This window comes from Arthrobacter sp. EpRS71, assembly GCF_001512285.1.
In the GTDB taxonomy this organism is placed as follows: domain Bacteria; phylum Actinomycetota; class Actinomycetes; order Actinomycetales; family Micrococcaceae; genus Arthrobacter.
On sequence record NZ_LNUV01000001.1, the window covers coordinates 1 to 105,914 of the forward strand.

A 105,914-nucleotide genomic window follows, 5' to 3' on the forward strand; every position below is an offset into this window, starting at 1 on the left:
GTTTTGGGGTGGGGCGTGGCGGACGGTGGCTTTGTACCCCGTCGCGTTGACGGTGTCCACGATCTGCTGGTCTGTCACGTTTGCCGGGACTGTGATGTGGGCTGATTCAAGGGGCAGGTTGACGCTGGCCTCCACGCCCTCAAGTTTGCCCAGTTTTCGTTCCACTCGATTGACGCAGGAGGCGCAGGTCATGCCCTCGATGTCCAGTTCGATGACCCGGGGTGCGGGCTGGTTGAAAGTCTCCTGGCTACTCAAGACGACTCCTAAGCTTCGTTGGCTACCACCAGGTAGCCGGCTTCTGCCACAGCCTCGCCGATTTCCGACGGCGATAGCTGCTGGGTTGATGTGATGGTCACGGTGGACAGACCACCGGGATTGAGGTCCACTGCAACGTTTTCGACGCCGTTGAGTGACTCAAGTTCTTCGCTGACGCTGGAGACGCAGTGGCCGCAGGTCATGCCTGAAACGTGGACGTTGGTCTGGATGGTCTGGCTCATGGAGGACTCCTTGGTGGTGACGTGAATGGTGTGGTGGTTGTTGGCGGAATTACCGCAGCAGGCGCCCGATGGCATCGGTGGCCTCCTTCACTTTGGCGTCGATTTGTTCGGCGCGGGCTTCCGGGTTGGGCTCGGAGGCTGCACCCACGACGCAATGGCCGATGTGCTCCTCTACGAGTCCCAGGCTGACGGCATGGAGGGCCTTGGTGGCGGCGGCTATCTGGGTGAGGATGTCGATGCAATATTTGTCATCCTCCACCATGCGGGCAATGCCGCGGACCTGCCCCTCGATCCGTTTCAAACGCTTGAGGTATGCGTCCTTGTTGCTGGTGTACCCATGTGGCGCTGCGTGCTCCAGGTCCACCTCGATGATGGGTGTGTCCGGATGACTCATGCTCAGGTCTGGCGTGCTCATGATTCGAAACTATACCCATGGGGGGTATGAAGTCAAGTACCCCCTGGGGGTATCGCAATCTTTATGAAGGTGGCAATAGTATGTGCGGGGCGGGGAAGATCGGAGCGAGGAAAGATGGCCGTTTTCGTACTGATTCACGGTGGTGGTTCAACAGCGTGGGACTGGCACCTGGTCAGCCCGCTGCTCGAGGCATCCGGGCATGGCGTGGTGGCCGTCGACCTGCCTATCGAAGACAAGGCTGCCGGACTTGAGGACTATACGCGCGCAGTGACGGAAGCTGTGGGCGATGCTCAGCACACCATCGTGGTGGGGCACTCATTGGGCGGCTTCACGGCGCCTTTGGTCTGCGAGCAACTCCATTCCGACGGGCTGGTGTACCTCTCGGCAATGATTCCCATGCCGGGGGAGACCTTCGGCGACTGGTGGACCAGCACAGGGCATGACCGTGAAACCATTCCTGAGGAAGCGTTTTTCAACCTGGTGCCGGAAGAGTTGGCTAAGGAGGCCATGCGCAGGGAGCGGGACCAGCAGGGCGCGTGGATGTCCGGTCCCTGGCCTGGCCGGCATCCGGAGGTGCCCACCCTGGCGATTCTGTGCCGTGATGACCGGTTCTTCCCGGCTTCCTTCATGAGGCGACAGGTTCAACAGCGCCTTGCAAGCGAACCAGTGGAAATCCCGGGGGGCCATTATGTGACGCTGAGCCATCCGGAGGCTGTCGCTGCGGCCCTGAACAACTTTGCCCAACACGTAGCCCGGGAGCTGCGTTAAGGAAGGCAGCTAAGCGGGCTTGATGTACTCAGGGTCGATTTCGGCTGGCTTGGCCCGAACAATACTCTGGGCGTCGGTGACACTGGACGGCTCGGGGGCGGGCACGAACAAAGCAGTAGGCGGCTTGGCGGTACTGCAGTCCAGATCGGGAAGTGTCACCACGCTGCTGATGCGCAGCTGCCCTCCGGCGAGGTGCTCCATCCGGAACATCACGCCGGAAGCATTCAATGCACTCGGCACCTCACCCGTCTCGGATGCCCAGCGCACCACACAGCCCCGCACCTCGGCAGTGCCGGCGGCCGGGCCCGGTTTTACCTCCATGGGGAGAAAAGGATCGGGGCCAGGCTGGATGTCCGGGCGTCGTTTCTGCTCGACATCGTTCAGCGGGTGCCTTGAGAGGCGAACGCGGAGATCCAGGCTGGTGGTCTCCACCAATTCGGGCAACGTGAAATCCGTAATGTTCTGCGCGACAGCCTGGGCCTCGAGCGACTTGCGGGCCGCTATGACCCAAGGATCAGCCTCGATGGCCTCGTTGGGCGCCGCTCCTTGCCATTCAACCGCCGGGTAAGGGGGCGCGGGCTTCTTCTGTTCGCGGCACGCTGCGAGCCCGCCGGTTACAGTGACCAGCAGCAGCGAGGTGGCAACAGCCTTGAGATACCGCGGCCGGGATGTCCTTGCATGGCTCATGATCAACCCCCTTGGTTGCGTTTTTTCGCCTATCGAATCTACCACGGGCGGGTCACGGCTCAGGGGTCGGGGATCGGGTTTCAAATCTCAGGGGTAGTGGCCCACGGCCCATGTGGAACGCCGGCCCGAACCGTAGTCGGTCCGGGCCGGCAGCTTGGTGCCAGCGGGGTCAGTGCCCTTCCGCTGGTGTGTGGACCACGCAGATGGTGCCGGCGGGAACGTGTGCCGTTCCCCCCACATCCTCTCCGGAAAGCAGGTTGAGTCCGTTCGCTGGGTATTCGGCGTCGGTGTCTGTGTGGTTGATGAGGAAGGTGAAGGTGCCTTCTTCTGACCGGCGTGCAGCTACCTCCAGCCCGGCGGGTGGTTGAACTCCGGGCTCAATTCCTGCAGCACTCACGGCGTCCAGTACGACGTCGGCGAGGTGGCCGCCGTCGAGCTTTGTGGAAAGGTACCAAGCGGTGCCTTTGCCGAATTCGTTGCGTGTAATCGCCGGACCGGAAGCCGCGGGGCCGCTGGTGTAGCGGCTGAGTACTGTGGCGGTGCCGGCGTGGATTTCCTCGGACCACACAGTTCCGGTGGCGCCGTTACCCAGCGTGACGATCTCATGCTCCCGCAATGGCAGGAATTCGTGAATCTCCACGCCGAGAACTTCACGGAGGCCGCCCGGGGAGGCGCCTGCGGGGACGGTGTCGTTGGCATCCACGATTCCGGAGAAATAGGACACCAACAGGTGCCCGCCGTCGTGGACGTAGCGGCTGATGTTCGCAGCTGCTTTCTCGCCCACCAGGTAGAGGGCGGGGGCGAGAACCAGGTCATAACCGGAAAGGTCCGCCTCGGGGTGGGCGAAGTCCACGCTGATCCCGCGGTTCCACAGGACGGAGTAAAACGACTCTATCCTTTCGCGGTGGTCAAGGTCGCTGCTGGGCCGCCATTCCAGATCCTGCGCCCAGAACGACTCCACGTCCCAGAGGATGGCCACCCGCGACTCCACGGTGGAGCCCTTTACGGGGGAGAGTTTCCTGAGGTCGTCGCCAAGGTCAAGGACCTCGCGCCAGATTCTGGTGCCGGTACCGGCGTGCGGGAGCATGGCTGAATGGAACTTTTCAGCGCCATAACGGGAAGCGCGGAACTGGAAGAACATGACGGCGTCTGCCCCGCGGGCCAGGTGGGACACGCTGTTCCGGGCCAATTCACCGGGTCGCTTGGCGATGTTCCGGCCCTGCCAGTTCACCGCTCCGGTGGAGTGTTCCATCAACATCCAGGGACGGTTGCCTGCCAGCGAGCGGGTGAGGTCGGCATCCATGGCCAGCAGAACGTGGTTGTCAGTGCGCTGCGCAACCAAGTAGTGGTCGTTGGCCACAATGTCCACCTCCTTTGCCCAAGTCCAGTAGTCAGCTGAAAGGCAGTTGGTGGCCATGAAGTTAGTGGTCACGGGTAGGTGGGGCGTGTATTTCTTGATGACCTCGCGTTCGGCAATGAAGCACTGCAACATGGCGTCGGAGGTAAACCGGCGGAAGTCGAGCCGCTGCGCCTGGTTGCTGACGCTGGCTGAAAGCCGGGGGGCGTCGATTTCATCCCATTCGCCGTACTTCTGGCCCCAGAAGAGGGTGCCCCAGGCTTGATTGAGTGCGTCCAAGGTGCCGTAGCGCGTCCGGAGCCAGCGGCGGAAAGCCAGGACGGAATTCTCATCGTAGGACTCACTGACAGGAGCGCCGTACTCGTTATGGACATGCCAAAGAACCAGTGCGGGGTGTGCGGCGTAGCGGCGTGCCAACTGCTCCGTGATGTTGGCGGCGGCGCGTCGGTATTCCGGCGAGCTGGGGCTGGCCATGCCACGTGAACCGCTGCCCAGGGTGACGCCCTCACGGGTCACGGGGTGCGCATGCGGGTACTTCTTCCAGAACCAGGCAGGCGGTGCCGCCGTGGGTGTTCCAAGGTCCACGCTTATGCCCGCCTGGGCAAGCAAGTCCATCAAGTCGTCCAGCCATGCGAAGTCGTATTCGCCTTCGCGCGGCTCCAGCAACACCCAGGAGAAGATGCCGATGCTCACCAGGTTAATCCCGGCCTCCTGCATCAGCGCGATGTCTTCCACCCAGACCTCACGGGGCCATTGCTCGGGGTTGTAGTCCCCGCCATAGCAAAGGCCGGCCGGTCGCTGTACCCAAGGCGCGGGTGCGCGTTGGGCGGCGGGGGCCTGCAGGACGTCTGTCATCGAATGGTCTCCTTAGAACTGTGTGCGCTCCCAGTATTATCACAGCCCTTCAAGCTCTGACTAGAGGAGGTTTAGTGTTGACATGGATCACAGAGCTGTGACTAACTGGAACCGCTCACAGTCACACACCGAACTTCCGCTCGGATGAGCGACGAATCCACACAGCACCATTCAGCTTTTCGACAAGGAGGACGAAATGCGCAAGTCATTTCGTGCAGGCGCCGTAGCCATGCTCGCAGCGGCCACAATGCTCGCCGCAGGTTGTTCAGCAGGATCCACGGCAGGCAGCCAAAGCGCGGCCACCAGCGATCCCAACCAGAAAGTGGAACTGACCTACTGGGCTTGGGCCCCTAACCTGGACAAGGTGGTGGAACTCTGGAACGAGAAAAACCCCAACATCCACGTCACCGTCAACAAGCAGGACGGTGGAGACCCGGCCGTCACCAAGCTGCTCACCGCCGTTAAAGCCGGCAGCGGCGCCCCGGACCTGATTCAGGCCGAGTACCAGAAGATCCCCACGCTGGTGGCGGCCGATGCGCTCGCAGACCTTTCCGGCACCGTGGCCAACGACACCAAGAGCCACTTCCCTGATGGCGTGTGGAACGATGTGACGCTGGGCGGCGACACCCTGTACTCCGTTCCTCAGGACACCGGCCCCATGGTGTTCTACTACCGCGCCGATATCTTCGAGAAGCTGGGCATCGCCGTTCCGAAAACGTGGGAAGAATACGCGGCCGCGGCAAAGACCGTTCATGCAGCTGACCCCGAGGCCTACCTCGGAACGTTCTCCTCCAACGACGCCGGATGGTTTACCGGCATGGCCCAGCAGGCCGGAGCTTCATGGTGGGGCGTTGACGGTGACGCCTGGAACGTGAAGATCGCCGAAGACCCCACTGAAAAAGTGGCCGGATTCTGGGGCGGCCTCGTGGAAGAGGGCGTCATTGACAACAAGCCCATGTACACGCCGGAGTGGAACACGGCACTCAACACCGGCAAGCAGGTGGGCTGGCTCAGCGCGGCTTGGGGCCCGGGCGTCCTTGAGGGCAACGCCGGAGCCACGGCCGGGATGTGGAAGGCCGCACCCATGCCGCAGTGGGATGCTTCGAAGCCGGCCACCGGCAACTGGGGAGGATCCTCAACTGCTGTCACCTCCCAGTCAAAGAACCTCGACGCCGCAGCCAAGTTCGCCACGTGGCTGAACACTGACCCCGAGGCAATCAAAGCCCTGGTCAAGGAAGCGGGCATCTACCCAGCAGACACCGCAGGTGCCGAATCATCACTGACTGAAGCTCCTGCGTTCTTCTCCAACCAGCCTGATTTCTACAAGATTGTTGGCGAGGCCGCGCAGAACGTGGGCTCCTTCACCTACGGCCCGAACGTCAACGTGGCTTACAACGCCTACAACGATCAGTTCGCGAAGGCCGCACAGTCCAAGCAGAAGAGTGCCTTCCTGGACGCAGTCAAGAACATGCAGCAAGTCACCGTGGATGACCTGAAGAAGACCGGCTTCACGGTTAAGTAGCCGTTCCACGCAACCGCTACAGCGCGGGAGGGTGTCCGCAGGCGACTCGCAGGCACTCTCCCGCACACGCTGTCACGCGTCGACCCAGAACAACGCGTCGACCCAGAACAACTCGTCGATCCACCACAAGGAAGTGCACCGTGGCAATGACCGAAACCAGGCCCGGTCCGGCGGCCGGAACAACAGCCGATACCCCGAGGCGGGCCAAGAACTTCACATCCCGGGTGCTCATCCCCTACTCAATGCTCGCGCCGGGCATCATCCTTTTCCTCGTCTTCATGGCAGCGCCCATCATTTACACCCTGGTGCTCAGCTTCCAGAAGAAGAAGGTCAGCGGCCTGGGTTTGGGCAAAGGCTCACAAAGCACAGCGTTCGCTGGTTTGGACAACTACGTCAGTGCGCTGACTGACCCGGAATTCCTGGGCAGCGTCCTGCGGGTCCTGACCTACGGGCTTATTCTGATCCCGTTGATGCTCGGCTTTGCCCTGCTCTTTGCACTCCTGCTGGATTCACGACGGACAAGGGCCGGCAGTTTCTCCCGCACGGCCATCTTCCTGCCGTACGCTGTGCCTGCCGTGATCAGCTCGCTGTTGTGGGGCTTCCTTTATCTTCCCGGCGTCAGCCCTTTCCACTTCCTGGCCCGGCAGTTCGGGATGGAATTGCCCTCGCTCCTGGACCCCAACCTGGTCACGTTCGCCATCTGCAACATCGCCTTGTGGGGTGGTGTTGGCTTCAACATGATCGTGATGTACACCTCGCTCAAGGCCGTCCCCAGCGAAATCTACGAGGCCGCCAAGCTTGATGGCTGCTCCGAGATTCAGACCGCCATCAGGATCAAGATCCCCATCATCGCCCCGTCGCTGGTGATGACCGCACTGTTCTCGATGATCGCCACGCTGCAGGTCTTCGCCGAACCGACCACCCTGCGCCCCCTGGCCAACAGCCTTTCCACCAGTTGGTCCCCGCTCATGCTGGTGTACCGCGATGCCTTCACCCGCAATGACGTCTTCTCTGCGGCCGCCACCAGCATTGTGATCGCCTTGGCAACTTTCATCATTTCGTTCCTGTTCCTGCGCATCGTGCAGAAGCGGGCCTTCGGACAGGAGAACTGACCGTGACTGCCCTCGCCACGCCACCCAAAAACCGCCGCGCCAACCCGAGTCCGAGGAAGGCAAGCAAGGCGGGCAAAGCGGACTTCATCAGGGAAAAGCCCAGCTACGTCTCCACCGGAATCCTGATCCTCGGTGCGCTCTATTGCCTGTTTCCCGTGATCTGGGTTGTGGCTGCCGCGAGCAAGGACGGCACTGAGCTGTTCTCCACCTTCACCCTGGCGCCCAGCACGCACCTTTGGGACAACATCGTGGAGCTCACCGAGTACCGCGATGGCTTGTTCTGGCGATGGATGCTCAATACGGCCCTGTACGCGGGCGTCGGCGCGATAGTGTCCACCTGGGTCTCGGCCCTCTCCGGATATGTCTTGGCGAAGTTCGATTTTCCCGGCAAATCAGGGGTCTTCAAGGTCCTGCTGATGGGTGTGCTGGTTCCCGGCGTTATTCTGGCTATCCCGCAGTACCTGATGCTCGCGCAGGCCGGCCTCACCAACACCTACTGGTCCGTGCTGTTGCCCCAGATCATCAGCCCCTACGGCATCTACCTGGCCAGAATCTACGCTGCGGCATCTGTTCCCGGTGACGTCATTGAGGCCGCCCGCACCGAGGGCGCCAAGGAGATGTACATCTTCAACCGGATCGCCGCGCCCATGATGCTTCCCGGGTTGGTGACCATCTTCCTGTTCCAGTTCGTGGCCATCTGGAACAACTTCATGCTCCCGTACATCATGCTCGGTGATGACCACCTGTTCCCCATCACCGTGGGACTCAATGGGCTGCTGAACCAAGGCGCCTCGGCCCCGGCCCTCTACACGCTGGTTCTAGCTGGCGCACTGCTCTCCATCGTCCCGCTGGTCATCATGTTCCTCCTGCTGCAGCGCTACTGGCGGGTCGATCTGGCCGCCGGCGCCGTGAAGGCATAGTCCTAGGTAGGCTTTGCTCATGACTCAACCCACCCCCCGGCCAAGGCCCAAAATCGACGATGTGGCCGCAGAAGCCGGCGTCTCGCGAGGTACGGTCTCGCGTGTTCTCAATGGGGGCCATTGGGTGAGCCCGTCTGCGCTGGCCGCCGTCAACGCGGCCATCAAGAAGACCGGTTACCGCGTCAACCCGCATGCACGGAACCTTGCCACCAACCGGGCCAACTCTGTGGCGTTCCTGCTCACGGAAACCCAGGAAAGGTTGTTCGAGGATCCCAACTTCGCAGTCCTCATGCGCGGGGCAGCTGATGCGTTGGCTGTCCATGACATCCCGTTGGTGTTGATCATGGCCGGAACGGATGACGAGCAACGGCGTGCCACGGACTTCCTCACGGCAGGCCACGTTGATGGTGTCCTTCTCATTTCCTCGCATGGCAGCCGGAAGGGCATCATCGCGGACATCATTTCCGCCGGTGTCCCTGCCATTGCGTGTGGAGTCCCTTTGGGCTTCGAAAAGAAGATGGGTTACGTTGCGGCCGACGATTACGAGGGCGCCCGTGACGTTCTGCGATACCTGCGCGACGGCGGTCGGCAGCGGATTGCCACCATCGCCGGACCCGTGGACACGTCGGGTGGCACGCGCCGCCTCGAAGCGTACCGTGACGATCAGGGCGCGGACATTGATGAAGGTCTTGTTGCCTACGGCGATTACAGCCGTGATAGCGGCGCCAGGGCCATGCGTGAACTCCTCAACCGAACCAAGAACATTGACGCCGTTTTCGCAGCCAATGACCTCATGGCGCTCGGTGCCTTGGACGCCCTGCAGGAGGCGGGCCTGACAACTCCAGGTGACGTCGCCGTCGTCGGCTTCGATGACATCAAGCTTTCCCAGGAGGCGACCCCGCCGCTCACCACGGTCCGGCAGCCGTTTGATCGGATCAGCGAGGAAATGGTTCGTCTGCTCTTGGATGTCATCAGTGGCAAGCGTCCGGCGGCCGTCACCATCCCCACGGAGCTGGTCATCCGCGAATCGGCCTGACTGGTACCGCATAGGCTTGGATCATGCTGAACCTGGTCCTTGGTTTTCTCTTCGCGGGGCTGTTCCTTGCCTCGTTCCAGTCGGACCGGCGGCGGCTTCGCAACGGGGTTCTGTTGCTTGTAGCGGCGTGGTTTCTGCTGCAGGCCCTTTTGGATTTCCTCATTGACCTGAATCCGTGGTTTGAATGGCTGAACCTGCTGGTCTTGGTGGTGCCGGTGGTGAGCATCTTCGTGTTTGCGGGCTTCCTGATCGCCAACGGCGTGACCATGGTCCGCAGGGAGGGCCCGGGAATCACCAGCTTCCTGCCGGTCGCGGTGGGGCTCGCAGTGTTCCTCGCACCGGTGGTCGCGTTCCTTTTTGTGGTGAGCGGTCAGCCGGTCCTTACTGGTCTGGCGGCGTTGGCCTTCTTTCTGTGCGCCTATCTGGGGTGCGCGTTCGTGGTGTTCCTTGGGTATGCCTTGGTGTATTCCCGGATGCGTTTCAGTGCTAATCCCGCGGCCGTCATTGTTCTTGGTTCCGGGCTGATCGACGGCAACGTGCCGCCGTTGCTTGCCGCCCGCTTGAACAAGGCTTTGGAAATTTACGACGCCGGCAGCCCGGCCAAGCCGCTCTTGGTACCTACCGGGGGCCAGGGCCCGGATGAACCCCGGCCCGAGTCCACCGCCATGAAGGAGTACTTGGTGGCAAAGGGAGCGGCTGCCGCGGACGTGGTGGAAGAGAACCAGGCCACCACCACCCGCGAAAACCTGGCCTACTCCGTGGCGCTGCTCGCTGACAAGGGAATCCAGGGACCGCTGCTGGTGTGCACCAACAACTACCACGTCCTGCGCGCGGCCCTCTTGTCGCGTCGGCAGAAGATCAACGCGGAGGTGGTGGGTGCTCCCACCGCCAGGTACTTCGTCCCCAGCGCATTCCTCCGGGAGTTCGTGGCCGTGATGAGGGACAACCGCCTGACCAACATTGTCCTTTGCCTGCCGATGTTCGGGATTGCCCTGCTCATCACGGTCGCACTGATGAACTCGCCTGTGGTGTAGCTCTCCTAGGACTTGGGGAGCCCTGTGGTGAAGGTTTGCGTCCACTCGGTAACGGAACCGCCGGTGAAGACGTACCCCGGCCGTCGTTCCGCTGTGACGGTCACAGTGCCGGAGGGCTTCCTGTAGCTTCCGGCGGCGATTTCCTTGCCGTCGATCACGTACGCAACACCCGGGACGGAGGGGATGGTGTAGCTGTCCTGTCCATGACCCGGGCGGTCCGTGAAGGTGACTGGGACCGGCGTCGTGGTTTGGTAACTCAGCCCGAAGCCCAACGGCAGGAGGACACCGCTGGCATCGGCCTTGGGAACGTTGACCGGCAGCTTGCCGCTCGGGTTGACCACACCCGAGATGGCACGGACAGCACCGTGGAAGTTGACCTCTTTGACTCCATAGCTGTTGAGTACGGCGTCGGCGCCAGGGAAGACGTTGATGTCGTAGGGGTTGCGGGTTGCCACAACAATGACCGGTGTTCCGGTGGCGGCGAGTTCGGCAACCATCTGTTGCTGCGCAGCATTGCTGGTGGCGTTGTAGGAAGCGAAGACAACGGCGTCGACGTTGCCGGCGGCAGCCACCGCACGTGCGCGGTACGCCGCGGACGGTGAGGCCCCATCCTCGTAGTCTTCAATGACCGTGAATCCCTGGTCCTTCAGCAGTGGACCTGCGAGTTCCGGCCACGCTGAACCGGCGCCAACCATGAGCACTGAGCTGCCCGAAGCGAGCGGCAACACCCCGTTCTCATTGCGCACCAAGGTGACGGCGCGGTCTGAGATCAGCTTGGCCGTGGCGAGGTTTCCTGCGCTTCCCACCACGATGTCCACCGCGGCGGGGTCAGCCAGCGGCTGTTCGAAGACCCCACGCTTGACCTTCCACTCAAGGATCCGTCGGACGGACTCATCCAGGCGGGTCTCGGCGATTTCGCCGGACTCGACGGCGGCGCGAACCCCAGCGAACGATGCGTCAACATCCGGGGAGTTGAGGAGAATGTCAGAGCCCGCTTGGATTGCCTTGACGGCGATTTCCTCCTGGGGCCATTCGGCAGCCATCGCGGCCATGTCCAAGGCATCGGTTGTCACCAAACCCTTGAAGCCCATCTCATCACGGAGCAAACCGGTGAGTACCTTGTGGGAAAGGGTGCCGGGCATTTCCGCGTCGATGGCCTCCACAATGATGTGGGCCGTCATGACCATGTCCACGCCGCCGTCGATGGCGGCCTTGAATGGCTTCAGGTGCTCATTGAGGGTCGCGCGATCGTAGGTGACTGTGGGGAGACCGTAATGGGAGTCCACTGAGGTATCGCCGTGGCCGGGGAAGTGCTTGGCGGCCGCGCCGACGTTGTGGGCTTGAATGCCTTCGATCTGGGCAACACCGAGGGCACTGACCAGCGCCGGGTCCTCGCCCATGGAGCGGATTCCGATGACCGGGTTGTCCGGGTTGGAGTTCAGGTCCAGGACCGGCGCAAAGTCAACGTTGATACCCATGGCACGCATTTCGGAGCCCAGGATTTCACCTTGTGCCTTGGCCAGTCCCGCATCTGCTGTGGCACCAAGGGCCATGTTGCCTGGGAGCACAGTGGCGGGCGGTCCGATGCGGGCAACCAGGCCACCTTCCTGATCGATGGTGACAGCTAGTGGAATGCCGGTCCCGTCCTCCCGCATGGCCGTTTGTTGCAGGCCGTTGGAAAGGCCCGCAACCTGCTGAGGGTTGTTGGTGTTGCCGGACCACGCAAAGTAGAGAACGCCACCAAGGTTGTACTTCTCCACGACCTCGGCGGGCGTGTTGACGCCGTACCGTTCTTGATTCTTCGCCGCCATGGAGGCGTCGTCCGCCGACGAGCCGTAGACGTGAGTCCACGTCATCTGGCCGATCTTTTCGTCCAGCGTCATGCCGGCAATCATCGCCTCGATGTCCGGCGAGGCGGAGGCCGTCGTCGTACTTCCCGCGGTGGTGGGCGGGGCTGCGACTGCCGTTCCACCCGCGGTGATGACCCCCGCGCCCGTCATGAGCAGCGCCGTGGCGGCCGCCGTCATGAGTGAAGTTCGTTTTCTTTGCATGTGAATCCCAATCCCGTCGTCCTTGTTGTGGTTGAGGTTTGCGTTTGTTTGCGCGACTAGCGCTTGCCGTTGTAGAGGAGGTACCCGCGGGTGTCGCGCACGAACTGGTCCAGCTCGGACCGCCAGCTGTCCATGATGGTCCCGGCGTCAGCACCGGCGTCGAGCTGTTGGGCAAAGCGGGCCGAGCCGCTCAGCAGGCCCATCCAGCGGCCGGCGTCGCCTCGCCACCCGAAGCCGGGGTAGAGGCGCTTGGCTTCGACCAACATGTGGGTACCCACTTCCAGGGCTTCGACGCGGGTGGGATCGGTGATGTGAACCTGCACGCCCCCACAAATGAGGCCTTGGTTTTTGGAAAGTGTTGGCTGGAAATACGCCTCACGGAACGTGACGCCCGCAAGGCCCTTGCTGTTCAGTGCCTCGGCCCAGCGGTAGTCCACGTAGGGCGCGCCGATGAGCTCGAAGGGCCTGGTTGTGCCGCGCCCCTCGGACATGTTGGTGGCCTCGAACAGTGCAGTGCCGGGGTACAGGGTGGCGGTTTCGGGTGTGGGCATGTTGGGGCTTGGCAGGATCCACGCTGCCCGGTTGTCCGGTCCGGTCATTTCGCGCCGCCATCCCTGGACCTCCACCACGTGAAGGTCTTGGATGGGGGTAAGGCCGGCGGCGGGAAGATGAACCGCGTTGAAGTATGTGGCGAGCTCGCCCACGGTCATCCCATGCTGGAGCGCAATGCCCAGCTGGCCAACGCCGGACTCGTACCCCTTCTGCAGCACCGGTCCGCGGGCCTGGCCGCCGATGGGGTTGGGGCGGTCCAGGACAACAAACGTGGCTCCGGTTTGCGACGCCGCCTGCATGGCACCCCACATGGTCCAGATGTAGGTGTAAAAGCGGGCCCCCACATCCTGGATGTCGAAGCAGACGGTGTCCACGCCGGAGCTTTCAAAGAACCGCACGTAATCGGCAACCCCGGCACCGTAGGAGTCGTAGACCGTGATACCGGTCCGCGGATCCACGGACGTTCCTTCGCTGGCGCCGTCCTGCGCGGTCCCCCGGAAGCCATGCTCGGGCCCAAAAACTGCCCTGACGTCCACGCCTTTGGCCGCCATGTCATCCACGATCGAGCGGAAGTTTGCCAGGACGCCGGTGGGATTGGTGATGATGCCTACCTTGCGCCCCGCGAAGATGCTCCAGTTAGTGGCGGCGGCTACATCGGCACCGTTGACAAGTACTCCCGGTTTTCCCGGCCGGTTCTGGTTGGTGGCGGTTGCGCTGGGAGCAAAAGGCGCGACGACGGCGGCAGCTGCCGCCAGCCCCGATGCATGAAGAAGTTTTCTACGATCCAGTGCCATGAAGGAGCCTTTCGAGGGGAGCGAGTAGCATGACAAGTTTTGTGATTTTCCTTACACCGACCGTATTCGCTTGCCCGCACTGCGTCAATGACTTACCTTCCGAGCGACGCTTGTGTAACTTAATGACAAGGCCCTGGCGGTGTCGTGGATCGGGTTCTGTGTCGTAGATCGTGTTCGGTACCTTGGATTGGGTTCGAAGCACCGAAAGGAAACCATGGTGGAAGCGCCGGGGAATGCGCAGTTGTCCCGCACCGTTTTGGTGCGGATACGTTCTGCCCTGCCGGCGTTGCGCCCCTCGGAACGGGCCGTGGCCGAGCTGGTCCTCTCGGACCCATCGCGGGCTGCCACCATGTCCATCGGGGACCTGGCCGAGGAATGCGGGACGTCCACTACGTCAGTAGTGCGTTTCTACAAAAAGGTGGGCTACGGCAGCTACTCCGATCTTCGCTTGGACCTTGCCCGTGAAACTGCTCGCGAGAGTGTGGCCCATGGCGTACCGGCGGAGGTCTACGAGGACATCAACACCGCAGACTCATTGCAGGACATCGTCTCCAAAATTGCGTTCAACGAAACAATGTCCATCGCCGATACCGCGCAAGTGTTGGACGTGGACCAGCTGGCCAGGGCGGTGAGAGCAGTGTCCAGTTCCCGGAAGATCGACATCTTCGGTGTGGGAGCGGGCGGTTTGGTGGGCCAGGACATGCAGCAGAAATTGCACCGCATAGGACTCACCTCCTTCAATTGGGGGGATCCGCATGCCGCCTTGGCTTCCGCGGCCCTTCTGGATGCCGACGGTGTTGCTGTAGCCATCTCGCACTCGGGAGCCACGCTGGACACTATCGATTTCCTGAAGGCGGGCAAGGCGGCGGGAGCCGTCACCATAGCCATCACCAACCATGCTGATTCGCCACTGGGCAGGGCGGCCGACATCGTGCTGAGCACGGCCGCCCGCGAGACTCCTTTCCGCCCGGGTGCCATGGGTAGCCGGATAGCGCAGATGATGATCGTCGATTGCCTCTTCGTGGGGGTCGCCCAGCACTCCTACGACGCATCAATTGCTGCACTCCAGAAGACGCACGCAGCTGTGCGGGGCAGGAAGCTGCCGCGAGCGAACCCGTCGGCGTAGCAGCCCGATATGACAACCCGGGATAGTGCGCCCGGGGTAGGGTCGGTCCATGTTTACCCTCGTCGCTCCTCATACCTCCTACCATCAGTCCTTCCTCGAGTCTCACCGTGAGTGGGCCGGGGCCCATCAGGACGGTGCCGCCGTCTTCATGGCGGACGACGTCACCACCCCCGAGGGATTTGAGGAATGGGTTGCCAGGCTGCTGGACGCTGAAAACACCCCGGAGAAGGACGGCATGGTTCCGTGTACTTTTCGCTGGATCACGGAGGACTCGCGCTATGTAGGCTCCATCGCCTTCCGTCATCACCTCACCCCGGCCCTTTTGAACTCCGGCGGACACATCGGCTACGGAATTCGGCCGTCCGATCGTGGAAGGGGAGCGGCAACTTGGGCTCTCCGTGAGATGTGCAGCCTTGTGGCTGCGCGGGGGGAGTTGGATCGCGTTCTCCTGACGTGTGATGACCACAATGCGGCATCGGCTAAGACCATAGAGCGTTGTGGTGGGCTGCTTGAGGATGTGCGCACGGACGAGGATGGGGACCTTTTCCGCCGTTACTGGATTGACGTTCGGGCAGCCGCCCTCCGGACAGCCCGCGCAGATTAGCTTTGTCACCCCAGGGTTGACACTTCTACGAAATCGCCAGAGCGGGTCTTCGCCCGCCGTACATCGAGCAGGTCCCGTGGAGGGCGTCATGAATCCCATCGAAGAAAAGGTCCACTTACCGGACCCGGAAACCCAGTTCCTTGTCCATCCCCTGGACCTTCCAGGAGCCCGCAAGGAATTCCTGACGGGCTGGTGGCTGGGAATCGTTGCCACCCCGCAGTTTTACACGGCACTTTTGGCGTTTTTCTGGGCGGTCAGCAACAACTACGTCACGCCCATTTTGGTCCCCCTGGTGTTGGTGGTGATTGCGGGATGGATCAGCTCCACGCTCACCCGTGGCGATTGTTGTGATCATGGCCGGTGAATTGGTGGTCAAAGTGGTGCGGTACCGGTCCATGGAGGTGGCTTCTGACGCCATCGGCCTGATTGTTGTGGCCGGTGCGGTTGGACTCGGGTTCGGAATACTCCCCGCCGGCCGTGAACTCGCGCCCCTGGACCTGCTGCCCGGCGCCGCAATACTTCTGGGCGTCTGGTTGAGCTGGCTGATCTTCAGGCAGGTGGAGGCCCGCCGCACCCACGGCTAGCCGGTCGGGTACCCGTTCACGTTCCCGTCACCAAGCACTGTTAGGCTGCCGCGCACTACCCGTAGACGGCGGACACCGCAGGCCGCGCACACCCACAGACCAGGAGCACCGCATGACGGAGGCAAGCCCATCGAGCCCAACAGGCACATCACTGGACGATTGGTGGGTCAGGGACAACCTGCGCGAAACCATCGACCACTTGGTGGAGTTGGGCTACACCATCAGCGGCGGGCAAGGCGAGGACCCGGACCTGATCGATCCCGGCGGATCAGCGGTGGAAACGTGGAACGAGGATTATCCCTACGAACAGCGGATGACCCGCGACGAGTACGAAATTGAGAAGTACCGCCTGCAGATCGAGCTCTTGAAATTCCAGTACTGGGGTCAGGACCTGGGGCTCAAGCATGTGATTGTTTTCGAGGGACGCGACGCCGCCGGTAAAGGAGGCACCATCAAACGCTTCAATGAGCACTTGGATCCACGCTCTGCCCGAACCGTGGCACTGGCCAAACCCTCGGATCGCGAGCAAGGCCAGTGGTACTTCCAGCGCTACATCCAGCACCTTCCCACCGCAGGCGAGATCGTCATGTTCGACCGCTCCTGGTACAACCGCGCCAACGTGGAACGCGTCATGGGATTCTGCTCTGACGATGAGTACGACACCTTCATGGGCCAGGCCCCAGTCTTCGAAAAGATGCTGGTGGATGCAGGAATCCACGTCACCAAGTTCTGGTTCTCCGTGACCCGGCAGGAGCAGCGAACCCGCTTCGCCATCCGGCAGATCGACCCCGTCCGCCGCTGGAAACTCTCGCCCATGGACCTGGCCTCGCTTGATCGCTGGGACGACTACACGGATGCCAAGGAGCGGACGTTCCTGCACACGGACTCGGATCACGCCCCGTGGATCACTATCAAATCCAACGACAAGAAGCGCGCCCGCATCAACGCCATGCGCCACTTCCTCAACCAGTTCGACTACGAGGACAAGGACCATTCGGTGGTCTACGACGCCGATCCGCTCATCCTCCGCCGCGGCCGCGACGCCGTAGGCGACTAACCCTCAGCGATTGACGCCAAAGCTCGACGTCGGCACTCACCGTGAGCGCCGACGTCGAGCTTTCCGTGTCTTTTCTGGAAGTTGGTGACATTTTCCTGCTTGCCGGACATTAACTGGTTATGAGGGTGCGAACGGAGCAGGGGGATCGAGTGGAGTCGGCCGGGCAGAAGCATTTTCTGGCAACGCATGCGGCGTGCCACGACAAGGTGTACCGCTACTTCCGGCGCAGAACGCAGGGGACGCCCGCAGCCGAGGACCTTACCGCCGATGTCTTCCGGATCGTGTGGGAGAAATCCCGTCAGGGCCAGGAGTTGTCTGAGTTGGTGGTGTTCGGTATCGCCGGCAATGTCCTCCGCAACCATCGCCGTTCGGCTGTTCGCTCCATGAATCTCACACAACAACTGGAACGTCAGAGAACGCGCGGGTTGGGTTCCGACGGCGGCGAGGTTCGGGAGGCTTTGGACCAGCTCAAGCCGGAGGAACGCGACGTTCTCCTCCTGACGTACTGGGACGGATTCACCTCCGCCGAGGTGTCACGTCTGCTCGACATTTCCGCCACGGCCGTCAGGATGCGGTTGCACAGAGCAAGAAAGCAGCTCAGCAATCTGATTCGGGCGGATCAAGCCACAGAGGATGTGCAGCGATGAGTAGCAAGGAAAAGTCCACCATGGATCGCCTGACCGCAGCTGATCCGGCTTCCGCGGTTACCGAAGACGAGTTGGCCCGCAGCCGTGAGAAGAGCCTGGCTGTGATGGACACTGACGCCGAGCACATCACCGTGGGTGGGTCGGTTGCAGACTTCCAGCAACAGCGTTCACGGCGCCGTATGCGGTTGGCAGCAGGATTTGGGTTGGTGGCGGCCGCTGCAGCAGTTGTTGCCGGGGTAGTGCTGACGTCCTCCATGACGGCTCCGCCCACGGAGCAATCTGCACCGGCTGCTACCCAGCTGGATCCTGCGCCGGAAACAGGTTCCTCCAGCGGGCTGCCACTGCCCGAAATTACAGGCTCGCCGACGCCCACGGTGGAGGCCGACATCGTGGCGGGCAGTGCGGGTAAGTTGGCCGCCTCCACGACTGAAATTGACGGTGTCATTTCCGGGGGTATTTACATGCGCCCTGATGTTCTCCGGACACTGAAACTTGAAGCGGATAACAACGGTTGCATCGCCAACGGCTTCTTGTTCCCCACTGGCACGAAAGTCACAGACGCCGGGTTGGTGATGTCCGACGGAACAGTCTTCCGCATGGGCGATGTCATCTCCTTTGGGGGCTTGGAGGTGAATTCCAAGGACGTGGGAGAGTGCGCAGACGGCCGCCCGCTCGTCTACATGGAAGAGGTACGTGCTTACCCCGGAAAAGTTCCCGGCATAGGCGGATAACGCCAATTCGCGACGTCGGCACTCACCGTAAGTGCCGACGTCGTACTTCCTATTCGGTAGCCTCGTCCTCCACTACCGGGTCCTTCAGCAGGAGGGCCGTGCCCTGGAATGCGGGCAACTCGAGGAAGAAGCTGCACAGATCATCCACCTGGGCCACTTCTTCTTCGCCGGAGAACAAATCATGGACGGTGGCGCCCGGAACAAGGTGCGGGGACTGGATGCTGCCGGCGATGTCCTGGTCAGAGAAGTTCAGGACCGTCACCTGCAGTGCTCCATCTGCGAGCTGGTTGACCAACACCAGCAAGCCGCGGTTGGAAACGTCGGGCACATCAAGGAGCGTGCTGGTGGCGATGCCTGATTCTTCCCGCACCGTAAGGATCTGCTGGAGGCGCCGCGCATAGGAGTTCGGGTCTTTCAGCTGCTCAGGAAGGGAACCGTAGAGGCTCCGGGCACGCGCCATACCGGCCAGGGAGGTCTTGGCGTCCGGGCTGGTGCCCATGAGGTCGTGGGCGCCGCGGTTGATCCAGCGGGTGTCCCCCTGTGAGGTGAGTTCCTTGACGGTTTCGCGGTCCAGCGCTGTGATGCCCGTGAGGTCCCAGCCGGAGAGCGCGAAAACCCCAGGCTGCAACGCGTTGTACATGGACAACAGCACGTGCGCGTCCAGCACCTGCGCTTCCTGCTCCTTGGTGATGGCCTCCGGATCCTTGATGCCCAGGGCGGCCATGATGAAGCTGACCGTGGTGCAGGCGATCCCGTTGGTGGTGAACACCGCGTTGTAGGGCCCGTTCTCACCCGTGAGCCGTTCCCGCATGGTGTTCTGGACCTTTTCGGCCACCTCTGCGCCGGTGAGCTCCTCGCCGGCAAGTTCAAAGACGTCGTCCCTGTGCCCTGCCGCGAAGTGGAGCAGTTCATAGGTCAGCTCATCGTGGTTCTGGAGGGCGTGAACCAACGAGGCCTGGTCCACGCCGATCTCCATGGAAAGCCGCAACGTGAGGCGCAGGAACTCGGTATCTCCGATGACCAAGGCGTAGTGGTAGGCGGGCCTGGTGATGAAGTCGTAGGACAGGTCCGGGCCGGACTCGGACTGGGTCTTGATGTCGTCAATGGTGAGGTTGAGCTCCTGGAAGGAGAACCCGCCCACCTTGCGGATCATGGAACCAATCAGCTGGTTGGCGGCCTCGGACAACGGGTGGCCCTCGGACCAGCCCGGTTCTTCCTCGGCGCTCTTCTCCACGCCAAGGAACCCGTTGGCATCGAGCCGGAGCGCCCCGGTTCCGAGGTCAAGCAAGGAGTGCAGGGCGTCGCCAACCACCAGGCGCATGCCCGCGAAGGTGGGATCCAGCCAGTTGATGGAAGGCTGACCGGCCTTGAAGTAGTGGAGATAGACCCAGCGGCGTTTCTTGCCCGTGGTGTCGACGATGGGCTTGGTGGCGCTCCAGTTGGTTTCCTTGACGCCGGGCTCGTAGAAGATGACCCGCTGCAGGCGCCCGATGATGTAGCCGGCCTTTTGCAGCGCCTCCTCAGCCGCGGGGCTGATGTTCACCGAGTCTTCGCCCTCGGGGACGTCCGGCAGCAAGTGCCAGTCCTCCTCGGGGATGTCCACCATGTGATAGATGCCGGGGTAGTCCCGGAAGTTCATTTCGGCGAGGCGGAAGTCCGCTCCCTTGCCGGTGTGCCCCGGGACGATGTCGTCAATGACGGTGCCGCCGTGTTCATTGGCCACCTCGCACATCTGACGGAACTCCTCCTCGGTACCGAAGGCAGGATCGATCGCCATGCTGATCCGGTCAAAGTGCCCGTCCACGCTGGGCGTCTGCGACCATCCGCGGATGCCACCGGCCAGCTTCACCGGACCGGTGTGCAGCCCCCTGATGCCGATCTGGCTGAACGCTTCCCAGAGTGAGGGATCGCCCAGCGCTGAGAGGAAAGACTGTCCGTCCTGGGTGATGAAGGACAGTGGGTAGGCCGTGAACCAGACGGGTGCGCGCTCAACTGCTGCACGCGGGTTGGGCCTGGCGTACGAGTTCTGCCACATGCTGGCCTGCCCGGACAGTTGCCGGGCCATGGTGTTGGCGTCACCGAGCATGGACTGGTTCCTGAGCCAGTCCACATAGGTGGAGTTCAGGCCGTCGAACTCCAGGGAGGGCCGGGCGGCAAAGAACTGCCGCCTCCGGGCGATCGGCCGCAGCGCCTTGGGCCGGGCCGGATAAAACTGTTCATCAAAGGTGATTTCCGCCGGTTCGCTTGCGGTTTCATCGGGCGTTTCCTGTGGCGTCAACTCCGGATTTTCTTCTGGAGATTCGCTGATTTCTGACACGCTCTCGCTGACTGCAGGCTCCCGCACAGTTTTCTCCTTTACGTGGTCGCCGCGTCAACGCCGACCGTCCGAGGGGGTCGTTCAAGAGGTCACGTACCCGGGCTTACCCGGACTATTCATGCTAGTCGGGGGAGCCTGCCGTTTGTCTAACCCGGGAACAAGTAAGTCTCGTTATTATGTGCCGAATTGACCTTGGGCGCGCGGGCCTATCGGTTAGCCTCGCAAGCCAGTACCGTGACTCGTGAAGATCGGAGCACTCATGAAGATCGTTGTCATCGGCGGCAGTGGCCACATCGGCTCCTTCCTCGTTCCCCGGCTTGTGCGCGCCGGACACGAGGTCATCAACGTCAGCCGCGGAAGCAGCCCGCCGTACACCGACGTCCGTGAATGGCAGCAGGTCCACCAGGTCACCGCGGACCGCGACCAGGAGGAACGCGAGGGCGTCTTTGGTGACCGGATAGCGGGACTGGGTGCCGACGTCGTGGTTGACCTCATTTGCTTCACGCTCGAGTCAGCCACTGCGCTGGTGGAAAGTCTTCGAAACCAGACGGAGCACCTGCTGCACTGCGGCTCCATCTGGCGGCACGGGGTCAGTTTGAAGTTGCCCATTGCCGAAGGGACGGATTCCGCCGCTGAACCATTGGACCAGTACGGGATCCGGAAACGTGACATCGCCCGCATGCTCAAGGAAGAGACTGCTGCCGGCGGCCTGGCCACAACATCCATCCACCCCGGACACATCGTGGGGCCCGGATGGTTGCCGATCGGGCCGCGGGGCAACCTGGATCCGGAGGTGTGGCACACGATTGCCTCCGGGCATCCGCTCCAGGTTCCCGGGAGCGGGACTGAACTGATGCACCATGTGCATGCCGACGACGTTGCGCAGGCCTTCGGGAAAGCCATCCTTCACCGAGATGCTGCAGCCGGGGAGGACTTCAGCATTGTTGCGCCCACTGCCCTGACGGTTCGCGGTTACGTGAGCATTGCGTCGTCCTGGTTCGGGCAGGAGCCACACATGGAAACCGTGACGTGGGAGGAATTCCGCCGGACCACCACCCCGGAATTTGCCGATTCCAGCTGGGCGCATCTCTCCCGCAACCACTGCATGAGCATCCACAAGGCCACCTCCCTCATCGGGTACGCGCCCGGATATGAACCCGAGCAGGCGGTCCACGAGTCCTTACAATGGCTTATCAGCAACGGGCAGCTCCATCTGCCAAAGCTGCTGACCTAAGCCGGCAAAACCCATGTACCAGGTGCAGCGGAAGCCCCAAGCTTAGGAAGCCACAAGGGGGATAAGGTGCCGAACAAAGACGTCACAGACAGCCGGCTCGACCACGGATTCTTCATCCTCGGCGGAGCAGCTGCGGTGTGGCTGGCCTTCCTGCTGGTAGGGGAAAGCTTCCACCTGGGGTGGGGGCAGCTGTGGTTCTCGATAGTGTTCTGGGCATTCCTCGCATACCTGCTGCTGCCCAGGCTGCACCGGATCCTCACCACCATCTACGTTCCGGGATACTTCATTGGCCGCGCCCGGACCAGCGACGGACTGCTGGGTGACCCCGTCAATGTTGCGTTGCTGGGGACCGAACCTAGGATCCACGCGATCATGAGGGCCGCCGGGTGGACCATGGCCGACGACGTCACCTTCGCCAGCAGCAGGCGCATCATCAGCTCCACCATCTTCCGGCAAAGCTACACGGAGGCGCCGGTAAGCCCGCTATACCTTTTCGACCGCCAGCAGGATTTCGCCTACCAGCAAGAGGTCAACAACACTCCCGGCAAACGCCACCACGTCCGCTTCTGGCGTTGCCCCGAGGGCTGGCTGCTCCCGGGCGGCCATAAAGTGGATTGGCTCGCGGCAGGCACCTACGATCGCAGCGTCGGTTTCTCCCTCTTCACCCTTCAGATCACGCACAAGATCGAGCAGAACACCGACGTGGAACGGGACCACATCGTTTCCACCGTTTCGGACGCTGAGCCGGCCGTCTCGGTCCAGGTCATCGAGGACTTCTCCACCGGATATCACACGCGCAACGGCGGCGGTGACTCCATTTCCACCGACGGCGACCTGCCGATCATCGATGCACGCCGCGTCCACGTCCCCTCGGACCAGCCGCCCGGCCGGACCGACAGCCGCGACCGCCGGCCCGCTCCCATCATGATGGGCGCCGCTTTGGTGGTGGCCAGGGCAATCGCGGCACTGGCCCTCGCCATCACGTTGTTTACCTCAGGCGGTGAAATATCCGGCCTCGCCTTGGACGCCGACACGTCAGACCCGGAAAGCACGACGGCGGCAATCGCCTTGATAGCGTCCGTGGTCCTGGTGTTCGGGCTGGGTGAAGTTTTCCTGGCCTGGCGCATTTTCCTGGGCAGCAACGGAGCCCGCGTGATTGCCATGGGGCTGAGTTCCTTCTCCATCCTGGTCCAGGCAATCGACTACGCCACTGGCAGCGCGAATATCACCCTCGAAGCGGGCCTCTCCGGTTTGGCCACCGACATTCTGGTGCTCTTGGCCCTGTCCAGCCAACGTGCCCGGGTGTACGCCAAGCGGCAGCGCGTCCCGGCGGTCCCGGCGTCGGTGGTCAGCAGGCGCGTGCCTTCCTGACCCTTTTCGCCGGATAGTCTGAAATCTGTTTCCAAGGCCTGCGCTGGCAGTGGGCCTCCCGAAGAGTGGATTGAGGAAGACGGTTGGACGGTGTCCTCAAAGGTTTCTTCGTGGTCGGTGTTGTGCTGCTCATCGGCTACATCCTGGGCAGAACAAAGGTATTGGGTCCTGAGGGAAGCAAAGTCCTCTCCACGCTGACCTTCATGGTGGGTTTGCCGTGCTTGATGTTCTCGGCCATTGCATCCAAGCACATCAACGAGGTCCTGAGCGCCACTGGCCTGATCTCCGTGGTGACAGCAGCGGCTGTCATGCTCGTGTTCACGGTGGCTGGCACGATTGCTCGGTGGGGTGTCCGGCGAACAACTATTGGCGCGCTGTCCGTGGGCATCGTGAACTCCACCAATTTGGGTGTTCCCCTGTCGCTCTACATCCTGGGAAGTGCCACCTACGTCACCCCGATCATGCTGTTCCAACTGGCCATCGTGACGCCCATTGCGCTGACGATCCTGGACCTCACCGATCCCGCGGGTCAGCACGTGTCGGTGTGGCGCACGCTCTCCATCCCGTTCCGCAACCCCGTGACTGTTGCGGCGATCCTGGGCGTGCTGGTCAGCGCGCTGGGAATCGACGTGCCCAGCATGGTTCTGGATCCCTTGGCGCTGGTTGCCCAGTTGGCTGTTCCGCTGATGCTCATCATCTTTGGCATGTCCCTGCACGGGCTCTCTGTCCGTCCGGGGATCAATGATCGGGCCCCTACAACGGTGGCTGTGATTCTCAAGTCTGCGGTCCAACCGGCGCTGGCTTGGGTCTTGGCCGCCTTCGTCTTCCACTTGGACCCCTTCAGCACTTTCGTGGTGACTGCCTGTGCCATCCTCCCCACCGGCCAGAACGTGGTGCTCTACGCGGTCAGGTACGGCGTGGGCCAAGGAATTGCCCAGTCAACGGCCGTGTTCACCAGCATTCTGGCGGTACCGCTGCTGCTGGGGGCGGCCTGGCTGTTCGGCTAGCGTCCCAGCCACCCCTCAAGGCTCGACGACGACACCCAAGATGAGTGCCGGCGTCGTGAGTTGTTCGTTGTGAGCCTGTGCCGCCACCACCGACTATGAAATCGAAACAGCCCCGACACGCCTGGTTCAAGGTGTGTCGGGGCCGTTTTCGCGTCAAAGAAGGTGGTGGGGGTACATGCGTTAGCTCGGCGAATGCGTCGCTTAAACAAAAGAGCTCCGGAGTGCGTTATTGGGGGATACGCACTCCGGAGCAGCCTTTGAGCAGGGGCTTTCGCCGTCCTGCAGTAATCACTCTACGTGCCTTGGGACGCCTTTGCCACCACCTCGAATAAGTACTTTCGCTTTAGTTTTTATGGGCAGCGTCGTGCCGCTTCTTTTGGGGCACAATCAGCACCGGACGCCGCTGGTGATGACTCAGCCAAGCCGCCACCGAGCCGTTCAGTGCTTCAGAAATGCGATGCCCCAACCCAGGCTCGGGAGATCCCACGATGATCATGGAAGCATCGATGTCGGAGGCCAAACGGCCCAGTGCCCTGGCAGGGTCGCCGGCGAGCAGGCGCAACGTCCAGTCCGTGGTGCCGCCGTCCATGGCCTCAGTGATGGCTCTGCCCAGGTCATCCCGGATAGCTGCCACGTCCTCGTCATCCTTTTCGGGATGCAAGGACATTCGGTGCGTTTCGCGGGAAGGATCCCACTCCACGAGGTAGCTCGCCTCGTCCACATACGCGCAAACCAGCGGCACGCCCAGTTGTTCGGCCAAGGTCCGGGCAGTTTGCAGGACCTCCACATGCTGGTCCGGCAGCACTCCCACAACCAAGGGAATCCGTCCGCTGAAACCTTCCGCAGCCATACCCCTATTGTTGCTCTGCGGCACGTGCTTGAACAGCATGTTCCGGGCATCTGTCAGGGATCAAGCAGGCGGCCTCGGACCCTTGTAGAGACACCCGTCCCGGCCTACCGTTAATCCGAAGAGAGGCGGTCCGCAATGGAAATATATATGTGGTGGCTCGACCTGCACCTGGACAGCAAAGAGTGGCTGCGCGAAAACCTGCGGGCCGATGAACTGCCGCTGCAGGTATTGCAGCACATTGCCGAGGCCGGCGGACCCCATCCGGACAAGGTCAGCGGTGTTTTGACCCTTGCCGATTGGGACTTCATCGAAACACAGTCGGAGTTTGTGGACTGACGCGCTAGGCGCAGCTGGCAGCCGGGCGAGCGGCCGCGACGATGACCTGGGCCGCGGTGTCCGGGCCAAGAGACGGGCTCTCCTGAGGCTCGGCCGTGGCCTCCGCGGGCCGGAGTTTGGCCCTCATGCGAAGAAGTGCCACCGCTGAGATCAGGAACCAGGCCACGTTGGTCACTACGGACGGCCAGGCTCCGTGAAGCGTGCCATTAATGATGAAGGCGCACGAACCAAAGAGATTGACGGTCTGGAAAGTGCTGCCCGCTTGCAACCACCCCATGGACACCGCCATGTAGCCGCCGAGCATAGCCACTGCGCCGGCCCAACCGGCAATTTCGAACAGCAGTTCCATGGGAGTCCTTTCAGGATTTGGGCATCCGGATGAAGCCGACGGGCGGCGTGAGGTCCGGGATGATGGGCGTGATTCGGGGGTCGATGCTGCGTGACTGAATCGTGCTTGTGAGTCAATATTGAGGCAGTAACACCTTTAGTTCAATTGCATTATTCTGAATCCCATGTTTAGGAGTGCTTAACATGGAAATGGACCCCCGCAGGCTGCTGGTTCTTCTGGCTGTTGCCCGCACCGGAGGCGTTCTGGCGGCAGCTGATGAATTGCGGATAACGCCGTCCGCAGTGTCGCAGCAACTCAGCAAACTCGAGCACGAGGCGGGCCAGGCCTTACTCCTGCGGACCCCCAAAGGGTCAGTGCTCACACCCGCCGGACTGGCCATGGCAGAGGCAGGGGAAGAAATAGAACGGGCGCTCAACGTCGCCCGCGCCCGGATGCACAGTGAAGTCAATATTGCTGGAGTGGTGCGGGTGGGTGGCTTCACCAGCTTCATGCGCACCGTTGTGATTCCTCGACTCCCCGAATGGCGCAGCCAGTACCCCCAGCTGCAGATCCAGATCGTTGAGGACGGTTTCCCGGCACTGATGCGGCTGCTTCGTCAACGGCAGCTCGATGCCGTAGTGATTGAACAGGACTCGACGGCGGCCGAACAACGTCCCATGGCGGCCGGAATGGTTCAGGAACCCCTCCTGGACGAGCCCTGGAAGCTGGTGGTGCCTGCAGGGAGCCTGCTCGGCACCGACAACATAGACCTCAGCCGCCTGCACTTGCCGTGGCTGGGAGTGGAACCGTCCGCAGCAAACACCGCCGTGCTCGGACGCCTCCGCCACTCCACGGGCACCCGGATAGAGACTGTTCACCAGTACCACGACACCCTCACCGCACTGGCACTCGTCGCCGCCGGCGAAGGAGTGGCCATTGTGCCCACCCTCGCCCTAACAGGCGTGGTCCACGATCAGGTGGACATCCTGGACGTTCCCGGTTTGGGGACCCGGCACATCGCGCTGCGCCGCTTCGACCGCCGAAAAGCAGCCAGCTTGCCTGTGGACACCGTGGCCCGCCTGCTCCGGGAATCCGCGGCTGCGTTCGATACCCGTTCAGGCGCCTGACCGGTCCCGACTCGCAGACGGGACCGGCCGGCGTCGCCTAGTTGGGCTGCTGCATCTGGTTCAGTGCGGGTGTATCAGTTCAGTGCGGGCGTATCAGCAGGGACGACGCCCGAGCCATAAAGATCCGTGGCAAGATCCCGGAGGGCGCGCAGAGCCACCCGCTGGGTGAAGGGGCCGTAAGACACACGGGCCACGCCCAGTTCCTGGAGTTCGGCTGCTGGGAGGGCGCCGGGCGCGCCGATGACGGAGAGTTTCCCGTGTCCGAGGCCCTCGACCAGAGGCTCGATGACCTCCCGGGTCATGGCGCCGGGCACGAAAACCAGCGCCGCGCCGGCGTCGAGGAACGCCCGACCCCTGGCGATGGCGTCCTCAATACTGTCCTTGATGGGACGGTCACCGCCGCGCGCAATAGCGTCAGTGCGTGCGTTCAGCTGGAACGCAATACCTTCGTCCGCAGCGGCCCCTATGATCGCCTGTACACGGGCAACCGCCTCGTCGAAAGGCCGCAAGCGGTCTTCAACGTTCGCGCCAACCACGCCGATTCCAATAGCCCGGCGGATGGTCTCAGCCGGGTTCTCGAAGCCATCGTCCAGGTCCGCAGTGACCGGGTGATCCACGGCGTCGACAATTCGCTTGACCCCGTCCAACGCGACGTCCAACGGCATGGTTCCGTCGGCATAGCCAAAGGCGGCAGCAATGGAATGCCCTGCTGTGGCGATGGCCTTGGTTTCGGGAAGTTCCGCAATAGTGCGGGCACTGACGGCATCCCACACATTAACCACACTGAGGATTTCCGGGGCTTCATGGAGGGCTTTCAGCTGCTGTGCGCGTGCCGCGGTGTTTGCTTCAGTCATTGTTGTTCTCCGTCATCGTTGTCCGTCATTCACGGGTGGAACCAGGCTCATTTGCCACCCACCAGCCTAGGCATAACGTCGCCTAACGCGGTACCAGGGGCCAGCAGAACCGGACGCCCGTGGCTACGGACTTCCGAAGAACGTGGGCAGCGGGTCCACTGAATCCGCGCCCACCACACGGTTACGTCCCTGTGCTTTGGCTTCATACAGCGCGGCGTCTGCCACCCCGATCAAGAACTTCAGGTCCTGAGCTTTGGCTCCTGTGGACGTCACTCCATAGCTGACTGTGGGGTAGGGTAACCCCTCCGGATCTGCCCTGGCGGACAGGCGCCGACTGATCTCGGAGGCGATGGCCTCGGCCCGCTGTTGCGTTGCACCCGGTAAGAAAAGGATGAACTCTTCTCCGCCGTACCGGCCAACGAGGTCCGTTGACCTCACAGACGCAGTACAGGCCTCGGCGAAAGCACATAAGGCAGCGTCCCCGGCGGCATGCCCGTGCTCATCATTGACGGCTTTGAAATAGTCGAGGTCCCCAAGGATCAGGGCTGCGCCGCGGTGGTTTGCCGGACCTGCCAGTTCCTTTTCGGCCAGGTCCAGGAAGGCGCCCCTGTTGAGCAGCCCGGTCAGGTGGTCCCGTTCGGCGCGCTCCCGCAGCCTGGTGATCAGGTGGCTGTTGCTGAGCGCGTTGATGGTGAAGGACAGCGACACCAGGAGGATCAGATGCATCAGGGCCGCCGGCGCATAACCGAAGAACGTCCTGAACGAGTTGCCGTCCGGCCCTTCCACCACAAACGTGATGGCCCGGCCCAGATAGTACAGCGAGGTAAGGGCGGCGATGACGGCCAGGAACTTCGTTACCCGGGACTGGGCGGGCTTGGCGAACCACAACTCTGCAGCGGCCATGCCCAGGCCGGCCGCCGTCATGCCCAGGTACACCAAGCCGCCGGACCACAGGCTGGTCTCGGCGCCGTCCATCGCTGACGTGAGGCAGATGATCAGTGGAGCCGGCGCCAGCTGCCAACCACTGACTTTGCGGCCGCGAAGGGTGCGTGCCCCTGCCCAGATGCTGAAGGCGCCAGCCACAATCAGGGCTTTGCCGGGCGGATTTGCCCAGGCCAGGAAGGAGGTTCCGTTCAGCAGGAAAGCGAAATTTCCGGCGAAGAAGAGAAGCAAGGCAACCCGCCACCAGCCGGTGCACGCTGACCTGTCGACGCACGCGGACCTGAGTCGCCTGGAGGAGACGGAGGCGAGCACTATGAGGGTCAGTGTGATCACCCCCAGAACCATCCTCACGGAGAACGGATCCAGGACTATGGCTCCCTCTTGCAAGGAGACTGCAACCATGGCTCGTTCCTGCTACCGGCCGACCACCGCGGAAATCGTTCCAGGTGGCCTCATGGCTCTTTGACCTCGTCAAACATCTGTCCCCCATTAAATTGTGGCGGTCCCTCTTGACCGCAAAACCACAGTCAAGCACGTTTCCACCCATAACAGGCATCGGTCACAACCCGCGAAAAGTTTTTTCGATTTTCGCGTCACGATTAGGAGTTATGCCGCACTGTAACCGTAAGGGTTGTTCTTGCCTTGAATCGGACTATCCACATAAGCCCAAAAATCGTTGCTACCTGCACGCCCTGATGGTTCGATGGGGTTCATGGCTACTTCAGAGAGTTACGTCATCGCGATCGGGACCAAGAAAGGCCTGTGGCTCGCAACCAGCCCGGACCGCAAAGGCTGGTCCCTCTCCGGCCCGCACTTCCTCATGAGTGAGATTCCCAGCATCGGGATAGATACAAGGGACGGCAAAACACGAATCATGGTGGGTGTCCGGTCTGAGCACTGGGGACCCACAGTGGCCCACTCGGACGACCTCGGCGTCACCTGGACCGAGCCCGAGCAGGGCGCCATCAAGTTTCCGGAAGGCACCGACGCCGCGTTGGAGCGCATCTGGCAGATATACCCGGACGCCGAGTCCCGTCCGGGCGTCGTGTGGGCCGGCTGCGAGCCGATTTCCGTATGGAAATCAACCGACGGCGGCGAGCACTTCGAGCTGAACCGCGGACTCTGGGACCACCCCCATCGCAGTGATTGGGGAGCCGGCTACGGCGGTGCGGCGGCGCACTCCATTGTGGTTGATCCTTCCGGGGAGAAAGTCCACGTCGCCATGAGCACCGGGGGCGTTTACAGATCACTCGACGGCGGCGCCTCCTGGGAGCCCCGCAACAAAGGAATTTCGGCCTACTTCATGCCCGATCCCAACCCCGAGTTCGGCCAGTGTGTCCACAAAATTGCGGCGGATGCCGCCGTCGAGGACCGTTTGTATGCGCAGAACCACCATGGCGTGTACCGCACGGACGATGGCGGCGAGAACTGGGACTCCATCGCGGACGGGCTACCCGCTGATTTTGGGTTCGTGATGCTGACTCATCCTCGACGCGAGGGCACAGCCTGGGTAGTCCCCTTGAAGGCGGACGGCGAACGCATCCCACCGGGGAGCAAGCTCAGCGTCCACCGCACAGACGACGCCGGCGGGACATGGAAAGAACTGCACACAGGTCTGCCGGACCACGAATATAACGCCGTCCTGCGGGACGCGGCCTCCGTAGACACTGCCGAACCCACTGGCGTGTACTTCGGAACCCGCGGGGGCGACGTGTATGCCAGCGCTGACGAGGGCGAGACCTTTGCTGAAGTGGCATCTCACTTACCGGACGTGCTCTGCGTGCGTGCCGCCGTCGTGGTGGGGCGCCCGGCAGGGGCGGAAAACCCGCTGGCAGCGGCGGAAGCCACACTGGTGGCGGAAGCTGAAGAAATCGTCGAAGCGGCAGCGCAGACGCGCGACCCCGATTCCGAAGACCCAGCCACGGTGCCCGGTTAGGTCCGTCATGGCTGACTTTACGGTCCTGTTGCCTGGTGTCCTGCAGCCACTCGTCGGCGGACAGTCCTATCTGACTGCGTCCGCCGACGGGGCTGTGACCGTTGGACAGTTGCTGGATTCAGTGACCGAAGATTATCCGGTGCTGGCCAGGCGATTGCGTGATGAAACCGGAAAGCTCCGCCGTTTCGTGAATATTTACGTGAACGGTGACGAGGTCCGGCGTCTGAAGGGTCTTGAAACGGAGGTAGCGGCTGGCCAGGAGATTCTTATTGTCCAGTCCGTGGCCGGCGGCTGAGTGGGGTTTGGGGTCAAGCCGGTTCAGGCGACGCGCCAAACACTGCATTCGTCGGTATTGATGGCCTTCCTCATTCCGGAGGCGTGATCCATGATCCAGACGACGCCGATTCCCGGCGCTGTCTCTTGGACGCGCCCGCGGCGGATGACCACGTCATCATAGGCGGGTCCCACGGAAAGGCGAGCTTCAATCTCGTCTCCACGGTGGAGCTGGCTGATCGCGCGTATACGTACTGTGTGTGTTGTGGCTTCCTTCAACATGGTGGCCTCCTGGGCTGGAGCTTGTGCCTGCACTTGCCGGCTATTCCAGTGTGGCGCGGCAATGTTGCCACGGTATTTCGGCCCGGTTAGGGTCCCGTAAGCATTCCGGGATAGTTGGGTTTCCATGAGAACAGCCCCGCCTGCCGGTGTGGCTGGCTACCCGGTTGTAGCCTGATCTCGGTTGCTGAGACTCACAGGAACCACAGGCTCCGGCTCAGGGAGATCGAATGGGTGCGCTTCGGCAATCAATCGCGTTGTCAACAGGCTTGGTGGTGTTCGCCACCGGCCTCTTCTTTGTACAGACCCCTGCAACGGCGGTGCCGTCGCCCGGGCCGGAGAATCCGAACGTGCAGTTCGTGGAGGGCACACCGCACTCGGAGCATACGTTCGAGACTCCGCCCGAACGGGCCACACCATTCAACACCGGCCCCGATTCCGGCATCGGTTCGGGCTCCGGCGCCGCGGCAGCCGGGCCCAGCGGCGATATCCGGGTACGGCTGGTCACAGCCAAGCTCGCGGACAACACCAATACGGTGTCCATGACCAGTGCCGAGCAAGCCGTGGCCGCGTCCAGTAACTACTGGAAAGCGATGACGGCCAACAAGCTGTCCATGACGGTGAACACCAAGGTTGCCGGTCACCAGTCCAGGGCGAAATCCACTGACAGCTACAGCACCATCATGTCCACCATCACCAGCGAGCTGAATTGGACAGCAAGCCCGTACACGGCGCTGGTAATTTTCATTCCCCCGTCCACTCTGTCCGGGAACGCCCTCGGCGCCGGATACAGCAGCGGCAGCTACAGTGGCCGGGTGCTCCTGCCCCAGATCAGCGGGTTCACCAACAATGTGATGAGCCACGAGTTCGGGCATGTCATCGGCCTGATGCACGCGGACGCCCTACAGTGCGGCAGCGGCGCGTCCGACGTCGGCGTTGACAGCAACGGTCGGTTCACGGATCCTTCGTGCTACATCCGGGAGTACGGCGACACCACGGACATCATGGGTGCTGCCCAATACGAATCGCCTGTGGTGAGCAGCTCCCTTTGGGACTATGCCGGGCTCGGCCGGGGAGATGAAATCCGTGATGTTGGCGTTGCCACAGGCGCCAAGACCTACACGCTCAAACCTTGGGGCGGAACCGAAGCCCAGCGTGCCATCAAGTTCACCGATCCGGTCAGCAAAGAGGTGTACTACCTTGAGCTGCGGCAGGCGGCCGGCTACGACAGCTACCTCGACGACTCTGGCAAGCCAGCCGGAAACAGGGGCGTCAAGATCGTCCAGCGCGGTGGAGCCACCATCGCTTCGTCCCTGATTCTCATGCCGTCCACCAAGCCATTCCCGGAACCTTGGTACGCCACCAAGCACGCATGGCAGGCCGGCAGCACTTTCACTACCTATACCGGCACACAGGTGACCATCAATTCGGTATCTGCCACATCGGCGTCGGTCACTATTTTTGCCGATCCCAAGCTCACGGCGAAGATCCGCTTCTCGGTGGGCGACTTTGACGGCGACAAGCTCAGTGATGTTCTTTCCCGCGAGGCTGACGGTTCCCTGTTGCTGTATTCGGGTTTGCCCGGCAACAGACTCAACAGCCCCCGGGAGGTCGGCTCGGGATGGAACATCTTCGACGCCATCACCGGGATCTCGGACTTTGATGGCGACGGCCGCGGGGACATCCTGGCGCGCACCAGCGACGGCGCGTTGTGGCTGTATCCGGGCAATGGAAGCGGCGGTTTCCTTGCCAAACGGCAGGTCGGATCCGGTTGGCAGGGATTCTCCAACCTCATCGGTGTGGGGGACTTCGACGGCGATGCCCGGCCCGACCTCATGGCCACCAAGCCCGATGGCAGCTTGTGGCTTTACCCCAGCGATGGCCAGGGAGGATTCCGGGCGTGGTCCCAGGTTGGCTCGGGCTGGAACGGCTTCACCAGCATCACCTCAGACGGTTCGTTCAGCGGTGCTGGACCCGGGTTGTTCGCAAGGGCGAGCGACGGCACTCTCTATCTGTACCCCGGAAACGGCTGGGGCGGGTTCGTGCCGCGCATCGCCGTCGGAAGTGGTTGGAACGCCGTGGGCGACATCGTGGGTGGGCAGGATTTCACGGGCGACGCGAAGTCGGATGTCCTGACGGCGACGTCGTCCGGAACCATGCGCCTCTACCCGGGCGACGGTTCGGGATTTGCCGACCGCATGCCGATCGGGGCCGGATGGAACCAGTTCAGCCAGGTCTGGGAAGCGGGAGATTTCGACGGCGATGCTGTCGCGGACATTCTTGCCCGCGGCACCAATGGTGTGTTGTGGCTGTACCCGGGCAACGGTTCCGGCGGATTCCTGCCGAGAGTCCAGGTGGGCTCAGGGTGGGCCACGTTCACCTCGGTGCTCAGCGCAGGAGATTTCGACGGCGACGGTCACCCGGACCTTGTGGCGCGCACTTCCGACGGGGTGTTGTGGCTGTATCCAACGGATGGCCGCGGCCAGTTCCTGGCTCGAAAACAGATCGGCACAGGGTGGCAAGGGTTCACACAGATGCTCGCGCCGGGCGACTTCTCCGGCGACGGCAAAGCGGACCTTGTGGCGCGGGCTGCCGATGGCAACCTGTGGCTGTACCCCGGTAACGGTTCCGGCGGTTTCCAGCCATGGCGCCAGATCGGAACCGGCTGGAACATTTTCAACGCCGTCCTGCAGGGTGGCGACTTCAACGGCGATGGCACGGAAGACATCATGGCCCGCGGAACGGATGGGGCACTGTGGCTCTACCCGGGCAACGGTAACGGGGGTTTCCTGGCTCGGACGTCCATGGGGTCGGGATGGAATATGTTCACTTCCTTCGCCGCCCTCGGAAATGGCTTTACCGGGACGGGGAATCCTTCCGTTGTTGGTGTAGCCGGCGATGGAGCCTTGTTCCTTTATGTCGGCACGGGCAAGGGCTCGTTCCAATCGGTGGTGCTGGATCCCAGGTAGGGGTTAGTGCCTTTCCCTGGCTGCGTTCCTGCCCAGTTGCTTCGGCTGGGCCTTGCCCGTGGGCAGCGAAATGCCCGGCACGTCAGGAGATGTGCCGGGCATTTCCGTGCTCCAAGCCAGGTAACCGGGCAGGAGCGTCGGGGTTTAGGCGTGTTTCTTGTGGATGCCGAGTTCTGAAGTGGGTGTCTTGGCTGATTCGCGGGCTGTCATGGCTGAAACAGCTGCGATCACGCAGATCACGGCGGTGAAGATGGAGATCTGGACCCATCCGCCGGGCTTCGTGCCGCCCAGGGCCGTCACGATGGCCGGCGCAAAGCCTGCCATGAGGAAGCCGAGCTGCGTACCGATGGCCAAGCCGGAGAAACGGACTTTGGTGCTGAACATTTCACCGTAGAAGGACGGCCATACGGCGTTGGCTGCGGCGTAGCCGAACGAGAAGAACACCACTGAGACCACGAACATCAGCGGCACGTTGCCGCCTTCGAGGGTCAGCAGGAACACCGGGGTCATGATGGCGCTGGACAAGGCTCCGTAGATGAACACGGGTTTGCGGCCGATCTTGTCCGAGAGCATGCCGAACAGGGGCTGGGTTCCCAAGGCAACAACGTTTGCTGCGACCACCAGCCAGAGCGTGATGGTGCTGTTGACGCCGGCAACATCCTGGGCGTACTTGATGGCCAAGGTTCCAAAGACGGTGCTGACCGCGGCGATGAAGGCGCAGCAGACTACGCGGAGAACATCGCGCCAGTGCAGTCGCAGGAGATCGGCGACGGGCAGCTTGGAGATCTCATTGTTCTTCTTGGCTTCCGCGAAGGCCGGGGGCTCGTGGAGGGTGCGGCGGATGAAGAAGGCCACCAGGACAACCACTGCGCTGAGCCAGAACGGAATGCGCCAGCCGATGCCGTACTTGATCTCGTCCGGCAGCGCCACGACGGGGATGAACACCAGTGCCGCAAGGATTTGGCCACCCTGGGTACCGGTAAGGGTCCAGGAGGTGAAGAAGGAGCGGCGGTTGTCCGGGGCGTGCTCAAGGGTCATGGAGGAAGCGCCTGCTTGCTCGCCGGCCGCGGAAAGTCCTTGGCAAAGGCGGGCAAGTACCAGCAGGATGGGCGCCCACCAGCCGATGGTCTTGAAGTCCGGGAGGCAGCCGATGACGAACGTGGCGGCACCCATCAGGACCAGTGTGAACATGAGGACCTTTTGCCGGCCGATGCGGTCGCCGAAGTGACCCAGGATGACGGCACCCACGGGCCGGGCAACATAGGCAAAGCCGAAGGTTGCGAAGGACATGATGGCCGCGTTGGCGTCGGCGGAGGGGAAGAAGACGTGGGGGAAGATCAGGGCCGCAGCGGAACCGAAGATGAAGAAGTCGTAGTACTCGACCGCGCTGCCCAGGAAGCTGGCTAGCGCGGCTTTCTTGGGAGTTCCGGCGGTGGTTTCAGTGCCTGGCGTCGCTGACGGCATTGTTTGGCTCATGGGTGTTCCTTCTGTGACGACGGTGTCGCGGATCTGGCTTCTGTGGGGAGACCCAAGCATGGTGCGGCCGGTCGATCCCTGAACAAGTAACCGCATGGTGAGAGCTACTTGTGCAATACAGCAATAGTGGCTGTGAGTGGGGTCACTTGTCAAGAGATGTCACCACCATCTAGAAATAGCTCTCACTATGTGAGAGCATCGAGGTATGAGTGTGAAAGAGGACACAAAGACCGACATGGTCGGCAAAGCCCTAAGCCTGCTGGTACTTCTGGGCAATGAACCGCGGGGTGCGAGTGCGGCTGATCTGGCCAGGAGTGCCAGCCTCCCATTCAGCACGACGTACAGGCTGCTGGGCTCCCTGACCCGCGATGGTTTTGTGGACTACGAGCCGGATGGGCGCCGGTATCACCTGGGATTGCGCGTCTTCCAGCTCGGTCAGCGCGTCTCCAACCATCACGGTTTCGCGGCAACTGCGCTGCCTGTCCTCCAGCGCGTCACGGAGCGGACACATGAAGCCACCATCCTGTCTGTCCGCGACGGCAACCATCACCTCACGGTCAACAAGGTGGACGGACCCAAGACCTTCCGCGTCACCAGCGATCCCGGCCATCTGGGCGCGCTGCACACCACATCCGTAGGCAAGGCGATTGTGGCGTTCGAGGAGGAGGTTGAGCGGAAGCGCCTCCTTGAGGAGCTCCCCCTGGATCCGCTGACCGAGCACTCGATCACCGATCGCGACAAGTTCCGCGAAGAAATCGAGCAAGTGCGCCGGCAGGGGTATGCCGTCATGGATGAGGAGAACGAGGTGGGCATGCGCGCCGTCGCCGTGCCCGTACTGAACTCCCAGGGCCACGCTTTCGCATCCCTCGCCACGGCCGTGCCGGTCTTCCGGCTCACCATGGAGGAACTCATTGCGCACGTCCCCACCCTGCAGGAGGCCGCAGCTGAACTCGCGGCCCGCCTGCCCCAGCGCTGACGCCCGTTGTGAGGCCCGATTTGCGTCCCATATGCCCGGAATTCCACGCAGAGCGGGCCCCGCAAAGCACCTCGAAGCACCTGGGCATTCGCTAAATGTTCGCGATAAGAACAAGCGTGCGGAATATGAACACTTGTAGTAATCTAAAGAACACCCGGTCAGGCGGCACTCCCAGCGAATGCCCCCACGCCGCGGTGCTGAAGTCAAAGGAGCTTTAGGATGAGCAACCAAGCCGAGTCCGTTCTGGTGGGCCTCATAGGCGAAGGCGTCATGCCCTCGCTTACACCGCCCATGCATGAACGCGAAGCTGACGTCCAGGGCCTTCGCTTGCTGTACCGCCCCATCGATCTTCTGGAACTGCAGTTGCCGGCCGCCGCCGTCGGGGATCTCCTCACCGCAGCCCAGCGCATGGGCTTCAACGGCCTGAACATCACGCACCCGTGCAAGCAGTTGGTCCTTGAGCACCTTGACGAAATTTCCGACGACGCCGCGCGCCTGGGTGCCGTGAATACGGTCCTGATCCGGGACGGTCGGCTGATCGGCCACAACACAGACTTCTCCGGCTTCGGCTCGGCGCTCGCCGACGGCCTCCCCGAGGCTCAACTCGACCGTGTGGTCCAGTTGGGAGCGGGCGGCGCCGGTTCCGCCGTCGCCTATGCGCTCCTCAAAGCCGGCGTCAGCACGCTGGACCTGGTGGACATGGACCCGGCCCGGGCCGCGGAACGTGCCGCCGAACTGGGTGAACTCTTCCCGGCTGCCACGGTCACGCCGCGCAGCACGGACGAACTCCCGCAGATCATGCCCCTCGCCGACGGCCTGGTGCACTGCACTCCCATCGGCATGGCAGCGCACCCGGGCCTGCCGCTGGACATGGAGCTGCTGGAACCTCGGCATTGGGTGGCGGACATCGTGTACCGCCCCATCGAAACGCGGCTGGTCCGCGAGGCGCGGGCCAAGGGATGCGACGTCCTCGACGGCGGGCGGATGGCAGTTGGCCAGGCGGCCGACGCTTTCCAACTCATCACAGGTCGCGAGGCAGACCGCGAGCGAATGCGGGCGCACTTCCTTGAGCTGATCGCGGTGGAAGACGCCCAAGCTGCAGCCCCCGAGCTGACGAAGGCGGGCCACTGATGCGCACCGGTATCGCCACTGTCTGCCTGTCCGGCACGCTGAAGGAAAAGATGCAGGCCTGCGCCATCGCGGGCTTCGACGGCATCGAGATCTTTGAGCAGGACCTCGTGACGTCCCCGCACAGCCCGGAAGAAGTCCGGACAATGGCCGCCGACCTCGGCCTCGGCCTGGACCTCTACCAGCCTTTCCGGGATTTCGACGGCGTCACCCCGGAACTGCTCAAGGCCAACCTCAAGCGGGCCGAGGCCAAGTTCAAGCTCATGTCACGCTTGGGCATGGATACCATCCTGGTCTGCTCCAACGTGGCGACAGCCACGATTGATGACGACGATCTCAGGGCCGAGCAGCTCGCGGAATTGGCAGAGTTGGCGGGAGCACACGGCGTCAAGGTTGCCTACGAAGCCCTGGCGTGGGGCAAATACGTCAACGACTACGAGCACGCCTACCGCCTGGTTGACATGGTGGACCACCCCAACCTCGGCACCTGCTTGGATTCGTTCCACATCCTGTCCCGCGACTGGGACACCGCACCGATCGAGCAAATCAACGCGGAGAAAATCTTCTTCGTCCAGGTTGCCGACGCCCCCAAACTCTCCATGGACGTGCTGTCCTGGAGCCGCCACTACCGGGTTTTCCCGGGTGAGGGACAGTTCGAACTCGCCAAGTTCATGGGACACGTTGTCCGCGCCGGGTACACCGGGCCTGTCTCGTTGGAAGTCTTCAATGACGTCTTCCGCCAGTCGGACACCGAGCGCACCGCCGTGGACGCCATGCGTTCACTCATCTGGCTGGAGGAGCAGAGCGCCAAGTGGCTCGCCCATGCCTCCGGAGCAGATGCGCCGGACAACAAAGCCGCGGGCCGCCGTCGTTATCCCATGGAACTGGCCACGCTGCCCAAGGTGAACGAGCCCGCCGGCTTCAACTTCGCCGAGGTCAAGGCCGACGACACCGCGCAACTGGAGAAGCTCCTTGGCCAGCTCGGCTTCGGGTTCGAAGGCCGCCACCGCACCAAGGACGTCCAGCTCTGGACCATGGGCCAGGCCCGCGTGATCATCAACGAACAAGCGGCCTCGCACTTGGAGCCGGCTATCGCCGCTTTGGGGTTCGACGTCGACTCTCCAGTGATTGCCTCCGCTCGCGCCCAGCAACTCAAGGCGCCAGTGGTTGCCCGCAAGGTCCAGGCCGACGAGGAAGTCTTCCAAGGCATCTCCGCCCCGGACTCCACCGAGATCTTCCTGTGCCAGGGCAGCCCGGACGGGACGGCGGCGTGGACGCACGAGTTCGGCGAGGGCCTGGAACATGCCCCCAGCGCACAGAACGCAGTCATTGACCACGTGAACCTGGCCCAGCCGTGGCAGCACTTTGACGAAGCCGTCCTCTTCTACACCAGTGCTTTGGCCTTGGAACCCCAGCCGTTCGCGGAGGTCCCCAGCCCCAGCGGACTCGTGCGCTCGCAGGTGATGCAGACCAGCAACAAGGCGGTCAGGCTGGTCCTGAACCTGGCTCCGGCCCAGCAGGCACAAGAAAAAGCCCGCAAAACGTACCAGGAACACATCGCGTTCGCCGTGGACGACCTCGTGGCAACTGCCCGGTCCGCACGTGATCGCGGCCTCGAGTTCCTGCAGATTCCGGCCAACTACTACGAGGACCTGGACGCCCGGTTCGATCTTGAACCCGGCTTCCTGGCCACCCTCAAGGATCTCAACCTCCTGTATGACCGGGACGCCAACGGCGAATTCCTCCACTTCTACACGGCCACTGTGGGCAGTGTGTTCTTCGAAATGGTGGAGCGCCGGGGCAACTACGACGGCTACGGGGCGCCCAACGCCCCAGTGCGCCACGCCGTCCAATACGACTCGCTCCACCGGGTGTAAACCCACCGCAGCCGCCCATAGACCACAAGAACCGTCAACCGAAAGGAGCCGGCCGTGCCACAGGAACAGACAGCACAGGCGCTCGTATCAGAGGAACTCGTGCCGCCAGCTGAGCCGCATGCCGCACACGAGTCCAAGAAGGTGGAAACCCAGGCGGATCTCAGTGCTGAGATCAAAGCCATGGGTGATCGCTACGCCGAGGCACTGAACAACGGCCGTGCGCCGGAGACGATGCCGCGCCTGGATTACTCGCCGTACAGGAGCAGCATCCTCCGCCACCCCACCAAAAACCTGCACCACGCGGACCCGGAGACCATCGAGCTCTACTCGCCCGCCTTCGGCCACCAGGACGTGCACGCGCTGGAATCGGACCTGACCATCCAGCACAACGGTGAGCCCCAGGGCGAACGCATCATCGTGGCCGGCCGCGTCCTCGATGGCGACGGCAGGCCTGTTGCGGGTCAGCTCGTGGAGATCTGGCAGGCCAACGCCTCCGGCCGCTACATCCACAAACGCGATCAGCACCCGGCGCCGCTGGATCCGAACTTCACCGGCGTTGGCCGCTGCATCACCGGTGACGACGGCTCGTACAGCTTCACCACCATCAAGCCCGGCGCGTACCCGTGGAAGAACCACCTGAACGCCTGGCGTCCGGCGCACATCCACTTCTCCATGTTCGGCTCGGAGTTCACCCAGCGCATCGTCACCCAGATGTACTTCCCGGGCGACCAGCTCTTCCCGTTGGACCCCATCTACCAGTCGATCGTGGACCAGGACGCCCGCGACCGCCTCGTGGCACAGTACGATCACGAGCTGACGAGCCCCGAGTGGGCGCTCGGCTACAAGTGGGACATCATCCTGACCGGTTCAAAGCGCACCTGGACAGAGAACGAAGCATACGGCGACGCCGGGGACGAGGAGTAAGCGCATGAGCAAGCTGGCACCCACACCGGGTCAGACTGTTGGCCCCTTCTACGGCTACGCCCTCCCCTTTAATAAGGACAACGAACTCCTGGCTCCGGGCAGCCCCGGCAGCATCCGCCTCCAAGGCACGGTGTATGACGGCGCGGGGAACGCTATCCCGGACGCCATCCTGGAAATCTGGCAGCCGGATTCTGAAGGCAAGATCGTCCAGCGCACCGGCTCCCTGGTCCGTGACGGCTACACATTTACCGGCTGGGGCCGCGGTTCCGTAGGCAACTCCGGCGTGTACACGTTCACTACGGTCAACCCCGGCCCTACGGCTCCCGGCGCCGCCGCGTTCATCTCCGTGGCCGTCTTTGCCCGCGGCCTCATGAACCGCCTGTTCACCCGCGTGTACCTTCCCGAAAACGAGGAAGCGCTGGCGAACGATCCGCTGCTGAGCTCCCTCGACCCGGAGCGCCGCAAAACGCTGATCGCCCGCCGCGATCCCGACGGTGGCCTCACCTGGGACATCCGCCTGCAGGGCGGCGACGAGACCGTGTTCTTGGACTTCCAGCAGGACGGCTCGCTGGAAACCAGCGTCAACGCGGACCATTCTGAAGGGGAAACCCGGGCATGACCGACGGCGACTTCGGCCTCCTTAGCCCCGTCTCGGCGTCGCCCGCTGTGGCAGCGCTGACAGGCGACCGTGCCCTGCTCGCGGCGATCCTCGACGTCGAAGCCTCCTGGGCTGCCGTCCTTGAGGGTGCGGGGCTTGTCCCTGCCGGATCCGCGGCTGTGGTGGCCGAAGCCGCCTCCGTCGAGTACTATGACGCCGCCTCAGTTGCGGAACGCGCCCAGGGTGGCGGCAACCCGGTGATCCCCTTGCTCGGCGACCTCCGCGCCCGCGTCCGGGAGCTGGACACCTCCGGAATCGGTGCCAGCAAGGCGGTTCACGCCACGCTGACCAGCCAGGATGTCTTGGACACCTCGCTGATGCTGCTGGCGCATCGCACGGCCTCCGCGGTCCTGCTTGACGTAAAGCGCACGACGACGGCGCTCGCCACCTTGGCGGAGCAGCATACGGACACGCTGTGCGTGGGCAGGAGCCTGACCCAGCACGCGCTTCCGTACACGTTCGGGCTCAAGGCTGCGCAGTGGTTCCAGGGCGTGGCCGCTGCGGGTGCCCGGTTGGAATCCCTTGAAGTGCCGGTGCAGTTCGGCGGGGCCGGCGGGACGTTGGCCTCAAGCACGAAGCTCACCGCTGGAACGGACTCCACGCCGTTTACCCTTGCGGATTCCTTGGCTGCCGAGCTGGGCCTCGCACCTGTTCCGGCGCCGTGGCACACCAACCGCCTCGCGGTCACAGCCCTCGGCGACGGGCTCGCCGCCCTCATCGATTCCTTCGGCAAGATCGCTGCGGACCTGCTGTTCTTGAGTCGCCCGGAAGTGGGCGAACTTGGCGAACCGCTGGCTGCCGGACGCGGTGTTTCCTCGGCCATGCCGCAGAAACAGAACCCAGTCCTGTCCGTGCTCATCCGAAGCGCAGCGTTGCAGGCTCCTGGTCTTGCCGCGCAACTGCATCTTGCCGCAGCAACCTTCAACGACGAGCGCCCCGACGGTGCCTGGCACAGTGAATGGCCGGCCCTGCGCCAGCTGCTCGCCCTTGCTTTGGGCGCAGCTAACCAGCTGAGGGAGCTCACCGAAGGCCTCCGGGTCTTCCCCGACGCCATGCGCCGGAACCTCGGGATCTCGGGTCCGCTGCTGCTCAGCGAAGGTGTGCAGGCCGCCGTCGCGCCTCTCTTGGGCGAGGACGGAAAGCAGAAGCTGCAGGGCGTCGTCGACGAAACCCTGAAGGCGCCCGCCGCCGAGCAGTCCCGGATCTACACCAAGCTTCTGCGTGAAGCCGTGCCTGTGGACAAGCTGTCAGACGCCGAACTCGAAGCTCTCCTGGACCCCGCAAGCTACCTCGGCGAGGCATCGGAGATCAGCCGCCGCATCCTTGCCGCCTACCCGGATTATGCAGGAACCTCGAAAGGAGCCACACGTGGCTAAGCCAACTGTCAAGGCCGTGCTGCTCTCCCCGCAGCGCGAACTCGGAGCCAAACCGCTCTTGGTAGTGGGCCCGTCGCTGGGCACGTCCACTGTGCTGTGGACTGAAACGGCGGCGCTCCTCGGCGACGAGTACGACGTCATCGGGTGGGACCTCCCCGGCCACGGCATCTCGCCGACCACCACGGAAGGTTTCGACGTCGCGGAACTGGCTGACGCCGTCGTCGATCTTGTTGATTCGGTTGCCCCCGGCGTGAGGTTCCACTACGCCGGTGTTTCGCTGGGCGGGGCCACGGGCCTGCAGCTCGGCATCAAGCACGGCGACCGGCTCCGCAGCCTGTCCGTCCAGTGCAGCGGCGCCAAGCTCGGCACCCCCGAAGGCTGGCTGGAGCGTGCGGAGACCGTCCGCAAACTTGGCACGCCTGTGATGATCCAGGGCTCCGCGGAGCGCTGGTTTGGGCCGGGCTTCATGGACCGCCAGCCGGACATCAGCAGCCGCCTCCTGCACGCCCTCCGAGACGCAGACCGCTTTGGCTACTCGTTCTGCTGCGAAGCCCTCGCCGCTTTCGACGTCCGCGAGCAGCTGGGCAGCATCACTGTCCCCACCCAGGTGATTGCCGGCGTCGAGGATTCAGTAGCGCCGCCGTCGATGGCCGAATCTGTGGCGGACGGGATCAGGGCCGGTGGAGGGTCTGCCGTGGTGGAAACGCTCGACGGCGTCGCGCACCTGGCACCTGCAGAAGCACCGGCCGATGTGGCAGAGCTGATGCGCACTTTCATGAAGGAGAACGGACTGTGAGTACTATTTCCGGCGATGCCGAACGTAACGGCGCCGTCCAGCCTGACGCTACCGCCCAGGACATTTACGACGCCGGCATGGTGGTTCGCCGCGAAGTGCTCGGCGACGCGCACGTGGACCGGGCCAACGCAGGTAAGGATTCCTTCACCGAGGACTACCAGGACATGATCACCAGGATCGCCTGGGGTGGCATCTGGACGCGACCCGGCCTGAGCCGGCAGATGCGGTCCGCCGTCACCCTCACCGCACTGGTGGCGCATGGTCACTGGGAGGAGCTGGCCATGCACGTCCGGGCAGCCCTCAACAACGGCCTGAGCAGGGACGAGATCAAGGAAATCCTGCTGCAGACCGCCATCTATTGCAGTGTGCCGTCGGCCAACTCGGCCTTCAAGACGGCCCAAAAAATATTCGCCGACATTGACGCATCCGAACCCAACTAGGTCGCACTTCAGGTCGTTCTGAACGCTGAGAACGGCCTGAATTGCTACCTAGTTGGGCAAGAGAAAGAGAAAACCCATGAATCAGGCTTTTGTGTACGACGCCGTGCGCACGCCCTTTGGCAAGTTCGGCTCCGGTCTTGCCGCTGTTCGCCCGGATGACCTTGCCGCGCACGTGGTCCGTGAGTCCGTCAGGCGTGCTCCGGGGCTTGATCCGGAGCGGATTGACGAGGTGGTGTTCGGCAACGCCAATGGTGCTGGCGAGGAAAACCGCAACGTGGCCCGCATGGCTACGCTCCTGGCTGGCCTGCCGGTTTCCATTCCCGGTACCAGCGTGAACCGGCTCTGCGGGTCCTCGTTGGATGCGGCGATCATCGCTTCGCGGCAGATCAATGCCGGCGACGCTGAGTTGATGCTGGTGGGCGGGGCCGAGTCCATGTCCCGCGCGCCGTGGGTGCTGCCCAAGACGTCCAAGCCCTACCCGGCTGGTGACATGACCCTGGCCTCCACCACGCTGGGTTGGCGTTTGGTGAACCCTGCCATGAACAAGGACTGGACCATTTCCTTGGGCGAGGCCACCGAACGGCTGCGCGAGAAGTACGGGATCACCCGGGAGCGGCAGGATGCTTTTGCGGCGGACTCGCACAACTTGGCCGATGCTGCGTGGAACGAAGGCTTCTACGACAACCTTGTGTCTCAGGTTCCGGGGACCGATCTTGTCCGGGATGAGGGCATCCGTGCCGGTTCTTCGGCGGAGAAGCTTGCCGGGTTGAAGACCGTGTTCCGTCCTGAGTCTGACGGGCCCGACGGCGGTACGGTCACCGCCGGGAATGCCTCGCCTTTGTCTGATGGTGCTTCGGCGGCGTGGATCGGTTCCGAGGCTGCGTCTTCCATTCTTGGCCTGGAGCCGTTGGCCCGTATCGCTGGCCGGGGTGCGCATGGCAATGATCCCCAGTTCTTCGGTTTCGCCCCGGTGGAGGCCGCGAACAAGGCCCTCGCGAAGGCGGGCATTGGCTGGGACCAGGTGGGCGCCGTCGAACTTAACGAAGCGTTCGCCGCGCAATCGCTGGCGTGCGTTGACGCGTGGGGGATCGACCCCGCAATCGTGAACCAGCACGGTGGCGCGATCGCGATGGGCCACCCGCTCGGTGCCTCCGGTACGCGGATCCTGGGCACGCTGGCCCGCTCCCTGCAGGCTTCCGGTCAGCGTTGGGGTGTCGCGGCGATCTGCATCGGCGTGGGACAAGGCCTGGCGGTAGTGCTCGAAAACGTCACTGCCGGCGCGTCGGCATAGAAGGGTATGAATCATGCTGAAATTTATTGACACTGTGGGCGAGGCTGTCGCCGGCATCAAGGATGGGTCCACGGTGATGATCGGAGGCTTCGGCAACGCCGGGCAGCCGTTCGAACTGATCGACGCCCTCATGGATTGCGGCGCGAAGGACCTGACCGTGGTCAACAACAACGCTGGCCAAGGCGACCAAGGCCTGGCGTTGCTGATCAAGGAAGGCCGGGTCCGCAAGATGATCTGTTCCTTCCCGCGGCAGTCCGATTCCTGGCACTTCGACGCCAAGTATCACGCCGGCGAGATTGAGCTGGAACTGGTTCCGCAAGGCAACCTGGCCGAGCGCATCCGTGCCGCTGGCGCCGGCATTGGGGGTTTCTTCACGCCGACCGGCTATGGCACCACCTTGGCTGAGGGCAAGGAAAGCAGGTTCTTGGACGGCAAGTGGCAGGTGTTCGAAACGCCGATCCACGCCGACGTCGCCTTGATCAAGGCACTCAAGGCTGACGGCAAGGGCAACCTCGTCTACCGAAAGACCGCCCGGAACTTCGGCCCCATCATGGCTGCAGCGGCCAAGCACACCATCGTGCAGGTCTCGGAGATCGTGCCCACGGGTTCCCTGGATCCGGAAAACGTGGTGACACCCGGTATCTATGTCAACAGCGTGGTCCGCGTCGGCTCTGCCGGCGGCGGAGTCGGCACCAGCACAGAGAAGGTGGCGTGATCATGAGCACCCAGACAAGCATCCAGACGTCCGAGAAGCCGCTGGGCCGCGACGAGCTCGCGCAGTTGGTGGCCCGGGATATCGCACCCGGCTCGTTCGTGAACCTGGGCATCGGCCAGCCCACCCTCGTGTCCAATTACCTCACCGAGGAACAAAACATCACGCTCCACACGGAGAACGGGATGCTCGGCATGGGCCCGGCGGCTGAGGGCGACGACATCGACGGCGACCTCATCAACGCCGGCAAGATCCCCGTCACCGAGCTGCCCGGGGCCTCGTATTTCCACCACGCCGACTCGTTCGCGATCATGCGCGGCGGGCACTTGGACATCTGCGTCCTCGGCGCCTTCCAAGTCTCCGCCACCGGTGACCTCGCCAACTGGCACACGGGAGCCCCGGACGCGATCCCGGCCGTCGGCGGGGCCATGGACCTGGCCACCGGCGCCAAAGACGTGTTCGTGATGATGACACTCCTGACGCGCGAGGGCGTATCCAAGCTCGTGGAACAGTGCACGTACCCGCTCACCGGCGTGGGCTGCGTGACCCGCGTGTACACGGACAAGGCTGTGTTCCTCACCGGTCCCCATGGCGTTACAGTGCGCGAGACTTTCGGCTGCACCTTCGAGGAGATTCAGGAACTCGTGCCGCTGCCCTTGAAGAAGGCAGAGTAGGCCCCGCAAGTTCCGGCCCCTGCGTTGTGAGGCCCGCTCTGCGCGCTATTTCGCGAGTTTAGGGCGCAGAGTAGGCCCCGCAACGTTGGGTCCTCTACGCACCCTAGGATTGGTAACCATGAGCGAATCCGCAGTAGCCCCGCAGGCAAGCGACCAGTATGTCCAGTCGCTGGCCCGTGGGCTCGCCGTGATCCGGGCGTTCGACGCGAACAACCCCGTGATGACACTCAGCGAAGTCGCTGCCCGCACGGACCTGACGCGCGCCACGGCCAGGAGGTTCCTGCACACCCTGGTTGAGCTCGGCTACGTCCGCACCGACGGCAAAACCTTCGCGCTCACGGCAAAGGTGCTGCAGCTCGGGTACTCATACCTTTCGGCGCTGTCTTTACCGCAGTTGGCACAGCCGCACCTGGAGCAGCTGAGCCTGAAATTGGGGGAGTCCACCTCCGCCGCGGTTCTGGACGGGCCTGACATTTTCTACGTGGCCCGCGTTGCCACGCGCCGAATCATGAACGTCGGGATTACGGTGGGCACCCGCTTCCCGGCTTACGCCACGTCCATGGGTCGCGTCCTGCTCGCCGGGTTGCCGCAGGCCAAGCTTGAGGCGTACCTCTCGACGGCGGAACTCACCCCGCTCACGCCGCGAACCGTCGCCAGCGCCTCCGACTTGAGGGCCGCCGTCGAGCATGTCCGTGCGCAAGGCTGGTGCCTGCTGGACCAGGAGCTGGAAATCGGCCTCATGTCCATCGCAGCCCCGGTGTGGAACCGAAACAACGGCGACAATGTGGCTGCGATCAACGTGTCCCTCCAGGCCCAGGCGGTCGCGTCCCAGCCGGACCCGGACGCGTACTTGGATTCAGTCCGCACCGAAGTGGTGGCTACGGCCAACGCCATTTCTCAGGACGTGTCCGCGAAGCACTGATTACTTCCGGATTGCTGCCAACCTGGTTTCCAGGATCCGGCGCACCAGGGAGTCCGGCACGGGGTTGTCCGCGGAAAACCGCAGCGTCCCCGGCGACCACGAATAGCCGCCGAGCTCCTCCGACATTTCCGGCAGGATCTGCCCGCTGAACGGGTACAGGGCCAAGTGTTTCTTGGTTTCGAGCACGCTCAGGAAGCCCTTGCCATCAACCAGCAGCGCGGGCATGCCGTAGCTGACGCCTTCTTCGGCATCGGGCGCGAGCTCGCGGGCAATCCCCACAATCCTTTCGAGAATGATGCGGTTGCCCTCCGTGACGCTTTCCAGGTATTCGGTGACGGTTCCCATAGGGACATGGTTCACCACCTGCGCCTATATCGGCCAGAGGTTTAGCGCTCCGGGATCACCGCGATGCCCTGGATTTCGATCAGGGCCTCTTTCTGCCACAGCCGCGTGACGCCGATGCCCGCCATGGCCGGGTACTGGGATCCCGCCATCTCACGCCAGATGCGCCCGATTTCGCGGCCGTTGGCCATGTAGTCATCCACATCGGTCAGGTAGATGGTCACGTTCACCAGGTCTTCAGGCTGCCCGCCGGCCTCGCGCAGGGTGGTGATCACGTTGGAGAACGCCTGCGTGAACTGTTCCACGATGCCGCCGGGAACAATGTTCATGTTCTTGTCCAAAGCCGTCTGCCCGCCCAGGAAAACGGTGTTGCCGGCCAGGATGCCGTGCGCGAAACCCGATGGTTTGGGCAGCGATTCCGGGTTGATCGTTGTGTGGCTCATGCTGTTCCTCCTCGTTGTGGCAACTGCAAAAACTTTTGGAAAGCCTCTGTGCAGATCATTTCTGCCGTGCTACGTTGAGCATATGTGACGATCGTAAAAAAGTCGACACATCACAAATCTCGAAGGGAACCCGCAATGAAACTCGCCACCCTGCGCACGGCCAATGGAGGAACGACGGCGGCACTCGCCACGGGCGCCGACACTTACCTCACCCTGCCCGCCAATGATGTCGGCGCGCTCCTGGCTCGGCCGGACTGGCGGAACGTTGTTGAAGAGGCTGCAGCGTCAAAGGAGCAGACCATCGTTGCAGCCGCCGACGCTGATTTCGCCCCGCTGCTCCCCAATGCCGGCAAAGTCATCTGCTGCGGCCTCAACTACGGGGACCACATCCAGGAAATGGGCCGGGATCTTCCGGAGTACCCCACCCTGTTTGCCAAGTACGCAGACACGCTGATGGGGGCCAACGATCCCGTGGAGGTCACGGGCAGCGTCCGCGTCGACTGGGAAGCCGAGCTGGCCGTCGTCGTGGGTTCTGAACTGTTTCACGCTGACGAGGACCAAGCGCGCGAGGCAATCGCCGGGTACACCGTAGCCAACGACGTTTCCATGCGTGATTGGCAGAACCGGACGCTGCAGTGGTTCCAAGGTAAGGCCTGGGACCGGAGCACGCCGGTAGGGCCTGTGCTGGTCACAGCGGACGAAGCCGGCGAGCATTTCCAGGTTCGCGGCTATGTCAACGGGGAATTGGTGCAGGACGGCAACACCAGCACGCTGGTTTTCGGCCCCGCACAGCTGCTTTCGTACATTTCACAATTCACCATCCTCCGTCCCGGTGACCTTGTGCTCACCGGAACGCCCGGGGGAGTGGGCATGGGGATGACCCCGCCGCGCTTCCTGGCGGACGGCGACACCCTGGTCACCGAAATCGATGGAATCGGCCGGTTGGAAAACCAGTTCCGGATCCACGCACACGCTGAAGCAACCGTCTAACAACAAAGGAGAAATCCCATGAGCCAGACCACCACCGAATACCGCCTCGAAGGCGACAACTCCATTTATGCCCAGGCTGACGGCAAGGTAGTACCGGTTGTTACCCGGGCCGGCGCCGAGGACACCAACACCGCACAGTCGGGGGACTGCATCCGCGTCTCCGGCGTCAGCATCCAGCACACCCCGGCAACCAAGATCTGGTTCGGCCAGGTATCCAACACCCCCGGCTACCGCTCGCTCCCGCACCACCACGGCGAGGCTGAGACCGGCGGCTACGTGCTCCGCGGCCACGGCAGGATCTACTTCGGAGAAAACTACTCGGAGTTCATCGACATGAAAGCCGGCGACTGGGTGTTCGTGCCGCCGTTCATGCCGCACGTGGAAGCCAACATGTCAATCACCGAGGAACTGGTCTGGTTGACCGCGCGGACGCCGGAGAACCTCGTGGTGAACCTTGAGGACGTAGCCGACGAAACCCTCGCCGACTACCGCCGGGTCTAAGCTATGATCACTGGAACCCTGACCTCAGAGACCTTCCTCCGGGCTGTCGAGCTCACGGAAACGGAGCCGCAGGTCTTCGACGAAGCCTATGAAGCAACCACTCAGTACGTGCCGTGGCCCAAGGCTTACGGTGGAGACATGGTGGCGCAGGCTGCGGCTGCGATGATGCGCTCGGTGGGTGCTGACAGGCAACTCCACTCGATGCACAGTTACTTCATGCGCCCGGTGGACATCGGTTCCAGCGTTCGGTACGAGGTGGAACGTCTGCGCGATGGGCGCGGATACTCCACCAGGACAGTCCGCGGTTTCCAGAACGGAAAGCCCGTCTATGCCGCCATGGGTTCATTCCAGGTTCCCGAAGAGGGCCCGGACTTCCAGCCCCAGGCCCCGGCCGCCGTCGGGCCTGAATCGCTGCGGACAGCAGCGGAAGCGCTGGATGGTGTGGACGGTCAGGCCGCGGAGTACTGGTCCACGGGTCGTAGTTTCGATATGCGGCATATTCCCGGACCGGTATACATCGAGCTTGAGGGCGGGGCTGTTCCGCAGCAAGCCATTTGGGTCAAGGCCTTCGACGCATTACCCGACGGCGCCGACCTCCACCGCGCAGCACTGGCTTACGTGTGCGACTACACCATCCTGGAGCCCTTGCTCCGGGTCAACGGCCTCAACTGGTCCAGCCCGGGCCTTGCCACCGCATCCCTGGATCACTCCATGTGGTTCCACCGGGACGGCCGCGCAGATGAGTGGGTCCTGTACGCGCAGGACGCCATCTCCGGCCAGAGCAACCGCGGACTGGCCATGGGCCGCTTCTTCGATCAACAAGGAAGGCTGCTGGCCACGGTTGCCCAAGAGGGCATGATCCGGGCCGGCGCCTGAACAGCTTCAACCCCCAACCATCCGTCCGCTTCAACGACGCACCACTGAAAGGAACGGCCATGAGCATGATGCCATCGGCCCACGTGGACACGTTCACCCGCCACCACTTGCCGCCCGCCGATACCTGGCCCGCGCTTGAATTCACCCTCCCCGAACTCCATTACCCGGAACGGCTTAATGCGGCCGCGGTCCTGATCGACGACGCTGTGGAACAGTACGGCGCCGACCGGCCGGCCCTGTGGACCCCCGACGGATCGGTCTGGACCTATGGTCAGCTCCAGACGCGTTCCAACCAGGTGGCCCAGGTCCTCACCGAAGACCTCGGTGTTGTTCCCGGCAACCGTGTCCTGCTGCGCGGCCCCAACAACCCGTGGATCGTCGCGGCTTGGCTGGGTGTCCTGAAGGCGGGAGCCGTGGTGGTCACCACCATGCCCATGCTGCGCTCCACAGAGGTATCCACCCTGATTCAGCTCACCAAGCCGGTGGTGGCTATCTCGGATCACCGCTTTGTGGACGAGCTCGCGATCGCGGCCGGGGACGACGTCGCTGGCTCGACGGTAAAGGTCCTCACGTACGGAGCCGGCAACGGATTCGACGACGACGGCGATCTCGTGTCCCGCTGTGGGCATAAGAGTGGGAAGTTCACGGCAGTGGACACAGCCGCGGACGATGTTGCCCTGCTGGGTCCGACGTCCGGCACCACGGGTGTGCCCAAGGTGACCATGCATTTCCACCGGGACATCCTGGCCAACGCGGACACGTTCGCCCGGTACATCCTGAAGCCCACCGCTCAGGACGTCTTTGCGGGGTCACCTCCGCTGGCGTTCACGTTCGGGCTCGGTGGACTGGTGGTGTTCCCGCTGCGTTTCGGAGCGTCGTCGCTGCTCACGGAAAAGGCCGGACCGGTTGAACTTGCCGAGCACGCCTCCAAAGCCGGGGCCAGCATCCTCTTCACCGCGCCCACGGCCTACCGGGCCATCCTCAAGGAAAACCGCGGAGATCTGCTGCGGAGTCTGCGCATTGCGGTGTCGGCAGGCGAGCACCTGTCCAAGGAAACGTGGGAGGCCGTGTACGAGGCCACGGGCTTGCAGTTGGTGAACGGCATTGGCGCCACCGAAATGCTGCACGTGTTCATCTCGGCAGCCGGTGACGATATTCGTCCGGGCGCCACGGGACGGGCGGTTCCGGGCTACCGGGCCACCATCCTGGATGACGACGGCAATGAGCTGGGGCCGGGAAGCATAGGCCGGCTGGCCGTCATTGGTCCCACCGGCTGCCGCTACCTGGACGATCCGCGGCAGGCCAACTACGTGGTCCGTGGTTGGAACGTCACGGGCGATACCTTCTCCATGGATGCGGACGGGTACTTCACCTACCAGGCGCGCTCGGACAACATGATTGTGTCCTCCGGCTACAACATCGGTGCCCCCGAGGTGGAAACCGCCATTGACCAGCATCCGGACGTGGTGGAGAACGCGGTCATCGGCATTCCGGATGAGGAGCGGGGCAGCATTGTGTGCGCGTTTGTGGTCCTCCGCGACGGCGTCGAGGGAGACGCCGGGAAGCGCAAGGAAATCCAGGACTTCGTCAAGCAGACCATCGCCCCCTACAAGTACCCGCGGGACGTACGGTTCGTCCACGAACTCCCACGCAATCCCAGCGGAAAACTCCAGCACTTCAAGCTGCGCGACGGTGTCCTCAAGGACGCGGCCCAGAGCGCAGCCACCACTGAACAACTTACCCCTGCCGGTCAGAGCCAGGCCTGAGAAGGAGCAACACCATGAAAATCGCAATCGTTGGAGGCGGCCCGGGCGGCCTGTACTTCGCAGCATTGATGAAGCAGCTGGATCCGTCCCACGACATCACCCTCTGGGAACGCAACGCTGCCAGCGACACCTTTGGTTTCGGCGTCGTATTTTCCGATGAGACCCTGGGCGGAATCGGCAACGCCGATCCTGTGGTGGCTGAATACATGAGCCGCCGCTTCGCCCGTTGGTCGGACATCGACATCCACTTCGGTGGTGAAATGATCACCGTGGGCGGCCAGGGCTTCGCGGCCATGAGCCGTAAGGAATTGCTGGAACTGCTGCAGCGCCGGTGCATCGAACTCAACGTGGACGTGCGATTCAGCACCCTCGCCCCAGCCATCGAGGAACTCGAAGCCAACTACGATCTTGTGCTGGCAGCTGACGGCATCAACTCGCAGATCCGCGCCAAGTACGCAGACGCCTTCCAGCCGGATCTGGACCCCCGCACCAACAAGTTCATGTGGCTCGGTACCAACCAGGTGTTTGAGGCCTTCAAGTTCTTCGTGAAGGAAACCGAGTGGGGCGTCATGCAGATCCACGGCTACCCGTACTCGGATGAGGGCTCCACGTTCATCGTGGAAATGCATCAGGACGTGTGGCACGCCGCGGGCTTTGACGAAACCGCCAACGAGGTCTTCCCTCCCGGCGTTTCCGACGAGAAATCCATCGCCAAAATCCGCGAAATTTTCGCCGAAGAGCTGGACGGGTACGACGTCCTGACCAACAACTCCAAGTGGATCAACTTCACCACGGTCCGCAACCAGAGCTGGCGCAAGGGCAATGTTGTGCTCCTGGGTGACGCCGCCCACACCGCACACTTCTCCATCGGCTCCGGCACCAAACTGGCCATGGAGGACTCGCTGGCGTTGGCAGCCTGCCTGCACGAGCACCCCGACATCGAGGCCGCACTGGAAGCCTACGAGACCGAGCGGCGGCCCGTGGTGGCATCCACGCAGCGCGCAGCCCAGGCGTCCTTGGAATGGTTTGAGCGCATCGGCCAGTACAAGGACCAGGATCCCACCCAGTTCGCGTTCAACCTGCTGACCCGCAGCCGCCGCATCACCCAGGAAAACCTGCGCCTCCGCGATCCTGAGTTCGCCGATGCCGTGGACCGCGACTTTGCTGAATCCCAGGGTCTCAGCGAGGTGGCGCCGGCCATGTTCCAGCCCTTCCGCATTGGTGGGCTGGAGCTGAAGAACCGCATTGTGGTTTCCCCGATGGACATGTACTCGGCCACTGATGGTGTTCCTGGTGACTTCCACAAGGTCCACCTGGGTTCCAAGGCTCTCGGCGGTGCCGGCTTGGTGATGACCGAAATGGTCTGCGTTTCCGAAGCCGGCCGCATCACGCCCGGCTGCAGTGGCCTGTACACGGATGAGCAGCGTGACAGCTGGAAGGAAATCGTGGACTTCGTCCACAGCCGTTCCACCGCCAAGATCGGTGCCCAACTGGGCCACTCGGGCCGCAAGGGCTCCACCAAACTCATGTGGGAAGGCATCGACCAGCCCCTCGAGTCCGGCAACTGGACCGCCGTCGGCCCGTCGGCCCTGCCGTACAGCGCGGAGAACCAGACCCCCGTAGAGCTTGACCGCGCGGGCATGGACGCCATCAAGGCGGAGTTCGTCGCTTCGACGGTTCGTGCCGAGGCGGCAGGCTTCGATCTCCTGGAGATCCACGCCGCGCACGGCTACCTGCTGTCCTCCTTCCTGTCACCGGTGTCCAACAAGCGGACCGACGAATACGGCGGCAGCTTGGAGAACCGGCTGCGGTTCCCGTTGGAAGTGTTCGACGCCGTTCGCGCGGCCTGGCCTGCCGAGAAGCCTGTGACTGTGCGCATCTCCGCCACCGACTGGATCGAGGGCGGCAACACTTCCGACGATTCTGTGGCCATCGCCGCGGCCTTTGTTGAGCACGGTGCTGCCGGCTTGGATGTTTCCACCGGACAGGTGGCCAAGGAAGAGAAGCCCGCTTTCGGCCGCAGCTACCAGACGCCGTTCGCCGACCGCATCCGCCAGGAAGTTGCCGCACCGGCAGGCGTGGCTGTCATCGCCGTCGGCGCCATCTCCACGTACGACGACGTGAACTCCATCCTCCTCGCAGGCCGCGCGGACCTGATCGCTCTGGGCCGCACGCACCTTTACGACCCCCAGTGGACGCTGCACGCCGCCGCTGAACAGGAATATCAAGGCCCCGGTGCCCAGTGGATCCCGCAGTTCCGTGCGGGTCGCCGCAAGCCACCGAGCTCACGCACTGACGCCGTTCGTCCCCGTCTGTCCTTGCTGAAGGAAGCGGACCTTGACGAGGTCAACACCCACCTTCGTTGGACTCCCGAGTCCGCCGCCGCATCGGTTTTGGTGAAGTAGCCATGGCCACCGCACCAGTCAATAACTGGAACGTGCCCAAGAAGACCACCGGCCTGGTGTTGTTCTGCTGCTGGCTCGCGATCCTCGCCGAAGGCTACGACGTCGGCGTCCTTGGGGCCATCCTTCCGGCGCTTGCCGAGTACAAGGAATGGAACCTTAGCCCGCTGGCACTCGGCGGTCTGGGATCATATGCCTTGATCGGCATGCTTATCGGCGCCCTTTTCATAGGCACCCTCAGTGACCTCGTGGGCCGCAAAAAGATGCTCTTGGCCTCCATGGCGATCTTCACCCTCACCCAGGCTGGGGCTGCGTGGGCTCCGACGCCGGAACTCTTCGGCCTGTTCCGGCTCATTGGCGGGCTGGGCATGGGCGGTGTCATTCCGGTGGCAGCGGCCCTGACCATTGAATACTCGGCGCCGAACAAGCGCTCCTACAACTACGGCCTGATGTACTCCGGCTACTCGCTGGGTATTGTGGCCGCAGCACTGGCAGCCCTGTTTGTCCTGCCCATGGGTGGTTGGCGGGCAGTGATCGCCATCGGCGCCGCACCAGTGGTCCTGATTCCGATCATCTGGAAGTTCCTGCCTGAATCCTTGGAATTCCTGGAGTCAAAGGGCCGGAAGTCAGAGGCCAAGACCTTGGCCGCCAAGCTGCAGATCACCGACTACCGGCCAGTGGTTGCCGTTGCCCCCTCAGGTGCGCAGGTGGCTGATCCGTGGTGGAAGACCATCACCACCATGTTCTCCATGAAGTACTTGCGCTCCACCGTCTTCTTCTGGATCTCCCTGTTCCTGGGCCTCCTGCTGGTTTACGGATTGAACACCTGGTTGCCGAGCATCATGAAGAAGGCCGGCTATGACCTGGGCTCGTCCCTGACGTTCCTCCTGGTCTTCAGCCTTGCCTCGGCCATTGGTGGCTTGCTCCTTGGCCGGGCGGCGGACAAGTACGGCAAGAAGCTCATCCTGGTGGTGTTCTACATCCTGGGCGGCCTGGGCATCATGCTCCTGGTCTTCCCCAACACCATGGTGGTGAACCTGTTGTTCGTGGCCTTCGCCGGGATCGGTTCCATTTCCACATCGCTGGTCCTGACCGGCTACATTGCCGACTACTACCCGGCCAAGGTCCGTGGCACGGCAACGGGCTGGGCGTTGAGCTTCGCCCGACTGGGTGCCATTTCCGGACCGTTGATCGGTGGTTGGATCGCAGGTTCCAAGCTGCCCTTTGAGGCCAACTTCGCCATCTTTGCTGGCATCGCGGTACTGGCGGCCGGTGCTGTGGCGATGATTCCCAAGCCACAGCCTGAGGGGCCGGTTGCCGCCGTCGACGTCGACCCCGACGACGCCACCGTCAGCGCCCGATAGGAGCAATCATGGACAGGTTTCCGGAGGCGTGCGTCGAGCGAACGGTGGAATGGGTGGACACCGACGCCTCCGGACACCAGCACAACTCGGCCATCCTGCGCTGGGTTGAGGCTGCCGAGGCCGAGCTGTTCCGAAAGCTGGAGCTGCCGGACTATTTCCCCAGCGCCCCGCGGGTGCAGCAAGTCATCAATTACAAGGCCAAGCTGTGGTTCGGCCAGCGCATCACCGCCACGGTGAGGATCCACGCGCTTGGCCGAACCTCGCTGACGCTCGCCTTTGAGGTGATGTCCGACGCCGGTGAGGTAGCCGCGTACGGGACGGTCACCACGGTGCACGTCCCCTACGGCACTACCTCGGCGCAGCCCTGGCCGGAGCATCTGGTCCGGGCTGTCGAGGCTGCGCGGGGTTCCTGAGCGCGCTGGACGGCAGCCAACACCACCGTTGAAGCTTGAGGTGGGTTGGCTGCTGTCTCGGCGTAGGGGGTGGTTAGCGCAGGCCCTTGAGGATGTTCTTGGGGCGCTGCATCTCGCCGTGCTTGGCGCCAAGGATGATTACCCAAGCTGCGAAGGCCGGGATGGCCCACTGGAGTGCTTTCAGCTGGGTTTGGGCTGACTTTAGTTCATCCGAAGCGCTCGCGCGGGGTTCCGTGGCTCCTTCGGCGCCTTCCTCGGAAAGCTCGTCCACCTTCTTGCCCACTACACCTGCGTATAGGGTCACGGCTGCTCCGGCCAGAGTCACCACGGTTTTGTAGATGGTGTTTGAGGCGACGCTGTCCTGCTTGGCGATCCGGCCCTTGTTCTCCCAAGCGATGGCCAGGTCCGCAGCCAGGTGTCCTGCAAAAGCTGCGGTCTGAACGGGGGCCCATTTGCCCCAGCCCTTGCTTGAAAGGCGCGTGCGCTCGGTGGGATCTTTGGCCTCTGCGGCGGCACCGTTAAGTCCAATGGCGCCCATCAGTGAGCCGCCGAACCATGCGGCGGCGGTGAGGTCGTGAATGGAGCGGGCTACGAGATTCCCTGCCATGATGTGCTTCCTATCGTTGATACGGAAAGTACCTTCCGAGGCAGTGATGGCCTCGAATCAGCGTGCTCCTATAGTAAGCATGCTTACTATGGCGCGGCCAGCCGGGCAGTCTCCAGAAGAACATCGAGCGCCTGAGACATCACGCATGATCCGTTGATCAGGGCCGACTATGGGCATGTGAAGCAATCTGAGCGGAAGCATCACCGCACCTATGATGAACTGGACTGGCGCCTGATGTGCGGCGCGGAAATGAGGACCCTTTCGATGTTTGCCGTCCCGGCACCCCCAGTACGCCACCAGCAGCTGCTCGTCACAATCTTCGGCCTCTACGGCCGGAACGTGGGCGATGCTTTGCCGGTTTCCGCGCTGATTTCCATGCTGGGTTCACTGGGTTATGACGCCCCCGGCGTGAGGTCGTCAGTGTCCAGGCTCAAAGCCAAGGGGGTGCTGAAGAGCGTCCGTGAGGGCGGCATCGCCAAGTACAAGATTTCCGAGTCTGTCAGCGATGTTTTCCGCGAAGGCGACCGGAGGATTTTCGCCCCGGAACAACCTGCACCTGTGGACACGTGGGTGCTTGCGGTGTTTTCCGTGCCGGAATCGATGCGTAACCGCAGGCACCAGTTGCGTTCCGCCCTGTCCGGATTAGGATTTGGTTCGGTGGCCAGCGGTGTCTGGATTGCGCCGGCACATAAGCTGGAGCAAGCACGGGAACTGCTGACAGCGAGCGGACTGATCGAGTTCGTGGACCTGTTCCGCAGTGATTACGTTTTTGACGGCCCCATGAGACCCAAAATCTCCGAGTGGTGGGACCTCAAGGAACTCGATGAGCAGTTCACCGAGTTCCTCGAGCTGTACAGGGACGCCGGGCAGCAGTGGACTGAACGGGTTGGTGACGATCCTGATGTTGCTTTGGCAGAGTCCACGGAAGAGCTGCGGCGTGATGCGTTCCGTTACTACATTCCGATGCTCACCATGTGGCGGCGGTTCCCCTACCGGGACCCGAATCTGCCTGCCGATTACCTTCCGCCCGAGTGGCATGGTCCTGCGGTGCGCAGGACGTTCCAAGCGGTTCATCGCCTGGCATCACCCTTGGCCGCTGCGCATGCGCACGAGGTCATCGCCGAGGCCTTGGATCCGGCTGTAGCCTGACGCTTTGCCTGGTGTTCCCCACTACTCGTTGGCGCGGGGTGCGTCGATGATGCCGAAAATTTCGCCTTGCGGGGCCTGGACAAGTGCCATGCGTCCCATCGGACTTTCAGCAACTGGCCTCAGGTGGGTGGCGCCAAGCTCCAACGCCCGCGTGGCAGTGCCGTTCACGTAGTCGCTGGCGAACCACGTCATCCAGTGGCCGGGCGTGTGCTCTGAGAGGTCGGTGTCGTGATGGATACCGCCCACCTCGCGGCCGTCCAGTGGTCTGCGGATGGTGGAGTAGACCAGGCCTTCTTCAGTGGTGTCCTGGTAGCTGACATCGAAGACCTCCGCATAGAAGGCTCGCGCTGAGGCGTAGTGGCGGGTGTGGAGCTCGTTCCAGCACAGCGCGCCGTGCTCATTGACGCGTTCCGCGCCGATATGGGTGCCTGCCTGCCACACGCCGAAGGTTGCGCCCACGCTGTCAGTTGCCAACGCCAATCGCCCGGATTCCATGACGTCGAAGGGAGGGGCAAGCAGCTCTCCGCCGGCCGCGCTGATCTTCTTGGCGGTGACATCGACGTCATCCGAAGCCAGGAATGTGGTCCAGACGGTGGGCATGCCCGGATCCTGTTTGGGGCCCAGCCCGGCAACGGCACGCCCACCGACATGCGCCAAGAGGTAATCCCCGGAGCCTTGACCGCCGGATACGAACTTCCAGCCGAATAGATCCGAGTAGAAGGCCTGCGCCGCGTTGAGGTCGTCGACACCCAGGTCCACCCACAGGGGCGTTGCTGCGGGCCAGTTAGAGATTTTGGTGGACACGTGACTCCTCGGGTTCGGGGCTCTAAGGGGCAGCTGCCTCCCCGGGTGCCCAACGCGCAGGGCACCTGAGGAGGCGGCCATCCATAAAGTGCGGGCCGGACCCGATTCGTGACACGGTTTATCACCGGAAATTGGAGAGCTTCGCTCTACGGAAAGAACCTCTGAGGAAAGGATGGCGGGCGAGCGTAAGCCGCTTGCCCGCCGTCGTGCGTTGCGGTTTAGACGGTGCGCGGCGCCTGGGCGAGGTTGTCCCGCAATTCCTCGGCGTTCTGGCGGATGACATAGGCGGGACGGTCGCGCTCCACGCGCCAGCTGTCCTCGAGTGGGCCGATGTTGACGGTGTCGAAGCCGAACTCGTCGTACAGCTTGGTGACCAGGTCCGCGGCTTCGGGGAAGTCGCTCGCGGTGGCCAGTGCGCGTCGGTTTGGGGTGCCTGCGGGTGTGCCGTCGGTGGTGATGTCCTTGGCGAAGATGTGGTTGAAGCCCTTGGCCACCTTGGACGTGGGCAGATGCTTCTGGAGAAGCCCGGACGTCGTTGCCTCGCCGTTGTCCAGCGCCGGAATGCGGCCGTCGCGCTCCCAGTAGTAGTTGTTGGTGTCGATGACGATCTTGCCTTCCAGCGGCTCCGTGGGGATGTCCTGGTAGTTCTTCAAGGGAACGGTCACGACGGCGAAATCGCCCGCCGCTGCTGCCTCGGCTGCCGTGGCCGCCCGGGCACGCGGCCCAAGTTCCGTGACCAGCTCGCTGAGGGTTTCGGGTCCCCGTGAGTTGCTGATGACGACGTCGTAGCCGAGTTCCACTGCCTTTCGTGCGACTTGGCTGCCAATGTGTCCTGCACCGATGATTCCGATTGTTGTCATGTTTCTGCCAACAACAAGTTGCACACGCCTATTTCCCGCGTGACGCAATATTACTGAAAGGTTTATACTAAGTAGTCTTACTATGCTGAATGGCATCGAAGACGAGGAGGTAGCGATGGCCGGGCATTTGGAACTGGTTGAAACGCCTGATGGGGAATTTCGGATTCTGATGGTGGACGGCGACGACGTGTTGATGGGACTCTCCAAGCAGTTCTCCACCATGAACGAGGCTGTTGAGGGAGTCGCAGCCATCAGGGAAGTTGCCGGAACGGGCCTGCTTCGCCCGGCGTCAGCTGAGCGCTATGCCGTTCTTATGCTGGAGGAACCGGTGATCGACTCGGCGCTGGCAGCGCAGGGCGAGCAAGCCCAGGCGCGAGCCCAATCACCAGCGCGAGCCCAGTCGAACGTGGTCAACTGTGGCAGCTGACGGAGCAACAAAAAAGCAGCGTGGCGTTCTCTTCGATGTGGATGGAACCCTGATCGACTCCAGCTACTTCCACGCCATGGCGTGGTGGCAGGCTTTCCGACGCGAAGGGCTGGACATCGAGATGTCCGCCATCCACCGGCGCGTCGGCATGGGCGGCGACAAGCTGATCGAGAGCTTGGTCCCGGACTGTCCAGAGGACATGCAGGAAGAGCTGAAGTCCGCACACAGCGCCGTGTTCTCAACGTTCTGGCCCACGCTGCGGCCTTTCGAATCAGTTCAAAATCTCTTGGCCGCCTGCTCGGACGCCGGGCTGGCCGTGGGGCTGGCGTCATCAGCGCAGGACCGCGACCTGGAAGTAAGCCGCCACCTCCTGGACGCCGGCTCCTCCATCGACGCATGGACCAGCTCCAACGACGCCAAGGAGAGCAAGCCCGCGCCGGACATCCTGCTTGCCTGCCTGGACAAGCTGGGACTCACACCGCAGGACGCGGTCTTCGTTGGTGATGCAGTCTGGGACGTGAAGGCCGGCGCCGCAATTGGCATGCCCGTGATCGCACTGACCTGCGGCGGAATCAGCGAAGCCGAACTTCGCGACGCAGGTGCCGCAGAGGTCTATGACAATCCACGGCACCTGTTGGAGCATCTGGAAACCAGCATCATCGGCAAGCTGGCGACGGGGCAGCGGGACGCCTGACCCCGATTAACGATTCAGCTTCTCTGCATCCGGTTCCTGATCACCGATGTGGCCAGGTGCATTGGCCGCGAGGACGCGCTGCACAAACGCGCTGTATTCCTCCATGTAGTGCCGCAGAAGCCCGGCCGTTGCCGGGTCCTTAACCGAGCCGTCGTCGTCGTACGCGTCTGCGACGAAGCGGATGTAAGCCTCAGGCGCATTCAACTGCGGGGCGTCCAGGAAGCTCAACACGCTGCGCATGGACGACTGCATCACGGCCGTTCCAATACCACCCGGCGAGGCGCCAATGATTCCGGTGGGCTTGCGCGCGAAGGAATTGGTGCCCCACGGGCGTGAACCCCAGTCGATGGCATTCTTCAGGGCGCCTGGGATGGAACGGTTGTACTCAGGGGAGATGAACAAGATGCCGTCCGACGCCGCGATGGCATCCTTTAGTTCCCGGCCGGCCGGCGGGAAATCGGCGTCGTAATCGGAGCTGTACAACGGAAGGTCTTTGATGGCGATCTCATGGAACTCGAGTTCCGGCGGTGCCACGCTGATCAGGGCCTTGGAAAGGACCCGGTTGATGGAAGTGCTTGCCAGGCTTCCCACGAAGTAACCGATTTTGAAGGTGTCCATAGTGGCGTTCCTTTCCGACGGCACGGCCGGAACCGGCTCGTCGACGGTGTGGTGGCTGGTTGCCCCCAGCTTCCACCGACCCTAGTGGACTTATGCACATAACGCAGCCCCTACTCCCGTCCGGCCCCTCGCAGTCATAGACTCATGCCAACTGAGTTCTGGAGGGTTCCGGAAAAGGGGTGGCTGGTGAAGGCAGGCATAGCGCGCGAGACGCTCGACGGTGAGCGACGTGTTGCCGCAACGCCGGAAACGGTGAAGCAAGTGGTGGGGCTGGGCCTTGACGTTGAACTGGAGTCCGGCGCCGGCCTGGCCTCCGGCCATAGCGACGATGACTACCGCGCAGCAGGCGCCACGGTAGTGCAGTCCCTGGACCTCGGGGCACTTGATGTCTACTGCCATGTGCGTCCCATGGAACCGTCGACGGCGGGAGCTCTCCGCCGGGGTTCGGTCACCATTGGCCTGGGGTCGCCGTCCTCGGAGTTGCCCACAGTGCGGGCGCTCGCCGCCGGGGGCATCACCTCGTTTGTGCTGGAACTGGTTCCTCGAATATCCCGTGCCCAGTCCATGGATGCGCTCACCTCGCAGGCCCTGGTGACTGGTTATCGCTGCGTCCTCGAGGCTGCCATGCGGCTCCCGCGGTTCTTCCCGTTGTACATGACGGCAGCGGGGACCATTCCGCCGGCCCGTGTGCTGGTGCTCGGCGCGGGGGTGGCCGGTCTGCAGGCGATCGGAACAGCCAAGAGGCTGGGCGCCCGGGTTTCCGCTAATGACATTCGGCCTGCCTCGGCCGATGAAGTGGCATCCATGGGAGGGACGTTCATCAAGCTGGACCTCGAAACCGCAGAGGCTTCGGGCGGGTACGCCAGGGAGCTCAGCGCGGACCGGGGCGCCCTGCAGCGGGCGCTTTTGGCGCCGCACGTAGCTCAGGCCGACGTCCTGATCACCACCGCTGCCGTACCCGGACGGCGCGCCCCGCTGTTGGTGACGCGCGAAATGGTCCAAGGGATGCGGCCGGGATCTGTGGTGGTGGATTTGGCAGCCGAATCCGGCGGGAACGTTGAGGGAAGCATCCCGGGCCAGGACACCCCCATCCCTACCGGCGACGGCCAGGGCACGGTGACACTCGTGGGAATCAAGGACGCGGCGTCGGCGATGCCCGCTGATGCCTCACGGTTGTTCGCAAAGAACATAGCCAACCTCTTGGCCCTCATGACGCGGGACGGCGCGGTTTCCCCGGACTTTTCGGATGAAGTGGTGGCTGGAACGTGCCTGACCCACGACGGCCACGTCCGGCACGCACCCACTGCGGAAGCACTAGCGGCCTTCGGTAGCGAAGGAGTGCGCTGATGGATGGCATGAGCCTGCTGACGATCACCGTCCTGGCGGTGTTCGTTGGTTTTGAGGTTGTTTCCAAGGTTTCCAGCACCCTGCACACACCGCTCATGTCCGGTGCCAACGCGATCCACGGCATCATTCTGGTGGGTGCCATCATCGTGGCAGGGCAAGCTGCTGACCCCTGGGTGTTGGTGGTCGCACTGCTGGCCGTTGTCCTTGCCACGGCCAACCTCGTGGGTGGGTTTGTGGTGACCGACCGGATGCTGGAGATGTTCCACGGACGGCAACGGCCGCCGTCGAGCCCTGGTCCTGGAGTTCCTGATGGGCACGGCGTCGTGGAGCCGGGCAAAAAGGAGCGCCGGCAATGACGCTCCTCAATCCCACCTGGACGGCGCTTCTGTACCTCGCCGCGGCGGCCTGTTTCATTCTCGCCCTGAAGGGCCTGAATTCACCACGGACTGCCCGGCGCGGGAATCTCATTGGCGCCTTTGGTGCCCTGCTGGCTGTGGTGACGGTGTTTGTCTCCGTGAAACTGGACAACATTCCTTGGATTCTTGGGGCCATAGCTGTGGGCTCGGGCGTCGCAGCGCCGGTGGCCCGCCGGGTGCAAATGACGCAGATGCCCCAGCTGGTGGCCCTCTTCAACGGTGTGGGTGGTGGCGCTGCGGCCCTGGTGGCGTTGCTGGAACTCTCTCATACGGGTGATCCGTGGGCTCGCCTGGCCATCGTCTTCACGTTGCTGGTGGGTGCGGTGTCATTCGCCGGGTCCGGTGTAACTTTCGCCAAACTTCAAGGGCTCATGACTACCCGGCCCGTGACGTTCCCCGGGCTGCCCGCCCTGATGGCCGTGGTGCTGCTGGCCGCCGTGGGAGCTGGGGTGGTGGTGATCCTGAACGGCTCCTTGCTATTGGCACTGGTCCTGCTGCTGTTGGGTCTCGCTGCCGGAATCCTGTTGGTGCTCCCCGTGGGTGGCGCTGATGTGCCGATCGTCATTTCGCTCCTGAACGCTTTCACTGGCTTGGCCGTCGCGGCATCCGGACTGGTGCTGGGCAATGTCCTCCTTCTGGTGGCCGGAACACTGGTGGGGGCTTCGGGCACCATCCTCACCCGGGCCATGGCCGCCGCGATGGGACGCAGTGTTGCCGGGATCATGTTCGGGGCCTTCAAAGGGGGATCCACTGCCGGGTCCACCGCCGTGAGTGAGCGGCCAGTGCGTTCCTCCAGCGCGGAGGACGTAGCAGTGCTGCTCGGCTATGCGCAGCGGGTGATCATCGTTCCGGGCTACGGCCTGGCAGTCGCCCAGGGCCAGCACACCGCGGCCGAGCTGGCATTGGCCCTGGAAGCACGCGGAATTGAGGTGGACTTTGCCATCCATCCAGTGGCCGGGCGGATGCCGGGGCATATGAACGTGCTGCTTGCCGAGGCCAATGTGCCGTACGAGTCGCTGAAGGAAATGAGCGACATCAACTCAGAGTTCAAAACCACCGACGTAGCCCTGGTGGTGGGCGCCAACGATGTTGTGAACCCTGCGGCGAAGACCACCTCAGGCTCGCCGATCTACGGAATGCCCATCCTGGAGGTTGCCGACGCCCGTCAGGTGGTGTTCCTCAAGCGTTCAATGCGTCCGGGTTTTGCCGGTATAGAGAACGAACTGTTGTATGAGCCCCAAACCACCCTGCTGTTTGGTGATGCGAAGGATTCCTTGACCAAGGTCCTGGGGGCGGTGAAGGCGCTCTAGGAGTGCGGTATTCACCTTCTTGGCACCCGTCAGTTTCGCACTCCAGACCCATTGCTGCGTCACCGCGTCCTCCAGCCAAGGAGACGTATCTCTCTTCAATCAGCCAAGGAATTTCCGTCATGGATTGAGCCGAAAATGCACACGTCTTGTACAGAAACCTTTCAATAGAAAGTTTGTACAGCGCGCGAGGAGGCATCCATTTGCAGAACGGTCAAGAGGATTCGCTGATAGGGAGGCGCTTTGGCTCAGCGCAGGGCAAGAGGGTGAACAACTGGAGGTTGCTTGTTGGGTACACGGTCCAGATCTGGGATGGCGACGACATCCTGGACCAGGGCGTGGTGGAAGCGGTCACTGCTGACGGCAAAGTGCTGTGGCTTGCTCAAGCAGGGGCCACACAACGACGGCTGGTGATGAAGGAACGCGGTGCGGGTCTCTGGGTCCGTCTCATGAACTGAGCGTGACGCCTTGGCCTGGGCCAGCAGGAGCGTGCGCCAGGATTTCCGCCAACTCGGCCAACCTGTGTGCGCGTGCCGATTCGGCGGGCGAAAATGGCTCACCGGGTCTGGAGAAGAGCAGCGGGCCGTGCCATGCCGTCGGGATTTTGAGGATGTCACCGGAAGGCCCGACGGCGGTGCTCGCCTCTTGTAGGGGGCGTTGAGGATCGAACGGGACTACTTTTGCGGACAGGAGCTCGGCGACGACCAGGGGAAGCTCCTGCGGATTCCCCGCGATCCGGGTGGCGAGGCTCAAGGCCTTGGTTTGGCCGTCGGCCATGGCCAAAGCAGTGGTGGGCCAAACATGGGACTCATGCCCGCCGCCGTCGTGCAGTGCTTTTAGCAGTTCCAGCTCAGTAATTTCGCCCGGTGTGGACAGAACGAACTCGTCCATCACCCGTTCACCGGCACCCGTCTGAGCGGAGAGACCCGCCTGCGCTGAGCCGGTTCCGGTCAGCGGGTGGACATGAAGACTGAGAATATTGGCGTCCACCTTGGCCAGGGACTGAGTGACCTTCTGCAGGGACCCTGGCTGGTCCAACAGAACGGTCCGGGCGCGCCACAGGGCAGGAGCGAGGTGCAGTGTGCGCCGCTGACGGAGCGCCGGCGCATGCAGCCAGCGTCGGAGGACCTTGGCAGCGGACGGTTCAGCCACCCAGATGACCAATACCGTGGCGGTGACTGCCAGCAGCAGGACCTTGGCCACGTAGGGCAGATGGGTTCCAACCACTGCTGCATGGACCAGCAATTCGATGGGAAGCATGACCGCGATGTTCGCGAGCGTGAGCCGGGCTTTGGAAGCTTCGGGCAATTGACCGCAGACCTCACAGAGGAGATCCGCGGTGACGGGAGTGCTCGGCTTGGGCTTCATGTTTTCATGCTGCACTGCCCCTGTTTCGAACCCGTTGCTTGTGCGTCACGTTCCAGGGACGGGCAGGTTTCAGCCGACAGGAATTTTTCAGCAACGGGCGGGCGCTCCTTCCCGGTTGGTGATCGCGTCGCCGGGCCGGAAACGCAAGAACCCGGCATTCTCGCGGGGAGAACGCCGGGCTCAGGTCAAGCAACTGGGAAGGAACGCTCGCAACGAGGTGCCCGTCCTGGAGTGGTGCCAGTTCTAGCGGGTGCGGTCGGAATCCAGGTCTGAGTCGAGTTCCGAGATGTTGTCTGCGTCGCGGTGGCCGGCAGCTTCCTTCAGGAGGTCGCGGATTTCGGCCAGCAATGCGGTGTCAGCAGGCAGCGGCTCTTCCTCAGGCTCCTCGGTGGAGAGACGCTCCTTAACCAGAGAATTAATCTTGTTCATGGGTGCCACGAAGATGAAGTACACCACGGCTGCAGTGATGACAAAGGTCACCAGAGCCGTCAGGACGGCGCCAAAGTCAATGAAAGTTGCGGGGTTGTCCGGCCAGATGCGGAAGCCAAGGCCCTCGGCGTTCATGCCGCCGGCAGCGGCGATGACGGGGTTGATGATGTGGTTGGTGAATGCCCCGACTAGTGCGGTGAAAGCACTGCCGATAACGACAGCAATGGCCAGCTCTATCACGTTTCCGCGAAGAATAAAGTCCTTGAAACCCTTAAACATGGATGGTCCTCCGGTTGGGTGCGAGTGTCTGCCTCCAGCAGTGATCAAAATACCACTCCACGGTTTCAAGCTGGTGGAACCGGGATGTGCCTTGCTTGCGCTTTTTCAGAAGAACCCGCTATGGTGTGAAGCGTGTCACTCATGGTGACGCAACGCTTTTGATCTGCGGCGGGAGAGTCCTGCCGGTACATCCAGTCAGGCGCCGTAGGAGCAAATCCTCCCCAGGAATCTCTCAGGCCCATGTACCGCCGCGGTTAGGCAACTCTGGAAAGCAGTCCGGGCAACCGGGCTCACCGACGGTGCAAGCAGGCAACCATTCCTGCGGAATCTCTCAGGTCCAATACAGAGCGGGGAGGAACCCCACATCATCGTGGCGCTCATTGGGCGCCTGAATCATGGAGTTCCTCTTGACTGTTCAATCAACCCCCACCGCCTTCGCGGACCGGCACATTGGCGCCCGCCGCCAGGCCGACGTTGACACCATGCTCAAGGCCATCGGCTACGACTCTGTCGACGGCCTGGTAGACGTCGCCGTCCCCGATTCCATCCGCCAGGACACCGCCCTGAAGTTGCAGGACGCCCTCACCGAGGTGCAGGTCCTCGCCGAGCTCCGCAAGCTGGCGTCCAAGAACAAGACCGCCGTGCAGATGATCGGCCAGGGCTACTACGACACCGTGACCCCGCCCGTTATCCGCCGCAACATCCTCGAAGCTCCGGCCTGGTACACGGCCTACACGCCGTACCAACCCGAAATTTCGCAGGGCCGCCTTGAGGCTCTCCTGAACTTCCAGACCATGGTGCAGGACCTCACGGGACTGCCCATTGCCAACGCTTCGCTCCTGGATGAAGCCACCGCCGTGGCCGAAGCCGTGCTGCTGATGCGCCGGGCCAACAAGAACAAGGCTGCCAAGGATGGGAAGACCGTCCTCGACGCCGACCTCCTCCCGCAGACCATCGCGATCGTGAAGGGCCGCGCCGAGGCGCTGGGCTTTGAGGTTGAGATCGCGGACCTGTCCGCAGGACTTCCCGACGGCGACATCAACGGTATCGTCCTGCAGCAGCCCGGCGTGTCGGGCCGCGTTTTCGACCACACCGCGGTGATTGCCGAGGCCAAGGAACGTGGTGCCCTGGTGACGGTTGCCGCCGACTTGCTGGCGCTCACCCTCATCACGCCCCCGGGCGAGCAAGGTGCGGACGTCGCCGTCGGAACCGCGCAGCGTTTCGGTGTGCCGCTGTTCTTCGGTGGTCCGCACGCTGCCTACATGGCCGTCCGCGAAGGCATGGAGCGCACGCTTCCGGGCCGCATCGTGGGTGTTTCCAAGGACAACGCCGGCGTCCCGGCTTACCGCCTGGCCCTCCAAACCCGCGAGCAGCACATCCGCCGCGAAAAGGCCACGTCCAACATCTGCACCGCGCAGGCGCTGCTCGCGATCGTCGCCTCGATGTACGCCGTGTACCACGGTCCCGAGGGCCTGAAAGCGATCGCCGAAACAGTCCACGGACACGCCCGCGTTTTGGCTTCGACCCTGCAGAAGGCCGGCCGCGAACTCGTCTCCGAGGCCTTCTTCGACACCCTCACCGTCCGCGTTCCCGGCAAGGCGGACAAGGTCATCGCCGCCGCCGAAGCCCGCGGGATCAACCTGCGCCTGATCGACGCCGACACCGTTGGCGTTTCGATGGATGAAACCACGACGCCGGAGGTCCTCTCCGCAGTGGCCGTCGCCTTTGGTGCCGGCCCGGTAGGGGACGCCGCAGGGTTCGAACTGCCCGCATCCGTGGTCCGCACCTCCGATTTCCTGCAGCATCCGGTATTCAACACGCACCGTTCCGAGACGCAGCTGTTGCGCTATATCCGCAAGCTGTCAGACCGGGACCTCGCGCTGGACCGCACCATGATCCCGTTGGGCTCCTGCACCATGAAGCTCAACGCGACTGCTGAGATGGAAGCGATCTCCTGGCCGGAGTTCGCGTCCATCCACCCGTTCGCTCCCGACCACCAGACGGCGGGTTGGCGTGAACTGATCACCGACCTCGAGGCGGACCTCACGGAGATCACCGGCTACGACCAGGTGTCCATCCAGCCCAACGCCGGTTCGCAGGGCGAGCTGGCGGGCCTGTTGGCGATCCGCGGCTACCACCTTTCACGTGGCGACCAGCAGCGCACTGTCTGCTTGATCCCCGCTTCGGCTCACGGGACCAACGCTGCGTCTGCTGTGCTGGCCGGCATGAAGGTTGTTGTGGTGGCCACGGCTGCTGACGGCACTATTGATCACGCTGATCTGACGGCCAAGATCGAGGCCAACAAGGACGTGCTGTCCTGCATCATGATCACCTACCCGTCCACGCACGGTGTGTACGACGCCGACGTCCGGGAAGTGTGCGATGCCATCCACGCAGCCGGCGGGCAGGTGTACGTTGACGGCGCCAACCTGAATGCCTTGGTTGGCTTGGCCCAGCCGGGTAAGTTCGGCGGCGACGTGTCCCACCTGAACCTGCACAAGACCTTCTGCATCCCGCACGGTGGCGGCGGTCCGGGCGTTGGCCCTGTTGCTGCGAAGGCACACTTGGCTCCGTTCATGCCGGGCGACGCGAACAAAGCGGCGCACGAGGAAGGGCACGGGGTGGCCATCTCGGCCTCGCGTTATGGCTCCGCCGGTGTGCTGCCGATTTCCTGGGCCTACGTGAAGCTCATGGGTGGCCAAGGACTCACCGAAGCCACCAAGTCTGCTTTGTTGGCAGCGAACTATGTTGCTTCGCGCTTGGATGAGCACTTCCCGGTTCTGTACACGGGCGAGGGCGGACTTGTGGCACACGAGTGCATCCTGGACCTCCGCGAGCTGACCGCCCGCACGGGTGTCACGGCCGAGGATGTGGCCAAGCGCCTCATCGACTTCGGCTTCCACGCCCCCACGCTGGCCTTCCCAGTGGCCGGCACCCTGATGGTGGAGCCGACGGAGTCCGAAGACCTGGCCGAGATCGACCGCTTCATCGAAGCCATGATCACCATCCGTACCGAAATCGAGCAGGTGGCCAGCGGTGATTTCACTGTTGAGAAGTCGCCGCTGCGCAACGCGCCGCACACGGCCGCCGCCGTCGTAAATTCCGGCTGGGACCGTGACTACCCGCGTGAGCAGGCCGCGTTCCCCGTCCACCACCTCAAGCAGGACAAGTACTTCCCGCCGGTCGGCAGGATCGACGGCGCCGCAGGTGACCGGAATCTTGTGTGCTCCTGCCCGCCCCTCGAGGCATTCGAGAACACTGCTGACGTCGAAAACTAAGGACTCCTGACATGTCTGAGAATTACACCGCTCTTTACGAGCAGCACAAAAAGGCCGGCGCCTCCTTTACCGACTTCGGTGGCTGGCAGATGCCCCTGAAGTACTCCTCGGAGTTGGCTGAGCACCACGCGGTCCGCAAGTCCGCCGGCCTGTTCGACCTCTCCCACATGGGCGAAGTCTGGGTCACCGGCCCCGACGCGGCTGCTTTCCTGGACTACGCACTGGTGGGCAAACTGTCCGCCATCGCGGTAGGCAAAGCCAAGTACTCGCTGATCTGCAACGCAGACGGCGGCATCATCGATGACCTCATTACCTACCGCCGTCACTCTCCCGAAGAAGGCGTGGACAAGTACCTGGTGGTGCCCAACGCGGGGAACGCGAAGGTAGTTGCTGCTGCGCTGAAAGACCGTGCGGCCGGGTTCGACGTCGTGGTGGAAGACGCCTCCGCCGAGACCTCGCTGATCGCCGTGCAGGGCCCCAACGCCGAGGCGATCCTGCTTGCTCTGGTCCCGGCAGAGCAGCACGCGCTGGTCACCGAGCTGAAGTACTACGCGGCCGTGGAGGTCTCCATCAACGGGCAGGACCTGTTGCTGGCCCGTACCGGATACACCGGCGAGGACGGCTTCGAAATCTACCTCCCCAACGTCGATGCTGCTGGCCTTTGGGAAGCCCTGCTCGACGCCGGCGACGGCCACGGTCTCATCCCTGCCGGACTCGCTGCCCGCGACTCCCTGCGACTGGAAGCCGGGATGCCCCTCTACGGCAACGAGCTTTCCCGCCACGTCAACGCCTACGCTGCAGGGCTGGGCCCGGTGGTTTCCCTGGCCAAGGAAAGCGACTTCATCGGCCGCGATGCATTGACAGCCATCAAGGCCGCCGGGGTCGGATCCACTCTCGGCCAGAAGCTCGTAGGTCTCAAAGGCGCCGGACGCCGCGCCGCCCGCGCCCACTACTCAGTCCTCAAAGACGGCTCCCTGATCGGCGAAGTCACCTCCGGCCAGCCAAGCCCGACGCTCGGTTACCCGATCGCCTTGGCGTATGTCGACGTCGAGCAATCCGAACCGGGCACCGTCGTCGAGGTTGACCTTCGCGGCAAGGCCGAGCCGTTCGAAGTCGTGCAGCTGCCGTTCTACAAGCGCGCCAAGTAGCCCGGATCTTCGGGACCGCCGACCTCTGCATGCTCGGTCGCATGGGCGCCCGCTGGGCGGACGCGATGCTCCCTTAGACGCATGCTGCCGGTCGCCGGACCCGAACCGTTGTGGATGGTGGCGCTGTTTGAACCCCTAAGCGCTGGTTGATGGGTCAACCTGCCGCGGGTGATCTTGAAAGTTTTCAGTTAGTAAGAGAGAAGGAATCTTATGAGCAAGGTAGTTGCTGAATTGAAGTACTCGGCTGAGCACGAGTGGGTTGCCGCCGATGGGGACGGGCATGTGGGGATCGGGATCTCCGCAGTTGCCGCTGACGCCTTGGGTGACATCGTGTACGTGGACCTCCCCGAGGTTGGTTCCACTGTGACCGCGGGGGAGACCTGCGGCGAGGTGGAGTCGACGAAGTCCGTGTCCGATCTGTACTCGCCTGTGACGGGGGAGGTGACCGAGATCAACGACGCCGTCGTCACCGATCCCGCGCTCATCAACAACGACCCCTACGGTGCCGGCTGGCTGTTCAAGGTGGCCGCCACGGAAGAAGGGCCGCTCATGTCGGCCGAAGAATACGCTGCAACGAACGGTGGAGAACTGTGAACCCGGTATCTGTGACTGACTACCAGCAGGTGGTGTCGGCGTCGCTGGATGCCCAGCTGTCCGAGCTGGATCCTGAGATTGCTGCGAAGATCGACGACGAACTGGGTCGCCAGCGCGACGGCCTGGAAATGATCGCCTCCGAGAACCACACAGCCGTCGCCGTGATGCAGGCGCAGGGCTCGGTGCTGACCAACAAATATGCCGAGGGTTACCCGGGCAAGCGCTACTACGGCGGCTGTGAGCACGTAGACGTGATCGAGCAGCTGGCCATCGACCGCATCAAGGCACTGTTCGGTGCCGGGTACGCGAACGTTCAGCCGCACTCCGGCGCGCAGGCCAACGCCTCCGTGATGCACGCGCTCATCAAGCCGGGCGACACCATCATGGGCCTGAACCTCGCCCACGGCGGGCACCTCACCCATGGCATGCGGATCAACTTCTCCGGCAAGCTCTACAACGTGGTCCCCTACGGCGTCCGCGAGGACACCCACACCGTAGACATGGCCGAGGTTGAGCGCCTGGCGCAGGAACACAAACCGGCACTGATCGTTGCCGGCTGGTCCGCATACGCGCGGCAGCTGGACTTCGCTGAGTTCCGCCGGATCGCCGATTCCGTGGGCGCGTACCTGATGGTGGATATGGCCCACTTCGCCGGTCTGGTGGCCGCCGGGCTGCACCCGTCCCCGGTCCCGCACGCTCACGTCACCACGTCCACCACGCACAAGACCCTCGCCGGTCCGCGCGGCGGCATCATCCTCTCCAACGACGCCGACATCGCCAAGAAGATCAACTCGGCAGTCTTCCCGGGCCAGCAGGGTGGTCCGCTCGAGCACGTCATCGCCGGCAAGGCTGTCGCGTTTAAGATCGCCGCCTCGGAGGAATTCCGTGAGCGACAGGAACGCGTCCTTGCTGGGGCCCGGATCCTCGCCGAGCGACTGGTTCAGCCCGACGTCGCAGGGAAGGGCATCTCGGTGGTTTCCGGGGGAACCGACGTTCACCTGGTGCTCGTGGACCTGCGCAACTGCGAACTCGACGGCCAGCAAGCCGAAGACCGACTCGCCGCGATCGACATCACCGTCAACCGCAACGCCGTCCCGTTCGATCCGCGCCCGCCGATGGTCACCTCGGGCCTCCGGATCGGCACCCCGGCGCTTGCCACACGCGGCTTCGGAGAGGCAGCCTTCCGTGAGGTTGCTGACATCATCGCCGAGGTACTGATCGCCGACGCCGACGCGGACCTTTCCGGGCTGCGTCACCGCGTCGAGGTTCTAGCTGCGGCCCACCCGCTCTACCCGGGGACAGCGAACCTGGGCTGAGCCTCGTGGGTTGGCCCTCCGTTCTCGGCGGGCCGACATCCTCCACCGGCCCCGGTCTCGCCGTTTCGGGGGTTCCCTGCGGGATGTGCCGTGCGCACGGCATGTTGAGCAGCGAACCCCCGGAATGGCGAGGGTCGGGGCCGAGGGCTTGTTGGGCCGGGTTTGAGGGTCCGCTCCGTTTGTTGGGGGCGGGGCGGGTTCTATTCGTTGTACGTCGTTAGGAAATCACCATGGCCGTTGGGGTCTTTGATCTGTTTTCTGTGGGTATTGGCCCGTCGAGTTCTCATACTGTGGGGCCGATGCGTGCTGGGGCGGTGTTTGCTGCTGAGCTGCGTGAGTCCGGCGTGCTCGATTCCGTCGCGGCCTTAAGGGTTGATCTTTATGGCTCCTTGGCTGCGACGGGCAAGGGGCATGGGACCTTCACGGCTGTGCTGCTGGGGCTCGAAGGGTTTGAACCCGAGAAGATCCTGCCCGATGAGGTGGAGGAGCGCCTGGCTTCCATCGCTGACACGGGGAAGCTCAACCTGGCTGGCGGCGTGCTCCTCGACTACGCCCTGGAAGACATGATTCTGCGTCCGTTGACGGTGTTGCCGCGGCATACGAATGGGATGAAGTTTGCTGTGTCCGATGCGGAGGGGAAGGTGCTGCGGGAGGCGACGTTCTTTTCGGTGGGTGGTGGGTTCATTGTCCGGGAGGGTGAGGAGGACGCGGCCCTGGAGGATCTTGAGGAGTCGAAGAAGGAGTTGCCGTTGCCGTTTAGGACGGCGGCGGAGTTGTTGGGTCGGTGCGCGTCCAAGGGTTTGGGGATCAGCGACATCATGTTCATCAACGAGCGGGCGTCCCGGTCTGAGGAGGAGATCCGTGCGGGTCTGTTGCATATCTGGGCTGTGATGGAGGCCTGTGTTGAGACCTCGTTGAAGCGTGAAGGTGTGTTGCCGGGTGGTTTGAAGGTTCGTCGTCGTGCACCGGATTGGTTGGAGCGGCTGCTGAAGGAGGACAAGGACCGGAACGATCCGAAGTATTGGCAGGAGTGGGTGAACCTGATCGCGTTGGCGGTCAATGAGGAGAACGCCACTGGTGGTCGGGTGGTGACGGCGCCGACGAATGGTGCTGCGGGCATTATTCCGGCGGTGCTGTATTACGCGTTGAACTACGCCCCGGGGATGGATCAGGCCACCCAGCAGGATCGGGATGATGTGGTGGTGAAGTTCTTGCTCGCTGCTGGTGCGGTGGGTGTGTTGTATAAGGAGCAGGCGTCCATTTCGGGTGCTGAGGTGGGGTGTCAGGGTGAGGTGGGTTCGGCGTCGTCGATGGCTGCTGCTGGGTTGGCTGAGGTGATGGGTGGTACGCCGGGTCAGGTGGAGAATGCTGCGGAGATCGCGATGGAGCATAATCTGGGGTTGACGTGTGATCCGATCGGGGGGTTGGTGCAGATTCCGTGTATTGAGCGGAATGCGATCGCGGCGGCGAAGGCCATTAACGCGGCGAAGATGGCGTTGTGGGGTGATGGGACGCATCGGGTCTCCCTGGATGAGGTGATCGTGACGATGCGTGAGACGGGCAAGGACATGTCCACTAAGTACAAGGAAACCGCGATGGGCGGCCTCGCCGTCAACGTCGTCGAATGCTGAGTGCCCAAGAAACGAATCGTTGTGGGGCCCGCTCTGCGCGATTGGACGCTCTTGAAGGGCGCATAGCGGGCCTCACAAGGGACCGCACACAGACTGCTGATAACAAACCAGAAGGAACGTCATGACACTCGCCCCTGAAGGCCGTAAGTTGCTGCGCGTTGAGCAGCGTAACTCGGCGGTCCCGGTTGAACGTAAGCCTGAGTGGATCAAGGCCAAGGTCCAGATGGGTCCTGAGTTTGTTCAGCTCAAGAACCTGGTGAAGAAGGAAGGCCTGCACACGGTGTGTGAGGAGGCCGGCTGCCCGAACATTTTTGAGTGCTGGGAAGACAAGGAAGCGACGTTCCTGATCGGCGGGTCCGAGTGCACCCGGCGCTGTGATTTCTGCCAGATCGATACCGGCAAACCGTCCCCGGTGGACATGTTCGAACCCACCAAGGTGGCCCGCAGTGTCCAGGCGATGCAGTTGCGCTACGCCACGGTGACCGGGGTGGCCCGGGATGACCTGGCCGATGAGGGCGTGTGGTTGTACGCCGAAACGGTCCGGAAGATCCACGAACTGAACCCCGGTACCGGGGTGGAGTTGCTGATCCCTGATTTCTCCGGCAAGCCCGAGCACATCGCGGCGATCTGCGATTCCAAGCCCGAGGTGTTCGCGCACAACGTGGAGACCGTGCCGAGGATTTTCAAGCGGATCCGTCCGGCGTTCCGCTACGAGCGCTCCCTCGATGTGATTACCCAGGGCCGGGATTTGGGCATGGTGACCAAGTCCAACCTGATCCTGGGCATGGGCGAGACCCGCGAGGAAATCTCCGAAGCCCTCCGTGACCTGCACGAGGCCGGGTGCGATCTGATCACCATCACCCAGTACCTGCGCCCGTCCGAACGGCACCTGCCGGTGGACCGCTGGGTCAAACCCCAGGAATTCGTGGACCTCCAGGAAGAAGCCCAGGAGATCGGGTTCCTCGGCGTCATGTCCGGCCCCTTGGTGCGGTCCTCGTACCGTGCCGGGCGGTTGTGGGCCACCGCGATGCGCAAGAAAGGCCGCGACATCCCCGCCGAACTCGCCCACATCGCCGACGGCATCCAAGACTCCGGCACCACCCGCCAGGAAGCCTCCACCATCCTCGCCGCCCACACCTAAACACCCAAGAATCTCATATTGTCCCCGGAGGTGTTGAAAACGTCCCTAACGACGGCATTGTTGACGGGAGTGGCAAGGCGGCCCCAGCCGACACCGTCATCAGTGGTGGCATACCTGCATAATCTGAGAAATAGTTCTGGATACTAAAATACAGAACATGGTAGCGTGGCCTTATGGTGAGACCACGATCGTTTGATGAGGCGGCAGTGCTTGATGCAGCAGCGGCCGAGTTTCGAGTGCATGGCTATGCGGATACCTCGACTGAGCAGCTGTGTGAGGCGGCGGGCCTGAGGCGCAGTAGCCTCTACAATGCCTTCACCTCCAAGGATGAGTTGTTCGTTCAGGCCCTCCGGCGCTATATCTCCACCGCTGGCGGATACCAGGAGGCCGTGCTGACCGACGGGCTCCTGAGCGGCGCGGCCCGTGTGCGCGGACTGCTTGACCTCGTTATTGGCGAGGAGCAGGAGGCTTCGCGCGACGGGCACGCCGCCGGGTGCATGATCGTGGCTACCCGTATGAGCCCGGACCTCGGAAAGCGGGATGTGCGGATCAATAATCTTCTTGACCAGGCACTGAGGCAGCAGATGAGCATCGTTGGACAGGCCGTTCGGGTTGGGCAGGCTGACGGGAGCCTCAAGCCCGACCTGCCCGTCGAAGATGCTGTGCGAGCGATCGTTGCCCTCATTTCGGGGTTGCGGGTGCTCGCGCAGGCCGGTGCATCGCCCGATGAACTGCGACGAACAGCAGAGGTGACGCTCCGTGCACTAACCGCGGATTGACCCCCTACCCTGCCCGCCGCAGCACTGCCGCGGCGGGCATTTCTATGCGTTAGTTATGTACTTTCAAATACAAAAAGCCTGCAGCTGCCCATGGCTACGCACTGATCCCAACACTCGACAACGAAAGGCTCCTTTGTGAAGAAGCATCTCTATCTCCTCATGGTCACGATCATGGTGACGGTCATGAGCGAACTTCAGGTCGCGGGCATGATGCCCGCAATGGCTGCCGACCTCGGCGTCTCGACCGGGCAGATCGGCCTGCTGGTCTCGGTTTACGCCGCCGGCATGGCCGTCGGTGGGCCGCTCTTCGCCTACTTCCTCCGCCATGCCCCGGTCAAGGGCGCACTGCTGGCCATCGTCGCCCTCTACGCCGTTGCACAGGTGCTCGTGCCGCTGGTCGACGCGTTCTGGTGGGTTGCGCTCATCCGCGTCATTACGGGCGCACTCGCGGGTGCGTCGTTCGGTCTCTCGGTGACCTACGCTGCACAACTAGCATCAAGCCCGCAGAAGATCGGTGAGGCCGTCTCGATCGTTCTCGGCGGCATCATGGTCGGCACGGTGCTTGGTCTGCCCCTGTCACACTTCATCTCCGACCGCTGGGGCTGGCAGTCCAGCTTCTACGTCCTTGGCGTCATCACCTTCGCTCTGTTCCTGGCGAGCCTTGCGCTCCTGCCCCGTGCAGAGGCCGCGACTCAGGATGCAGCAGCGCAGGATGTGCGAAACCTGCGGAAGCCGAGCCTCTGGGCGCGCTACCTCGTGAGCCTGCTGACCATTGGCGCGGCCTACGCATCGTTCTCCTTCTTCACCCCACTGTTGGAGAGCAATGCCGGGTTCTCCACGAATGCGACGACGATCATTCTGTTCGTCTACGGGATCTGCGCGTACATCGGCAACATGATCGTCGGGAAGTTCGCTGACCAGCACGCCGTCGGCGTGCTGAGTCTCGGACACGGGCTCCTCTTCGTCGCGCTCGTGCTCCTCGCCGTGTTCAGCGACCTCCAACCACTCTCGCTCGCTATGGTCATCGTCGTCGGCTTCGTTGGCGTGACCATGAACCCCGCACTCGTTACCCGCGTTGCCGAGGTCGGCGGCGCGGGAACGATGGCAAGCACAATTCACACCGCCGTGATATCTGCGGGTGTCACTCTCGGTTCAGCCGTGAGCAGCACCGCGATGAGCAGCACTAGTAACGATGACCCCAGCATCGCCATGTGGACAGGTGCGGTCCTCGCCATCCTCGCCGCACTCGCTCTGGCTGCCCAGACCAGAAGCCGCCGGGTGGAGACTGCTTCATCGCAGCAGGAGGCCGGCAACATCTCTCGTAGTTGACGTGGTCACGACACGGACGGTTCCTTGCCGGATGGCGGGACCGGCAAGGTCCGTCACACTATTGGCGAACTAACGGGCCGCGCCGAATCCACGCAACGTCCGGGTGTGGACGGCATCCATCTCTACAGCTTCAATTCCTGGGGTGGGCCCCAAAAGCTTGTATGAAGCGGTCCAACACCAACAGCAGTAGTACGACGGCGGTTGGTTGCCTCTCGGGGGCGACCACCGCCGTCGGGCGTTAACACCGGCGCGTACGTCATCAAGCCGAAGCATTCGAACGCCAGCGCAGTTTTTGCTCAAGACGGGCACAATGTTGACGCATCGTGGTCCGTGGCCACGCCTGCGCGGCGGCTGCGGGCCTGTCCATTCCTTGGACAGCGAGGGCTGAAACGAGTACCTCCCGCCCCGCCGCAGCGGCGATGGCACGTAAGCCACTAAGTGGTTCGGGAGATCAAACTGAGTACTCGCATCACGTGTACGGGTATTTCCCAGCCCATGTTCGAACGAAAAATTGAGGTAATCCGAACCGTAGCCACAGGACTGGCGCGGCCTGAAGCATAGGTGGCATCGCTTCATCCGGCCACCATGGATCGGATGCTGGGGGTTGCGAGGCGGCTCCCCGGGACGTAGATCAACCAAGGAGTCTTACCATGCGCAAACTTTCCAAGAAGAGCCGGGTTACCGCTGCAGTCGCAGGCGTCGCGTTGGTGGCGGTGGGCGGCGGAGCTGCTTACGCCTACTGGACCACCATAGGTTCGGGCAGTGGCGAGGCAACCAACTCTTCCGGCGGCGGCACGGTTGCGCTGCACGCCAACTTTGCGGGCGGCCTCGCACCGGGCAACCAGGTGGATGTGACTTACACGGCCGATAACTCCACCACTTCCAGCACCGTGGTGGGTGACCTGACCGCCAGTGTCACCACCAATGTGGCTGGCTGCTTGCCCGCGTGGTTTGAGGTCACAGCCGTCACGTCAAACACCCGCGTGGCCGCTAACTCCACGGCCACCACCGTGGGTTCCGGCGTCCTGAAATTCAATGATGAAGCCGTCAACCAAGATGCATGCAAGGGCGCAGTGGTCACGGTCACCGTCGGCAGCATCTAAGACTGAACGCGATCGTCGGCGCGCCGGGGCCATCCTGCTCATGATGGCCCCGGCCAGCCCGCTCCCGCCATTTCTCTTACGCCAATAACGTCCGAAAAGAGCCATTAATGGACCACCGGCCAGAGCGCTCAGCGCCCAAGCACCGAGTCCGCGTTCCACTGCCTGCGTTGCTTTTGGCGCTCGTGGTGGCTGTTGTGCCTGTTGCGGCGCTGGCGGCAAGCGGGAACCAACCGAGCGGGAACCAAGCGGGCACCAGCCAGGGCAAGGTCAGCAAGGGAATCGCCGTAACGATCTCGCCCTCCAGCCGAACCTTGGATCAAGGGCAGTCGACCACGTTTACGGTGGCCGCCACGTCGGTAGGCGGGTTCGCGGGTCCGGTGACCTTCGCAGTTACAGGGCTGCCGGCAGGAGCAACGGCCAGCCCGTCGCCGTCGTCGGTAAGTCTTACGTCCGGGAGCACCGCACAAGTGACCCTGAATGTTTCCACGGCCACAACTACTCCGGTTGCGAAGACTGACTTTACGGTCAAGGCAGTGAGCGGAGCCATTGTGTCCAACCTGGCACCGGGCCAACTGCAGGTTCTGGAAGTCAAACGGACTTTCGATGTCACGGGCACTGTCCTTGGGGCGTTGGCCCCCGGGACCTCACAGCCGGTGGACGTGAAAATCACTAACAGCAACGTCAAAGCAATCGACGTCACCAACCTCAGTGTTGCCATCAGCCAGGTGGTCCGAACGCCAGCCGCGGTGGCAGCGAATATGCCCTGCACGGCGGCCGATTACCGCCTCACCCAGTACTCCGGAACGTATCCGTTAACCGTGCCACCGGGAACACGCTCATTTTCAGAGATGGGCCTCGGCCAAGCCACATGGCCACGGATCACCATGCTGGATACGGCGCAGCTTCAGGATGGTTGCAAAGGTGCCACCCTCCGACTCACCTACTCCGGGACGGGACGGGCGAACTGATATGAACACCTTCCGAGCATCCCTTTTCAACTCCGCGCGTCACCGGGGCGCAGCGGTCCGCCGGCACCCGGCAGGCCAGGCTGGACAGTCCGGCAGGTTCGCACGAACTGCCGCAGCCACCATTGCCCTCTGTGTTTTGGGAGGAGCGGGATCGGCCTATGCCTACTGGACCGCCGCGGGCGTGGGGAATGGATCCGCCACCAACGGCACCCTGCAGACCGTCACGGTGGATGCACTTGTCCCAGGCGATACCCTGCAAACAAGCCTGGTGCCTGGTGGAACGGCCGACGTCATTCTCCGGGCCAGCAATCCCAACCCGCATCCGGTGACTATCTACGGTGTTGCCGGCAACGGCCCTGTGACCGCCGATGCAGCCCACCCCGGCTGCACCACCACGGGCGTCACCTTCACACCACCTCCGGCACCGCTGACACCGCCGGTCACCATTCCCGCGAGCAGCTCAATCCTGCTCACGCTGCAGGGCGCGGCAAGTATGAGCACCGCGTCGGTGTCTGCGTGCCAAGGAGCGCAATTCGGCGTTCCCGTCACGGTGGAGGTGCGGAAGTGAACCGGCATCGTCAGAACGCCCCTGTGGCCGGCATGGGGCGTTGGAATCGCTTCATGGTAGTTGTGGTGGGAATCCTCCTCGTCTCGTGGGGCGGTCCAGCGGCCAGCGCATTCTGGGGCTCGGTCAGCTCCGGTTTCGGCGCGGCAAAAGCCGACGCCCTCGCGCAGGGCGCCAAGCCCACCACCTCGGTTTCCGGCACTAACGTCACGGTCGGCTGGTCGGCAAGCACGACGGCGGCAGGACGGTCCGTGACCGGGTACAGCATCGCCCGCTATAGTTCCGCCACTACTGGGACTCCTGTCCAGGCCACCGGCACCTGTGCGGCTACGGTGACTGCGCTGAGCTGCGTCGAATCCAACGTCCCGGCTGGGACCTGGTACTACTCCGTGACGCCCATGCTCTCCCTTTGGCAGGGCGCTGAGAGCACACGCAGCGCTGGCACAACCCCTGTCACGGACACCACTGCGCCGGACGCGCCAAGTGTGAACGCGCCCGCCGCCCTCAACGCGACAACCGCTGGGGAAGTTCTGGTCAAGGGCACAGCCGAACCAAACTCGACGATCACCCTAACCATCTCCGGCTCAGGAGCACAGCCCAAAATCCAGCAACTTGCCACCGACAGCACCGGTAAGTGGGCAGCTGCAGTGGTTGATCTCCGTGGCTTCGGTGACGGAACCATCACCTATTCTGCGACGGCAGCGGACGCCGCAGGAAATGTCAGCCTGGCGGGGTCTGCCACCTCATCCAAGGACGCAACAGCGCCCAAGGTGACGGGAGTCAGACTGAACAACGGTGGAAGCAGGGAAGGCAAGATCGACCCGGGCGATACTGTGACGCTGACGTACTCCGAAGTCCTGAAAGTCAGCACCATCAACACTGCATGGACTGACGCGGCGGGTGGATCACCCACCCAGAATGTGACGGTCAGTATCAACTCCGGCAACGTTCTCACTGTCAGCGCCGGCAGCTCGCCCACACTGAGGGTGGGAAGTGTGGATCTGGGAGCGATCTATGGGCCGTCACCAGGAGTCCTGACGTACTCCGGGTCGACCATGGCCTGGGATGCCACGGCCAGAACACTCACCATCACCTTAGGTACGACTGTTCAGGGCACCCCAAGCAACGCAAACCGAAGCGCGCTAGCGGCGACCTACACGCCAGCTTCCGGAATCACGGACGTGGCCGGCAACCTGCTGGCCACAACCCCGGTAGCTGGAGCAGCGTCAAACTTCTAGTCTCGCGGTCCCGTCCTTACTCCACGGATAGTGCCCCTCGAAGTGATGAGGGGCACTATCCGCCCGCGATTCCGGGGTAGCCCAAAAACCCGGGCGTAACCTTGAAGCGGACGCCAGTGCCGCCGTCGTACGTTTGATCTTGCGACGAAAGGCGAGCTGCCACTTGAAGGCTGTAGCGGAATTGTTCACGATGGGTCCCGGAAACAAGGACCACCATCCCGCACTCCGCTGCGCTGTAGGTGTGTTTGTTCCGCTGATTACGTTGACGCTGCTGGGGCGGCTGGATCTGGCCGTGTTTGCGTCGTTCGGTGCGTTCACCGGAATTTATGGCCGGAATGAGCCTCACAGTGTTCGTTTCCGGAGCCAGTTGCGTGCTGGCGGCTTCATGCTTTTCATTATTCTTTTGGCCACGGTCATGGCCCGTCTGGCTCAGGCCGGAGGCATCGACGGTGCAGCTTATTCGTGGCTCCTTACGGCTGCCACCACTCTTGTAGCTGGCGGGTGCTCCGTGGTGGTGGCAGCGTGGAGGCTCCGTCCTGGCGGCTCGCTCTTTCACATTTTTGCGTTCGCTGCCATTGCCTCGATCGCCGCGCAGCCTCCTCTCTGGGAAGCCATGGCGGTAGCGGTGGGGACCACGGTCTTTTGCCTGCTGATCGGTATGTCATCGCGCTTGCTCAAAAGCCACAGAACACCGTGGAAGCGGCCGCCGCCCATCCGTCACACCGCAGCTGAGCGCCGGGCTATTTGGCTCGAAGGCGGCGGCTACCTGGTGGCTGCCGGTTTGGCAGGAACCATCGCAACGTTGGTGGGGGAGCGGCTCGGTTTCGGGCACACCTACTGGGCCATGGTGGCGGCTGTGGTTCCGCTGGTGGGACACTCCACCAGGCACAGGGTGAGCCGTGGAATCCAAAGGATCGCCGGAACGGTGGTGGGGCTGGTCCTGCTGGCAGGCATTCTGTGGCTGAATCCGGCGCCGTGGGCCATGGTCTTGGTCATTGCCGCATGCCAGTTCGGTGCGGAAATGTTCATTGCGCGCCAGTACTTGGTGGCCCAGGTTTTCGTGACGCCGCTGGCCTTGATAGCCACGCTGTTGGCGGCACCGGTGGATCCTGCTTTGCTGCTGCGGGACCGCATCATCGAGACCGTCATTGGTGCCGCCGTCGGCGTCGCGGTGGTGGTGGCTCCGGCTGTTTGGCGGCGCTTGCGGGCAGCTGAACCGAGTGAATAGCGTCACGTCGAGCTGAGGCTGTCAGCACTGTGGGAACAAATCACCTAGTATCGATTGGTTAGACAAGCGAGATACATGTCTACCAAAGGACTGGTGATGAGCGACAAAAGTGAACGTCAGGGCTATTGGTACGGGCTGGAAAGCCGCAAACAGATGGGCGCCGTGGACGTCCTGAATGCCCTCAGGGACTACCGCTCGGCCGAAGCCGACATGCGGCGGCGAACCCAAGCTGCCATGGGCATGGGCGAGACGGACCTCGTGGCTCTGCGGTATCTGCTGGAGGCTGAGCGCGCGGGAAGGGACGTTGGGCCCAAGGAGCTGACGGTGCGGCTGGGGATGACCTCCGCTTCCATGACGTCATTGGTTGACCGGCTGGTCAGGTCCGGATATGTCACCCGTGAGCCGCATCCTACTGATCGGCGAGCACTGATCCTCAAGCCCACCCCGGGGTCGGACCAGGAGGTCCGCAGCACTTTGGGCGATATGCACACCCGGATGATGGAGGTTGCGGAGACCCTTAATCCCGAGGAATCGGCAGTGGTGGTGGACTTCCTCAGGCGTATGCGCGGAGCGGTTGACAGCGTGGCCACGTAATCCGGACTGGACTTTAAGTAGTAAGTACACATATAACTAGATAGCCAAGCTACTTACTAGTGAATGTGTGGGAGAGAACGATGACAGTCGCGCTGCGTGAACCTAGCTCCACACCAGTGGCTGAAAACACCGTGGACATTGTCACGGAACAGGTTATTCCCCAGGGGCCCGTCCACTGCGGTTCCCATATGGCCATCTCCGCCGGCCCATCCTACGACGCCATGCAGTGGGTCTCGGTGGAACCGATCTGGCCAGAGTGGGCCTGCGGGTGCGGCTTCCGAATGGACATCGACGCCCTGGATCCCGTGAGTGGCGTATGGATCGCGGCGCTCCGCCGCCAGAGCCTGCAGCACGAACTGGAAATTGCCCAGAACACCCTGGAACTGGCCTTCAAAAAAGCGGTCGACGCCGGTGTCGACCCTCGCGCTCTGGCCGAGGTGACCGGAGTCCCGGGCACCGAAATCGACTCGCTCCTTCAATGACGCTCCTTGGACGGGCGGCCGTCCGCGCTGATCGCGGGGCCGTCTGCACTGAACGTGGGGCTGCAGCTGAACGTGGGGCCGCAACTGAACGCGGGCCTGCAACTGAACGTGGGACCACAGCTCCGCGGGAAAACGCCAGCGAACCGGATGTGGTGCTTGGAGGCCGCTACCGGCTTGGCGCCCAACTGGGCGGCGGCTCGGAGGCGTACGTCAACGAGGCCTGGGACCTGGAAACCGGCAGGGCGGTGGCGGTCAAGATTTTCAGGTCAACCGACTCCACGGACAACGCCCCTTGCCGGAGGGAACTCGACATCCACGGACGCCTGAGGCACAAGAACATCGTCAGGGTTCTGAACTCGGGACGCTATGGAGATAACGAAGCCATCAGAGACTCTGCTGGCCCAGCCGCTGGCCACAGCCACGGAAGCCGCAATTACGTGGTGATGGAGCTGGTGGGCGGCAAGGACCTGCGGTGGATCATGCAGGACAGTCCTGCTTCGATGGAACAAACGGCTGCGTGGATGACCGATGTTGCCCGGGCCTTGGCCCACGTTCATCGCAGGGGAATTGTTCACAACGACATCAAGCCCGGCAACATCCTCGTGGACTTCGACTCGGACCCGCAGGGGCTTGGAATCGCGAAGCTGGCAGACTTCGGAATTGCTCTCAACGGACGGCACTCGGCGCCCAACTCTTCCTCGGGCACCCCGCATTACCTCAGCCCCGAAGAGGTGTGCGGCGGAACGTCCACACCAGCCAGCGACATCTACTCACTGGGCCTGGTTGCCCTCGAATGCCTGACCGGAACCAAAGCGTTCCCAGGCCCTCCCCTGGAGTCCATGGTGGCAAGGACTCTCGGGGAACCCCGAATTCCCGGCACGGTGCGGCGGCGCTGGTCCATGGTGCTTCATGCCATGACAGACCCCCATCCGGCCGGCAGGCCGTCTGCCGGCCAAGCCGTCGGTATGCTCCGACGGCTCAGCTGGTAGCCAACAATCAGGCAGATAGCGGCATGCGTCATCATGCCGAACTGGGGCCTCCTTTATGAAAGAGAGAATGAAAAATGGGAATCATCGGTTGGATCATTTTGGGTTTGATTGCCGGCGCCATTGCCAAGGCCATCATGCCGGGTAAGCAGGGTGGCGGCTGGATCACCACCATCCTCCTCGGCATTGTGGGCGCCGTCCTGGGTGGCTGGATTGGCAGCGCACTCTTCAAGGTGGGCATCAACGAGTTCTGGTCGCTCTCCACCTGGCTGCTTGCCATCGGTGGCGCACTGCTGGTCCTCATCATCTGGGGACTGGTCACGCGCAAGAAGGCGTAACTGCCCCCAACACAAGAGGCCCCCACTCTGCAGTTCTGCAGCGTGGGGGCCTCTTTGTTGTTTGCAGGCAGGGCCCGGGAAGGCAGAGCTCCGGGCAGCAAGGACCCCGTGCAGTCAGGGCCGTGAGAAGCCGAGGGCCAGATCGATCAGAAGGCGGGTGCCGAATCCTGTGGCCCCCTTGCTTCGCCATGCGTCGTCCTTATCGGATTGCATGGTGCCGGCAATGTCGATATGGGCCCAGGGAGTGTCCCCCACGAACTCGGCCAGAAACAACGCGGCCGTGGTGGAACCCGCGTAGGGTCCGCCCAGATTGGAGATGTCGGCAACATCGGAATCCAGTTGGGGACGGTAGGCCCGTTCCAAAGGTAGTTGCCACACCTGCTCGTCAGCACGGCCGCCGGACTCAAGCACGCGGTCCACCAGGCGTTGATCGTTCCCGAACACCGGGGCGGTGAGTTGCCCCAAGGACATGAGGGCAGCGCCGGTGAGGGTGGCTATATCAACAATCCCGTCCACCTCGTCCTCCACCGCCAACGTCAGGGCATCGCACATCACCAGGCGACCTTCGGCGTCGGTATTCTTCACTTCAATGGTGAGGCCGCTGCGGGTGGTGAGGACGTCGCCCAACTTGTATGCCGAGCCGGAGGGCATGTTGTCCGTGCACATCAGGAAGCCGGTAACGGCGGCCTTGCAGCCCAGATCGCGGAGGGCGGTGAAGACGGCAAGAACTGCTGCCGCCCCGCCCATGTCCATTTTCATGAGCAGGTGCATGGGGTCGCTGGGTTTGAGGCTGACGCCGCCGGAATCGTACATGATGCCCTTGCCCACCAAGCCGAGGTGGCCGGTGGGGGTGCCGTCGGGCTGGTAGCTGAGTTTGATCATGCGGGGTTCCTGGGCGCTGCCGGCGTTCACGCCGAGGAGGCCGCCGCACCGGAGGTCGATGAGTTGTTCCTTGGTGAACTCCTCCGCTGTGAAACCGAACCGTTTGCCGAGTTCCCGGGACACCTCACCCAAACCCGCGGCCGTGAGGTGGCTGGGCGGTGCGTTGCACAAATCGCGGGCTATGGTGGTGGCCCGCACTTTCACCCGCCCCGTGGTCAGGCCCCGATCCGCTGCCGCTGGGTCTATGTCCGGGGCCAGGAACTGCACCTCGCGCAGTGCTTTCAGTTCGCTCTTGCTTTTGAGCGTTTCGTAGCTGTAGCGCGCCAGCAGGACCCCCTCCGACAGAACCTGACCCAAGTGTTCGGCGTCGATCCCCGCAGTATCGGAAAGCTCGAACCCAATCCGGGCGTGACGCTGGGTGGCGCGGACCAAAGCCGCAGCAGCTTTGCGCCAGCCATCAGCGTCCAGCGAGCCCGGCTTGCCGCCACCGACGGCAACCACCAGCGTGCCCGAGGCATTGGCCAACTGCAGTGTGGTTCCGGGTTTGCCGTCAAAGCCCGCACTCTCCAGCGTTTCCCGGTGCAGTCCGACCGACGCCGGGACGTCACCTTCGGAGGGGACCAGCACGCCGATAGCATCGAGCTGACCGAAACCGTCCACGAAACGCAGCGCAGGTTCTTCACCCTCAAGGGACGGGACAGCCGTAAAACTTTCAGGGATCAGTTTGTAAGGTTCGTGGTTCACCGTTTCGCCCGTTCTGTTGTTGTAGGTACCGCTGTGGATGCCCGGGTTGCGGACGGTTCCGGAATGGCGTCCGGATCGTCCGGTTCAAGTTGCTCAGGCAGGTCGCCCTTCATCCGGCCAGGCATACGGCCTGCCGGGACAATCGCCAGCAAGGCAAGCCCGGACAGTCCAAGGAGAGAGATCTGCAGGGCGCGGAGCCGCGCTTCCTCGTTGACGTCGATCGCGGCCGCCAGCTCTGAGGGGCTGCTCACCCGATCGCCGATAACCCCTTCCACTTGGGCGTTCGTCAGGAAATCGGCCTCATTGACGTTCACCTTGTAAATCAACTCCTGGGATACTTCCGGATGCGCGGCGGCGCCGCTGGCGATGAGCGAGGAGAGCATCCCGACGGTGAACGCGCTCGCTACCGCGATGCCCACACTGCCGGAGAGGTTGTGGACCAACCCGCGCCAGGCACCGACGTCGCCGGCCAACTCGCGCGGAACCGCGCTGAGCAGCGTGTTGAACACCAGTGCGACGATTGCACCTTGGCCGAGCCCCAGCAGGATCAGGCCGAGCACCACAAAGAGCTGGCCCCAGTCGTTGCGGATGGTGAAGGCGAGCAGGACCAGCGCGCCAGCCACTACAACGAAGCCGCCTTGGGCGATGACCCGTGGCGGGAATTTGTCGTAGAGGAACGCCACAAAGGTGCTCGCGAGGAAGATGGACAAGGTGTAGGGGATGATCGAGAACGAGGTCTCAATGCTGGACCGTCCCTGCACGATCTGCATGTACAGGGGGATCAGGAAGTTCGCGGCCGTCCCGACGAACAGCATGATGGCCATGCAGGCAGTGACCGCGAGCTCGGAGCTTGAGGCGAGAACCCTGAGGTCAAAGATGCGCGGCAGTTTGGCATCCTGACGTTTCCGGATCCACATGAAGAACAGCTGCCCGGCTATTGCTCCGAGAAGGATCAGGAGCGGCGCGGGCGAGAGTCCCAGGATGTCGAAGGGTGCCTGGCTGGTGGCGAACCAGGTACCCCAGGCGGACAATCCACTGAATCCGAAGCTCAGCAGGATGACGGCCACGGCCGCGATGATCGAGCCGGTCCAGTCGATCTTCAACAGGGGTTGCGCCGGGACGGTCTTGAGCTTGAAGCTCAGCAGCAGGTTGATGGCGCCGAGGACCACCATGAGGCCAAACGAGTAGCGCCAGCCGATGGTGGTTGCGAACCACCCGGCAATCAGGAGGGCCAGGACACCAGCCGCCGGGATGGCAGCGGCCAGGAGGCCGATGGCCTTGGCCTGCTGCTGGTCCTTGTAATTGGTGGCGATAAAGACTGTGAGGGCGGGTGCTATCAGTGCAATGACAGCACCCGAAGAAGCCTGGGCTATGAACAACATTGCAGGGCTGAGGCTCAGTGCCACACCCGCCATGGCGGCCGCATGGATGGCGACGGCGATCTGGAACACCTTGCGCGTTCCGAACCGGGCGCCCAACTTCGCTCCCAACAGGATGAAAGCCGCCATCGAAAACGTTCCGGCAGTGATGGCAGTGCCCACGGATGTTGCTGCGGTGTCCAGGTCGGTGGTGATGCCCTGCATGGAAACCGTCAAGGCGTTCACTGCGAACGATGCCTGGATCTGGGTGAGGACCACCACGATCAGGGGCAGCCATGAAGCCGCCTTGGCGGGTGGTGGGGTTTCTGTAGTGGTGTGGTCACTGGCCATGGTGTGCTCCTGGTGTGCTCTGTTGGTTACATGGGTTTCTTGGTTACTGGTTCTGGAGCGGCCAGAAGACCGGGACCAGCAAAATGGCCACCGCAGCGTAGAGGGCCATGATGGCCAGCCCGAACTTCCAGTAATCACCGAAGCGATAACCCGCAGGCTGCATGATCATCATGTTGGCCGGAGTGGCCACCGGCGTCAGCAAGGCAGCCGAGGATGCCACCGAAACGCACATCAGCACGGCGTAAGGGTTAATGGATGATTCCTGGGCCACCGAGAGGGCGATGGGGATGATGATCAGTGCCGTGGCGGTGTTGCTGATCAACTGCCCCAGAACGGCGGTGACCACGAAGAGTCCCACCAGCAGCAACAAAGGTCCGCCACCTCCTACCACCGAGACCATGCCCTCAGCCAGAATCTCTGCGGTGCCCGTGGCCGTGATCGCGGTGGACAACGGGATCATCCCTGCCACCAGGATGAGGGTGGTCCATGCCATGGAGCGGTGGGCCTGCTGAACAGTCACCACGCGGAGTACCACCATGGCCAGCGCAGCCAGGAGGGCGGCCACCGGCGCGGGAACCAAGTTGGTGGCCAACAGGATCACCATGACGCCGACCACGATCAGCGCCGGGGTGGCACGCGGCCCCAGCGGGACGGTCTGCCTGCGGATGGTGTCCGGCGAGTCCACCAGCAAGACGTTGTGATCCACGGTGTGCTGGTCGAGGGCCGACCAGGTTCCTTGGAGCAGCAGCCTGTCACCGGCGGTGATGAGAGTCCGTCCGGACGATGCCGGTTCCCCCGGATGGTGATGAGCCAACACCACCAGATGGCCGCTGTCCGTCACCATGCCGGGGAAAGCCTCCGTGCCAACGAGGTTCGACCGGGGCGGAACCACCACTTCGGCCACTCCGTAGCTGCTGCTGATGAGACCGCACGTAGCGTCGTCGTCGTCCTGTTTCAGGCCATGCCGGGCCGCCAAGGCGTCAATGGTCGGCTGACCACCGCGCACCACAATCTCATCGCCCTGTTCAAACACGGTGTTCCCGGACGGCTTGCCGTCCGACCCCTGCACGCTGATGAGGTGGAGATGGCCGCCGTCGTGCTCGTCCTGAAGGCACGCCACCGGCTGGCCCACTAAAGCCGAACCGGCCGGAATGCTGAGCCGGCTCAGCCCATCGCCACCCAAGTAATGGTTCATGAGCGTCTCACCATGGGAGCCCAGATCCTTCGGGAGTGCTTCCGGGGTCCTGGCAGGTAAAAGCCTGGGCCCCAGCCACAGCGTCAGGCCGATGGTTCCCAATAACAGGGGAAGCCCTACCAGGCCGAACTCGAAGAAACCGATCCCTGTTCCGGTGGTTTCCAGCGCCGCGTTCAGAATGAGGATGTTCACCGGTGAGCCGGTCAGGATCAACAAGGACCCCGCATGTGCAGCGAAGGCCATGGGCATCAGAAGCTCCGAAGGCCGCCGACCAAGCCGGACCGCCAGCACCACCACCATGGGAAGCAACGCGGCCACGGCCCCATTGACGCTGATGAGGGCCGTCAGCAAAGCCGTGAGGACCATCATCAACACCATCAGCCGGGTTCGGCTCGTCCCCGAAAACCTGATCAGCAGGCTTCCCAACCACGTAGTAACGCCCGCGGCATCAATGGCCTCCGCCACCACGAACAACGCAGCGATCAACACCACGGTCCCGCTTCCGAAACCGGCGAACGTGTCGTCCAAACCCACAATGCCTGTCCCGTACAAGGCCAGGGCCGCACCCAGCGCCACCACTTCTACTGGCAGGCGGTTCCACACGAACGCAGCAACGACCACGACGAGCACCAGCAACGTGACAGTGACGTCTGTCATGAGTGCCTTCGGCAACCCGTAGGATCTTTTGCCAGCATTCTTTCAGACTAGATCCGGGTTCGCGGCGGAGGGTCACCCCAAACAGGTGAGTGATGGGCGTTTATCGAGGTCACGGCTAGGGTAAATATCCGGTCTTGTAAGCCGCTGCCACCGCATCGTGCCGGGAACCGGCCCCGAGCTTGGAATAGATAATGCGAATGTGGGTCTTCACCGTGTTCACGGACAAGTGGAGTTCCGCGGCCATCTGCTCCTGCGACAAGTGCGAAGGAAGAAGAGTGAGGACCTCGCGCTCCCGAGGAGTCAACGACTGCGCTCGCCGGGCATCGATGGGAGGTCGCAAAGCAAGCAGGCGCTGGACAAGTGCTTCATGGGGTCCGCAGGCGCCCGCCCGTTCCACCAGAAGATCCATCACTTCTTGGGGCGCGATTGCCAGGGGTCGGAGAACATCCAGCTCGTCGGCTGTAGCGAGGGCTTCCTCCAGGAGCTTACCCGCCAGGGTCCGCCGTCCCGTCCGGATGGCGATGGAACATTCCAGGACGCTCACATGAAGCCGGGTCCATTCCAGAACTGGCTTCACCGCGCCGGTGTGCAGGGGCTTGAGGCGGTCGAGGGCGGCGTCGAAGCGACTGATCCCGGCCGGTCCCTGGGCGCGCAGAAGGCAAAGTTCACCCGTTCCTGGAAGACGTTCCTCAGCCCATTCCAAAACGTCGCGGGCGTGATCAGGATGGCCAAGCCCCAGTGCAGCTGTGTGCTCGAGCACCGCGACGCATGCGGCCAGCGGGTGGGCAAAGACATGATCCCTGCTGATGCGGAGCCTGGCTTGCCGCAGGCCTTCCAAGGCATGACGCCTGTCCCCGGAATCCAATTGCGCGCATGCGTTGACTATTTCCAACGTGGTTCGCAAGGCAGCTCCGACTCCTTTGGAGGAAGAACCGAGTTGTCCGAGATCCGAAAGACCCGCTCCGGCAAACAACAGGGCCTCAGCCGGGTCAGCACGGAGAAGCCCAGCCGCGGCATGCATCAGGGCTCCAACGGACCTGCCGGCTCCGGCCGTCCACAGGTGTGACGGCAGCTTTTCCTCCGCAAGGCGCAGAGCCTCACAGGCGCGGCGAAGATGACCCTGCATTGAGTGAATCGCGGCAAGTTTGAGATACACCTTGCCGGCCAGGTAGGCGTTGCCTGCCTCCGTGGCTTCGATCAGGGCCGCGGACGCCTCGTTCTCGGCAGTTCCATACCTGCCCTCCACCAAGGCGGCGGTTACCGACACCATCCTCGCCTCGATGCGAACATTGCTTTGCCTCGAAAATCGGAGCGCAGCGTGGTCCACGGTGGACCGCGGGTCCTGCCCCTCCCACCCGTCGCTGAACCAGGAAAGGCGTGCTGTCGCCAACGCCTGCAATTCGTGGAGCTCGGCGGGTGAATCATCAACCCGGCTACGGTTTGCCGCTGCCATATAGCGGGTAGCGGTGGTGGGCTGACGGCTTTCCACGTATGCCAGTGCGGCAACCACGCAGAGTTTCGGGCTCCCAGCGAAGAGGGCATCGGGCAAAGCCGTGATGGCCCGGCGGACATTGATGACTTCGCCCGATCCCAAGAGCGCCGCGCCGTGCCGTTCAAGGATGCCGCCGATCAGGTGGTTGTCTTCGGAGTCCATGGCGTGCCTGAGGGCCGCAGCGGGCTCGCCGACACGCTCATGCCACTGCGCTGCGATCCGGCTGAGGCGGAGTAGCTCGTCCGGCTGCTTCCGGGCCAGGCCAGCCCGGAAATACGCACGGATGAGGGGGTGAACCAGGAAGACATTCCGCCCGCTGCCTGCCGACTCCACGATTCCGCGGTCATCGGCCAAGCCGGAGAGAACGCCTCCGGCGTTCCTGTTGCCTGCAAGAGTGTTTGCCTGCGCGGCGACCACCACCCGGCACACGCTGGTGCTGGACAGGACATGCCGCTCCTCATAGGAAAGTGCACGGAAGATCTGCTGGTCCAGGTAATCGGAGAGCTGCCGATTGTTGGCGGCAAGGTCCCCCAAAGGGGCGTCGGGATGGGCGGCTTCGCGCAGATAACGCAAGGCGAGGACAACACAGGCCGGCCACCCCGCGGTCTGCCTGAAAAGCTCACGCTGTTGCTGCATCCCCATCAGCGTGGTGGTCTTCGCTGCCAGCACATTGATGTCATCCAGGGTGAAGGCCAAATCTTTGGTGCGTAACTCAACCAAGCGTCCGCTCAAGCGGGCAGGTCCCGGGTCAACGGCAGAGTTGTCCCGGAAAGCCAACGCCAGTTGAAGGGGCTGGCCCGTGTGGTTGAGCAGGGCTGGAATCCAGTAATCGCGTTCAGCCGGAGCGAAGCCGTCCACGCCGTCGATCACCAGCCGAATGGTGGTGCCGGTTGCAGCCAATACTTGGGCGAGATCTCCCAGCACTTCCGCGGCACTGATTTCGGTTCCGGAAAACCGCTCCAAAATGCCCGGTGCAACCGCAGGGCATCGCCGAAGCGCCTGCAACAGGGCGGGCCACAGCGAGTTCCTGTTGTGTTGGTCGGGGCTGAGCCATGCAACGTTATGCGGCTGGCCTTCCAACCATTGGGTCAGGAGCACCGTTTTTCCATACCCGGCAGGGGCGCAGATCAAGACGGTATCGGCCGCGCAGTCAAGCTTGGCCATGAGTCGGGAGCGAGCCAGCAGGTCCAAGGGCGGCCGCGAGACCGGAGTTGGCTTCAGGCTCAAGAGGTCCGGGCGGGTACCACCTTGGTCGTCCACACCTTCAGTGTAGGGGCGGGGCATCGAGGATTCACCCGGTAAAGGCGATCCGCGTGGCGGTCACAGGAGGTCAGGATGAATGTGGCGGCCATGAGACGCTTGGACGAGGCCCGGGAGAGGGGTTTCACCATGCAGGCTTTCAAGGACATCGTGAGTGCCGCGGACTCCGGGTGGGTCTACCCGTTGGGAGCAATTTTTGTTGCGTTCTCGGCCATCTTCCCGCCAATTCCCACGACGTCATTGTTTGTGGCGCTGGGCGCACTCTCAGCCACGGATAACCTTCCCAACGGCTTCCTGTTGGTGGCAGCCATGCTCGCCGGGGCCGTGGCCGGGGACGTGGGCGCCTACGAACTGGTCCGCCGCCGGGATATGGCCAACTGGAAGATACTCCAGGGTCCCCGCACCCAAAAAGCCCTGCACGCCTCCCGGGAGCGGTTGGCCAAGCACGTAGCCTCGTGGGTCCTGACATCCAGGTTTGTTCCGATGGGGCGGCTGACCATGAACGTTGCCAGTGCCATCACCCCGGTTCCGCGTGGACGGTTCCTCCTGTATTCAGTGGCTGCAGGCATCCTCTGGTCCGCGTACTCCGTGGGCATTGGCGCCCTCTCCGGGCTGCTGCCGGGACTGTCCACTGAGTTCGCAGTGGTCATGGCCATAGCGATCTCACTGCTGCTGGGCCGGGCAATCAGCGCCGGAGTGGCCTGGTATCTGCAGTTGGATGACTGACTTGGCCCCGCTGCGCTACCTGCGCGTGAGAAGAAACTGAAGCGTACGAGGAGCTACTGAAGCGAAGACGTCAGCCGTGCCAGATTGTCCAGGGCCACGTGGCCAACAGGCCGCCGAAGCCAGTCTTCCAGCAGCAACTCGGTGCTGGCGGCGCGGTAACTGTCTTCCACTGCGCGCATTTGGTCCACTATGGAGCGTCCGTGGACCAGCACGGAGACTTCCATGTTGAGGCTGAAGGAACGGACGTCCATGTTGCTCGAACCGATCACAGCGACGTCGTAGTCCACGGTGAAGTGCTTGGCGTGCAGAACTTGCGGGGCTTTGTACAGGTAGATCCGTACGCCGGCCCGCAGCAATACCTCGTAATAGGAACGCTGTGCGTGGTAGACCATGGCTTGGTCGCCCACTTCCGAGACAAAGAGTTCCACGCTGAGGCCGCGGGAGGCCGCGGTGATGATGGCCAGTTGGATGGCCTCGTCCGGGACGAAGTAGGGGCTGGTAATGCTGACGCGATGCTCGGCCTTGTAGATCAGCGTGGTGTAGAGCTTGAGGTTGTTGTCATTGTCGAAGCTGGGGCCGCTGGGAAGGACCTGGGCGTCGATGAGTTCGGGCGCGGAGCCAAGGACCACGGGGGATGTGTCCAGTGGCAGCAGGATCTCGGATTCGCTGTACCAATCAGTGACGAACACTGCGTCCAGCTCCCGAACCACCGGACCTTCCAGCCGCACCATCAATTCGTGCCATTGGAGACCCCGTTTGATGTTGCTTTTCTTGTTGTACGACGCATCAATGAGGTTCTGCGAGCCCGTGTAACCCACCCTGCCGTCCACCACCATCAGCTTGCGGTGGTTGCGCAGGTCCGGGCGCTGCCATTGCCCTTTGAAGGGACGCAAGGGGAGCATGGCATGCCATTCGGCGCCCATCCCGTCAAAGGACCGCAGCATGTCCTTGTACGTGGGATCGCGGACCGCTGCCAAATGGTCGAAAAGAACCCGGACCGCTACACCCCGACGGCAAGCCCTGGCCATGGCATCAAAGAACGGCTCCGTGGTGTGGTCCAACGCAAAAATGTAGAACTCCACGTGCACGTACTCCGTGGCGGCGTCGATGTCCTCGATCATGCGATCAAAACATCCCTTGTAGTCCTCCAGTAATTCGGCCCGGTTGCCGCCCACCATGGGCAGCGCGCCAAGCCTGAGATTAAGTTCGACGGCGGATCGCAGCCAGGCGGGCCAGTCCTCACTGTGGCTCACAGCTGAGAGGCCGGGCGTCCTTGCCAGCATGAGCTCGTTGACGGCGTGCTGCTTCTCCCGCCTGGCTTTGGGAAGTTTGCCACGGCCCACCAGCAGGAATGCCACCATTCCCAGGTACGGGATGAAGATGATCGCCAACACCCAGGCAATGGCTGAGGACGGCCGCCTGTTGGCTGAGACCATCACTGCGGCGATTGATCCGAGCACGATGTGGAGCGCCAACAAGATCAAGGCCACAGCATCGGCGTCGTGCAGTAGTTCTTGGAAACTACGCAGCAGTTCTTGCATGCCGCGCTACTTGGCGTTCTGCTGCGGTATGACCACTTTTTTGATGATCAGCAGAATCGAGGCTGTGGTGGGGCACGCTATCAGCGCCCCGAGCAGCCCCAGGAGCGTCCCGCCCACCATGGCCCCAATGAGGACCAGGGAGCCGGGGATGCTGATCGCTTTCCCCACCACCCGGGGAGTCAGAATGTAGGCCTCCACCTGCATGTAGACCAGCATCACGAGGAAAACCACCACCGCTGTTGCCGGAGACGTGAAAAGCGAAACAACGGTGATGATTGCGGTGCTGATCGCGCTGCCCACTAAGGGTATGAGGGTGATGGGGAATGCCAGCACCGCGAGCACTGCGGCGTACCTCACCCCGGCAACAGAAAGAACAATAAATGTGAAGACCGCGTTGAACAAGGCAAGAATTGACATGCCACTGAGGTATTTCCCCACTGAAGCAATAATTATTTCGGAAATGTCCGCAAATGATTCCCTTCGTGAAGCCGGAATCAGTGCATAAAGGCTCGATTTCATGACCTCATGGCCGGCCACAAAGTAAAGCGTCAGGACTACTACGAACACCACTGCAAAGGCGCCATTCACCACGTTGTAGCCCACTTGCACCGCACCGCCGCCAATAGCGAGCCACACGTTAGGATCCGCGGCCGAGGTTTCCAACCATTCCAGCAGCGGGGTCAACGCACCACCCAGCGAACCGTTGAAATCCCGGAACCACTCCTGGTCTCCCACGGCGTCGAAACTGGAGGGAAGCACCCGAATGAGCGCGGCGCCCTCTTCCACCAGAATCGGAACAATAAAGCGGATCAGCACGGCTACCACCACCAGGAAGCCAACTGCTACGGCCAAAACCGCGCCACCGCGGGAAAGTTTCCAGCGTTCCAGCCAACGAACCAAGGGATAGAGGCCCAGGGAGATAAACAGCGCGGCAAAGATCAAGGTCAGCGAATACCGCAGCGTGATGACTGCTGACCCCAAAGCCAGGGCAACCAGTACACCGAGCGCCGCGATGAGCCCGAATCTAAACGGTCCGCCTTCCAGGAGCGGGAATGCCTTCAATCGCGTCATGCGGTCCCTTTCGGCCGTACGTGAATGGCGTACCGCAGCCCGGATCAGGCCAAAGCGATCTCTTTGAGGCGAGCGTACTCGGCTTCGTTAATATCGCCAGCAGCAAGCAGCGCTTTGGCCGCTTCGATTTGCTGTGTGGGCGTTTGGGCTCCGGCGACTTCGCGGATGTAGTTCTCCGCCTCCTCAACAGATTCCCGAACCCGCATCTCACCACGCAGAGCCATGCCTTTCCCACGCATGATGACGTAGATCAAGGCGGAAATAAAGGGGGCTACGAACAGGCACAGGATCCACAATGCCTTGATGCCTCCGCTCAGGGCTTTATCGCGGAGAAGATCGGAAATGATCTGAAAGAGAAGAATTAAATATGCAATGAAGAAAAATGCAACAATGATGCTCCACAACGATTCCAAAAAGCTCATGGTGTCTTTCCCATCGTTCGTTCGGCCCGGGCGGGACCACAACTCCATTCTCGATTCGCCTGCGCCCAAGCGCGCGTCCCTTGGGGGGATCGGTGACGATTGGATAGAAAGATCACCCACTAAGGGTGAGCGTGGGTTGTTGGGGTTCCGCCTCGTGGGTTGCCTGTGGAAGTACCCGCTCGTCGGTCACAAATCCCCCGCAGCGCCGCGGCTGCGGGCGCTATCCGGAGGTCAGTTAAGCTGCTCAGAGCCACGACACTCCGCACGCATAGGGCCACCAATGACGCACTCTTTCGCAGCCGACAACGCCATTTCGCATTCGGAAAAGCAGCAGGGAATTCAGTCGGAAATTCGTTGGGAAAATCAGCCGGAACCTTCGCTCGAACGCTCCGCCGCGGGTACTGCCCTGGGATCGTTTGGCGTAGCGGGCGTTGTTGGCATTTTCGCACTTCTCCTCCACATGCTTGCGCAGCACTCTCCACGAGTGGGTCCTGGATACGCAGGCTGGGCGAACGAGACCATTGATTCCCCTCTTGCCGCCCTGCGCTGGTTCCTCGGCGACATGACCGAGCCCCTGTTCTACAAGTCCGATCTCGCCGCGATCGGACTCCTCGCAGGCGCCGCGGCCGCGTGGTGGTTAGGACGACGAGGCGCCAAGTGGGCAGGCACACTCAGCTACAGTTCGGGGCTGTGGCCCTGGGTCCTGGCGTCCGCATCGCTAAGTTTGATGCTGTCCAACCTGGTGTTCGGTTGGGCGCTCGACGACGGGTGGCAGCCCACGTTCGTGCCGTTCGTCTGCGTTGCTCCCGCCATGGTCCTTCTCTACGGGGCGGGGTGGAAGAGCTGCATCACCGGCGCGGTCCTGGGGGCAGCCACCACCACACCGTTGGCGTTGCTGTTCATCCCTGCCCTCTCCGCACCCCTGGGCCTGCCGCCCGTGGTGGCAAGCGTGCTCGCAATGTCAGTGGGCTCGGTCATCTCGTTCCTGATCGCCCGGCGGCTGCCGTGGCTCGTCTTGCGGGAGGCCCGGCTGGTGCGCCCGGCGACGCAAGCCGAACGGCCGCCGTCGGGCCTCAACCGAAACATCGCGGCCGACGCCGCCTGGGCCGCGCGCCGGGTACTCAAGGACTTCACGGAAACACACTTTTTCGCCAACGAACTCGCCGGGGCCTGTCTGATCCTGGCGGTTGCCGCGGCATGTGTCCTCAACCCGGGACTGCCGTCGTACGGGACGGGCCTGCTGCCGCACATATTGTTTGCCCAAGCGTTGACCTCGGCCATTGGGGTCACGCTCTGGCGGGGCTGGTACCGCGACGGCGGGTGGGCGGCCACTTACGCATCCGTGGTGTCGGTTGCTCCAGCGGCAGTCCTCGCATACGACGGCTCCTGGCAGGGAATGATCGGTGGGGCCGTGATGGGCGCCGTCCTCGCGCCCCCTCTGGCCAGGGTAATTTCCGCGCGGCTGCCAGCCGGCTTCCATCCGGTGATCGGCAACACAGCCGCCATGGCAATCTCGACGGCGGTTGCCTTACCAGTGCTTCGGCTGCTGCCTTAGTGGGCTCGTCCATGGCGATCAACTGTGAACTCGGGCCATTAACTGTGGACTCGGCGGAGTCAGCCGCCCACGTGATGAATGGTGAACGCGCTCAGGAAGCCCACGGCGGCCGTTAGCCCGGTCAGGTTGTGGTGTTCCTCGAAAGCCTCGGGGATCATGGTGTCGGCAAGCATGGCCAGGATCCCGCCCGCGGCAATGGCGGTGATGAACGCAATCACGCTCTCTGGAGCGTTCTCCAATGCGGTGTATCCCAGCAGTGCGGCAAGCCCGCTGAACACTGCAATGCCGGCCCATGTACCAAAGACGTAGGCTGGGCTGCGCCCGGCCTTCTTCATCCCTGCTGTGCTGGACAGACCCTCCGGGACGTTTGAAATGAAGACGGCAGCAAGCATGGCCGGACTCACTGCTCCACCGGCGAGGAGGCCAACGCCAAGGACCACTGATTCCGGAATGCCGTCAATGAGGGCACCTACTGCGATGGCCGTGCCGCTTCCGGGGGAGTCCTTCTCTGAAGGCTGAGCGCCTCCCGAACGTTTCCGATGCTTGGCTCCGGCCGTGGCCAGCAGGGCGTTGGAGCCCACAAAGATCACGGCGCCCAAGAGGAAACCCAAGATAGTGGGGAGCAGCCCGCCGCCCTCCACCGCTTCATCAACCAGTTCGAACGCCAGCGCCGAGATCAAAACGCCGGCACCGAAAGCCATCACCGTGGACACGAGTTTGGGCGGCACTTTCCAGATCCAGGCTATGCCCGCCCCGAGGACCAAAGCACCGCCGGCCAGCGTTCCCCACGTCAAGGCCTGTAACCACATTGGCATTTGTTCCGCCCTTCCATCGGCCGTGCATGTGCATCATGAAGTGTTGCACATGGGGGCTGAAGGGCTTTCCGAATCGCTCGGTTCGCTTGCTCGGAAACTGCTCGATTGGCCTGCGGGAGTCTTGAGGGGACCGCTCGGTTGGCTTGCTCGATTGGCCTGCGGGAGTCTTGAGGTTTTCCTGAGGAAGTGTTGACGGTACACAGGATTCGTTCTTGATCCGGGCCCGGCACAGTAGTTCTTGTCAGCCACACAGGCTGAAAGAAACGGCCGGCCGGTCTCACGGTGGCCTCCCGAAAGGACACCGATCCCCATGGCCATCAGCCTCAAAACCACCACCGGCAAGATCCTCGCTTCGGTCGCACTGGTCGGCACCGCAGCCGCCGTCGCCGGCATGGGAACCTACGGCGCCTTCACCTCCTCCACCTCCGCCTCCCAGGCAGTCACCGCAGGCACCGTCACCATCGCCCTGGGCGCACCCGGACCGGCCAACACCCTCAACGTCCCCGTCGCAGGCCTGCTGCCCGGCGACAAGGTCGAAAAACTCGTCACCCTGGCCAACACCGGCAACTCGGACCTGAACAACATCACCCTCACCACCTCCGCCGGCGCCACCAGCTCCCTGCTCACCACCGACGTCACCAACGGCCTGCAACTGACCATCGAAAACTGCAGTGTTGCCTGGACCGGCACCACCGCACCCTACAACTGCACCGGCACCCGCAGCACCGTCCTGGCCTCCGGACCCGTGATCGCAGCGAACAAAGCCCTGGCCAACCTCACCTCCTTGACCTCGACCAAAACCGACAACCTCAAAGTCACCACCACGTTCCCCACCACCGCGAACAACGACTTCCAAGGCGCCACCTCCACCATCGCCTTCGCCTTCACCGGCACCCAACGCACCGAAACCACCAAGTAAGCGCTGAACCAGCACGTCAGCGCAGCAACACCCCAAGCCCCGCCGGGCCTGGTCGGGCGCCCCCCCTGCCCGATCAGGTCCGCCGGTATTTTCCCAAATAACTCCGCAGCTTCACCCCAACAAGCTGCCCGCCCCATAAGGAAGGAACGCCAGATCATGAGCACTATCACCACCAGCATCAACGAACCCGCAGTCCACGGCCGGCGTTCCGCCCGGGCGGCTAGTGCCGCCGTCGTCATTCCAGCGGCTGTTGCCACCGCAGTTGGATCTAACGGATCTGAAACGAATGCTCCTGCAATGAACGCCGCCGCTGTGAAGCAGCCCGCAGCGGCCACTTCTGCAACGACCAGCTCATTCCGCAGGGTTGCCGGCAAAGTGGTTAGTGGCATCGGGGTGGGCCTGCTGATCATGGGCGCAGTGGTGTTCCTGTTCCTGGCCATCGGGCCGCGGACCCTGGGCTACCAAACCTCCACCATGCTCACCGGTTCCATGGCGCCACTGATCAACCCGGGAGACGTCGTCGTCACCGTCCCCACCCCCATCGCCGACGCCAAAGTAGGCGACATCATCACCTACCACATCCCCGTCGAAGACCAGCGGGTGGAAACCCACCGCATCACCGAAATCACCACCACCGCCGACGGCGGCATCGCAGTCCAAACCAAAGGCGACGCCAACAACGGCATCGACCCCTGGATCGCCACCCTCCAAGGCGAAACAGTGGACAAGCACATCGCCACCATCCCCCACGTGGGCAACGCCATCCGAACCCTCCGCGAACCCATCGTCATGAACACCCTCATGTACGGTGCACCCGCCATCCTGGTCATCGGAATGCTCGCCTCCATCTGGACCAAAGACCCCACCAAAACAGCGTCGGAAGGCGCCGCAGCTCCCCAGGCCGCAAGCGGTGAGTGAGGATCATGGCCCCACGATCGAGGCTACTGTGCTGGAACCGTGCCGCCTTCAGGATTTGGCTGACGAGTTGGGAGACTCAGCGCCGGTGCTCGAATTTCTCGCCGACTACCTGTCCATGCTGCCGTACCGGATGCTCAGGATCTCCAGCGGTCTGTGCGGGCACAACGCCGATGCCAGTATGGACGCTATCCTGAGCCTCAAGATTTCCTCGGCCATGGTGGGAGCCTTGGAGACAGAGGACCAGTGCCGCGCCATCGAACGGATGATCCGGGAAGACCACTTCGACTCCGCCATCCGGGCATTCCCGGCTCTTCAAAACTCCACGGACCGCTGCTTTGCTGCAGGGCCTCAGTTGTTGGGGAAAGCACGGGAGTCGCTCTGCACAGGGCGGCGGACTCCTATTTAGTACCCGGCTTTAGTACCCGGCATTTGGAATCCAGCGCCGATGAAGCGCTCCCTTGGCGTCTACTGCTCTATCGGCACTCCGGCATCGGCCGTCTTGACCGCATGCGGCACGAGGAACAGCGCGGCTACGGCCAACAGCCCGGCGGCGGCGAACACGTAGAAGCCGGCAGGGTAGGCGATGTTCGCGGCAACCAAAGTCCCCGTCACTGCGGGCCCGACGATCGCGCCGAGCCTGCCCACCCCCGCTGCGAATCCCAGCGCGGTCCCACGGAGGCGGGGCGGGAAGAGCTGGCTGACCCAGGCGTAGACCAGCACCTGTGAGCTGAAGACGAAGACGCCGGTGACGAACACGGCAGCGTTGAGCAGGAACTCGTTCTGGATCTTGACGCTCAGAATCGCCAGGAACACGGCGGACAACCCGAACCACATGAGCACGATCTTTTTGGTCCCGTGTTTGTCTGCAAGGATTCCGGCAAGGAAGAGGCCCGCAACGGCACCGAGGTTCAGCACCAGCAGCAGGGTAAGCCCGGTGCTGACGGGGTACCCGGCCGCGGCCATCAGTTGCGGCAGCCACGTGTTCAGGCCGTAGACCAGCAGCAGCCCCATGAAAGAGGCGATGCCAATCCCCACGGCAACTTTGGGATACGGCTTCTGCAAGAGGTCACGGAAGCCTGTCTTTGGTTTGGTGGCCGTTGAACTCCCGACGGCGTTGGTCGCGTTCGCGGGTTCGGTCACCTTTCGATTGCCGGCTTCTGCCGAGCCAGCCTTGGCGGGGGCAACCTCAGGGAGTGATTCCGGGAGTTTGGCCCACAGGAAGGGCAGGAGGGCCAGCCCGGCAACGCCGCCTATGACGAACATGAGTCGCCAGTTTGGAACGATGAAAATTGCCAGAAGTGCTGTTGCTACGGCGCCCACGTGATAGCCGGTCATAGTCCGGGTGGTGGACTTGCCGGCTGATCCGGCTGGAGCGTAGTCGTTGATGTACGCCAAAGCGGCGGGGAGGCAGGCGCCCAAGCCGAGCCCGGCCAGCATGCGAAGCAGGGAGAAGACTGCCACGTTCGGGGCAAAGGCAACCCCGATGGTGAACAGTGAGAAGCTTCCGACGCAGGCGATCAGCAGTTTGCGGCGTCCGAACTTGTCCGAGAGGGGCGCGATAAAGAGTGCCCCAAGGCCCACGCCCACCAAGGAAATGGTGGCGGCGAAGGTTGCCCCGAACGCGTCAAAACCCAGCTCCCCGGTCTTGATAAGTGTTGGGATGACGGTGCCCAGCACCACGAGGTCGAAGCCGTCCAGCACCATGGCCAGCCAGCAGAGCCAGACAGGCCATTGGGAGCGGCGGGCAGATGGCATCGTTGGCATAGCGTCCTCGGTACTTCTCGCATGGGTCTTATGGGGACTCCCGACCACAGAACGGTCGGTCGGTCGGTTAAGAGAGTTGTATCACCGCACAATGTTGCTTGGCACACGTTCTACCATTGAACGGAAGCTGATGATATGGAAGGCGCCCGGTGCAGCGTCAGTTGGTCAACCGGGACCAGTGCCAAGCATCAGCGCTCATTCAGAGCAACGAAGCATCAGCACTGATGACACAGTAACCAGGAATCAAGGGAGCACGCCATGGCCAACTCGGCATCAGGCGATTCTGTGGTGGACCGCGTGGTGAGGGTCATCGAAGCCTTTCCGGAAGGTACCACCTCGCTGCAGTTGAGCGAGTTGGCGGACCGCTCGGGGCTCCCGCTGTCATCAGCCCACCGGCTGGTCCGGCAACTCTCCGAGCATGGACTCCTGGATCTTGGCGCCGGCGGGACCGTCCGCCTGGGACTGCGTCTGTGGGAGCTCGTCAACCGGAATTCGCCCACTCTGGCACTCAGGCAGGCGGCGATGCCCTTCATGGAAGACATCCAGCAAGTCCTCAACCAGAATGTGAACCTGGCTGTGCTGGACGGATGGGAAGCACTCTTTGTGGAGCGGCTTTCCCGGCGGGGGTCAGTAGCCAACCGCGCGAGGATTGCCGGGCGCATGCCGGTCCACATCTCATCCGCAGGACTTGCCCTGATGGCACACCAATCGCGTGAACTGCAGGCGGAGTACCTCGAACAGTTCGCCGATTCGTCCGGAAAGGTAACTGCCGGCGTCGTACGTCATCTTCTGGCTGAAGCGGCGCAGCAGGGGTACGCGCAACTGGCTGGCGTGGTGGACCCGGATACGTGGGGAATTGCCGTGCCGGTGATCAACAGCAAGCGTCGGACCGTGGCGGCGCTCGGAGTGGTTGTGCCGTTAGCGGAGATGCGGCTTCAGGCGCTGGTGCCCGCGCTTCAAACGGCGGCCCGGGGCATCGGGCGTCAGCTCGGCGACTAGAGTCCGACTTCCGTTCAACGGAATCTATGTAACGCCAATCACGCCTTGCGGGCCACACTGATGTCAGATTCATCCCGCTTCGTTTGCAAGCCGGGATCCGCAACGAAGCGAGGACAACCATGGCACGCACACCAATAACCACCCAAGTCGCCATCATGGGCGCGGGCCCCGCCGGACTCATGCTTTCCCACCTGTTGGCCAAGCAGGGCATTGAATCCGTGGTGGTCGAAATCCGCAGCCGTAAAGACATCCAAGAAACGGTCCGGGCAGGCATTTTGGAGCACGGAACCGTGAACCTCCTGGTGGATTCCGGCGTCTCCGACAGGGTCCTGCGCGAAGGCGACCGGCACGACGGCATTGAGTTGCGCTTCAACGGCGAAAGCCACCGCATCAACTTCAAGGAACTCGTTGGCGAATCAGTGTGGCTCTACCCGCAGACCGACGTCTTCATGGATCTCGCAGCCAAGCGGGAAGCCGACGGCGGTGACGTCCGGTACAGCGTCACGGACACCACCGTGCACGACCTCGAAGGCAAGCCCAAAGTCTGGTTTACCGACGCGGAGGGCCAAGAGTTCGAAATTCAGGCCGACTTCCTGGTAGGTGCCGACGGGTCGCGCAGCCACTGCCGCTTCCAGATCCCCGAAGCCAACCGGAAATGGTACTTCCACGAATACCCGTTCGCATGGTTCGGCATCCTCGCTGAAGCTCCGCGCAGCGCTGACGAACTCATCTACGCCAACTCCGAGAACGGTTTTGCCCTGATCAGCCAGCGCACCGAAACCGTACAACGCATGTACTTCCAGTGCGACCCCAAGGAGAACGTGGCCGACTGGGACGACGAACGCATCTGGACCGAGTTCCGCAAGCGCGTCAACGGCAACGGGTTTGAACTCAAGGAAGGACCTGTCCTGGAGAAGATGGTCCTGCCGTTCCGCAGCTTCGTGCACACCCCCATGCGACACGGCAACCTCTTCCTCGCGGGCGATGCTGCGCACACAGTTCCGCCAACCGGTGCCAAGGGCCTCAACCTGGCCATTCACGACGTGAAGGTGCTGTTCGAGGGTCTGGATTCCTTCTACTCAAACGGCTCCACTGCGCTGCTCGATTCCTACAGCGACCGCGCCCTGGACCGTGTATGGAAGGCTCAGCACTTCTCGTACTGGATGACGTCCATGCTGCACACTGTTCCTGGCGCCGACGACTTCGACCGAGCCCGCCAGCTCGGCGAGCTTCACTCCGTGGTGACGTCAGAGCACGCCAAGGCGTACCTGGCGGAGTCGTACACAGGCTGGCCGACCTCACGGTAGTGCTGCGGACGGGTCGCTGTTCGCGCTGACTGAGGGTTGCTGGGTCGCGCGTCGGCGACGGCAAGTAGCACCAGACGGGTAGCTGGCGAGCAGGAGTTTGACCCCGGAACCCCGGGCCGTCCCTTCGCATTCGGTAGGACCTGGAACCTGTGCCGTCCCCTTCGCCTTTGGTGCCCCCCGGAACCCTATCCCCTTCGCCTTTGATAGTCCCCAGAACCAGTACGCCACTCGCAGCAGCAAGGCGGCACATCGCACTAACCCACGGCATCAAACGGTCCGTCCCAGGCAGCCCTGTTTACGTGGCGGGCACGGGCGATGTTCTTTGTGTTTTCTATGTTCTCTGGGGTGTGTGGTGGTGGTTGCGTCGGGGTGTTTGTTGGGGGTCGATGTGGGGTG

Annotated in this window: 102 protein-coding genes and 1 riboswitch; of the genes, 71 read left to right on the plus strand and 31 right to left on the minus strand. The window is 62.9% G+C overall.

Translation table 11 applies throughout. The features are described 5' to 3' along the window. The 3 genes from AR689_RS00005 to AR689_RS00015 all read right to left on the minus strand — a co-directional run. Positions 1-255 (minus strand): heavy-metal-associated domain-containing protein (locus tag AR689_RS00005; protein ID WP_197412767.1); only part of this gene is annotated, 255 nt, incomplete at its 3' end. A gap of 8 nt (positions 256-263) precedes the next feature. Then, entirely contained in the window at positions 264-497 is a 234-nt protein-coding gene (locus tag AR689_RS00010; protein ID WP_024818744.1) for a heavy-metal-associated domain-containing protein, read from the minus strand. Positions 498-546: 49 nt separating this feature from the next. Further along, positions 547-912, minus strand: a complete 366-nt coding sequence (locus tag AR689_RS00015) for a metal-sensitive transcriptional regulator (RefSeq protein ID WP_062065022.1) — start codon at positions 910-912, stop codon at positions 547-549. Between the two features lie 114 nt (positions 913-1,026). Between AR689_RS00015 and AR689_RS00020 the strand changes: the two genes are divergently transcribed. Beyond that, positions 1,027-1,680, plus strand: coding sequence for an alpha/beta fold hydrolase (locus AR689_RS00020; RefSeq protein WP_062065025.1), 654 nt, complete (start codon positions 1,027-1,029; stop codon positions 1,678-1,680). Between the two features lie 9 nt (positions 1,681-1,689). On the opposite strand, the gene AR689_RS00025 is transcribed toward AR689_RS00020, so the two are convergent. Both AR689_RS00025 and AR689_RS00030 read right to left on the minus strand, forming a co-directional pair. After that, complete coding sequence (locus AR689_RS00025; RefSeq protein ID WP_062065028.1) at positions 1,690-2,367, minus strand: hypothetical protein; 678 nt, start codon at positions 2,365-2,367, stop codon at positions 1,690-1,692. 169 nt (positions 2,368-2,536) lie between these two features. Continuing rightward, complete coding sequence (locus tag AR689_RS00030; RefSeq protein WP_062065031.1) at positions 2,537-4,579, minus strand: beta-galactosidase; 2,043 nt, start codon at positions 4,577-4,579, stop codon at positions 2,537-2,539. Positions 4,580-4,775: 196 nt separating this feature from the next. Between AR689_RS00030 and AR689_RS00035 the strand changes: the two genes are divergently transcribed. The 5 genes from AR689_RS00035 to AR689_RS00055 all read left to right on the plus strand — a co-directional run bounded on the left by AR689_RS00035 (position 4,776) and on the right by AR689_RS00055 (position 10,203). Further along, positions 4,776-6,101, plus strand: coding sequence for an ABC transporter substrate-binding protein (locus AR689_RS00035; RefSeq protein ID WP_062065034.1), 1,326 nt, complete (start codon positions 4,776-4,778; stop codon positions 6,099-6,101). Positions 6,102-6,247: 146 nt separating this feature from the next. Next, positions 6,248-7,213 carry a carbohydrate ABC transporter permease gene (locus tag AR689_RS00040; RefSeq protein WP_062065037.1) on the plus strand — a complete coding sequence of 322 codons (966 nt, stop codon included), beginning with the start codon at positions 6,248-6,250 and terminating at the stop codon, positions 7,211-7,213. 2 nt (positions 7,214-7,215) lie between these two features. Continuing rightward, complete coding sequence (locus AR689_RS00045) at positions 7,216-8,133, plus strand: carbohydrate ABC transporter permease (protein ID WP_062065040.1); 918 nt, start codon at positions 7,216-7,218, stop codon at positions 8,131-8,133. 19 nt (positions 8,134-8,152) lie between these two features. After that, on the plus strand, positions 8,153-9,169 hold the full coding sequence (locus AR689_RS00050) for a LacI family DNA-binding transcriptional regulator (protein WP_062065042.1): 1,017 nt from the start codon (positions 8,153-8,155) through the stop codon (positions 9,167-9,169). A gap of 23 nt (positions 9,170-9,192) precedes the next feature. Continuing rightward, positions 9,193-10,203: a YdcF family protein gene (locus tag AR689_RS00055; protein WP_062065045.1), complete on the plus strand. Its 1,011-nt coding sequence runs from the start codon at positions 9,193-9,195 to the stop codon at positions 10,201-10,203. Between the two features lie 5 nt (positions 10,204-10,208). Here the strand turns inward: AR689_RS00055 and AR689_RS00060 are convergent, their stop codons facing one another. Next, a complete protein-coding gene (locus AR689_RS00060) occupies positions 10,209-12,254 on the minus strand; it encodes a glycoside hydrolase family 3 protein (protein ID WP_062065048.1) in 2,046 nt (681 codons plus the stop codon). 56 nt (positions 12,255-12,310) lie between these two features. Beyond that, positions 12,311-13,600, minus strand: coding sequence for an exo-beta-N-acetylmuramidase NamZ family protein (locus AR689_RS00065; RefSeq protein WP_062066028.1), 1,290 nt, complete (start codon positions 13,598-13,600; stop codon positions 12,311-12,313). A 214-nt stretch (positions 13,601-13,814) separates the two neighbouring features. Between AR689_RS00065 and AR689_RS00070 the strand changes: the two genes are divergently transcribed. The 7 genes from AR689_RS00070 (at position 13,815) to AR689_RS00100 (ending at position 18,349) form a co-directional block, all read left to right on the plus strand. Further along, positions 13,815-14,726, plus strand: a complete 912-nt coding sequence (locus tag AR689_RS00070; protein WP_062065051.1) for a MurR/RpiR family transcriptional regulator — start codon at positions 13,815-13,817, stop codon at positions 14,724-14,726. A gap of 49 nt (positions 14,727-14,775) precedes the next feature. Then, complete coding sequence (locus tag AR689_RS00075; protein WP_062065055.1) at positions 14,776-15,330, plus strand: GNAT family N-acetyltransferase; 555 nt, start codon at positions 14,776-14,778, stop codon at positions 15,328-15,330. 88 nt (positions 15,331-15,418) lie between these two features. Further along, positions 15,419-15,694 (plus strand): hypothetical protein, encoded by a 276-nt coding sequence (locus AR689_RS00080; RefSeq protein ID WP_062065058.1) that lies wholly within the window; start codon positions 15,419-15,421, stop codon positions 15,692-15,694. Beyond that, complete coding sequence (locus AR689_RS00085; RefSeq protein ID WP_156424503.1) at positions 15,684-15,914, plus strand: hypothetical protein; 231 nt, start codon at positions 15,684-15,686, stop codon at positions 15,912-15,914. Before AR689_RS00080 ends, AR689_RS00085 begins: the two co-directional genes overlap by 11 nt. Positions 15,915-16,026: 112 nt before the next feature. Continuing rightward, positions 16,027-16,971, plus strand: a complete 945-nt coding sequence (ppk2, locus tag AR689_RS00090; protein ID WP_062065064.1) for a polyphosphate kinase 2 — start codon at positions 16,027-16,029, stop codon at positions 16,969-16,971. Positions 16,972-17,120: 149 nt separating this feature from the next. Further along, entirely contained in the window at positions 17,121-17,618 is a 498-nt protein-coding gene (locus AR689_RS00095) for an RNA polymerase sigma factor (protein WP_231745376.1), read from the plus strand. Beyond that, positions 17,615-18,349, plus strand: coding sequence for a hypothetical protein (locus AR689_RS00100; protein ID WP_062065070.1), 735 nt, complete (start codon positions 17,615-17,617; stop codon positions 18,347-18,349). Before AR689_RS00095 ends, AR689_RS00100 begins: the two co-directional genes overlap by 4 nt. A gap of 49 nt (positions 18,350-18,398) precedes the next feature. On the opposite strand, the gene treS is transcribed toward AR689_RS00100, so the two are convergent. After that, the gene (treS, locus tag AR689_RS00105) at positions 18,399-20,693 is read right to left on the minus strand and encodes a maltose alpha-D-glucosyltransferase (RefSeq protein ID WP_062065072.1); all 2,295 of its coding nucleotides are present in this window, start codon (positions 20,691-20,693) and stop codon (positions 18,399-18,401) included. A 232-nt stretch (positions 20,694-20,925) separates the two neighbouring features. Here treS and AR689_RS00110 point away from each other — a divergent pair, with 232 nt between their 5' ends. From AR689_RS00110 to AR689_RS00120, 3 genes are all read left to right on the plus strand, one after another. After that, on the plus strand, positions 20,926-21,900 hold the full coding sequence (locus tag AR689_RS00110; protein ID WP_062065075.1) for an NAD-dependent epimerase/dehydratase family protein: 975 nt from the start codon (positions 20,926-20,928) through the stop codon (positions 21,898-21,900). A 66-nt stretch (positions 21,901-21,966) separates the two neighbouring features. Further along, positions 21,967-23,271 carry an LssY C-terminal domain-containing protein gene (locus AR689_RS00115; RefSeq protein WP_062065078.1) on the plus strand — a complete coding sequence of 435 codons (1,305 nt, stop codon included), beginning with the start codon at positions 21,967-21,969 and terminating at the stop codon, positions 23,269-23,271. An 83-nt stretch (positions 23,272-23,354) separates the two neighbouring features. Continuing rightward, entirely contained in the window at positions 23,355-24,278 is a 924-nt protein-coding gene (locus AR689_RS00120) for an AEC family transporter (RefSeq protein ID WP_062065081.1), read from the plus strand. A gap of 343 nt (positions 24,279-24,621) precedes the next feature. On the opposite strand, the gene AR689_RS00125 is transcribed toward AR689_RS00120, so the two are convergent. After that, a complete protein-coding gene (locus AR689_RS00125) occupies positions 24,622-25,128 on the minus strand; it encodes a universal stress protein (RefSeq protein ID WP_062066029.1) in 507 nt (168 codons plus the stop codon). A 135-nt stretch (positions 25,129-25,263) separates the two neighbouring features. Here AR689_RS00125 and AR689_RS00130 point away from each other — a divergent pair, with 135 nt between their 5' ends. Next, positions 25,264-25,464, plus strand: a complete 201-nt coding sequence (locus AR689_RS00130) for a hypothetical protein (RefSeq protein ID WP_062065084.1) — start codon at positions 25,264-25,266, stop codon at positions 25,462-25,464. 4 nt (positions 25,465-25,468) lie between these two features. Here AR689_RS00130 and AR689_RS00135 read toward each other — a convergent pair whose 3' ends face one another. Next, entirely contained in the window at positions 25,469-25,813 is a 345-nt protein-coding gene (locus AR689_RS00135; protein ID WP_197412768.1) for a CBU_0592 family membrane protein, read from the minus strand. Positions 25,814-25,995: 182 nt separating this feature from the next. On the opposite strand from AR689_RS00135, the gene AR689_RS00140 reads away from it, so the two are divergent. Next, positions 25,996-26,919 carry a LysR family transcriptional regulator gene (locus AR689_RS00140; protein ID WP_062065090.1) on the plus strand — a complete coding sequence of 308 codons (924 nt, stop codon included), beginning with the start codon at positions 25,996-25,998 and terminating at the stop codon, positions 26,917-26,919. 74 nt (positions 26,920-26,993) lie between these two features. Here the strand turns inward: AR689_RS00140 and AR689_RS00145 are convergent, their stop codons facing one another. Next, positions 26,994-27,773: an isocitrate lyase/PEP mutase family protein gene (locus AR689_RS00145; RefSeq protein WP_062065093.1), complete on the minus strand. Its 780-nt coding sequence runs from the start codon at positions 27,771-27,773 to the stop codon at positions 26,994-26,996. A gap of 123 nt (positions 27,774-27,896) precedes the next feature. Beyond that, complete coding sequence (locus AR689_RS00150; RefSeq protein ID WP_062065096.1) at positions 27,897-29,117, minus strand: GGDEF domain-containing protein; 1,221 nt, start codon at positions 29,115-29,117, stop codon at positions 27,897-27,899. 301 nt (positions 29,118-29,418) lie between these two features. Between AR689_RS00150 and AR689_RS00155 the strand changes: the two genes are divergently transcribed. Both AR689_RS00155 and AR689_RS00160 read left to right on the plus strand, forming a co-directional pair. Beyond that, a complete protein-coding gene (locus tag AR689_RS00155) occupies positions 29,419-30,651 on the plus strand; it encodes a WD40/YVTN/BNR-like repeat-containing protein (protein WP_231745377.1) in 1,233 nt (410 codons plus the stop codon). 7 nt (positions 30,652-30,658) lie between these two features. Further along, positions 30,659-30,946, plus strand: a complete 288-nt coding sequence (locus AR689_RS00160) for a MoaD/ThiS family protein (protein ID WP_062065099.1) — start codon at positions 30,659-30,661, stop codon at positions 30,944-30,946. Between the two features lie 23 nt (positions 30,947-30,969). Here AR689_RS00160 and AR689_RS00165 read toward each other — a convergent pair whose 3' ends face one another. Further along, complete coding sequence (locus AR689_RS00165) at positions 30,970-31,206, minus strand: hypothetical protein (protein WP_062065102.1); 237 nt, start codon at positions 31,204-31,206, stop codon at positions 30,970-30,972. 227 nt (positions 31,207-31,433) lie between these two features. Here AR689_RS00165 and AR689_RS00170 point away from each other — a divergent pair, with 227 nt between their 5' ends. Beyond that, on the plus strand, positions 31,434-34,172 hold the full coding sequence (locus tag AR689_RS00170) for an FG-GAP-like repeat-containing protein (protein ID WP_062065104.1): 2,739 nt from the start codon (positions 31,434-31,436) through the stop codon (positions 34,170-34,172). A 144-nt stretch (positions 34,173-34,316) separates the two neighbouring features. Here AR689_RS00170 and AR689_RS00175 read toward each other — a convergent pair whose 3' ends face one another. Beyond that, positions 34,317-35,648, minus strand: a complete 1,332-nt coding sequence (locus tag AR689_RS00175; RefSeq protein ID WP_062065107.1) for an MFS transporter — start codon at positions 35,646-35,648, stop codon at positions 34,317-34,319. A gap of 205 nt (positions 35,649-35,853) precedes the next feature. Here AR689_RS00175 and AR689_RS00180 point away from each other — a divergent pair, with 205 nt between their 5' ends. From AR689_RS00180 to AR689_RS00235, 12 genes are all read left to right on the plus strand, one after another. After that, positions 35,854-36,624: an IclR family transcriptional regulator gene (locus AR689_RS00180; RefSeq protein WP_062065109.1), complete on the plus strand. Its 771-nt coding sequence runs from the start codon at positions 35,854-35,856 to the stop codon at positions 36,622-36,624. A 219-nt stretch (positions 36,625-36,843) separates the two neighbouring features. After that, the gene (locus tag AR689_RS00185) at positions 36,844-37,755 is read left to right on the plus strand and encodes a shikimate dehydrogenase (protein WP_062065112.1); all 912 of its coding nucleotides are present in this window, start codon (positions 36,844-36,846) and stop codon (positions 37,753-37,755) included. Next, complete coding sequence (locus AR689_RS00190) at positions 37,755-39,629, plus strand: bifunctional sugar phosphate isomerase/epimerase/4-hydroxyphenylpyruvate dioxygenase family protein (protein ID WP_062065115.1); 1,875 nt, start codon at positions 37,755-37,757, stop codon at positions 39,627-39,629. Before AR689_RS00185 ends, AR689_RS00190 begins: the two co-directional genes overlap by 1 nt. Positions 39,630-39,683: 54 nt before the next feature. Beyond that, positions 39,684-40,553 carry a protocatechuate 3,4-dioxygenase subunit beta gene (gene pcaH / locus AR689_RS00195; RefSeq protein ID WP_062065118.1) on the plus strand — a complete coding sequence of 290 codons (870 nt, stop codon included), beginning with the start codon at positions 39,684-39,686 and terminating at the stop codon, positions 40,551-40,553. Positions 40,554-40,557: 4 nt separating this feature from the next. Then, positions 40,558-41,172: a protocatechuate 3,4-dioxygenase subunit alpha gene (pcaG, locus tag AR689_RS00200; RefSeq protein WP_062065121.1), complete on the plus strand. Its 615-nt coding sequence runs from the start codon at positions 40,558-40,560 to the stop codon at positions 41,170-41,172. Further along, a complete protein-coding gene (locus AR689_RS00205; RefSeq protein WP_062065125.1) occupies positions 41,169-42,587 on the plus strand; it encodes a lyase family protein in 1,419 nt (472 codons plus the stop codon). Before pcaG ends, AR689_RS00205 begins: the two co-directional genes overlap by 4 nt. Then, positions 42,580-43,383 carry an alpha/beta fold hydrolase gene (locus AR689_RS00210; RefSeq protein WP_062065128.1) on the plus strand — a complete coding sequence of 268 codons (804 nt, stop codon included), beginning with the start codon at positions 42,580-42,582 and terminating at the stop codon, positions 43,381-43,383. The genes AR689_RS00205 and AR689_RS00210 overlap by 8 nt, the downstream gene beginning before the upstream one ends. Continuing rightward, the gene (gene pcaC / locus AR689_RS00215; protein WP_062065131.1) at positions 43,380-43,823 is read left to right on the plus strand and encodes a 4-carboxymuconolactone decarboxylase; all 444 of its coding nucleotides are present in this window, start codon (positions 43,380-43,382) and stop codon (positions 43,821-43,823) included. Before AR689_RS00210 ends, pcaC begins: the two co-directional genes overlap by 4 nt. 76 nt (positions 43,824-43,899) lie before the next feature. Further along, positions 43,900-45,114, plus strand: coding sequence for a thiolase family protein (locus AR689_RS00220; protein WP_062065133.1), 1,215 nt, complete (start codon positions 43,900-43,902; stop codon positions 45,112-45,114). A gap of 13 nt (positions 45,115-45,127) precedes the next feature. After that, positions 45,128-45,829, plus strand: a complete 702-nt coding sequence (locus AR689_RS00225) for a 3-oxoacid CoA-transferase subunit A (RefSeq protein ID WP_062065136.1) — start codon at positions 45,128-45,130, stop codon at positions 45,827-45,829. A 2-nt stretch (positions 45,830-45,831) separates the two neighbouring features. Next, complete coding sequence (locus AR689_RS00230; protein WP_062066030.1) at positions 45,832-46,500, plus strand: 3-oxoacid CoA-transferase subunit B; 669 nt, start codon at positions 45,832-45,834, stop codon at positions 46,498-46,500. A 118-nt stretch (positions 46,501-46,618) separates the two neighbouring features. After that, a complete protein-coding gene (locus AR689_RS00235) occupies positions 46,619-47,422 on the plus strand; it encodes an IclR family transcriptional regulator domain-containing protein (RefSeq protein WP_062065140.1) in 804 nt (267 codons plus the stop codon). Here AR689_RS00235 and AR689_RS00240 read toward each other — a convergent pair whose 3' ends face one another. Together AR689_RS00240 and AR689_RS00245 are read right to left on the minus strand one after the other, a co-directional pair. Further along, entirely contained in the window at positions 47,423-47,782 is a 360-nt protein-coding gene (locus tag AR689_RS00240; protein ID WP_231745378.1) for an iron chaperone, read from the minus strand. It abuts the gene before it with no gap. A gap of 26 nt (positions 47,783-47,808) precedes the next feature. Beyond that, complete coding sequence (locus tag AR689_RS00245) at positions 47,809-48,207, minus strand: RidA family protein (protein ID WP_024818696.1); 399 nt, start codon at positions 48,205-48,207, stop codon at positions 47,809-47,811. Positions 48,208-48,342: 135 nt separating this feature from the next. Here AR689_RS00245 and AR689_RS00250 point away from each other — a divergent pair, with 135 nt between their 5' ends. Genes AR689_RS00250 through AR689_RS00280 form a run of 7 tightly spaced genes read left to right on the plus strand, consistent with a single transcriptional unit; the run spans position 48,343 to position 56,519 of the window. Continuing rightward, on the plus strand, positions 48,343-49,197 hold the full coding sequence (locus AR689_RS00250) for a fumarylacetoacetate hydrolase family protein (protein WP_062065146.1): 855 nt from the start codon (positions 48,343-48,345) through the stop codon (positions 49,195-49,197). 18 nt (positions 49,198-49,215) lie between these two features. Further along, positions 49,216-49,698 carry a cupin domain-containing protein gene (locus tag AR689_RS00255; protein WP_062065150.1) on the plus strand — a complete coding sequence of 161 codons (483 nt, stop codon included), beginning with the start codon at positions 49,216-49,218 and terminating at the stop codon, positions 49,696-49,698. 3 nt (positions 49,699-49,701) lie between these two features. Further along, positions 49,702-50,574: an acyl-CoA thioesterase gene (locus AR689_RS00260; RefSeq protein WP_062065153.1), complete on the plus strand. Its 873-nt coding sequence runs from the start codon at positions 49,702-49,704 to the stop codon at positions 50,572-50,574. A 59-nt stretch (positions 50,575-50,633) separates the two neighbouring features. Continuing rightward, on the plus strand, positions 50,634-52,340 hold the full coding sequence (locus AR689_RS00265; RefSeq protein WP_062065156.1) for an AMP-binding protein: 1,707 nt from the start codon (positions 50,634-50,636) through the stop codon (positions 52,338-52,340). A gap of 14 nt (positions 52,341-52,354) precedes the next feature. Continuing rightward, positions 52,355-54,745 (plus strand): bifunctional salicylyl-CoA 5-hydroxylase/oxidoreductase, encoded by a 2,391-nt coding sequence (locus AR689_RS00270; RefSeq protein ID WP_062065159.1) that lies wholly within the window; start codon positions 52,355-52,357, stop codon positions 54,743-54,745. A 2-nt stretch (positions 54,746-54,747) separates the two neighbouring features. Beyond that, positions 54,748-56,106, plus strand: a complete 1,359-nt coding sequence (locus tag AR689_RS00275) for an MFS transporter (RefSeq protein WP_062066031.1) — start codon at positions 54,748-54,750, stop codon at positions 56,104-56,106. 8 nt (positions 56,107-56,114) lie between these two features. Beyond that, on the plus strand, positions 56,115-56,519 hold the full coding sequence (locus tag AR689_RS00280) for an acyl-CoA thioesterase (RefSeq protein WP_062065162.1): 405 nt from the start codon (positions 56,115-56,117) through the stop codon (positions 56,517-56,519). 73 nt (positions 56,520-56,592) lie between these two features. Here the strand turns inward: AR689_RS00280 and AR689_RS00285 are convergent, their stop codons facing one another. Continuing rightward, positions 56,593-57,126 (minus strand): ABC transporter permease family protein, encoded by a 534-nt coding sequence (locus tag AR689_RS00285; RefSeq protein WP_062065165.1) that lies wholly within the window; start codon positions 57,124-57,126, stop codon positions 56,593-56,595. Between the two features lie 264 nt (positions 57,127-57,390). Between AR689_RS00285 and AR689_RS00290 the strand changes: the two genes are divergently transcribed. Further along, positions 57,391-58,275 (plus strand): PaaX family transcriptional regulator, encoded by an 885-nt coding sequence (locus AR689_RS00290; protein ID WP_062066032.1) that lies wholly within the window; start codon positions 57,391-57,393, stop codon positions 58,273-58,275. A gap of 21 nt (positions 58,276-58,296) precedes the next feature. Here the strand turns inward: AR689_RS00290 and AR689_RS00295 are convergent, their stop codons facing one another. Together AR689_RS00295 and AR689_RS00300 are read right to left on the minus strand one after the other, a co-directional pair. Next, positions 58,297-59,079 (minus strand): VOC family protein, encoded by a 783-nt coding sequence (locus AR689_RS00295; protein WP_197412769.1) that lies wholly within the window; start codon positions 59,077-59,079, stop codon positions 58,297-58,299. Positions 59,080-59,297: 218 nt separating this feature from the next. After that, complete coding sequence (locus tag AR689_RS00300; RefSeq protein WP_062065172.1) at positions 59,298-59,939, minus strand: NADPH-dependent F420 reductase; 642 nt, start codon at positions 59,937-59,939, stop codon at positions 59,298-59,300. An 82-nt stretch (positions 59,940-60,021) separates the two neighbouring features. On the opposite strand from AR689_RS00300, the gene AR689_RS00305 reads away from it, so the two are divergent. After that, a complete protein-coding gene (locus tag AR689_RS00305; protein ID WP_231745379.1) occupies positions 60,022-60,366 on the plus strand; it encodes a hypothetical protein in 345 nt (114 codons plus the stop codon). After that, entirely contained in the window at positions 60,356-61,060 is a 705-nt protein-coding gene (locus AR689_RS00310; protein WP_062065176.1) for an HAD family hydrolase, read from the plus strand. Before AR689_RS00305 ends, AR689_RS00310 begins: the two co-directional genes overlap by 11 nt. 6 nt (positions 61,061-61,066) lie before the next feature. On the opposite strand, the gene AR689_RS00315 is transcribed toward AR689_RS00310, so the two are convergent. Next, positions 61,067-61,678: an NADPH-dependent FMN reductase gene (locus tag AR689_RS00315; protein WP_062065179.1), complete on the minus strand. Its 612-nt coding sequence runs from the start codon at positions 61,676-61,678 to the stop codon at positions 61,067-61,069. Between the two features lie 186 nt (positions 61,679-61,864). On the opposite strand from AR689_RS00315, the gene AR689_RS00320 reads away from it, so the two are divergent. The 4 genes from AR689_RS00320 to AR689_RS00335 all read left to right on the plus strand — a co-directional run bounded on the left by AR689_RS00320 (position 61,865) and on the right by AR689_RS00335 (position 65,206). Continuing rightward, a complete protein-coding gene (locus AR689_RS00320; RefSeq protein WP_062066037.1) occupies positions 61,865-63,025 on the plus strand; it encodes an NAD(P) transhydrogenase subunit alpha in 1,161 nt (386 codons plus the stop codon). After that, positions 63,025-63,381: an NAD(P) transhydrogenase subunit alpha part 2 gene (locus AR689_RS00325; protein ID WP_062065182.1), complete on the plus strand. Its 357-nt coding sequence runs from the start codon at positions 63,025-63,027 to the stop codon at positions 63,379-63,381. Before AR689_RS00320 ends, AR689_RS00325 begins: the two co-directional genes overlap by 1 nt. Next, complete coding sequence (locus tag AR689_RS00330) at positions 63,378-64,751, plus strand: NAD(P)(+) transhydrogenase (Re/Si-specific) subunit beta (protein ID WP_062065185.1); 1,374 nt, start codon at positions 63,378-63,380, stop codon at positions 64,749-64,751. The genes AR689_RS00325 and AR689_RS00330 overlap by 4 nt, the downstream gene beginning before the upstream one ends. Positions 64,752-64,951: 200 nt before the next feature. Then, a complete protein-coding gene (locus tag AR689_RS00335; protein WP_231745380.1) occupies positions 64,952-65,206 on the plus strand; it encodes a hypothetical protein in 255 nt (84 codons plus the stop codon). Here AR689_RS00335 and AR689_RS00340 read toward each other — a convergent pair. Together AR689_RS00340 and mscL are read right to left on the minus strand one after the other, a co-directional pair. Continuing rightward, positions 65,196-66,116, minus strand: a complete 921-nt coding sequence (locus tag AR689_RS00340; protein WP_062065188.1) for an ACT domain-containing protein — start codon at positions 66,114-66,116, stop codon at positions 65,196-65,198. The two genes, AR689_RS00335 and AR689_RS00340, sit on opposite strands and share 11 nt — an antisense overlap. A gap of 243 nt (positions 66,117-66,359) precedes the next feature. Further along, a complete protein-coding gene (gene mscL, locus AR689_RS00345; RefSeq protein WP_062065191.1) occupies positions 66,360-66,824 on the minus strand; it encodes a large conductance mechanosensitive channel protein MscL in 465 nt (154 codons plus the stop codon). A gap of 159 nt (positions 66,825-66,983) precedes the next feature. Continuing rightward, positions 66,984-67,082: riboswitch (glycine riboswitch) on the plus strand. Positions 67,083-67,231: 149 nt separating this feature from the next. Between mscL and gcvP the strand changes: the two genes are divergently transcribed. The 17 genes from gcvP (at position 67,232) to AR689_RS00430 (ending at position 85,542) form a co-directional block, all read left to right on the plus strand. After that, complete coding sequence (gene gcvP / locus AR689_RS00350; RefSeq protein ID WP_062066040.1) at positions 67,232-70,102, plus strand: aminomethyl-transferring glycine dehydrogenase; 2,871 nt, start codon at positions 67,232-67,234, stop codon at positions 70,100-70,102. A gap of 11 nt (positions 70,103-70,113) precedes the next feature. After that, positions 70,114-71,250: a glycine cleavage system aminomethyltransferase GcvT gene (gene gcvT / locus AR689_RS00355; protein WP_062065193.1), complete on the plus strand. Its 1,137-nt coding sequence runs from the start codon at positions 70,114-70,116 to the stop codon at positions 71,248-71,250. Positions 71,251-71,460: 210 nt separating this feature from the next. Further along, positions 71,461-71,844, plus strand: a complete 384-nt coding sequence (gene gcvH / locus AR689_RS00360; RefSeq protein ID WP_062065195.1) for a glycine cleavage system protein GcvH — start codon at positions 71,461-71,463, stop codon at positions 71,842-71,844. Beyond that, positions 71,841-73,160 (plus strand): serine hydroxymethyltransferase, encoded by a 1,320-nt coding sequence (glyA, locus tag AR689_RS00365; RefSeq protein WP_062065197.1) that lies wholly within the window; start codon positions 71,841-71,843, stop codon positions 73,158-73,160. Before gcvH ends, glyA begins: the two co-directional genes overlap by 4 nt. A 230-nt stretch (positions 73,161-73,390) precedes the next feature. Next, positions 73,391-74,791, plus strand: a complete 1,401-nt coding sequence (locus AR689_RS00370; protein WP_062065199.1) for an L-serine ammonia-lyase — start codon at positions 73,391-73,393, stop codon at positions 74,789-74,791. Between the two features lie 121 nt (positions 74,792-74,912). Further along, on the plus strand, positions 74,913-75,932 hold the full coding sequence (gene lipA, locus AR689_RS00375; protein ID WP_062065202.1) for a lipoyl synthase: 1,020 nt from the start codon (positions 74,913-74,915) through the stop codon (positions 75,930-75,932). A gap of 206 nt (positions 75,933-76,138) precedes the next feature. After that, positions 76,139-76,711 (plus strand): TetR/AcrR family transcriptional regulator, encoded by a 573-nt coding sequence (locus AR689_RS00380; protein WP_231745381.1) that lies wholly within the window; start codon positions 76,139-76,141, stop codon positions 76,709-76,711. A 135-nt stretch (positions 76,712-76,846) separates the two neighbouring features. After that, positions 76,847-78,040, plus strand: a complete 1,194-nt coding sequence (locus AR689_RS00385) for an MFS transporter (RefSeq protein WP_062065208.1) — start codon at positions 76,847-76,849, stop codon at positions 78,038-78,040. 650 nt (positions 78,041-78,690) lie between these two features. After that, entirely contained in the window at positions 78,691-79,143 is a 453-nt protein-coding gene (locus tag AR689_RS00390) for a hypothetical protein (protein WP_062065211.1), read from the plus strand. Positions 79,144-79,250: 107 nt separating this feature from the next. Further along, entirely contained in the window at positions 79,251-80,111 is an 861-nt protein-coding gene (locus AR689_RS00395; protein WP_062065214.1) for a COG1470 family protein, read from the plus strand. 1 nt (position 80,112) lies between these two features. After that, positions 80,113-80,679 carry a hypothetical protein gene (locus AR689_RS00400; RefSeq protein WP_231745382.1) on the plus strand — a complete coding sequence of 189 codons (567 nt, stop codon included), beginning with the start codon at positions 80,113-80,115 and terminating at the stop codon, positions 80,677-80,679. After that, the gene (locus AR689_RS00405) at positions 80,676-81,914 is read left to right on the plus strand and encodes an Ig-like domain-containing protein (RefSeq protein WP_231745383.1); all 1,239 of its coding nucleotides are present in this window, start codon (positions 80,676-80,678) and stop codon (positions 81,912-81,914) included. Before AR689_RS00400 ends, AR689_RS00405 begins: the two co-directional genes overlap by 4 nt. A 163-nt stretch (positions 81,915-82,077) precedes the next feature. Beyond that, positions 82,078-83,142: an FUSC family protein gene (locus AR689_RS00410; protein ID WP_062065217.1), complete on the plus strand. Its 1,065-nt coding sequence runs from the start codon at positions 82,078-82,080 to the stop codon at positions 83,140-83,142. Between the two features lie 96 nt (positions 83,143-83,238). Beyond that, positions 83,239-83,736 (plus strand): MarR family winged helix-turn-helix transcriptional regulator, encoded by a 498-nt coding sequence (locus tag AR689_RS00415; protein ID WP_062065220.1) that lies wholly within the window; start codon positions 83,239-83,241, stop codon positions 83,734-83,736. 80 nt (positions 83,737-83,816) lie between these two features. Then, entirely contained in the window at positions 83,817-84,218 is a 402-nt protein-coding gene (locus tag AR689_RS00420; RefSeq protein WP_062065223.1) for a hypothetical protein, read from the plus strand. Next, on the plus strand, positions 84,215-85,207 hold the full coding sequence (locus AR689_RS00425) for a serine/threonine-protein kinase (protein ID WP_062065226.1): 993 nt from the start codon (positions 84,215-84,217) through the stop codon (positions 85,205-85,207). The genes AR689_RS00420 and AR689_RS00425 overlap by 4 nt, the downstream gene beginning before the upstream one ends. A 74-nt stretch (positions 85,208-85,281) precedes the next feature. After that, positions 85,282-85,542: a GlsB/YeaQ/YmgE family stress response membrane protein gene (locus AR689_RS00430; protein WP_062065229.1), complete on the plus strand. Its 261-nt coding sequence runs from the start codon at positions 85,282-85,284 to the stop codon at positions 85,540-85,542. A 114-nt stretch (positions 85,543-85,656) separates the two neighbouring features. Here the strand turns inward: AR689_RS00430 and AR689_RS00435 are convergent, their stop codons facing one another. From AR689_RS00435 to AR689_RS00450, 4 genes are all read right to left on the minus strand, one after another. Next, on the minus strand, positions 85,657-87,168 hold the full coding sequence (locus AR689_RS00435) for a leucyl aminopeptidase (RefSeq protein ID WP_062065232.1): 1,512 nt from the start codon (positions 87,166-87,168) through the stop codon (positions 85,657-85,659). Beyond that, the gene (locus tag AR689_RS00440; RefSeq protein ID WP_082697703.1) at positions 87,165-88,877 is read right to left on the minus strand and encodes an MFS transporter; all 1,713 of its coding nucleotides are present in this window, start codon (positions 88,875-88,877) and stop codon (positions 87,165-87,167) included. The genes AR689_RS00435 and AR689_RS00440 overlap by 4 nt, the downstream gene beginning before the upstream one ends. Before the next feature lie 43 nt (positions 88,878-88,920). After that, positions 88,921-90,729, minus strand: coding sequence for an SLC13 family permease (locus tag AR689_RS00445; RefSeq protein WP_062065235.1), 1,809 nt, complete (start codon positions 90,727-90,729; stop codon positions 88,921-88,923). 115 nt (positions 90,730-90,844) lie between these two features. Then, on the minus strand, positions 90,845-93,505 hold the full coding sequence (locus AR689_RS00450) for a LuxR C-terminal-related transcriptional regulator (protein ID WP_231745384.1): 2,661 nt from the start codon (positions 93,503-93,505) through the stop codon (positions 90,845-90,847). Between the two features lie 66 nt (positions 93,506-93,571). On the opposite strand from AR689_RS00450, the gene AR689_RS00455 reads away from it, so the two are divergent. Beyond that, on the plus strand, positions 93,572-94,207 hold the full coding sequence (locus tag AR689_RS00455) for a DedA family protein (RefSeq protein ID WP_231745385.1): 636 nt from the start codon (positions 93,572-93,574) through the stop codon (positions 94,205-94,207). Between the two features lie 53 nt (positions 94,208-94,260). On the opposite strand, the gene cls is transcribed toward AR689_RS00455, so the two are convergent. The 3 genes from cls to AR689_RS00470 are packed head-to-tail and all read right to left on the minus strand — an operon-like array spanning position 94,261 to position 97,241. Then, positions 94,261-95,748 carry a cardiolipin synthase gene (cls, locus tag AR689_RS00460; RefSeq protein WP_062065237.1) on the minus strand — a complete coding sequence of 496 codons (1,488 nt, stop codon included), beginning with the start codon at positions 95,746-95,748 and terminating at the stop codon, positions 94,261-94,263. A 6-nt stretch (positions 95,749-95,754) separates the two neighbouring features. Further along, positions 95,755-96,819: an AI-2E family transporter gene (locus AR689_RS00465; protein WP_062065240.1), complete on the minus strand. Its 1,065-nt coding sequence runs from the start codon at positions 96,817-96,819 to the stop codon at positions 95,755-95,757. 44 nt (positions 96,820-96,863) lie between these two features. After that, complete coding sequence (locus AR689_RS00470; protein ID WP_062066051.1) at positions 96,864-97,241, minus strand: hypothetical protein; 378 nt, start codon at positions 97,239-97,241, stop codon at positions 96,864-96,866. Between the two features lie 280 nt (positions 97,242-97,521). On the opposite strand from AR689_RS00470, the gene AR689_RS00475 reads away from it, so the two are divergent. Next, complete coding sequence (locus AR689_RS00475; protein ID WP_062065243.1) at positions 97,522-98,796, plus strand: hypothetical protein; 1,275 nt, start codon at positions 97,522-97,524, stop codon at positions 98,794-98,796. Between the two features lie 59 nt (positions 98,797-98,855). Here the strand turns inward: AR689_RS00475 and AR689_RS00480 are convergent, their stop codons facing one another. Further along, a complete protein-coding gene (locus AR689_RS00480) occupies positions 98,856-99,611 on the minus strand; it encodes a ZIP family metal transporter (protein WP_062065246.1) in 756 nt (251 codons plus the stop codon). A gap of 310 nt (positions 99,612-99,921) precedes the next feature. Between AR689_RS00480 and AR689_RS00485 the strand changes: the two genes are divergently transcribed. From AR689_RS00485 to AR689_RS00495, 3 genes are all read left to right on the plus strand, one after another. Continuing rightward, positions 99,922-100,530 carry a TasA family protein gene (locus AR689_RS00485; protein WP_062065249.1) on the plus strand — a complete coding sequence of 203 codons (609 nt, stop codon included), beginning with the start codon at positions 99,922-99,924 and terminating at the stop codon, positions 100,528-100,530. Positions 100,531-100,686: 156 nt separating this feature from the next. Continuing rightward, positions 100,687-101,448, plus strand: a complete 762-nt coding sequence (locus tag AR689_RS00490; RefSeq protein ID WP_062065251.1) for a signal peptidase I — start codon at positions 100,687-100,689, stop codon at positions 101,446-101,448. Beyond that, on the plus strand, positions 101,441-101,854 hold the full coding sequence (locus AR689_RS00495) for an Hpt domain-containing protein (protein WP_062065253.1): 414 nt from the start codon (positions 101,441-101,443) through the stop codon (positions 101,852-101,854). Before AR689_RS00490 ends, AR689_RS00495 begins: the two co-directional genes overlap by 8 nt. A 59-nt stretch (positions 101,855-101,913) precedes the next feature. On the opposite strand, the gene AR689_RS00500 is transcribed toward AR689_RS00495, so the two are convergent. After that, on the minus strand, positions 101,914-103,212 hold the full coding sequence (locus AR689_RS00500) for an MFS transporter (RefSeq protein WP_062065257.1): 1,299 nt from the start codon (positions 103,210-103,212) through the stop codon (positions 101,914-101,916). Positions 103,213-103,470: 258 nt separating this feature from the next. On the opposite strand from AR689_RS00500, the gene AR689_RS00505 reads away from it, so the two are divergent. Both AR689_RS00505 and AR689_RS00510 read left to right on the plus strand, forming a co-directional pair. Continuing rightward, on the plus strand, positions 103,471-104,211 hold the full coding sequence (locus AR689_RS00505; RefSeq protein ID WP_062065260.1) for an IclR family transcriptional regulator: 741 nt from the start codon (positions 103,471-103,473) through the stop codon (positions 104,209-104,211). A 119-nt stretch (positions 104,212-104,330) separates the two neighbouring features. Beyond that, the gene (locus AR689_RS00510) at positions 104,331-105,518 is read left to right on the plus strand and encodes a 4-hydroxybenzoate 3-monooxygenase (protein WP_062065263.1); all 1,188 of its coding nucleotides are present in this window, start codon (positions 104,331-104,333) and stop codon (positions 105,516-105,518) included. The last annotated feature ends 396 nt before the right edge of the window (positions 105,519-105,914 follow it).

What these genes read in the sequence shown, in the direction of transcription:
- AR689_RS00010 (WP_024818744.1), bottom strand. Translation starts at nt 497, where the DNA reads ATGAGCCAGACCATCCAGACCAACGTCCACGTTTCAGGCATGACCTGC.
- AR689_RS00015 (WP_062065022.1), bottom strand. Translation starts at nt 912, where the DNA reads ATGAGCACGCCAGACCTGAGCATGAGTCATCCGGACACACCCATCATC.
- AR689_RS00020 (WP_062065025.1), top strand. Translation starts at nt 1,027, where the DNA reads ATGGCCGTTTTCGTACTGATTCACGGTGGTGGTTCAACAGCGTGGGAC.
- AR689_RS00025 (WP_062065028.1), bottom strand. Translation starts at nt 2,367, where the DNA reads ATGAGCCATGCAAGGACATCCCGGCCGCGGTATCTCAAGGCTGTTGCC.
- AR689_RS00030 (WP_062065031.1), bottom strand. Translation starts at nt 4,579, where the DNA reads ATGACAGACGTCCTGCAGGCCCCCGCCGCCCAACGCGCACCCGCGCCT.
- AR689_RS00035 (WP_062065034.1), top strand. Translation starts at nt 4,776, where the DNA reads ATGCGCAAGTCATTTCGTGCAGGCGCCGTAGCCATGCTCGCAGCGGCC.
- AR689_RS00040 (WP_062065037.1), top strand. Translation starts at nt 6,248, where the DNA reads ATGACCGAAACCAGGCCCGGTCCGGCGGCCGGAACAACAGCCGATACC.
- AR689_RS00050 (WP_062065042.1), top strand. Translation starts at nt 8,153, where the DNA reads ATGACTCAACCCACCCCCCGGCCAAGGCCCAAAATCGACGATGTGGCC.
- AR689_RS00055 (WP_062065045.1), top strand. Translation starts at nt 9,193, where the DNA reads ATGCTGAACCTGGTCCTTGGTTTTCTCTTCGCGGGGCTGTTCCTTGCC.
- AR689_RS00060 (WP_062065048.1), bottom strand. Translation starts at nt 12,254, where the DNA reads ATGCAAAGAAAACGAACTTCACTCATGACGGCGGCCGCCACGGCGCTG.
- AR689_RS00065 (WP_062066028.1), bottom strand. Translation starts at nt 13,600, where the DNA reads ATGGCACTGGATCGTAGAAAACTTCTTCATGCATCGGGGCTGGCGGCA.
- AR689_RS00070 (WP_062065051.1), top strand. Translation starts at nt 13,815, where the DNA reads ATGGTGGAAGCGCCGGGGAATGCGCAGTTGTCCCGCACCGTTTTGGTG.
- AR689_RS00075 (WP_062065055.1), top strand. Translation starts at nt 14,776, where the DNA reads ATGTTTACCCTCGTCGCTCCTCATACCTCCTACCATCAGTCCTTCCTC.
- AR689_RS00080 (WP_062065058.1), top strand. Translation starts at nt 15,419, where the DNA reads ATGAATCCCATCGAAGAAAAGGTCCACTTACCGGACCCGGAAACCCAG.
- AR689_RS00085 (WP_156424503.1), top strand. Translation starts at nt 15,684, where the DNA reads ATGGCCGGTGAATTGGTGGTCAAAGTGGTGCGGTACCGGTCCATGGAG.
- ppk2 (WP_062065064.1), top strand. Translation starts at nt 16,027, where the DNA reads ATGACGGAGGCAAGCCCATCGAGCCCAACAGGCACATCACTGGACGAT.
- AR689_RS00100 (WP_062065070.1), top strand. Translation starts at nt 17,615, where the DNA reads ATGAGTAGCAAGGAAAAGTCCACCATGGATCGCCTGACCGCAGCTGAT.
- AR689_RS00110 (WP_062065075.1), top strand. Translation starts at nt 20,926, where the DNA reads ATGAAGATCGTTGTCATCGGCGGCAGTGGCCACATCGGCTCCTTCCTC.
- AR689_RS00125 (WP_062066029.1), bottom strand. Translation starts at nt 25,128, where the DNA reads ATGGCTGCGGAAGGTTTCAGCGGACGGATTCCCTTGGTTGTGGGAGTG.
- AR689_RS00130 (WP_062065084.1), top strand. Translation starts at nt 25,264, where the DNA reads ATGGAAATATATATGTGGTGGCTCGACCTGCACCTGGACAGCAAAGAG.
- AR689_RS00135 (WP_197412768.1), bottom strand. Translation starts at nt 25,813, where the DNA reads ATGGAACTGCTGTTCGAAATTGCCGGTTGGGCCGGCGCAGTGGCTATG.
- AR689_RS00140 (WP_062065090.1), top strand. Translation starts at nt 25,996, where the DNA reads ATGGAAATGGACCCCCGCAGGCTGCTGGTTCTTCTGGCTGTTGCCCGC.
- AR689_RS00145 (WP_062065093.1), bottom strand. Translation starts at nt 27,773, where the DNA reads ATGACTGAAGCAAACACCGCGGCACGCGCACAGCAGCTGAAAGCCCTC.
- AR689_RS00150 (WP_062065096.1), bottom strand. Translation starts at nt 29,117, where the DNA reads ATGGTTGCAGTCTCCTTGCAAGAGGGAGCCATAGTCCTGGATCCGTTC.
- AR689_RS00155 (WP_231745377.1), top strand. Translation starts at nt 29,419, where the DNA reads ATGGGGTTCATGGCTACTTCAGAGAGTTACGTCATCGCGATCGGGACC.
- AR689_RS00160 (WP_062065099.1), top strand. Translation starts at nt 30,659, where the DNA reads ATGGCTGACTTTACGGTCCTGTTGCCTGGTGTCCTGCAGCCACTCGTC.
- AR689_RS00165 (WP_062065102.1), bottom strand. Translation starts at nt 31,206, where the DNA reads ATGTTGAAGGAAGCCACAACACACACAGTACGTATACGCGCGATCAGC.
- AR689_RS00170 (WP_062065104.1), top strand. Translation starts at nt 31,434, where the DNA reads ATGGGTGCGCTTCGGCAATCAATCGCGTTGTCAACAGGCTTGGTGGTG.
- AR689_RS00175 (WP_062065107.1), bottom strand. Translation starts at nt 35,648, where the DNA reads ATGAGCCAAACAATGCCGTCAGCGACGCCAGGCACTGAAACCACCGCC.
- AR689_RS00180 (WP_062065109.1), top strand. Translation starts at nt 35,854, where the DNA reads ATGAGTGTGAAAGAGGACACAAAGACCGACATGGTCGGCAAAGCCCTA.
- AR689_RS00185 (WP_062065112.1), top strand. Translation starts at nt 36,844, where the DNA reads ATGAGCAACCAAGCCGAGTCCGTTCTGGTGGGCCTCATAGGCGAAGGC.
- AR689_RS00190 (WP_062065115.1), top strand. Translation starts at nt 37,755, where the DNA reads ATGCGCACCGGTATCGCCACTGTCTGCCTGTCCGGCACGCTGAAGGAA.
- pcaG (WP_062065121.1), top strand. Translation starts at nt 40,558, where the DNA reads ATGAGCAAGCTGGCACCCACACCGGGTCAGACTGTTGGCCCCTTCTAC.
- AR689_RS00205 (WP_062065125.1), top strand. Translation starts at nt 41,169, where the DNA reads ATGACCGACGGCGACTTCGGCCTCCTTAGCCCCGTCTCGGCGTCGCCC.
- AR689_RS00220 (WP_062065133.1), top strand. Translation starts at nt 43,900, where the DNA reads ATGAATCAGGCTTTTGTGTACGACGCCGTGCGCACGCCCTTTGGCAAG.
- AR689_RS00225 (WP_062065136.1), top strand. Translation starts at nt 45,128, where the DNA reads ATGCTGAAATTTATTGACACTGTGGGCGAGGCTGTCGCCGGCATCAAG.
- AR689_RS00230 (WP_062066030.1), top strand. Translation starts at nt 45,832, where the DNA reads ATGAGCACCCAGACAAGCATCCAGACGTCCGAGAAGCCGCTGGGCCGC.
- AR689_RS00235 (WP_062065140.1), top strand. Translation starts at nt 46,619, where the DNA reads ATGAGCGAATCCGCAGTAGCCCCGCAGGCAAGCGACCAGTATGTCCAG.
- AR689_RS00245 (WP_024818696.1), bottom strand. Translation starts at nt 48,207, where the DNA reads ATGAGCCACACAACGATCAACCCGGAATCGCTGCCCAAACCATCGGGT.
- AR689_RS00250 (WP_062065146.1), top strand. Translation starts at nt 48,343, where the DNA reads ATGAAACTCGCCACCCTGCGCACGGCCAATGGAGGAACGACGGCGGCA.
- AR689_RS00255 (WP_062065150.1), top strand. Translation starts at nt 49,216, where the DNA reads ATGAGCCAGACCACCACCGAATACCGCCTCGAAGGCGACAACTCCATT.
- AR689_RS00260 (WP_062065153.1), top strand. Translation starts at nt 49,702, where the DNA reads ATGATCACTGGAACCCTGACCTCAGAGACCTTCCTCCGGGCTGTCGAG.
- AR689_RS00265 (WP_062065156.1), top strand. Translation starts at nt 50,634, where the DNA reads ATGAGCATGATGCCATCGGCCCACGTGGACACGTTCACCCGCCACCAC.
- AR689_RS00270 (WP_062065159.1), top strand. Translation starts at nt 52,355, where the DNA reads ATGAAAATCGCAATCGTTGGAGGCGGCCCGGGCGGCCTGTACTTCGCA.
- AR689_RS00275 (WP_062066031.1), top strand. Translation starts at nt 54,748, where the DNA reads ATGGCCACCGCACCAGTCAATAACTGGAACGTGCCCAAGAAGACCACC.
- AR689_RS00280 (WP_062065162.1), top strand. Translation starts at nt 56,115, where the DNA reads ATGGACAGGTTTCCGGAGGCGTGCGTCGAGCGAACGGTGGAATGGGTG.
- AR689_RS00285 (WP_062065165.1), bottom strand. Translation starts at nt 57,126, where the DNA reads ATGGCAGGGAATCTCGTAGCCCGCTCCATTCACGACCTCACCGCCGCC.
- AR689_RS00290 (WP_062066032.1), top strand. Translation starts at nt 57,391, where the DNA reads ATGTTTGCCGTCCCGGCACCCCCAGTACGCCACCAGCAGCTGCTCGTC.
- AR689_RS00300 (WP_062065172.1), bottom strand. Translation starts at nt 59,939, where the DNA reads ATGACAACAATCGGAATCATCGGTGCAGGACACATTGGCAGCCAAGTC.
- AR689_RS00305 (WP_231745379.1), top strand. Translation starts at nt 60,022, where the DNA reads ATGCTGAATGGCATCGAAGACGAGGAGGTAGCGATGGCCGGGCATTTG.
- AR689_RS00315 (WP_062065179.1), bottom strand. Translation starts at nt 61,678, where the DNA reads ATGGACACCTTCAAAATCGGTTACTTCGTGGGAAGCCTGGCAAGCACT.
- AR689_RS00325 (WP_062065182.1), top strand. Translation starts at nt 63,025, where the DNA reads ATGGATGGCATGAGCCTGCTGACGATCACCGTCCTGGCGGTGTTCGTT.
- AR689_RS00330 (WP_062065185.1), top strand. Translation starts at nt 63,378, where the DNA reads ATGACGCTCCTCAATCCCACCTGGACGGCGCTTCTGTACCTCGCCGCG.
- AR689_RS00340 (WP_062065188.1), bottom strand. Translation starts at nt 66,116, where the DNA reads ATGAAGCCCAAGCCGAGCACTCCCGTCACCGCGGATCTCCTCTGTGAG.
- mscL (WP_062065191.1), bottom strand. Translation starts at nt 66,824, where the DNA reads ATGTTTAAGGGTTTCAAGGACTTTATTCTTCGCGGAAACGTGATAGAG.
- gcvT (WP_062065193.1), top strand. Translation starts at nt 70,114, where the DNA reads ATGTCTGAGAATTACACCGCTCTTTACGAGCAGCACAAAAAGGCCGGC.
- gcvH (WP_062065195.1), top strand. Translation starts at nt 71,461, where the DNA reads ATGAGCAAGGTAGTTGCTGAATTGAAGTACTCGGCTGAGCACGAGTGG.
- AR689_RS00370 (WP_062065199.1), top strand. Translation starts at nt 73,391, where the DNA reads ATGGCCGTTGGGGTCTTTGATCTGTTTTCTGTGGGTATTGGCCCGTCG.
- lipA (WP_062065202.1), top strand. Translation starts at nt 74,913, where the DNA reads ATGACACTCGCCCCTGAAGGCCGTAAGTTGCTGCGCGTTGAGCAGCGT.
- AR689_RS00390 (WP_062065211.1), top strand. Translation starts at nt 78,691, where the DNA reads ATGCGCAAACTTTCCAAGAAGAGCCGGGTTACCGCTGCAGTCGCAGGC.
- AR689_RS00395 (WP_062065214.1), top strand. Translation starts at nt 79,251, where the DNA reads ATGGACCACCGGCCAGAGCGCTCAGCGCCCAAGCACCGAGTCCGCGTT.
- AR689_RS00400 (WP_231745382.1), top strand. Translation starts at nt 80,113, where the DNA reads ATGAACACCTTCCGAGCATCCCTTTTCAACTCCGCGCGTCACCGGGGC.
- AR689_RS00415 (WP_062065220.1), top strand. Translation starts at nt 83,239, where the DNA reads ATGAGCGACAAAAGTGAACGTCAGGGCTATTGGTACGGGCTGGAAAGC.
- AR689_RS00420 (WP_062065223.1), top strand. Translation starts at nt 83,817, where the DNA reads ATGACAGTCGCGCTGCGTGAACCTAGCTCCACACCAGTGGCTGAAAAC.
- AR689_RS00425 (WP_062065226.1), top strand. Translation starts at nt 84,215, where the DNA reads ATGACGCTCCTTGGACGGGCGGCCGTCCGCGCTGATCGCGGGGCCGTC.
- AR689_RS00430 (WP_062065229.1), top strand. Translation starts at nt 85,282, where the DNA reads ATGGGAATCATCGGTTGGATCATTTTGGGTTTGATTGCCGGCGCCATT.
- AR689_RS00440 (WP_082697703.1), bottom strand. Translation starts at nt 88,877, where the DNA reads ATGGCCAGTGACCACACCACTACAGAAACCCCACCACCCGCCAAGGCG.
- AR689_RS00445 (WP_062065235.1), bottom strand. Translation starts at nt 90,729, where the DNA reads ATGACAGACGTCACTGTCACGTTGCTGGTGCTCGTCGTGGTCGTTGCT.
- AR689_RS00450 (WP_231745384.1), bottom strand. Translation starts at nt 93,505, where the DNA reads ATGCCCCGCCCCTACACTGAAGGTGTGGACGACCAAGGTGGTACCCGC.
- AR689_RS00455 (WP_231745385.1), top strand. Translation starts at nt 93,572, where the DNA reads ATGAGACGCTTGGACGAGGCCCGGGAGAGGGGTTTCACCATGCAGGCT.
- cls (WP_062065237.1), bottom strand. Translation starts at nt 95,748, where the DNA reads ATGCAAGAACTGCTGCGTAGTTTCCAAGAACTACTGCACGACGCCGAT.
- AR689_RS00465 (WP_062065240.1), bottom strand. Translation starts at nt 96,819, where the DNA reads ATGACGCGATTGAAGGCATTCCCGCTCCTGGAAGGCGGACCGTTTAGA.
- AR689_RS00470 (WP_062066051.1), bottom strand. Translation starts at nt 97,241, where the DNA reads ATGAGCTTTTTGGAATCGTTGTGGAGCATCATTGTTGCATTTTTCTTC.
- AR689_RS00475 (WP_062065243.1), top strand. Translation starts at nt 97,522, where the DNA reads ATGACGCACTCTTTCGCAGCCGACAACGCCATTTCGCATTCGGAAAAG.
- AR689_RS00480 (WP_062065246.1), bottom strand. Translation starts at nt 99,611, where the DNA reads ATGCCAATGTGGTTACAGGCCTTGACGTGGGGAACGCTGGCCGGCGGT.
- AR689_RS00485 (WP_062065249.1), top strand. Translation starts at nt 99,922, where the DNA reads ATGGCCATCAGCCTCAAAACCACCACCGGCAAGATCCTCGCTTCGGTC.
- AR689_RS00490 (WP_062065251.1), top strand. Translation starts at nt 100,687, where the DNA reads ATGAGCACTATCACCACCAGCATCAACGAACCCGCAGTCCACGGCCGG.
- AR689_RS00500 (WP_062065257.1), bottom strand. Translation starts at nt 103,212, where the DNA reads ATGCCAACGATGCCATCTGCCCGCCGCTCCCAATGGCCTGTCTGGCTC.
- AR689_RS00505 (WP_062065260.1), top strand. Translation starts at nt 103,471, where the DNA reads ATGGCCAACTCGGCATCAGGCGATTCTGTGGTGGACCGCGTGGTGAGG.
- AR689_RS00510 (WP_062065263.1), top strand. Translation starts at nt 104,331, where the DNA reads ATGGCACGCACACCAATAACCACCCAAGTCGCCATCATGGGCGCGGGC.